Source organism: Oleiagrimonas sp. C23AA (assembly GCF_011759385.1).
Classification (GTDB): Bacteria; Pseudomonadota; Gammaproteobacteria; order Xanthomonadales; family Rhodanobacteraceae; genus Oleiagrimonas.
The window spans coordinates 1-111,428 of sequence record NZ_JAARLY010000003.1 but is presented as its reverse complement, the minus strand read 5'-3'; the positions used below and the strand labels follow the sequence as shown (position 1 = coordinate 111,428).

At 63.8% G+C, this 111,428-nt stretch carries 123 protein-coding genes and 1 pseudogene (1 of these 124 running past the window's edge); 22 read left to right on the top strand and 102 right to left on the bottom strand.

The window, feature by feature from the left end; all coding sequences use genetic code 11:
* Together HBF24_RS05945 and HBF24_RS05940 are read right to left on the bottom strand one after the other, a co-directional pair.
* On the bottom strand, nt 1-1,001 hold the 5' portion of the coding sequence (locus tag HBF24_RS05945; RefSeq protein WP_167170450.1) for an N-acetylornithine carbamoyltransferase. It extends 13 nt beyond the left edge of the window; 1,001 of the gene's 1,014 nt are visible here — the first part of the coding sequence; the start codon lies at nt 999-1,001; its stop codon lies off the left edge, out of view.
* 327 nt (nt 1,002-1,328) lie between these two features.
* On the bottom strand, nt 1,329-1,868 hold the full coding sequence (locus HBF24_RS05940; RefSeq protein WP_167170447.1) for a glycine zipper 2TM domain-containing protein: 540 nt from the start codon (nt 1,866-1,868) through the stop codon (nt 1,329-1,331).
* Between the two features lie 333 nt (nt 1,869-2,201).
* Between HBF24_RS05940 and cysS the strand changes: the two genes are divergently transcribed.
* A complete protein-coding gene (gene cysS, locus HBF24_RS05935; RefSeq protein WP_167170444.1) occupies nt 2,202-3,581 on the top strand; it encodes a cysteine--tRNA ligase in 1,380 nt (459 codons plus the stop codon).
* A gap of 45 nt (nt 3,582-3,626) precedes the next feature.
* Complete coding sequence (locus HBF24_RS05930; protein WP_167170441.1) at nt 3,627-4,064, top strand: SufE family protein; 438 nt, start codon at nt 3,627-3,629, stop codon at nt 4,062-4,064.
* A gap of 180 nt (nt 4,065-4,244) precedes the next feature.
* Here the strand turns inward: HBF24_RS05930 and dksA are convergent, their stop codons facing one another.
* On the bottom strand, nt 4,245-4,736 hold the full coding sequence (gene dksA / locus HBF24_RS05925; RefSeq protein WP_167170438.1) for an RNA polymerase-binding protein DksA: 492 nt from the start codon (nt 4,734-4,736) through the stop codon (nt 4,245-4,247).
* A gap of 106 nt (nt 4,737-4,842) precedes the next feature.
* On the opposite strand from dksA, the gene HBF24_RS05920 reads away from it, so the two are divergent.
* Both HBF24_RS05920 and yidD read left to right on the top strand, forming a co-directional pair.
* On the top strand, nt 4,843-5,268 hold the full coding sequence (locus tag HBF24_RS05920) for a hypothetical protein (protein ID WP_167170435.1): 426 nt from the start codon (nt 4,843-4,845) through the stop codon (nt 5,266-5,268).
* A 92-nt stretch (nt 5,269-5,360) separates the two neighbouring features.
* On the top strand, nt 5,361-5,639 hold the full coding sequence (yidD, locus tag HBF24_RS05915) for a membrane protein insertion efficiency factor YidD (protein ID WP_167170432.1): 279 nt from the start codon (nt 5,361-5,363) through the stop codon (nt 5,637-5,639).
* A gap of 124 nt (nt 5,640-5,763) precedes the next feature.
* On the opposite strand, the gene folE2 is transcribed toward yidD, so the two are convergent.
* From folE2 to efp, 7 genes are all read right to left on the bottom strand, one after another.
* Nucleotides 5,764-6,714: a GTP cyclohydrolase FolE2 gene (gene folE2, locus HBF24_RS05910; protein ID WP_167171375.1), complete on the bottom strand. Its 951-nt coding sequence runs from the start codon at nt 6,712-6,714 to the stop codon at nt 5,764-5,766.
* A gap of 139 nt (nt 6,715-6,853) precedes the next feature.
* Nucleotides 6,854-7,696, bottom strand: coding sequence for a squalene/phytoene synthase family protein (locus HBF24_RS05905; RefSeq protein WP_167170429.1), 843 nt, complete (start codon nt 7,694-7,696; stop codon nt 6,854-6,856).
* Nucleotides 7,693-8,370: a phosphoglycolate phosphatase gene (gene gph, locus HBF24_RS05900; protein WP_167170426.1), complete on the bottom strand. Its 678-nt coding sequence runs from the start codon at nt 8,368-8,370 to the stop codon at nt 7,693-7,695. The genes HBF24_RS05905 and gph overlap by 4 nt, the downstream gene beginning before the upstream one ends.
* On the bottom strand, nt 8,367-9,071 hold the full coding sequence (gene ubiG, locus HBF24_RS05895; RefSeq protein WP_167170422.1) for a bifunctional 2-polyprenyl-6-hydroxyphenol methylase/3-demethylubiquinol 3-O-methyltransferase UbiG: 705 nt from the start codon (nt 9,069-9,071) through the stop codon (nt 8,367-8,369). Before ubiG ends, gph begins: the two co-directional genes overlap by 4 nt.
* Nucleotides 9,072-9,143: 72 nt before the next feature.
* A complete protein-coding gene (locus tag HBF24_RS05890; RefSeq protein WP_167170418.1) occupies nt 9,144-9,398 on the bottom strand; it encodes a YciI family protein in 255 nt (84 codons plus the stop codon).
* A 9-nt stretch (nt 9,399-9,407) separates the two neighbouring features.
* On the bottom strand, nt 9,408-10,742 hold the full coding sequence (locus HBF24_RS05885; protein WP_167170414.1) for a TRZ/ATZ family hydrolase: 1,335 nt from the start codon (nt 10,740-10,742) through the stop codon (nt 9,408-9,410).
* A 158-nt stretch (nt 10,743-10,900) separates the two neighbouring features.
* Complete coding sequence (efp, locus tag HBF24_RS05880) at nt 10,901-11,467, bottom strand: elongation factor P (RefSeq protein WP_167170412.1); 567 nt, start codon at nt 11,465-11,467, stop codon at nt 10,901-10,903.
* 85 nt (nt 11,468-11,552) lie between these two features.
* Here efp and epmB point away from each other — a divergent pair, with 85 nt between their 5' ends.
* Together epmB and HBF24_RS05870 are read left to right on the top strand one after the other, a co-directional pair.
* Nucleotides 11,553-12,569 (top strand): EF-P beta-lysylation protein EpmB, encoded by a 1,017-nt coding sequence (gene epmB / locus HBF24_RS05875; RefSeq protein WP_167170409.1) that lies wholly within the window; start codon nt 11,553-11,555, stop codon nt 12,567-12,569.
* A gap of 108 nt (nt 12,570-12,677) precedes the next feature.
* Nucleotides 12,678-14,738 carry an EAL domain-containing protein gene (locus HBF24_RS05870; protein WP_167170406.1) on the top strand — a complete coding sequence of 687 codons (2,061 nt, stop codon included), beginning with the start codon at nt 12,678-12,680 and terminating at the stop codon, nt 14,736-14,738.
* A 310-nt stretch (nt 14,739-15,048) separates the two neighbouring features.
* On the opposite strand, the gene rplS is transcribed toward HBF24_RS05870, so the two are convergent.
* The 8 genes from rplS to HBF24_RS05830 all read right to left on the bottom strand — a co-directional run bounded on the left by rplS (nt 15,049) and on the right by HBF24_RS05830 (nt 21,028).
* Nucleotides 15,049-15,438, bottom strand: a complete 390-nt coding sequence (gene rplS / locus HBF24_RS05865) for a 50S ribosomal protein L19 (protein ID WP_167170403.1) — start codon at nt 15,436-15,438, stop codon at nt 15,049-15,051.
* 18 nt (nt 15,439-15,456) lie between these two features.
* Nucleotides 15,457-16,233 (bottom strand): tRNA (guanosine(37)-N1)-methyltransferase TrmD, encoded by a 777-nt coding sequence (gene trmD / locus HBF24_RS05860; RefSeq protein WP_167170400.1) that lies wholly within the window; start codon nt 16,231-16,233, stop codon nt 15,457-15,459.
* Between the two features lie 48 nt (nt 16,234-16,281).
* Nucleotides 16,282-16,800, bottom strand: coding sequence for a ribosome maturation factor RimM (gene rimM, locus HBF24_RS05855; protein WP_167170397.1), 519 nt, complete (start codon nt 16,798-16,800; stop codon nt 16,282-16,284).
* Nucleotides 16,800-17,060: a 30S ribosomal protein S16 gene (gene rpsP / locus HBF24_RS05850; protein ID WP_167170394.1), complete on the bottom strand. Its 261-nt coding sequence runs from the start codon at nt 17,058-17,060 to the stop codon at nt 16,800-16,802. Before rpsP ends, rimM begins: the two co-directional genes overlap by 1 nt.
* Before the next feature lie 204 nt (nt 17,061-17,264).
* Nucleotides 17,265-18,647, bottom strand: coding sequence for a signal recognition particle protein (ffh, locus tag HBF24_RS05845; RefSeq protein WP_167170391.1), 1,383 nt, complete (start codon nt 18,645-18,647; stop codon nt 17,265-17,267).
* 41 nt (nt 18,648-18,688) lie between these two features.
* Nucleotides 18,689-20,050, bottom strand: coding sequence for an alpha/beta fold hydrolase (locus tag HBF24_RS05840; protein WP_167170388.1), 1,362 nt, complete (start codon nt 20,048-20,050; stop codon nt 18,689-18,691).
* Nucleotides 20,051-20,093: 43 nt separating this feature from the next.
* Nucleotides 20,094-20,741, bottom strand: a complete 648-nt coding sequence (locus HBF24_RS05835; RefSeq protein ID WP_206064212.1) for an SdpI family protein — start codon at nt 20,739-20,741, stop codon at nt 20,094-20,096.
* Nucleotides 20,741-21,028, bottom strand: a complete 288-nt coding sequence (locus tag HBF24_RS05830) for an autorepressor SdpR family transcription factor (protein ID WP_167170383.1) — start codon at nt 21,026-21,028, stop codon at nt 20,741-20,743. The genes HBF24_RS05835 and HBF24_RS05830 overlap by 1 nt, the downstream gene beginning before the upstream one ends.
* Before the next feature lie 122 nt (nt 21,029-21,150).
* Here HBF24_RS05830 and ccsA point away from each other — a divergent pair, with 122 nt between their 5' ends.
* A complete protein-coding gene (gene ccsA, locus HBF24_RS05825) occupies nt 21,151-21,948 on the top strand; it encodes a cytochrome c biogenesis protein CcsA (RefSeq protein WP_167170382.1) in 798 nt (265 codons plus the stop codon).
* A 119-nt stretch (nt 21,949-22,067) separates the two neighbouring features.
* On the opposite strand, the gene radA is transcribed toward ccsA, so the two are convergent.
* The 8 genes from radA to HBF24_RS05785 form a co-directional block, all read right to left on the bottom strand.
* Complete coding sequence (gene radA, locus HBF24_RS05820) at nt 22,068-23,465, bottom strand: DNA repair protein RadA (protein ID WP_167170379.1); 1,398 nt, start codon at nt 23,463-23,465, stop codon at nt 22,068-22,070.
* 87 nt (nt 23,466-23,552) lie between these two features.
* Nucleotides 23,553-24,632, bottom strand: coding sequence for an alanine racemase (alr, locus tag HBF24_RS05815; RefSeq protein ID WP_167170377.1), 1,080 nt, complete (start codon nt 24,630-24,632; stop codon nt 23,553-23,555).
* 122 nt (nt 24,633-24,754) lie between these two features.
* Nucleotides 24,755-26,155: a replicative DNA helicase gene (locus HBF24_RS05810; RefSeq protein ID WP_167170374.1), complete on the bottom strand. Its 1,401-nt coding sequence runs from the start codon at nt 26,153-26,155 to the stop codon at nt 24,755-24,757.
* Between the two features lie 158 nt (nt 26,156-26,313).
* Entirely contained in the window at nt 26,314-26,760 is a 447-nt protein-coding gene (gene rplI / locus HBF24_RS05805; RefSeq protein ID WP_167170372.1) for a 50S ribosomal protein L9, read from the bottom strand.
* 166 nt (nt 26,761-26,926) lie between these two features.
* Nucleotides 26,927-27,157: a 30S ribosomal protein S18 gene (gene rpsR, locus HBF24_RS05800; protein WP_167170369.1), complete on the bottom strand. Its 231-nt coding sequence runs from the start codon at nt 27,155-27,157 to the stop codon at nt 26,927-26,929.
* 14 nt (nt 27,158-27,171) lie between these two features.
* Nucleotides 27,172-27,618: a 30S ribosomal protein S6 gene (rpsF, locus tag HBF24_RS05795; RefSeq protein WP_167170366.1), complete on the bottom strand. Its 447-nt coding sequence runs from the start codon at nt 27,616-27,618 to the stop codon at nt 27,172-27,174.
* 241 nt (nt 27,619-27,859) lie between these two features.
* Nucleotides 27,860-28,009, bottom strand: a complete 150-nt coding sequence (locus HBF24_RS05790) for a 30S ribosomal protein THX (RefSeq protein WP_167170363.1) — start codon at nt 28,007-28,009, stop codon at nt 27,860-27,862.
* Nucleotides 28,010-28,109: 100 nt separating this feature from the next.
* Nucleotides 28,110-29,054 carry a cation diffusion facilitator family transporter gene (locus tag HBF24_RS05785; protein WP_167170359.1) on the bottom strand — a complete coding sequence of 315 codons (945 nt, stop codon included), beginning with the start codon at nt 29,052-29,054 and terminating at the stop codon, nt 28,110-28,112.
* Nucleotides 29,055-29,239: 185 nt separating this feature from the next.
* Between HBF24_RS05785 and HBF24_RS05780 the strand changes: the two genes are divergently transcribed.
* On the top strand, nt 29,240-31,366 hold the full coding sequence (locus tag HBF24_RS05780; protein WP_167170356.1) for a TonB-dependent receptor: 2,127 nt from the start codon (nt 29,240-29,242) through the stop codon (nt 31,364-31,366).
* 222 nt (nt 31,367-31,588) lie between these two features.
* Here HBF24_RS05780 and HBF24_RS05775 read toward each other — a convergent pair whose 3' ends face one another.
* Both HBF24_RS05775 and HBF24_RS05770 read right to left on the bottom strand, forming a co-directional pair.
* Entirely contained in the window at nt 31,589-31,984 is a 396-nt protein-coding gene (locus HBF24_RS05775) for a DUF3224 domain-containing protein (protein ID WP_206064211.1), read from the bottom strand.
* A gap of 76 nt (nt 31,985-32,060) precedes the next feature.
* Complete coding sequence (locus HBF24_RS05770) at nt 32,061-33,230, bottom strand: M23 family metallopeptidase (RefSeq protein ID WP_167170350.1); 1,170 nt, start codon at nt 33,228-33,230, stop codon at nt 32,061-32,063.
* A gap of 116 nt (nt 33,231-33,346) precedes the next feature.
* On the opposite strand from HBF24_RS05770, the gene HBF24_RS05765 reads away from it, so the two are divergent.
* Nucleotides 33,347-34,081 carry a ZIP family metal transporter gene (locus HBF24_RS05765; protein WP_167170347.1) on the top strand — a complete coding sequence of 245 codons (735 nt, stop codon included), beginning with the start codon at nt 33,347-33,349 and terminating at the stop codon, nt 34,079-34,081.
* Nucleotides 34,082-34,164: 83 nt separating this feature from the next.
* On the opposite strand, the gene HBF24_RS05760 is transcribed toward HBF24_RS05765, so the two are convergent.
* The 4 genes from HBF24_RS05760 to HBF24_RS05745 form a co-directional block, all read right to left on the bottom strand.
* Nucleotides 34,165-34,638 carry a transcriptional repressor gene (locus tag HBF24_RS05760; protein ID WP_167170344.1) on the bottom strand — a complete coding sequence of 158 codons (474 nt, stop codon included), beginning with the start codon at nt 34,636-34,638 and terminating at the stop codon, nt 34,165-34,167.
* Between the two features lie 7 nt (nt 34,639-34,645).
* Nucleotides 34,646-34,936, bottom strand: a complete 291-nt coding sequence (locus tag HBF24_RS05755) for a hypothetical protein (protein WP_167170342.1) — start codon at nt 34,934-34,936, stop codon at nt 34,646-34,648.
* A 12-nt stretch (nt 34,937-34,948) separates the two neighbouring features.
* A complete protein-coding gene (gltX, locus tag HBF24_RS05750) occupies nt 34,949-36,352 on the bottom strand; it encodes a glutamate--tRNA ligase (RefSeq protein ID WP_167170339.1) in 1,404 nt (467 codons plus the stop codon).
* A gap of 97 nt (nt 36,353-36,449) precedes the next feature.
* Nucleotides 36,450-36,884 (bottom strand): DUF4399 domain-containing protein, encoded by a 435-nt coding sequence (locus HBF24_RS05745; RefSeq protein WP_167170336.1) that lies wholly within the window; start codon nt 36,882-36,884, stop codon nt 36,450-36,452.
* Between the two features lie 176 nt (nt 36,885-37,060).
* Between HBF24_RS05745 and HBF24_RS05740 the strand changes: the two genes are divergently transcribed.
* Nucleotides 37,061-38,233, top strand: a complete 1,173-nt coding sequence (locus HBF24_RS05740; protein ID WP_167171372.1) for a glycosyltransferase family 1 protein — start codon at nt 37,061-37,063, stop codon at nt 38,231-38,233.
* Nucleotides 38,230-38,775: a phosphatase PAP2 family protein gene (locus tag HBF24_RS05735; protein WP_167170334.1), complete on the top strand. Its 546-nt coding sequence runs from the start codon at nt 38,230-38,232 to the stop codon at nt 38,773-38,775. Before HBF24_RS05740 ends, HBF24_RS05735 begins: the two co-directional genes overlap by 4 nt.
* A gap of 72 nt (nt 38,776-38,847) precedes the next feature.
* Here HBF24_RS05735 and accD read toward each other — a convergent pair whose 3' ends face one another.
* From accD to trpB, 3 genes are all read right to left on the bottom strand, one after another.
* Nucleotides 38,848-39,720, bottom strand: a complete 873-nt coding sequence (gene accD / locus HBF24_RS05730) for an acetyl-CoA carboxylase, carboxyltransferase subunit beta (protein WP_167170331.1) — start codon at nt 39,718-39,720, stop codon at nt 38,848-38,850.
* Nucleotides 39,721-39,764: 44 nt separating this feature from the next.
* Complete coding sequence (gene trpA, locus HBF24_RS05725; RefSeq protein WP_167170328.1) at nt 39,765-40,565, bottom strand: tryptophan synthase subunit alpha; 801 nt, start codon at nt 40,563-40,565, stop codon at nt 39,765-39,767.
* A 278-nt stretch (nt 40,566-40,843) separates the two neighbouring features.
* The gene (trpB, locus tag HBF24_RS05720) at nt 40,844-42,061 is read right to left on the bottom strand and encodes a tryptophan synthase subunit beta (RefSeq protein ID WP_167170325.1); all 1,218 of its coding nucleotides are present in this window, start codon (nt 42,059-42,061) and stop codon (nt 40,844-40,846) included.
* Between the two features lie 97 nt (nt 42,062-42,158).
* On the opposite strand from trpB, the gene HBF24_RS05715 reads away from it, so the two are divergent.
* The gene (locus HBF24_RS05715) at nt 42,159-43,055 is read left to right on the top strand and encodes a LysR family transcriptional regulator (protein ID WP_167170322.1); all 897 of its coding nucleotides are present in this window, start codon (nt 42,159-42,161) and stop codon (nt 43,053-43,055) included.
* Nucleotide 43,056: 1 nt separating this feature from the next.
* On the opposite strand, the gene HBF24_RS05710 is transcribed toward HBF24_RS05715, so the two are convergent.
* The 53 genes from HBF24_RS05710 to HBF24_RS05445 all read right to left on the bottom strand — a co-directional run bounded on the left by HBF24_RS05710 (nt 43,057) and on the right by HBF24_RS05445 (nt 86,074).
* Entirely contained in the window at nt 43,057-43,245 is a 189-nt protein-coding gene (locus tag HBF24_RS05710) for a hypothetical protein (protein WP_167170319.1), read from the bottom strand.
* A gap of 71 nt (nt 43,246-43,316) precedes the next feature.
* Entirely contained in the window at nt 43,317-43,901 is a 585-nt protein-coding gene (locus HBF24_RS05705; protein ID WP_167170316.1) for a DUF1003 domain-containing protein, read from the bottom strand.
* Between the two features lie 97 nt (nt 43,902-43,998).
* Complete coding sequence (locus tag HBF24_RS05700; RefSeq protein WP_240922260.1) at nt 43,999-45,006, bottom strand: cupin-like domain-containing protein; 1,008 nt, start codon at nt 45,004-45,006, stop codon at nt 43,999-44,001.
* Nucleotides 45,007-45,196: 190 nt separating this feature from the next.
* Nucleotides 45,197-46,042, bottom strand: coding sequence for a sulfotransferase (locus tag HBF24_RS05695; protein ID WP_167170310.1), 846 nt, complete (start codon nt 46,040-46,042; stop codon nt 45,197-45,199).
* Between the two features lie 65 nt (nt 46,043-46,107).
* Entirely contained in the window at nt 46,108-47,115 is a 1,008-nt protein-coding gene (locus tag HBF24_RS05690) for a LacI family DNA-binding transcriptional regulator (protein WP_167170307.1), read from the bottom strand.
* Between the two features lie 16 nt (nt 47,116-47,131).
* Entirely contained in the window at nt 47,132-49,864 is a 2,733-nt protein-coding gene (locus HBF24_RS05685; RefSeq protein ID WP_240922258.1) for a sugar-binding domain-containing protein, read from the bottom strand.
* A gap of 1 nt (nt 49,865) precedes the next feature.
* Nucleotides 49,866-51,254, bottom strand: a complete 1,389-nt coding sequence (locus HBF24_RS05680) for an APC family permease (protein WP_167170305.1) — start codon at nt 51,252-51,254, stop codon at nt 49,866-49,868.
* A gap of 63 nt (nt 51,255-51,317) precedes the next feature.
* Nucleotides 51,318-54,530: a TonB-dependent receptor gene (locus tag HBF24_RS05675; RefSeq protein ID WP_167170302.1), complete on the bottom strand. Its 3,213-nt coding sequence runs from the start codon at nt 54,528-54,530 to the stop codon at nt 51,318-51,320.
* A 317-nt stretch (nt 54,531-54,847) separates the two neighbouring features.
* Complete coding sequence (locus HBF24_RS05670; protein ID WP_167170299.1) at nt 54,848-55,915, bottom strand: glucokinase; 1,068 nt, start codon at nt 55,913-55,915, stop codon at nt 54,848-54,850.
* A 501-nt stretch (nt 55,916-56,416) separates the two neighbouring features.
* Nucleotides 56,417-57,784, bottom strand: coding sequence for a diguanylate cyclase (locus tag HBF24_RS05665; protein ID WP_167170296.1), 1,368 nt, complete (start codon nt 57,782-57,784; stop codon nt 56,417-56,419).
* A gap of 107 nt (nt 57,785-57,891) precedes the next feature.
* Nucleotides 57,892-58,440: a hypothetical protein gene (locus tag HBF24_RS05660; protein ID WP_167170292.1), complete on the bottom strand. Its 549-nt coding sequence runs from the start codon at nt 58,438-58,440 to the stop codon at nt 57,892-57,894.
* A gap of 29 nt (nt 58,441-58,469) precedes the next feature.
* Nucleotides 58,470-58,793, bottom strand: coding sequence for a TfoX/Sxy family protein (locus HBF24_RS05655; RefSeq protein WP_167170289.1), 324 nt, complete (start codon nt 58,791-58,793; stop codon nt 58,470-58,472).
* A complete protein-coding gene (locus tag HBF24_RS05650; protein ID WP_167170286.1) occupies nt 58,768-59,013 on the bottom strand; it encodes a hypothetical protein in 246 nt (81 codons plus the stop codon). The genes HBF24_RS05655 and HBF24_RS05650 overlap by 26 nt, the downstream gene beginning before the upstream one ends.
* 80 nt (nt 59,014-59,093) lie before the next feature.
* Entirely contained in the window at nt 59,094-59,498 is a 405-nt protein-coding gene (locus tag HBF24_RS05645; RefSeq protein WP_167170284.1) for a VOC family protein, read from the bottom strand.
* Nucleotides 59,499-59,561: 63 nt separating this feature from the next.
* Nucleotides 59,562-59,774, bottom strand: coding sequence for a hypothetical protein (locus tag HBF24_RS05640; RefSeq protein WP_167170281.1), 213 nt, complete (start codon nt 59,772-59,774; stop codon nt 59,562-59,564).
* Nucleotides 59,775-60,283: 509 nt separating this feature from the next.
* A complete protein-coding gene (locus HBF24_RS05635) occupies nt 60,284-60,700 on the bottom strand; it encodes a hypothetical protein (protein WP_167170278.1) in 417 nt (138 codons plus the stop codon).
* 336 nt (nt 60,701-61,036) lie between these two features.
* Nucleotides 61,037-61,162 carry a hypothetical protein gene (locus tag HBF24_RS17395; protein WP_277344506.1) on the bottom strand — a complete coding sequence of 42 codons (126 nt, stop codon included), beginning with the start codon at nt 61,160-61,162 and terminating at the stop codon, nt 61,037-61,039.
* A 39-nt stretch (nt 61,163-61,201) separates the two neighbouring features.
* A complete protein-coding gene (locus HBF24_RS05630; RefSeq protein ID WP_167170275.1) occupies nt 61,202-61,561 on the bottom strand; it encodes a transcriptional regulator in 360 nt (119 codons plus the stop codon).
* A gap of 71 nt (nt 61,562-61,632) precedes the next feature.
* Nucleotides 61,633-61,809, bottom strand: coding sequence for a type II toxin-antitoxin system HigB family toxin (locus HBF24_RS05625; protein ID WP_240922255.1), 177 nt, complete (start codon nt 61,807-61,809; stop codon nt 61,633-61,635).
* A gap of 3 nt (nt 61,810-61,812) precedes the next feature.
* Nucleotides 61,813-62,139, bottom strand: a complete 327-nt coding sequence (locus HBF24_RS05620) for a GFA family protein (RefSeq protein WP_343162720.1) — start codon at nt 62,137-62,139, stop codon at nt 61,813-61,815.
* A 136-nt stretch (nt 62,140-62,275) separates the two neighbouring features.
* Nucleotides 62,276-62,935 carry a dihydrofolate reductase family protein gene (locus tag HBF24_RS05615; RefSeq protein WP_167170272.1) on the bottom strand — a complete coding sequence of 220 codons (660 nt, stop codon included), beginning with the start codon at nt 62,933-62,935 and terminating at the stop codon, nt 62,276-62,278.
* A 292-nt stretch (nt 62,936-63,227) separates the two neighbouring features.
* The gene (locus HBF24_RS05610) at nt 63,228-63,893 is read right to left on the bottom strand and encodes a hypothetical protein (RefSeq protein ID WP_167170269.1); all 666 of its coding nucleotides are present in this window, start codon (nt 63,891-63,893) and stop codon (nt 63,228-63,230) included.
* A 525-nt stretch (nt 63,894-64,418) separates the two neighbouring features.
* On the bottom strand, nt 64,419-65,234 hold the full coding sequence (locus HBF24_RS05605; protein WP_167170266.1) for a hypothetical protein: 816 nt from the start codon (nt 65,232-65,234) through the stop codon (nt 64,419-64,421).
* 401 nt (nt 65,235-65,635) lie between these two features.
* On the bottom strand, nt 65,636-65,995 hold the full coding sequence (locus HBF24_RS05600; protein ID WP_167170263.1) for a VOC family protein: 360 nt from the start codon (nt 65,993-65,995) through the stop codon (nt 65,636-65,638).
* Between the two features lie 26 nt (nt 65,996-66,021).
* Entirely contained in the window at nt 66,022-66,414 is a 393-nt protein-coding gene (locus HBF24_RS05595) for a hypothetical protein (protein ID WP_167170260.1), read from the bottom strand.
* 108 nt (nt 66,415-66,522) lie between these two features.
* A complete protein-coding gene (locus HBF24_RS05590) occupies nt 66,523-66,876 on the bottom strand; it encodes an OsmC family protein (protein ID WP_343162719.1) in 354 nt (117 codons plus the stop codon).
* Between the two features lie 130 nt (nt 66,877-67,006).
* Complete coding sequence (locus tag HBF24_RS17170) at nt 67,007-67,537, bottom strand: DUF805 domain-containing protein (RefSeq protein WP_206064210.1); 531 nt, start codon at nt 67,535-67,537, stop codon at nt 67,007-67,009.
* Between the two features lie 169 nt (nt 67,538-67,706).
* On the bottom strand, nt 67,707-68,309 hold the full coding sequence (locus HBF24_RS05575) for a cytochrome c oxidase assembly factor Coa1 family protein (RefSeq protein WP_167170256.1): 603 nt from the start codon (nt 68,307-68,309) through the stop codon (nt 67,707-67,709).
* Between the two features lie 348 nt (nt 68,310-68,657).
* The gene (locus HBF24_RS05570) at nt 68,658-69,020 is read right to left on the bottom strand and encodes a VOC family protein (RefSeq protein ID WP_167170253.1); all 363 of its coding nucleotides are present in this window, start codon (nt 69,018-69,020) and stop codon (nt 68,658-68,660) included.
* Between the two features lie 588 nt (nt 69,021-69,608).
* Nucleotides 69,609-70,127, bottom strand: coding sequence for a hypothetical protein (locus tag HBF24_RS05565; protein ID WP_167170250.1), 519 nt, complete (start codon nt 70,125-70,127; stop codon nt 69,609-69,611).
* 83 nt (nt 70,128-70,210) lie between these two features.
* Nucleotides 70,211-70,825: a class I SAM-dependent methyltransferase gene (locus tag HBF24_RS05560; protein ID WP_167170247.1), complete on the bottom strand. Its 615-nt coding sequence runs from the start codon at nt 70,823-70,825 to the stop codon at nt 70,211-70,213.
* Nucleotides 70,826-71,323: 498 nt separating this feature from the next.
* A complete protein-coding gene (locus tag HBF24_RS05555; RefSeq protein ID WP_167170244.1) occupies nt 71,324-71,791 on the bottom strand; it encodes a DUF4265 domain-containing protein in 468 nt (155 codons plus the stop codon).
* 654 nt (nt 71,792-72,445) lie between these two features.
* Nucleotides 72,446-72,775 (bottom strand): hypothetical protein, encoded by a 330-nt coding sequence (locus tag HBF24_RS05550; protein ID WP_167170242.1) that lies wholly within the window; start codon nt 72,773-72,775, stop codon nt 72,446-72,448.
* A 56-nt stretch (nt 72,776-72,831) separates the two neighbouring features.
* Nucleotides 72,832-73,263, bottom strand: coding sequence for a hypothetical protein (locus HBF24_RS05545; protein ID WP_167170239.1), 432 nt, complete (start codon nt 73,261-73,263; stop codon nt 72,832-72,834).
* Nucleotides 73,264-73,336: 73 nt separating this feature from the next.
* The gene (locus HBF24_RS05540; protein ID WP_167170235.1) at nt 73,337-73,789 is read right to left on the bottom strand and encodes a hypothetical protein; all 453 of its coding nucleotides are present in this window, start codon (nt 73,787-73,789) and stop codon (nt 73,337-73,339) included.
* Nucleotides 73,790-74,343: 554 nt separating this feature from the next.
* On the bottom strand, nt 74,344-74,805 hold the full coding sequence (locus HBF24_RS05530) for a hypothetical protein (protein WP_167170229.1): 462 nt from the start codon (nt 74,803-74,805) through the stop codon (nt 74,344-74,346).
* Nucleotides 74,806-74,879: 74 nt separating this feature from the next.
* Nucleotides 74,880-75,215, bottom strand: a complete 336-nt coding sequence (locus HBF24_RS05525; RefSeq protein WP_167170226.1) for a hypothetical protein — start codon at nt 75,213-75,215, stop codon at nt 74,880-74,882.
* A 61-nt stretch (nt 75,216-75,276) separates the two neighbouring features.
* Entirely contained in the window at nt 75,277-75,825 is a 549-nt protein-coding gene (locus HBF24_RS05520) for a hypothetical protein (protein ID WP_167170223.1), read from the bottom strand.
* 88 nt (nt 75,826-75,913) lie between these two features.
* Nucleotides 75,914-76,168 (bottom strand): hypothetical protein, encoded by a 255-nt coding sequence (locus HBF24_RS05515; RefSeq protein WP_167170220.1) that lies wholly within the window; start codon nt 76,166-76,168, stop codon nt 75,914-75,916.
* An 893-nt stretch (nt 76,169-77,061) separates the two neighbouring features.
* Nucleotides 77,062-77,394, bottom strand: a complete 333-nt coding sequence (locus tag HBF24_RS05510) for a ribonuclease E inhibitor RraB (RefSeq protein ID WP_167170217.1) — start codon at nt 77,392-77,394, stop codon at nt 77,062-77,064.
* A gap of 918 nt (nt 77,395-78,312) precedes the next feature.
* Entirely contained in the window at nt 78,313-78,600 is a 288-nt protein-coding gene (locus tag HBF24_RS05505) for a hypothetical protein (RefSeq protein WP_167170214.1), read from the bottom strand.
* A 221-nt stretch (nt 78,601-78,821) separates the two neighbouring features.
* Nucleotides 78,822-79,334 (bottom strand): DUF3806 domain-containing protein, encoded by a 513-nt coding sequence (locus HBF24_RS05500; protein WP_167170211.1) that lies wholly within the window; start codon nt 79,332-79,334, stop codon nt 78,822-78,824.
* Between the two features lie 69 nt (nt 79,335-79,403).
* Nucleotides 79,404-79,877: a hypothetical protein gene (locus HBF24_RS05495; RefSeq protein WP_167170208.1), complete on the bottom strand. Its 474-nt coding sequence runs from the start codon at nt 79,875-79,877 to the stop codon at nt 79,404-79,406.
* 68 nt (nt 79,878-79,945) lie between these two features.
* On the bottom strand, nt 79,946-80,350 hold the full coding sequence (locus HBF24_RS05490) for a DUF2251 domain-containing protein (protein WP_167170205.1): 405 nt from the start codon (nt 80,348-80,350) through the stop codon (nt 79,946-79,948).
* Between the two features lie 58 nt (nt 80,351-80,408).
* On the bottom strand, nt 80,409-80,690 hold the full coding sequence (locus HBF24_RS05485; protein ID WP_167170202.1) for a hypothetical protein: 282 nt from the start codon (nt 80,688-80,690) through the stop codon (nt 80,409-80,411).
* Between the two features lie 75 nt (nt 80,691-80,765).
* The gene (locus HBF24_RS05480) at nt 80,766-81,113 is read right to left on the bottom strand and encodes a hypothetical protein (RefSeq protein WP_167170200.1); all 348 of its coding nucleotides are present in this window, start codon (nt 81,111-81,113) and stop codon (nt 80,766-80,768) included.
* A 61-nt stretch (nt 81,114-81,174) separates the two neighbouring features.
* Complete coding sequence (locus HBF24_RS05475; RefSeq protein ID WP_167170198.1) at nt 81,175-81,723, bottom strand: hypothetical protein; 549 nt, start codon at nt 81,721-81,723, stop codon at nt 81,175-81,177.
* Between the two features lie 567 nt (nt 81,724-82,290).
* Entirely contained in the window at nt 82,291-82,842 is a 552-nt protein-coding gene (locus HBF24_RS05470) for a hypothetical protein (protein WP_167170195.1), read from the bottom strand.
* Between the two features lie 37 nt (nt 82,843-82,879).
* Nucleotides 82,880-83,323, bottom strand: a complete 444-nt coding sequence (locus HBF24_RS05465) for a DUF6438 domain-containing protein (protein WP_167170193.1) — start codon at nt 83,321-83,323, stop codon at nt 82,880-82,882.
* Between the two features lie 229 nt (nt 83,324-83,552).
* On the bottom strand, nt 83,553-84,362 hold the full coding sequence (locus HBF24_RS05460) for a hypothetical protein (protein ID WP_167170191.1): 810 nt from the start codon (nt 84,360-84,362) through the stop codon (nt 83,553-83,555).
* Between the two features lie 97 nt (nt 84,363-84,459).
* Nucleotides 84,460-85,161, bottom strand: a complete 702-nt coding sequence (locus tag HBF24_RS05455; protein ID WP_167170188.1) for a hypothetical protein — start codon at nt 85,159-85,161, stop codon at nt 84,460-84,462.
* Nucleotides 85,162-85,261: 100 nt separating this feature from the next.
* Entirely contained in the window at nt 85,262-85,693 is a 432-nt protein-coding gene (locus tag HBF24_RS05450) for a hypothetical protein (RefSeq protein WP_167170185.1), read from the bottom strand.
* 57 nt (nt 85,694-85,750) lie between these two features.
* Nucleotides 85,751-86,074 carry a hypothetical protein gene (locus HBF24_RS05445; RefSeq protein WP_167170183.1) on the bottom strand — a complete coding sequence of 108 codons (324 nt, stop codon included), beginning with the start codon at nt 86,072-86,074 and terminating at the stop codon, nt 85,751-85,753.
* Nucleotides 86,075-86,539: 465 nt separating this feature from the next.
* On the opposite strand from HBF24_RS05445, the pseudogene HBF24_RS05440 reads away from it, so the two are divergent.
* Nucleotides 86,540-86,836, top strand: a pseudogene (locus tag HBF24_RS05440) (phage integrase N-terminal SAM-like domain-containing protein); the annotation flags it as partial.
* A gap of 323 nt (nt 86,837-87,159) precedes the next feature.
* Here HBF24_RS05440 and HBF24_RS05435 read toward each other — a convergent pair.
* The 7 genes from HBF24_RS05435 to prmB all read right to left on the bottom strand — a co-directional run bounded on the left by HBF24_RS05435 (nt 87,160) and on the right by prmB (nt 95,665).
* Complete coding sequence (locus tag HBF24_RS05435) at nt 87,160-87,789, bottom strand: phosphoribosylanthranilate isomerase (protein ID WP_167170180.1); 630 nt, start codon at nt 87,787-87,789, stop codon at nt 87,160-87,162.
* Nucleotides 87,786-88,553 carry a tRNA pseudouridine(38-40) synthase TruA gene (truA, locus tag HBF24_RS05430; RefSeq protein WP_167170177.1) on the bottom strand — a complete coding sequence of 256 codons (768 nt, stop codon included), beginning with the start codon at nt 88,551-88,553 and terminating at the stop codon, nt 87,786-87,788. The genes HBF24_RS05435 and truA overlap by 4 nt, the downstream gene beginning before the upstream one ends.
* 134 nt (nt 88,554-88,687) lie before the next feature.
* Entirely contained in the window at nt 88,688-91,234 is a 2,547-nt protein-coding gene (locus tag HBF24_RS05425; protein WP_167170174.1) for a FimV/HubP family polar landmark protein, read from the bottom strand.
* 184 nt (nt 91,235-91,418) lie between these two features.
* Nucleotides 91,419-92,447, bottom strand: a complete 1,029-nt coding sequence (locus tag HBF24_RS05420) for an aspartate-semialdehyde dehydrogenase (RefSeq protein ID WP_167170171.1) — start codon at nt 92,445-92,447, stop codon at nt 91,419-91,421.
* 91 nt (nt 92,448-92,538) lie between these two features.
* On the bottom strand, nt 92,539-93,537 hold the full coding sequence (locus tag HBF24_RS05415; RefSeq protein ID WP_167170168.1) for a D-glycerate dehydrogenase: 999 nt from the start codon (nt 93,535-93,537) through the stop codon (nt 92,539-92,541).
* A gap of 7 nt (nt 93,538-93,544) precedes the next feature.
* On the bottom strand, nt 93,545-94,639 hold the full coding sequence (gene aroC, locus HBF24_RS05410) for a chorismate synthase (protein WP_167170166.1): 1,095 nt from the start codon (nt 94,637-94,639) through the stop codon (nt 93,545-93,547).
* A gap of 102 nt (nt 94,640-94,741) precedes the next feature.
* The gene (gene prmB / locus HBF24_RS05405; RefSeq protein WP_167170163.1) at nt 94,742-95,665 is read right to left on the bottom strand and encodes a 50S ribosomal protein L3 N(5)-glutamine methyltransferase; all 924 of its coding nucleotides are present in this window, start codon (nt 95,663-95,665) and stop codon (nt 94,742-94,744) included.
* 226 nt (nt 95,666-95,891) lie between these two features.
* On the opposite strand from prmB, the gene asd reads away from it, so the two are divergent.
* Together asd and HBF24_RS05395 are read left to right on the top strand one after the other, a co-directional pair.
* A complete protein-coding gene (gene asd, locus HBF24_RS05400) occupies nt 95,892-96,746 on the top strand; it encodes an archaetidylserine decarboxylase (protein WP_167170160.1) in 855 nt (284 codons plus the stop codon).
* A 113-nt stretch (nt 96,747-96,859) separates the two neighbouring features.
* Entirely contained in the window at nt 96,860-97,303 is a 444-nt protein-coding gene (locus HBF24_RS05395) for a hypothetical protein (RefSeq protein ID WP_167170157.1), read from the top strand.
* A gap of 21 nt (nt 97,304-97,324) precedes the next feature.
* Here the strand turns inward: HBF24_RS05395 and HBF24_RS05390 are convergent, their stop codons facing one another.
* Nucleotides 97,325-98,821, bottom strand: a complete 1,497-nt coding sequence (locus tag HBF24_RS05390) for a lytic transglycosylase domain-containing protein (protein ID WP_167170155.1) — start codon at nt 98,819-98,821, stop codon at nt 97,325-97,327.
* 129 nt (nt 98,822-98,950) lie between these two features.
* Here HBF24_RS05390 and HBF24_RS05385 point away from each other — a divergent pair, with 129 nt between their 5' ends.
* On the top strand, nt 98,951-100,213 hold the full coding sequence (locus tag HBF24_RS05385) for a hypothetical protein (protein ID WP_167170152.1): 1,263 nt from the start codon (nt 98,951-98,953) through the stop codon (nt 100,211-100,213).
* Between the two features lie 15 nt (nt 100,214-100,228).
* Nucleotides 100,229-100,735 (top strand): transcription elongation factor GreB, encoded by a 507-nt coding sequence (gene greB, locus HBF24_RS05380; protein ID WP_167170149.1) that lies wholly within the window; start codon nt 100,229-100,231, stop codon nt 100,733-100,735.
* A gap of 15 nt (nt 100,736-100,750) precedes the next feature.
* On the opposite strand, the gene HBF24_RS05375 is transcribed toward greB, so the two are convergent.
* Nucleotides 100,751-101,266 carry a hypothetical protein gene (locus HBF24_RS05375; protein WP_167170146.1) on the bottom strand — a complete coding sequence of 172 codons (516 nt, stop codon included), beginning with the start codon at nt 101,264-101,266 and terminating at the stop codon, nt 100,751-100,753.
* Between the two features lie 95 nt (nt 101,267-101,361).
* Complete coding sequence (gene rimO, locus HBF24_RS05370) at nt 101,362-102,684, bottom strand: 30S ribosomal protein S12 methylthiotransferase RimO (RefSeq protein ID WP_167170143.1); 1,323 nt, start codon at nt 102,682-102,684, stop codon at nt 101,362-101,364.
* A 109-nt stretch (nt 102,685-102,793) separates the two neighbouring features.
* Between rimO and HBF24_RS05365 the strand changes: the two genes are divergently transcribed.
* Nucleotides 102,794-103,450: a dienelactone hydrolase family protein gene (locus tag HBF24_RS05365; RefSeq protein WP_167170140.1), complete on the top strand. Its 657-nt coding sequence runs from the start codon at nt 102,794-102,796 to the stop codon at nt 103,448-103,450.
* 5 nt (nt 103,451-103,455) lie between these two features.
* Nucleotides 103,456-103,863, top strand: a complete 408-nt coding sequence (locus HBF24_RS05360; protein ID WP_167170137.1) for an HIT domain-containing protein — start codon at nt 103,456-103,458, stop codon at nt 103,861-103,863.
* Between the two features lie 87 nt (nt 103,864-103,950).
* Here HBF24_RS05360 and HBF24_RS05355 read toward each other — a convergent pair whose 3' ends face one another.
* The 3 genes from HBF24_RS05355 to apbC all read right to left on the bottom strand — a co-directional run bounded on the left by HBF24_RS05355 (nt 103,951) and on the right by apbC (nt 106,257).
* Nucleotides 103,951-104,478 (bottom strand): hypothetical protein, encoded by a 528-nt coding sequence (locus HBF24_RS05355; protein WP_167170134.1) that lies wholly within the window; start codon nt 104,476-104,478, stop codon nt 103,951-103,953.
* 118 nt (nt 104,479-104,596) lie between these two features.
* Nucleotides 104,597-105,163, bottom strand: a complete 567-nt coding sequence (gene dcd / locus HBF24_RS05350; RefSeq protein ID WP_167170131.1) for a dCTP deaminase — start codon at nt 105,161-105,163, stop codon at nt 104,597-104,599.
* 11 nt (nt 105,164-105,174) lie between these two features.
* Nucleotides 105,175-106,257, bottom strand: coding sequence for an iron-sulfur cluster carrier protein ApbC (gene apbC, locus HBF24_RS05345; protein ID WP_167170129.1), 1,083 nt, complete (start codon nt 106,255-106,257; stop codon nt 105,175-105,177).
* Between the two features lie 139 nt (nt 106,258-106,396).
* Here apbC and HBF24_RS05340 point away from each other — a divergent pair, with 139 nt between their 5' ends.
* Entirely contained in the window at nt 106,397-106,864 is a 468-nt protein-coding gene (locus HBF24_RS05340; RefSeq protein WP_167170126.1) for a DUF2147 domain-containing protein, read from the top strand.
* A 102-nt stretch (nt 106,865-106,966) separates the two neighbouring features.
* Nucleotides 106,967-109,066 (top strand): methionine--tRNA ligase, encoded by a 2,100-nt coding sequence (metG, locus tag HBF24_RS05335; RefSeq protein WP_167170123.1) that lies wholly within the window; start codon nt 106,967-106,969, stop codon nt 109,064-109,066.
* Nucleotides 109,067-109,155: 89 nt separating this feature from the next.
* On the opposite strand, the gene HBF24_RS05330 is transcribed toward metG, so the two are convergent.
* The gene (locus HBF24_RS05330) at nt 109,156-109,767 is read right to left on the bottom strand and encodes an ATP-dependent Clp protease proteolytic subunit (RefSeq protein ID WP_167170120.1); all 612 of its coding nucleotides are present in this window, start codon (nt 109,765-109,767) and stop codon (nt 109,156-109,158) included.
* A 205-nt stretch (nt 109,768-109,972) separates the two neighbouring features.
* On the opposite strand from HBF24_RS05330, the gene HBF24_RS05325 reads away from it, so the two are divergent.
* Nucleotides 109,973-110,611: an RnfABCDGE type electron transport complex subunit B gene (locus HBF24_RS05325; RefSeq protein ID WP_167170117.1), complete on the top strand. Its 639-nt coding sequence runs from the start codon at nt 109,973-109,975 to the stop codon at nt 110,609-110,611.
* Nucleotides 110,612-111,428: the final 817 nt, after the last annotated feature.

The window sequence follows — 111,428 nt, the reverse complement described above, 5'->3', positions numbered from 1 at the left end:
GCCAGCATGGCCATGATGGCCTTCTGCACGTGCAGGCGATTCTCGGCCTCGTCGATGGCGATGCAGGCCGGCGAATCCATCACCGCGTCGGTAGCCTTCACGTTGCGGCGCAACGGCAGGCAATGGCTGAACAGCGCGTGGTCGGTACGCGACATCTTGGCCTCATCGACCATGAAGTGCTTGTGCGCCTCGCGAATCGGCTTTTCCTTTTCCCACTGGCCAAAGTAGGGAATGGCGCCCCAGCTCTTGGCGTAGACCACGTGGGCGCCCTCGTAGGCTTCGTCGACATCGTGGCTCATGCGGAAACTGCCGCCGGTGGCCTCGGCATTGGCGTGGCCGATATCCATGTAGCGCTCATCCAGCGCGTACTCGGGCGTGGGGCACAGCAGCGTCACGTCCATGCCAAAGCGCGTGGCGATGGTCAGCGCCGAGTTGGCCACCGCCGTGTTCAGCGGCTTGGGGTGGTAGGTCCAGGTCAGCACGTACTTCTTGCCGCGCAGGTCGGTGGTGCCGAAATGCTCCTGCAGCGCCATGATGTGCGCCATTTCCTGGCACGGATGGGTGATGGTTTCCATGTTGATCACCGGCACCGTGGCGAACCTGGCGAATGCCTTGAGCACGGTGTCCTGGCGATCGACCTGCCAGTCCTGGAACTTGGGAAAAGCACGCACACCGATCAGGTCGACATAGCGGCTGAGCACGCGCGCCACTTCGGCGATGTGCTCTTCGGCATCGCCATCCATCACCGACCCGATCTCGAATTCGATCGGCCAGGCGTCCTTGCCCGGCGACAGAACAATCGCCTTGCCACCCAGCTGATGCGCGCCCAGCTCGAAACTGGTGCGCGTGCGCATCGATGGATTGAAGAACAACAAGGCGATCGACTTGCCGGCCAGCTGCTGGCCCTGCTTCGAACGCTTGAAGACAGCGGCCTGATCGAGCAGGGCGTCCAGATCGGCGCGACTGAAATCCTGGGTGTTGAGGAAGTGGCGAAGGCTCATGGCAAATTCCGAAAGGCGAAAACAAAAAAACCCGGCACAAGGCCGGGTTTTTCGTCGATGGGCGTTGAACGCGTGCGACAGCCTACCCGGCCGGATGCTCGGTCTCCGGTCGGCGCGCACGCGAGGTCATGCCAGCGGCCATGTAGGCGCTGGTGACAATCTCGGCGGCGGCGGGTACGGCGACGTTCATCGGTCGGTAAAGGCTTGAGAATTTGGATCGAGCGAACAATGACACGCTTGCTGGCGCGCTGCAACAAGCTTTTGGCATAACGGTGATTGACGCCAAGCCAGGCCGCCGGGCCTGGCTCTGTCTTCCTGAGGCCCGGCTCAGTCGGCCGGCGTCACGCTGACGCGAACACGCAAGCGCTCGCCCGGATCGTAGTTCAGGCGCGACATGAACACCTGGCCGCGGTAACGGTATTCCACGTCGTAGCCATCGACGCGACGCTCATGGCGCACGGCGGTGACATCGTCGCAACGTGTACGCGTCGTCTCGTAGCTGCGGTCGCCGCTGGAGGCGCGATTGCCGATGGCACCACCGGCCACCGCGCCGGCCACCGTCGCCGCGCGACGGCCGTCACCCTTGCCGATGGTATTGCCCAGCACACCACCGACCACCGCACCGAGGATGGTGCCGGCCGTGCTGTTGCCACGATCCTGATGCACCACTCGCTGGTCGTAGCAATCCTGCACCGGGCGCTCCACGCGCACGGTGCGGTACACCGGATCGACGCGCAGCACGTCGGCCCAGCCGTAATGCACATTGTCGCCAACGGCACCTGGCGGAGGCGGGGGCGGACCCTGCTGGGCGGCCGCCGTGACCGAGATGAACATCAAACCGAGAAGGGAAAGGACAGTCTTGCGCATGATTTCCTCTGCACCGAGCACGAAGAAGGTACTCATTTACGGTCGCGATTACATCAAATTCACACTGAATACACGCTTTAGCCTTCACGCGCGGCCAGCATGGAGCGATGGCACCTGCTCGCCATCACCCGTGCTTCTTGAAACGCATACCGGCCAAAAAGCGTTGACCGTGACAGCCCCGATGTTGACGCATCCGGCGCGCGATCCAAGCCACCGCGCGGCCCCGGGCTTTAGGCGCGATTCACGCATCGGCCCTCCACACCGCGATGCCACGCGCAATCTTGCTACCATTTGGCGCTTGCCCCGCAGCCGACGACGACACCCAAGCGCGCCATGCCGATTCGCCTCTACAACAGCCTCAGCCGCCGTACGGAAACCTTCACGCCACAGGACCCCGATCGGGTCACCATGTATGTGTGCGGGCCGACGGTCTACAACTATGTGCATATCGGCAATGCGCGTCCGCCGGTAGTGTTCGACGTGCTGGCGCGGCTGCTGCGTCGCCACTTTCCGAAGCTGGTCTACGCGCGCAACATCACCGACGTCGATGACAAGATCAACGCCGCCGCGCAGCAGCAGGGCGTGGCCATCGGCCAGATCACCGGCCGCTTCGCCCAGGCCTATCGCGACGACATGGATCGCCTGGGCGTGCAACGCCCGGACGTGGAGCCCACCGCGACCACGCATATCGATGCCATCATCGCGATGATCGAGCGTCTGATCGCTTCTGGTCATGCCTACGCCGCCGAAGGCCACGTGCTGTTCGACGTCGGCTCCTACGCCGATTACGGCAAGCTCTCCGGACGCTCGGTGGACGAGATGATCGCCGGCGCACGCGTCGAGGTGGCGCCCTACAAGCGCAACCCGGCCGATTTCGTGCTGTGGAAACCCTCCTCGCAGGAACTGCCCGGTTGGGACAGCCCGTGGGGCCGCGGCCGCCCTGGCTGGCACATCGAATGCTCGGCGATGAGCGCCGCTCACCTGGGTGACACCATCGACATCCATGCCGGCGGCATCGACCTGCAGTTTCCGCATCACGAGAATGAAATCGCGCAGAGCACCTGCGCCCATGGCGGTGCGACCTTTGCCCGCTACTGGCTGCACAACGGCATGCTCACCTTCGACGGCAAGAAGATGTCCAAGTCGCTGGGCAACGTGCTGGTGCTGCACGAGCTGCTCGACCAGCACCCGCCGGAGGTACTGCGCTTTTTGCTGCTGAAAGCGCATTATCGCCAGCCGCTGGACTGGTCCGATGCCGCGCTGACGCAGGCCAGGCGCACTCTGGATGGTTGGTACGGCGTGCTGCGCGAACTGGACGATGTCCCGATCGACATGCACGCGCTGCACGTGCCCGAGGCGGTGGAGTCAGCGCTGTGCGACGACCTCAACACGCCGCAGGCCTTCGCCGAACTGGCGCGCCTGGCCGATGCCGCGCGCCAGGCAAAGGGCGAGGATCGCGTGCGGGCCAAGGCAAACCTGCTGGGCGCGGGCATGGCCCTTGGTCTGCTGCAGGATGCACCATCGGTCTGGTTCGATCAGGGCAAGGATGAGGTCGATGCCGCTCGCGTCGAGGCCTTGCTTGCCGAGCGCACAAAGGCGCGTGCGGCCCGTGATTTTGCCCGCGCCGATGCTATCCGCGACGAACTGGCGGCGATGCAGGTGGTGATCGAAGACAGCGCCGAGGGCACGCGCTGGAGCGTGGCACGTGGCTGAACGGCAGCGCTGAAAGTGGGGTCCGGTCTGGGCGATAATGCCCCGATGAACGATACCTCCCCGCAAGGCGCCGCCGCGGCGCAGACCGAAATCGCCGAGGAATTTGCCTTCTTCGGCGACTGGACCGAACGCTATCAGTACCTGATCGACCTGGGACGCCAGCTGCCGGAATTCCCTGATGCGCTCAAGCGCGAGGAATTCAAGGTGCACGGCTGCCAGTCACAGGTGTGGCTGGTGCCCGAGGGCGATGCGCAATGCCTGACCTTCAAGGCGATCAGCGACTCGTCCATCGTCTCCGGACTGATCGCGCTGATGCTGCGGGTGTACTCGGGCCGCTCGGCGCAGACCATTCTGGATACCGAGCCGACCTTCGTCAGCGACATCGGCCTGGCCAAGCACCTGTCACCGACCCGCTCCAACGGCCTGCTGGCCATGCTGAAAACGGTCAAGACCTACGCCGCCCAGGCGCTGGCCAAGGGCTGAGCGAGCAAAACGCCAGACACGCCAACGGCGCCGAGCACCCGTCTGAGGTGGTCGGCGCCGTTGGCGTGTCGATCAGATCGCGTCGATCAGATCGTCAAGGCTTGCCGCATCGGCGCGACAACAGGCGCCCATGTTGCAGGCCACCGTACGCACAGTGCGTACGGTGGAGACCTTCCCTGATCAGTCGCCCATCTGTTTTTGCAGGTGCTCGCGACGCTCCTGGGCATCCAGCGACAGCGTGGCGATGGGACGGGCGTCCAGCCGTTCCAGACCGATTTCCTCGTCGGTCTCATCGCAGAAGCCGTAGCTGCCTTCCTCGATGCGACGCAAGGCTTTGTCGATCTTGCTGATCAGCTTGCGGTAGCGGTCACGGGTGCGCAGTTCCAGCGAGTTTTCAGTCTCGCGGGTGGCGCGTTCGGCTTCATCGCCGACATCGCGCACTTCATCGCGCAGGTTGTCCATGGTCTGGCGCGATTCTTCCACCAGTTGCTCACGCCAATGGCGAAGCTTGGCGCGGAAGTAGGCCAGGTGCCGCGGGTTCATGTACTCCTCGTTGTCCTTGCTCGAGGGGCGGTAACCGGCCGGCAGTTCGATCTCCACCGTGGAAGGCAGCGCGTAGCGGCCGTCTTCCTTGGTGATACCAGGTTCGTTGTTGGATGCGACGATAGCCATTCGAGGACGTGCGTGTTTCTCGTGCGTTGTGGGATGACCGCCGGAGCTGGCCGCCTTGGCGGCGCCGACTCCGTTGGCCGTGCTTGCGCCGGTGGCCGCTGGAGCCTTGGCCGGACGCGATGATGTCTTGCTGGCCGCGCTCTTGGCGGGCGTCTTGCCGGCCGCCTTCTTGGCCGGAGGGGCCTTGCTGGCGGCTTTTTTCGAATCGGCCTTGCTGGCGGCGGCTGCCTTCTTTATCGGCGCCTTGGCTGCCTTCTTCACTGCCGCGTTCTTGGCGGACGCCGATTTGGCCGGAGCCTTGCTGGCGGCTTTGCTTGCCGCTGCGGTCTTGCTGGCGACCGGCTTGGCCGATGCGGCCTTGACGCTCACCTTGTTTGTACCGCCGGAACGCGTGCTGTTTCCCGCTTTTTCCGGCATGGCTTGCTTACCCTTGGCAGCGGTGTTGCCCTTCTGCCCTGTGGCTCGAGCGGTACTGCGCGTGGACTTCGCCATTTCCGTTTCACCATTGTGGCTTGGCGGCCGGGTGTTATAGCCTAGTTCGGCTACACCAGCAACCACCTTGTCTCTCCCAACCGACGCCCCTCGCACCGGTTTCCTTGCGGCCTCAAGCGCCCATCCTGGCACGTGACCCGATTCCTGCTTCTACTGCTGTCCGTCTACAAGCGGCTGATCAGCCCGCTGCTCGGGCAGCGTTGCCGATTTCACCCTACCTGCTCGGCGTATGCACGCGTCGCGGTAGTGCGCTTCGGCCCCTTGCGTGGCGCCATTCTCGCCGCCTGGCGCCTGATGCGATGCCAGCCGCTGTGCGATGGCGGCATCGATCCGGTGCCCGACACTTTCACCTTTGTGAGCTGTCGCTGCAAGCATGACCAAGCGCACGGCCCGGGCATGAACGAAGACTGAGCCCCACGCCGCCGGCGCGCATTGCGATGCATCAAGCATTCAGCGCGCGGAAACAGACAAGGCGCCACGTGGGCGCCTTGCTGGATGGACCTGGATGTAACGTCGGCGATCATCGTGCCGGTCTTCAAAACGCGTCCGCGCCCAGGCCGCCATCGACACCCTTGCTGGCATAGGCCACCGCATCGTGCGGATGCAGGCTTTCCTGGTGCTCGACGCGCACGGCAAAGTCGACAATGCGCTCGTCCTGCCCCAGCGTCTGCTGAATGCGCCGAGCCGCGTCCTCGCAGAACATCAGGTTGCCACCGTTGGCCAGCGCGAAGGCCTGTTCGTCCTCGCGCTTGACCGCCGTCTGCACCGGCGTGCCCAGGCTCTGCTCGACCTGGTCGAGCAGTTCCTCGATATGAAACTCGAACCCTGGGCCCAACTGCAGGCGCAGGCTGGCGATGCTGCGCTGGGCGTGCGGCGTGGCGACGATGCCCTGCTCGCTACCCAGCCAGGCCAGAATCGCCTCGCGATCCAGGGCCTGACCTTCCGCAAAATCGCTGGCGAACTGCTGCTGGATCATCTGCCGCGACAGCGCCGCCGAGGCCGGACAGGTCGACGAATAGGTCACTTCGGTGGACAGCTCCAGGGTGAACTCCTGGCCCTGCATATGCGCGGTCAGCGTCACCGGATAGGTGCGCCAGCCGCTGTTGTCGCTCTTCAGCGCCGCACGACGCACCAGGTGATCGTAGCGGATGCGCAAGCGCGCACGATCGGAGAGGTCGGCATGCGAGTCGAGAAAGCCGCGCAACAGCTGGCGCAGCATGCGCGGCGTCAGCGTCTGGGCCGACAGGGCCTGATCGACCATCAGATACAGGCGCGACATGTGGATGCCACGGGCATCGGCGCGGTGCAGGTTGACCTGCGCATCCACGCGCGCGGCCATGCGCTGGATCTGGCCGTCGGCGTCGGCAACCAGGACCGGCGCCTCGATACCGGCCATGCCGACCCAGTCCAGTGCGCCGGCCACCTGGGCCCGCGCCTGCGAGGCGACATCCGGCATGCTGCGCGCGGTGTTGTCATTGCTCGACATCATCGAACTCCCATACTGCGGCGGGCAAGGCAGGCGCCCACCGTCAAAACTTGCGAACCCTACGCGATGTGGGGCCGAACTGGCGCCGCTCAATGGCGCGCGCCGAGAAACGCTGCGTTCGTGCGCAGCGCATGACGCCTCAGCGCTGCGCGGCGCGCGCCTGGCGCGTGGCTGACCAGGCCGCAAATGCCGTGGCCGGACCACCTGGCTGGGCGAGCCGTTCGGACAGCGCGGCCAGCGGATCGGCCTGCCCTCGCGCCTTGCCGGCCACACGCGTGTCGACCCGCGCCTGCAGGCCACGGAACACCGACAGCGGCCCCGGCTGCGCCCAGGCCTTGCGATAGGCGCCACGCAAATCGGTCAGCTGCGCGCGCACCGCCTCGCGTCGCGCCGGATTGTCCGACTTCAGCCCTTCCCTGTTGAGGTCATGCCGGGCCAGCCGCGCCATGGGCAAAGCCAGGCGTTCGCCATCGACAGAGCGTTCCAGCTGCGCGGTCATCGCCAGCACATGGCCAAGCGTGGCCATGCGCGCGGCCCGCGAAGCATCGGCCCCGGCACCAAACCACCACGCGGTTTCCAACTCGGCCAGCGCGCCGTGGAAGGGCTCGGCCTGGGCCAGCTGCGCGTCGAAATCACTTGGCGTGGCCTGATCGAAATGCCCTTGCGCGGCCAGCACCGGCGCCAGCCATTGCTGCGCCTGCACCCGGTTCGCACGCTCGCTGGCAAACAGCGCCCGCACCAGCGGATGACGGCCGCCACTGGCTGCGGCACCAGCCAACTCTTCGGCCCACCAGTTGAGCTTGGTCTGCGCGACATGGGTTTCGCTGATGCCATAGGCCGCCTCGATCAGCTCCTGCTCGAACGCGGCCAGCGCCACATGCGCATCGCGTTCGGCCGGGTCGACAAAGGCCAGCGCCACGCGCATGGCCGGACGTGCCGTCAGCCATTTGTTGACGAAGCTTTGCAGCGCGACATCGTTCATGCGGCTACCTCGGTCTGCAGCAGGGCCAGCAGCGCCTGCGGCGTATCGACAACCGCCTCGGCGTTCCAGCTGTGCGGATCACCGCCATCCAGATAGCCCCAGGACACAGCCACCGCCGGCATGCCGGCGCCATGGCCGGCGATCACGTCGCGCGCATCGTCGCCGACATACACGCACTGCGCGGGTGTCAGGCCAATCAGCTCGCAGGCATGCAGCACCGGCGCCGGGTCCGGCTTCTTCACCGCCAGCGTATCGCCGCCAACGATGCACGCCGCGCGCGAGGCCAGCCCCAGATGCTCAAGCAGCGGGCGGGCCAGCCATTCGGGCTTGTTGGTGACCACGCCCCAGGCGATGCCGCGTGCTTCCAGCGCCGCCAGTACGGTATCAACGCCGTCGAATATACGCGTGTGCGTGGCCAGGGCTTCGGCGTAAAGGGCAAGAAAACGCGGCACGCGCGCTTCGATGGCGGCTGGCTCATCGTGCACAAAGGCCACGCGCAGCATGGCGCGCGCGCCCCGCGACACCACTTCCCGCACGGCGGCAAAGGCCGGCGCCGGCACACCTTCCTCGGCGCATTGCGCGGCCAGCGCGGCGTAAAGATCCGGCGCGCTGTCCAGCAGCGTGCCGTCCAGATCGAACAACACGCCGCGCAACGGTTGGGGCCAATCCATCATGCGCTCTTGCGTGCCGCGATCACGTAATTGACGGCCGTCGAATCGGTCAACCAGGCCTTGCGACTGACCGGGTTGTAGCCCAGGCCGCGCACTTCTTCCAGCTCCATGCCCAACTGACGCAGCGGTCGCGCCAGCTCCGAGGGCTTGAGGAACTGCGCGTAATGGTGCGTGCCACGCGGCAGCAGTTTCATCAGGTACTCGGCACCCACGATAGCCGCACCAAACGCGGCCGGGGTGCGGTTGAGCGTGGACACGAACAGCTGCCCGCCGGGCTTGAGCATGGCTACCAGGTCGGCCAGCAAGGCCTGCGGATCGGGCACATGCTCGATCAGCTCCATGCAGCACACCGCATCGAAACTTTCCGGCTCGGCGGCGGCCAGCTCGGCCGATGACTGCACGCGGTAATCGACCTTCAGGCCCGACTCGTGCAGATGCAGGGAGGCCACGTCGATCAGCGCCTGCCCCATGTCGATACCGACCACATCGGCACCGGCGCGCGCCAGCGCCTCGGAGAGCAGACCACCACCGCAACCGACATCGGTCACGCGCGCGCCTTTCAGCGTGCAGCGATCGGCGACAAACTGCGCGCGCACCGGATTGAGATCGTGCAGCGGGCGCGACTCGCCGTCCGGATCCCACCAGCGCGCGGCCAGTTTCTCGAAACGGGCAATTTCCTCGGGGCTGACGTTGGCAGTTTGCATGAGCGTTGGAATACCTGGATGAAAACGTAAGATCGGCGCCGGGCGCGACGGCTGGCGCGGCAAGCACCTATTCTACTCGGCCTGCCAGGCGTGCACCGAGACATCCGAGCAGGCGTGCACGTGCAGCGGATCGCCATGCGCGATGTGCCGGGCCAGCTCCAGGCTTTCGGCACGCAGCAGATAGGCACCACCGGTACCGTCGCCGAAGGGCCCAGCCAGCTCCAGCTGTCCTTGCTGGCGCAGCTCGGCCAGAAAGCGTCGATGCGCCGGCACCAGGGCCTGGTCGAACGTGGGCCGGCGCATTAGCAGCACCAGAAAGCGCGCCATGGATTTGCCTCAGATGGCGCCGATGCGCTGGCCCCAGGCCCGCGTGCGGTCGGCCAGCTCACCCTCGTCGATATCCACCAGCGCGCGATCGGTCAGCTTGCGCTGACCGGCAATCCATACATCGCTGACCTGGTGACGGCCGGTGGCGTAGACCAGCTGCGAGCGCACGTCGTACAACGGCAGCGATTCGAGCTGATCCATGCGCACCGCGGTCAGGTCGGCCTGCTTGCCGGCGACGATGGAACCCACTTCATCGCCCAGCCCGATGGCGCGGGCGCCATTGAGCGTGGCCGCGCGCAAGGCGAAGGCCGCGCTGAAGGCGGCCGCGTCGCCTGCCACCGCCTTGGCCAGCTGCGCGGCGGTACGCATCTCACCGAACATGTCCAGATCGTTGTTGGACGAGCAGCCGTCGGTGCCGATGGCCAGGTTCACGCCGGCCTTGCGGAACGCCTCGGCCGGGCAGAAACCCGACGCCAGCTTGAGGTTGGATTCCGGGCAATGCACCACCGACACGCCAGCCTCGGCACAGGCGTCGATCTCGGCCTGGTTGACGGCCACCATGTGCACGGCGATCAGGCGGTCGTTGACCAGGCCCAGCTTCTGCAGACGCTGGAACGGGCGCAGACCGCTCTCGGCCACGCCGTCGTCGACTTCCTTCTGCGTCTCGTGCGTGTGCAGATGCACCGGGATATCCAGCTGATCGGACAGCACGCGGATACGCTCGAAGCTGTCGTCGGACACCGTGTACGGTGCATGCGGCACGAAGGCGGTGGTTTGCAGCGGCGCATCGCGCAGACCGTCGTGCGTTTCCAGCGCGCGCTCGAAATATTCGTCCCGGGTATTGGCCCACGGCGTCGGGAACTCGATCACCGGCAGGCCGACCACGGCGCGGAAACCCAGTCGGCGATAGGTCGCGCCAATGGTATCGGGGAAGAAATAGTTCTCGTTGGCACAGGTGGTGCCGCCGCGCAGCATTTCGGCCACGGCCAGCTCGACGCCATCGCGGATGAACTCCGGTCCCATCACCTTGCCCTCGATCGGCCAGATGTGATCCTTGAGCCAGGTCATCAGTGGCAGATCATCGGCGACACCACGCAGCAGCGTCATCGGGTTGTGCGTGTGCGCATTGACCAGGCCCGGCATCAACACGTGCTCGGGCAGGCTCACCGTCTCGCGCGGCTGAAACCGCTGGCGCGCCTCGGCCACGGGCAGCACGGCGACGATGCGCTGGCCATCGACGACCACGGCGTGGCCTTCCAGCACGGTGTCATCGGGCTCGATGGGCAGCACCCAGCGTGGCTCGATCAGCAGGTCAACTAAGGTGCGTTCGCTGGATTCGGACATGCTTGCAGCTCCTTGGGATGCATGAGTGCCGATGGCAGATGGCACAAGCGCCCACGAAGGGCGCTCATGGCGGGCCGATGGCGCCGCACCAGCGGCCCGCCGACCGTCTGGCACGCGGGGCGGCACCGGGCCACCCCATCGTCGTACTGAAAGCGCGCTTACTTCACGCGCGAGACGTATTCACCCGAACGCGTATCGACACGGATGATCTCTTCCTGGTTCACGAACAGCGGCACACGCACCACCGCGCCGGTTTCCAAGGTGGCCGGCTTGCCGCCACCACCGGAGGTATCGCCGCGCACGCCCGGATCGGTCTCGGTGATCTTCAGCTCGACGAAGTTGGGCGGCGTCACCGACAGCGGCGTGCCGTTCCACAGCGTGACCACGCAATCTTCCTCGCCCTTCAGCCACTGTGCGGCATTGCCGACGGCGGCCTTGTCGGCCTGGTGCTGCTCGAAGCTGGTCGGTTCCATGAAGTGCCAGAACTCGCCGTCCGAATACAGGAACTGCATGTCCGTATCCATCACGTCGGCGCCTTCCAGCGACTCGCTGGCCTTCAGGGTCTTTTCGACCACGCGCTCGTTCTTCAGGTTGCGCATTTTCACGCGGGTGAAGGCCTGGCCCTTGCCGGGCTTGATGAAGTCACAATCGACAATGGCGTACGGGTCGCCATCCATCATGACCTTCAGGCCGTTCTTTACATCATTCAGTCCGTAGCTGGCCATGCGTTGGCTCCCATACGAAAAAGCCGCGCGCGGCGGCTACAATGGACGATTCACCGACACCCGAAGCGCCGGTCCTAAGCCCCTTATGATAACCGCAAGCGAAGACAACGCGCAGCCTGTTGCAGGCGCCACCGGTGACTGGCGCCAGTTGTGGCGCGAATCGGTCACCGATGCCCGCCAGTTGCTGGCTCTGGTCGGGCTGTCGCATCTGGCCGAGCGCCTGCCCGAGAACGATGCCGGCTTTGCGCTGCGCGTACCGCGTGGCTTCGTCGCGCGCATGCGCCATGGCGATGCCAACGATCCGCTGCTGGCACAGGTGTTGCCGCAGTTGGCCGAAACCGAGATCGCCCCCGGCTTCAGCGTCGACGCGGTCGGCGACATGGATGCGCGCTCGGCGCACGGGGTGCTGCACAAATACCACGGCCGCGCGCTGTTGATTGCTTCGGGCAGCTGCGCCATCAACTGCCGCTACTGCTTCCGCCGGCACTTTCCCTATGGCGAGGAAATCGCCGCCGCCGCGCGTTGGCGCGAGGCGCTCGATTACGCGCGCCAGCACCCCGAGGTCAGCGAGCTGATCCTCTCCGGTGGCGATCCCTTGTCGCTGGCCACGCACAAGCTGCGCGAACTGACCGACGGCCTGGCCGAGGTGCCCCACATCACCCGCTTGCGCATTCACACGCGCCTTCCGGTGGTGCTGCCCGAGCGCATCGAAGCCGATCTGCTGAACTGGCTGCAAGCCTTGCCGCAACAAGTGGTGGTGGTACTGCACGCCAATCACGCCAACGAATTCGACGCCCGTGTGCGCCAGGCCTGCGCGCAACTGCGCGAGGTCGGCTGCCACCTGCTCAACCAGTCGGTGTTGCTGCGTGGCGTAAATGACAGCGTACAAGCACTGGAAGCGCTGTCCGAGGCCCTGTTTGCCGCCGGCGTGCTGCCCTATTACGTGCACCAGCTGGACCGCGTGCAGGGCGCTGCGCACTTTGAAGTGGACGATGCACGCGCCCTGACACTGATCGACGGCCTGCGCCAGCGCCTGCCCGGTTATCTGGTGCCACGACTGGTGCGCGAAGTGGCCGGCGACGCCTCCAAGCGCCCGCTGTAGCTGGAAAAGGCACGTCGAAAGGAGTACAAACAAGGCTTTGCTGCGCCCACCTTCGGGCGTGGCCGCCTGCGCCCTGCGGCGCTGCCCCGACGACGCCTGCCGTGCCGAATGAAGCAAGATAACGTCATACGCATCCTGTTCGTGGAAGACTCGATCGAGGATGCCGAGCAAGTCATCAGCCTTCTGCGCAATCACGGCATTGCCGTGCGCCCGTCCCAGGCCACCAACGAAGCGCAGCTGGAAGCCATTCTCGACGAGCAGGCGCCGGACCTGGCGCTGCTCAACCCCGATACGCGTGACCTGGACGCGGCCGCCGTGGTGCGCCACCTGGACGCCACCGGCAAGGACTTCGCCCTGGTGGCGCTGGTCGATGTGATCAATGATGACGTGCTGGCCAGCATGTTTGCGCTGGGCATCCGCGCCGTGGCTACACGAGGCCGTGAACAGCAAGTGCTGCTGACCGTGCAGCGCGAGTTCGAGTGGCTGAGCACGCGCCGCCAGGTGCGCAAACTGGAAGCCTCGCTGCGCGAATGCGAACGCCGTTGCGATGCGCTGCTGGACTCTTCGCGCGACCCGATCGCCTACGTGCACGAAGGCATGCACGTACGCGCCAACCGCGCCTATCTGGAGATGTTCGGCTACGAGTCGTTCGACGACGTGGAAGGCCTGACCCTGCTGGACATGGTCGCCTCCAAGGACGCCGATACCTTCAAGGCCCTGCTCAAGCGGCTGGCGCGCGGCGAGAAGCCGCCGCAGCGCGTGGAAGTGACCGCACAGCGCGCCGACGGCAGCCAGTTCGACGCGGTGCTTGAGTTTTCCCAGGCCAGCTTCGAGGGCGAGGCCTGCCTGCAGATAGTGTTCCGCCGCCAGTTGGTCGACCCGGCCGTGGCCGAGCAGCTGCAGCGCGATCTGGTGACCGGCCTGTACAACCGCGGCCACATGCTCGAACTGATCGACCAGGCCGTGGCCAAGGCGACCGAAGGCGTCACCAGCCAGGCCTTGCTGCTGATCGAGCCGGACCACTGGCCGCAAACAGTGGATGCGATCGGCCTGGCCAACGCCGATGCCTTGCTCAACAGCCTCGCCCAGCGTATCGGCGACGGGCTGGGAGAGGATGACTTCGCCGGCCGCCTGGGCGACCACACACTGGGTGTGATGCTGGTCGGGCATAGCGACGAACAGGTTCGCACCCTGGTCGAGCATATGCAGCTGCATGTCACCGAGCACCTGTTCGACGCCGGCGAACACTCCATCAGCCTGACGCTTTGCATTGGCGGCAGCCTGTTGGGCGAGAAGAACGCAAACACCCAGCAACTGCTCGAGCAGGCCTCCGCCGCACTGCGCAGCGCGCAGACCCAGGGCGCCAACCATCACCAGTTGCATGACCCAGCGGCACGGGAAAAGGAAGATGCCGCGCGCGAACGCGGCTGGCTGGCGCAAGTCACGCAGGCGCTGGCCGACGGCAGTTTCGTGCTGTACTACCAGCAGGTGGTCAGCCTGCAGGATGCCGAAGGCGAATTCCACGAGATTCTGCTACGCATGAACGGGCCCAATGGCGAAGTGCCTCCCAGCTATTTCCTGCCCGTTGCGGAAAATCACGGACTGATGCCACAGATCGACCGCTGGGTGATTTCCCGCGCCATCGACATGCTGCGTCAGCGCGAGAGCGAGGGCCAGACCTGCACATTGTTCGTGAAGGTGACCGCCGAAACCATGCAAGACCCCAGCCTGCTGCCCTGGCTGACCCAGCGCATGGGCGAAGCAGCCATCCGCCCGCACGCGCTGGTACTGGAATGTCCGGAAGCAAAGGTGCTGACGGGGCTGAAGAGCGCGCAGAGTTTCGTCGCCACTCTGAAGCGCCTGGGCATCGACTTTGCCCTGGAACAATTCGGCTCGGGCCTGAACTCGTTCCAGGTGCTCAAGCACATCGACGCCGACTATCTGAAGATTGACCGCAACTTCATGGCCGCCCTGCCCCAGCATGCGGACAATCAGGCGCGCATCCGTTCGATCTGCCAGCAGGCCCGCGAGTCGGGCAAGCTGACCGTGGCCGAGTGGGTGGAGGATGCCGCCAGCACCTCGCTGCTGTTCGCCTGCGGCGTCGACTTCGTGCAGGGCAACTTCCTGCAGGAGCCGGAAAAGGTGATGGCCCTGGACGTGATCATCTGATCAGGCCCCTGCCCAAGCGTGTCGGCCACCGCGATCAGTGGCAATACGCGCGCGCCCTCCCGTGGTCACGCCCCTGCTCTGCCGGTGAGCCCCCACGACGCACAGGCCCCCGGCGCGCGGGACGGTGCCAGCGCACAAGGCATAGCACTTTATATCCGACTCGCCAGACCCGGCCATCGATTCAACAGTACAAGATACCCGTTGGACAGACACGCCAAAGCGCACGGCACCTTAGGCGCCATGCGCTTGACCTGGATACTGCTTGAAACCCGGAGCCTCGCGCTGGGCGAAGCCCCGTACCGCGTCGCGCTTACTTGCGCGCGGCGGCAGCAGCTTCCTTCGCAGCCTGGGCGGCGGCGATGTCTTCCTTGATGCGGGCAGCCTTGCCTTCCAGACCACGCAGGTAGTACAGCTTGGCGCCGCGCACCTTACCCTTGCGCTTGACCGACACCGAGTCGATCAGCGCGCTGTGGGCCTGGAACACACGCTCCACGCCGGTGCCGTGCGACATCTTGCGCACGGTGAAGGACGAATGCAGGCCGCGGTTGCTCTTGGCAATGACGACGCCCTCGAACGCCTGCAGGCGCTCACGGTTGCCTTCGGTCACCTTGACGTTGACCACCACCGTGTCACCCGGGCCAAAGTCCGGCAGCTGGCGGGTCATCTGCTCGGATTCGAACTGTTCAATGATCTTGTTCATGGCACACCACCGATGTTTTCAGTCCTGGGGCCCGGTCTTGGCCTCAAGTCGTTGGGCCGCGAGATATTCGCGGCGAAATTCCTCAAGCAGCGCGCGGGACTCTTTGTCCAGTGCGCGCCGCGCCAGCAGGTCCGGTCGGCGCAACCAGGTCCGCCCCAGCGACTGTTTCAGGCGCCAGCGGCGAATGGCCGCGTGATCACCCGAAAGCAGTACCGGCGGCACCGCCCCCAACGCATGCTCAACCGGCCGCGTGTAGTGGGGGCAGTCCAGCAGGCCATCGGAGAACGAGTCCTGCTGCGCCGACTGCGCGTCGTTCAACGCGCCGTCCTGCAACCGGCCGACGGCGTCGATCAACACCGCTGCGGCCAGCTCGCCACCGGACAACACGTAGTCGCCGATGGATAGTTCCTCGTCGACTTCATGCGCCACAAAGCGCTCGTCGACTCCCTCGTATCGCCCGCAGAGCAGGGTAATGCGCGGCCTGGCGGCCAGCGACTCGACCTTTTTCTGCGTCAGCCGCGGTCCCTGCGGGCTGAGGTAAATCACATGCGCCGGTGCGTCGGACGCTTCACGGATCGCCCCCAGTGCTTCGCGCAGGGGATCGATCAACATCACCATGCCGGGGCCGCCACCACAGGTGCGCTCGTCCACGGTACGGTAATTGTCGTGGGCAAAATCACGCGGGTTCCAGGTTTGCACCTGAAGCAATCCGCGCTTTCGCGCCCTTCCAACCACGCCGACGTCGGCCGACTGGTTGATGAAATCCGGAAACAGCGTAATGACGTCGACGCGCATGGTTCAAAGCTCGTCGGCGGTCAGGCCGCCTCTCCTCCGGCGCTTGCCTTAGAAGTCCGGATCCCAGTCCACTTCCATGCGACCTTGTTGCAGGTCGATGGACAGGACATACACGTCGCGCACGAACGGCACCAGGATCTCCCGGTCGCCATCACGCACCACGATCACATCGTTGGCGCCGGTGGCAAACAGGTGATCCACCTTGCCCAGCACGTGGCCTTCGCGATTGACGACCTCGAGACCTTCGAGATCGAACCAGTAGAAGGCACCGTCCTCGGGCGCAGGCAATTGATCACGCTCGATCAGGATATCGCTGCCCATCAGGGCGGCGGCCTGCTCGCGGTTCTCGACGCCTGGCAGCTGGGCCACAAGCCCCTTGCCCTGCGCCCTGCCCTTGATGCCGCGCACCTGACTCGACGCTTTGCCCGGCGCTGCGCTTAGCAGCCAGGGCTGGTAGTCGAAGATGCGCTCGCGTGGCTCGGTCCAGGATTCAAGCTTGACCTCGCCACGCACGCCGTACACCCCGACGATGCGCCCCATGCGGACGCGCCGTACGGGATCGGACATTACGCAGCCGCCTTGGCCTGCTTGTCCGCTTCCTTGAACAGGGCACGGACCTTGTCGGTCATCTGGGCACCCTTGCCGACCCAGGTCTGCACCTTGTCGACGTCCAGCTCCAGACGCTTGTCGTTGCCAGAGGCAACCGGGTTGTAGAAACCCACACGCTCGATATTGCGGCCATCGCGCTTGTTGCGCTGGTCGGTCACGACGATGTGGTAGAACGGACGGCCCTTGGCGCCGCCGCGCGCAAGACGAATCTTCACCATGATCTTAAAACTCCGATTTGCCGGGGCACCGGCAGTCGCACGCGACGGTGCGTGGTAAACGCGGCATTTTAACGGAAACTGCGGAAAAAGAAAGGCCTTTGGCGCAATAAAACGCTCGCGCAGGGTCCGCCGCGCCCCATCCCCTGCGTGAAGGCCCCGGCACCCGGCCCGGAAGCGGGCGCCGTGCACGAGAGTATGCACCCTTTAGCGCATCGGCGGGAAACCGCCGCCCATGCCACCCATGCCCTTCATGGCGCCACGCATCTGGCGCATCAGGCCCTTGCCGCCGCCCTTGCCCAGTTTGGACATCATCTTGGACATCTGCATGTGCTGCTTGAGCAGACGGTTGACGTCGGCCGGCTGCGTGCCCGAGCCACGGGCCACGCGCGCCTTGCGCGAACCCTTGAGCAGATCCGGGTGGCGACGCTCCTGCTTGGTCATCGAATTGATGATGGCGATCATGCGCCTGACCTCGCCATCGTTGACCTTCGACTTGACCGCATCAGGCAGGCCCGAGACACCCGGCAGCTTGTCCATCAGGCCGGCCAGACCGCCCATGTTGACCATCTGCTCAAGCTGCTCGCGCATGTCGTTGAGGTCAAAGCGCTTGCCCTTGACCACCTTCTTGGCCAGCTTCTGCGCCTTGTCGCGATCGACCTTGCGCTCCACCTCCTCGACCAGCGACAACACGTCGCCCATGCCGAGGATGCGCTGCGCGACGCGATCGGGATGGAACGGTTCCAGCGCATCGGTCTTCTCGCCGGCGCCCAGGAACTTGATCGGCTTGCCGGTGATGTGCCGCACCGACAGCGCGGCACCACCACGGGCGTCGCCATCGGTCTTGGTCAGCACCACGCCGGTCAGCGGCAGCGCCTCGGCAAACGCCTTGGCGGTGGTGGCCGCGTCCTGACCGGTCATGGCATCGACCGTGAACAGCGTTTCGATGGGCGAGATGGCCTGATGCAGGGCCTTGATCTCTTCCATCATCTTTTCGTCGACATGCAGACGACCGGCGGTATCGACGATCAGCACATCGCACAGCTCTCGACGCGCGGCCTCGACCGCAGCGCGCGCGATCGCCACCGGGTCCTGCCCGGCCTGCGAGGGGAAAAAGTTGACGCCGACCTGGCCGGCCAGGGTCTGCAGCTGGTCGATGGCGTTGGGACGGTACACGTCGCAGCTGACCACCATCACCTTCTTCTTCTGGCGTTCCTTCAGAAGGCGTGCCAGCTTGGCCACGGTGGTGGTCTTGCCGGCGCCCTGCAGGCCCGCCATCAACACGATGGCCGGCGGCTGCGTGGCCAGGTTGAGCTGCTCATTGGCCTCGCCCATGACCGCGGTCAGCTCATCGCTGACCACCTTCACCAAGGCCTGGCCCGGGCTCAGGCTGGTCAGCACCTCCTGACCGACGGCACGCTCCTTGACGCGGGCGATCAGCGCCTGCACCACCGGCAGGGCCACGTCGGCCTCGAGCAGGGCGATGCGCACTTCGCGCAGGGATTCCTGGATATTTTCCTCGGTCAGCCGTCCGCGGCCACGCAGGCGCTGGACGGTACCGGAAAGGCGTTGGCTGAGCGATTCAAACATGGATCGGCAGGTATCAAGACGTTAATCGGTGGATCATTCTATCAGAGCGCACGCCCGGCACGCTTTGGCGCCGGCGGCTGGGTTTTGATCCAGTCAGCGATGGCGTCGATCACCCCAGGCGCCACATGGGCCGGCCGCATGTAATCGGCCGCATTGCCGGTCTTTCCCGCCGGCATGAATAGATGGCTCAAGCCGTCAAAGCGGCGAAAGCGGACGTGTGCGCGTCCGGCCATCGCCGTTTTCCAGCGCGCAAAGTCCTGCGTGGGCGAAACCTGGACGTCGGCCCCGCCCTGCACGATCAACAGCGGCATGTGCAGCGAGCGCGCCACCGCCACCTGATGATAACCATCAAGGCTCAACCAGTAGCTTTGCGGAGCGCCCATGAACGGCTTTTTCGGCGGATGCGCCGGATCGGCCTTTTCAAGCAGACGACGCTCATGATCGATGCCCGCCTCGGCCGACTTCAGCTGCGCCGATGAAAGCCCCTGCTTCGGCCCCAGGGTACGCGTCTGCTCGGCGAGCACGTCCAGCAGCGAACGCGCCGGGGCGGCCAGCAGCACCAATCCGGCCAGGCCAGGCATGCGCTGACCGATACGCGGCGCCATCATCGCGCCCAGGCTGTGCCCGACCACAAAGATACGCCGCCGATCCACCTGCTCGTTGGCAGCCAGTTGTCGCAATGCGGTGACCGCGTCATCGGTCACTTCGTCGTCGATGGTCAGGCGCGTGTCCTGCTCGGACTTCACCGGGTAGACATAGGTGCGTTTGTCATAGCGCAACGAGGCAATGCCATGCGCCGCCAGCCCCCTTGCGATATCCATGAACGGACGATTGGGACCGATGCGCTCATCGCGGTCGTGCGGTCCGGACCCGCCGACCAGCACCACGGCGGGAAACGGGCCCTTGCCACGCGGCAGGGTCAACAGCGCCGGCAACGGCCCCCACGGCGAGGCTACCTGCGTCGGCTGACTGCTGCCCCAGGGCCCCGAAGCCGGCTTGGGCGCATGCTCGACGTCATCGGGCGCAGGCGATTTGCCGGGCAGGAATCTGAAGCCGGAGATCGCGCCGGCGTCATCACAGGCCACCCGCATATGCAGCCAGCCGTGCTTAAAGTGCAGCGGCGTGACCACCACGCCATCGGGCCCTTGTTTGGCCACCTGCCCGACAGCTGCCGGGTCATAGGCACCAAACTGGTTGGGCAACGCGGTTTCCCACACCTGGCGCAGGCGCTTGACGGTAACCACCGCATGCACGCGAGCATCGAAATGACTCACCGCCCCTGCGTAATCGTGCTTTTTCAGCGCCTGCAAAAGCGCGCTGGAGCGCTGCATGCATGGTGGCGGCGCCGCCAGTACCGGCGCCGAGACCAGCAAACCCAAAGCCAGGTACGCCAAACGCTTCATCTGCTCTCTCCCGTCAAAAAAGGCCGGCGACGCCGGATGTACCTCACCGCTTGGCCTTGCCTTCCAGGCGCCAGTAGACAAAAAAGGAGTACAGCGCCGGCAGCAAAGCCGCCGCGATAATCAACGCAATTGCCACACCAAGCGGCAAGCCCATCAGGGTGCCCACCAGTACCAACAGCCCTGCCGCCATGAATACCCACCCGCCGGCACGGTGGGTGCGCTCCCAGGTCGCCTCGCTGGCAAGCGTCCACGGCGTGCGAATGCCGACGAAGAAGTTCTTGCGCAACTTGCCCATGTAATTGCCCAGCACCATCAGCAGCACACCCACGGCCAGTATCGCCACTCGCGGCACCGACACGGCATGCCCCGCGGCGGAGATCAGGGTGGCCAGCCCCACCACCAGGACCAGCGCCTGCGTGGCCAGCATGATCAGCACGAACACCCGGCCGAACGGACGAATCTCGAAGCGACGCGGTGAAATCTTCGGCAGCAGCACGGTCAACGCCGCCAGCAACGCCACCATCGCCGCCGGAAACAGCGCCGCCCATGGCCGCGTCCACAGGCCATTGATCTGCCCGTGCGCATTCCAGTGCACCGGCACCCGCGCCGGCAGTTGCGGATACAACCACAGCGCCGCGACGGCGGCGATCACCACAAACAACCCCGACACCCACATGCCTTGACGTTGCATCACTGGCCTCCGGCCTCGCGGCCACCTGCGTTGAACACATCCAGCACCATGCGCGTGACCTCCTCGACCACGGTGCTGTTGAGCGAATAGACGATGTACTGGCCGCGGCGCTCGGTGCGCACCAGGTCGGCACGCTTGAGCACGGCAAAGTGATGCGACAGCGAGGCCGGCGTGATGTCGAATGCCTCGCCAATCTCACCCGCGCTCAAGGCGCCACCACGCAGGCGCTTGAGAATGGCGCGTCGCGTCGGGTCGGCCATGGCCTTGAATACGTCCTGCTGTCGCATGTGTGCCGCCGCATCTGCCACTGCATCGTCGATGCGTAGATATTTAGGCAAATATCTAAATATTGCAAGTAGGCCGCGTTGCCGCATTCCCGCATGCCAGGTGCTGTGCCACACTTAGCACCATGTCACTCGCCCTTCCAGCCGCCCTCGCCATCGTTCTTTATCTGGCCGCTGCCGGCGCGCTGGCCCGGCCCCTGTTGAGCGGCCGCAAGCCATTGAGCGGCACCGCGCTGAGCATGGCCACCGTCGCCGTGCTACTGCACATTGGCGTGCTGCTGGGCATGCATCGTGGCGCGCTGGACCTGCACTTTTTCGCGGCCCTTTCGCTGGTGGCCTGCGTGGTCGCGGCAATGACGCTGCTGATGAACATGTCGCGCCCGGTGGCCGGACTGGGTGTCATCGTGTTTCCGCTGACCGCCCTGCTGCTGGCGGTGGATTCGTTCCTGGCACCGCCCACGCACCCGATGCCGATGGACTGGCAGATCAAGCTGCACGTCACCGTGGCGCTGCTGGCCTTTGGCGTGCTGTCGATCGCCGCGGTGCTGGCCATTTTGCTGGCGGTGCAGGAGCGCGCATTGCGGCGCAGCAACTTTGGCCCCTGGCTGCGCGCGCTGCCGCCGCTGACCATGACCGAAGGCCTCTTGTTCCGGCTGATCCATGCCGGCTTCACCCTGCTCACGCTGACCCTGGTCACCGGCATTGTCTTCGTGCACAACCTGTTCGGTCAGAACCTGCTGCAGAAAACCGTACTGTCAGTGATCGCCTGGCTGGTGTTTGGCGCCCTGCTCTGGGGCCGCTGGAAACACGGCTGGCGCGGTCGCCGCGCGGTCAACCTCACGCTTACCGGCATGGCCGTGCTGGTGCTGGCCTTCTTCGGCTCGAAATTCGTGCTGGAGATGATCATGCACCGGCCGATGTGAAAGGGCGAGAAGTGAGAAAAGAGAAGTGAGGAGTGAGAGCGGCACCTTGCCGCCCGCAGCCTAACCCACGCCAGCGCGCTTTCTCTCACTTCTCACTCCTCTCAACTCACTCCTCGCCCTCAAATGCAGGCATCGATGGCCTCGGCCAGGCGTTCCACGGCTATCACCTGCATCTCGCCCACCTTGGTTTTCTTCGGCGCATTGGCCTTGGGCACGATGGCGCGCTTGAAGCCGTGCGTAGCCGCTTCCTTGAGGCGCTCTTCGCCGTTGGGCACGGGCCGGATTTCGCCGGAAAGCCCGACCTCGCCAAAAGCGATGGTCTGCTCCGGCAAGGGCCGGTCGCGCAGGGATGAAAGTACCGCCAGCAGCACCGGCAGATCGGCGGCTGTTTCCTGCACGCGAATGCCGCCGACCACGTTGACGAACACATCCTGATCATAGGCGGCCACGCCGCCATGGCGATGCAATACCGCCAGCAGCATGGCCAGGCGGTTCTGCTCCAAGCCCAGCGCGACACGGCGCGGATTGCCCAGCGAGGACTGGTCGACCAACGCCTGCACTTCCACCAGCAAGGGGCGCGTGCCCTCACGGGTCACCATGACCGCGCTGCCGGGGGTGGGCCCGGAATGAGTGGACAGAAAGATGGCCGAAGGATTGGGCACTTCGCGCAGGCCCTTGTCGGACATGGCGAACACGCCCAGCTCGTTGACCGCGCCGAAACGGTTCTTGAAGGCGCGCAGCACGCGGAAACGGCTGCCCGATTCGCCCTCGAAATACAACACGGCATCGACCATGTGTTCGAGCACACGCGGGCCGGCGATGCCGCCCTCCTTGGTCACATGACCCACCAGCAGCACGCTGGTGCCGGTTTCCTTGGCGAAGCGCGTCAGCTTGGCCGCCGATTCGCGCACCTGACTGACCGAACCGGGCGCCGCGGTCAGCTGCTCGGTCCAGATGGTCTGGATGGAGTCGACAATCAGCACGCGCGGGCGCTCGGCCACGGCCTGTTCCAGAATGCGCTCGATGCAGGTTTCGGCCAGCGCCTTCAGCGGACCCAGTGGCAGGCCCAGGCGCTGCGCGCGTGCGGCCACCTGCGCCAGCGATTCCTCACCGGTCACGTACAGTCCGGCCAGCGCCTCGCCCAGACTGCCCAGCATCTGCAGCAGCAAGGTGGACTTGCCGATGCCCGGATCACCACCAATCAGCACCACCGAACCGTCGACCAGACCGCCGCCGAGCACGCGATCCAGTTCGCCGATGCCGGTCAGCGCACGCGATTCGGCCGTGGCCGCCACCTCGGTCAGCGCGGTCACCCGTGGCGCGCCCGTGGCCTCGCCAGCGTAACCGCTGCGACGCGCACCGACGCTTGCCACCGCCGATGGCGCGGGCTGCACCACGAACTCGCTCAACGTGTTCCAGGCGTGGCATTCGGCGCACTGGCCCTGCCACTTGTTGTGCTCGGCGCCACAGTCGCCGCAGACGTAGACGGTTTTGCTTTTGGGCTTGGCCTTGGCCATGGAGGTCCTTGGAAGCGTGGAAGGGCTCGGCGAATGCATCAAGCCTAGCCGATGCCCGTCGCAACAGGCGATACGCGCCCCTGGAGTTTAGCCGTCGTCCTCGACGAACAGCACGCGTCGGGTCATGCCGCAGGTCAGCTCGTAGCTGATGGTGCCGGCCTGATCGGCAATGTGCTCGACGGGAAGCTGCGGCCCCCACAGCGTGACCGCATCACCCACCGCCGCCTGCGGGACCTCGCGCAGGTCGATGGTGACCAGATCCATCGAGACACGCCCGATGATCTCGGCGCGATGGCCATGGACCAGCACCGGCGTGCCCGATACCGCGCTGCGCGGATAGCCGTCGCCGTAGCCGATGGCCGCCACGCCCACCGGCATGTCCTCGGGTGCCTGCCAGGTGGCGGCGTAACCCAGCCGCTGCCCGGCTTTCAGGCGATTGATGGCGATCAGCCGCGTGGCCAGACTCATCGCCGGGCGAAACCCGAAATCCGCCCCGGTCTGGCCTGCGACCACGGAAAGCCCGTACATCAGACCGCCGACGCGCAGCCAGTCGCCGCGCGCGGCCGGCCAGCCGAGCACCGCCGCGGAATTGCTCAGCGCACGCGGGCCGGGCAAGCCGTCGGTGGCCTGCCTGAAGGCGGCGATCTGTTGCGCGGTCAGCGCGTTGTCGAATTCGTCGGAGGCGGCAAAGTGGGTCATGAACACCACTTCGTCATGCACCGCCGGCATCGCCGCCAGTTGCGCGCGCACCTCGGCCACGCGTTCGACCGGAAAGCCCAGCCGGTGCATGCCCGAATCGACCTTCAGCCAGACCCGCAGCGGCTCGCCGGCGTCGGCCTTGAGCCAGTCGAGCTGACTGTCGTGATGGATCACCGCCTCAAGCTTCAGCCGGCGCATCTCGGCAAGATCGGCGGCGCTGTCCGGGCCCGACAGCACCACGATGCGCTGATCGTGACCGGCCGCGCGCAGGCGCAAGCCATCGGCGATCGCCGCCACGCCGAAGGCATCGGCGCCGGCCAGCGCCCGCGCCACGCGCTCCAGCCCGTGACCGTAGCCATCGGCCTTGACCACCGCCATCACCTTCGCCTCACCGGCCATGTCGCGGATGCGCGCCAGATTGTGGCGCAGGGCGTCAAGGTGAATAGTGGCGGTGGCGAGGCGGCTCATGCGGGGTTGGTCGGGAAGCGGAATTGGGGAATGGAGAATGGAAAAGGCGGTCGGGCTTCGTTGACGGTCAAGGCGTTGCCTGACGCCGACGCCCTATTCCGGACGCCCATTCCCCACCTGGCTCACTCAAAGGCGCCGGAGAACGATTCGGGCGCGTAGTTCTCGAACTTGGTGAAGTGGCCCAGGAAGGTCAGCTTCACCGTGCCGGTGGGGCCGTTACGCTGCTTGCCGATGATGATTTCGGCCAGGCCCTTGTCCGGCGATTCGGGGTTGTAGTACTCGTCGCGATAGATGAACAGGATCACGTCGGCATCCTGCTCGATGGCGCCCGATTCGCGAAGGTCGGACATCATCGGACGCTTGTCGGCGCGCTGCTCCAACGAGCGGTTGAGCTGCGACAAGGCGATCACGGGTACATTGAGCTCCTTGGCCAGCGCCTTTAGTCCACGCGAAATTTCTGAAATTTCGGTGGCGCGATTCTCCTTGTTTCCGGGCACCTGCATCAGCTGCAGGTAATCGATCACGATCAGGCCCAGTTCGCCGTGCTCGCGCTGGATGCGGCGTGCGCGCGAACGCAGGTCCACCGGCGACAGCGCCGGCGTGTCATCGATGAAGATCTTGGTTTCCGACAGCATGGTGATGGCCGAGGTCACGCGCGGCCAGTCTTCCTCGGCCAGGTCACCGGTACGCAGGTGCTGCTGGTGAATGCGGCCCATCGAGGAGATCAGACGGAAGGCCAGCTGCGAGGACGACATCTCCATCGAGAAGATGATCACGCCCTTCTTGCTGCGCATGGCCGCGCTCTCGGCGATGTTCACCGAAAAGGCGGTTTTACCCATCGACGGACGCGCCGCGACAATGATCAGGTCCGAAGGCTGCAGACCGGCGGTCATTTCGTCCAGATCATCAAAGCCGGACGGGATACCGGTGAGCTTGCCACGGTTCTCGTAGCGGTGATGCAGGATGCGGAACGCCTCCTTCACCGCATCGCGCATCGACACCGATTCCTTGCGCCCGCGCGAGCCGGCCTCGGCGATCTTGAACACGCGCTGCTCGGCCGTTTCCAGCACCTCCTGCGTGCTGCGACCTTCGGGGCGATAGCCATCATCGGCAATCGAGGTACCGGCGTCGATCAGCTGGCGCAACACCGATTTCTCGCGCACGATATCGGCGTAGGCGCTGATATTGGCGGCGCTGGGCGTGGCGTTGGCCAGCTCGATCAGATAGGCCGAGCCGCCAATGGCCTCGGCCAGGCTGTTGCCTTCGAACCACTCGCCCAGGGTCACCGCATCACACGGCATGCCCTTGCTGGAAAGCTCGTTGATGGCGCGATAGATCAGGCGATGGTCGCGGCGATAGAAGTCTTCCTCGACCAGCTTGTCGGCGACCCGGTCGAACGCCTCCGGCGACAGCATCAGGCCACCCAGCACGGCCTGCTCGGCCTCGATGGAATTGGGCGGCACGCGCAGCGTGTCGGTCTGGGACGGACGTGATTCCTGATTGCGGTCGGCAAACGCGGCCATGTGATACCCCGGCAGATTCAAAAGCCATGATACGCATCGGCCGGCACTCGCCATAGAGGCAAGCCCCGCGCCGGGCGGTGTCGCCGGCAACGACACCACAAACGAAACGGGCGCCACAGCGGGCGCCCGTTCGCAAACACTTGTACGTGCAAGGTGCCTTATTCGGCGACCACGATCACCTTGATCGCAGCCTGCACGTCGGCGTGCAGCACCACGAAGGCCTCGTACTCGCCGGTGGTGCGGATGGCACCTTCGGGCTGGATGATCTCGCCCTTGTCCGCTTCCAGGCCCTTGGCGGTCAGCGCCTCGGCCACTTCGCGCGGGCTCACCGAACCGTACAGCTTGCCCTCGGGGCTGGCGTTGGCGGCGATGGTGACCTCGGCGCCGTCGATCTTGGCCTTGCGGGCCTCGGCGGCGTCCAGCAGGCCCTTGGCCTTGGCCTCGTACTCGGCGCGACGCTGCTCGAAGGCGGCCAGGTTTTCGGCGGTGGCCGGCACAGCCTTGCCCTGCGGCAGCAGGTAGTTGCGACCGAAGCCCGGCTTCACGGTGACCTTGTCACCCAAGTTGCCGAGGTTCTTCACTTTTTCCAGCAGGATCAGATCCATGGGACTCTCTCTTGTTCGTTAGCGCCGACCGGATAAGCCGACGCAGCCGTGGACGGGTGTCCGAATGATGGGAATGGACAAATGGGAATGGAGAATCGAAGCAAGCACCGCTCCATGACGGCCCAGGCTCGATGCCCCACTCCCTGTATGCCTATTCCCCCGACGATCAGACGTCGTGGTTGTCGGTGTACGGCAGCAGCGCCAGGAAGCGGGCGCGCTTGACGGCCGTGGCCAGCTGGCGCTGGTAGCGGGCCTTGGTGCCGGTGATGCGGCTGGGCACGATCTTGCCGGTTTCGGTGATGTACTGACGCAGGGTGTTGAGATCCTTGTAATCGATCTCCTTCACACCTTCGGCAGTGAAGCGGCAGAACTTGCGGCGGCGGAAAAACTTGGACATGTCAGGCTCCGGTATCAGTCGTCGCTATCGTTGTTGTCGTCGCTGTCGTCGCTATCGTCCTTGCTGGACCGACGCTCCTCGCGGTTGTTGCCGCTGTCGTCATCATCGCGACGACGCGGAGAAGACTTGGCGTCTTCCTTTTCCTTGCTCTTGAGGATGGGCGACTGCTCGGTGTCGGCCTCGTCACGCTTGACGATCAGGTGACGCAGCACGGCATCGTTGAAGCGGAAGCCGGATTCCAGCTCGTCCAAGGTGGCCTGGTCGCACTCGATGTTCATGAGCACGTAGTGAGCCTTGGCCAGGTTCAGGATGGGATAGGCCAGCTGACGACGACCCCAGTCCTCCAGACGGTGGATGGAACCCTCGGCACCTTCGATCAGCGCCTTGTAGCGCTCGATCATGGCCGGAACCTGTTCGCTCTGGTCCGGGTGGACCAGGAACACGATCTCGTAATGACGCATGTTGTCTCCTTAAGGATGTCACCCCGACCGCATGCGGACGGGCCGGGGGTGGCAGCCTCCCGCGGATGCGGTGAGGCAAGGTACCGTCCGCGCACGCACGGCGTGGACAGAAGCGGAATTGTAGCGGTCGATACAGGCCAAGCGCAATGTGTGCTTGCGCCCAAAGAAAAAGGGCCCCGCCTCGGCAGAGCCCTTTTCAACGCTCACACCGCCATGCCCATGGCGGGCGTGGCGGGCTCGCTCAGGCCGACTTGCGACGCGTCGCCGGCTTCTTGGCCCCCTTCACCACGGCCTTGTCGGCCACGGTGGTACGGGCACTGTGCGGACGCGAGCGGCCATAGCTGCCACGATAGATCTTGCCGCGTGCGGTGCGGCGGTCACCCTTGCCCATGCGAAGCTCCTGTTGACCTTGGATAGGAAGATCGATGGTGTAGCAAGGCACCCATGTTGCGCAATCGGTGACACCCAGCGCCGTGCGGGCGGCGTTCAGGTCAATGACTGCCCCCGCTGGCGCACTGGGCGTGAGTATCCAGACAACGCCCCGGGTCCACCTGGACCGTCACATGACGCACCTGATAACGGTCGGCCAGTACCTTCTTGATGGCCAGCATGGCGGTGCGTTCGTCGGCGCCTTCATTGAGGTGTGCGTGCAGGGTGGCCATACGCGAGCCGGATGCCAGCTGCCAAACATGAAGGTGATGCACGCCCTCGATGCCGGCATCGGCATCGGCCAGGGTGCGGGCCATTTCCGGCGTTTCCAGGCCATCGGGCACGCCTTCCAGCAGAATGTGCCCCGAGCGGCGCAGCAGATGCCAGGCGCTGCGCAGAATCAACAGCGACACCAGCAGAGAAAGCGCCGGGTCGGCCCAGTTCCAGTCCAGCCAGCGCACCGCCAGTGCGGCCAGCACGGCGCCCACCGAGCCCAGCAGGTCCCCCAGTACGTGCAGACTGGCGCCGGCAATGTTGACGTCGTCCTCGTCGTGGTGATGCAACACACGCAATACCAGGGCGTTCACTACCAGTCCGAAGATGGCCACGCTCAGCATGATGCCGGACAGGATTTGCGTGGGCTGGAAGAAACGGATGATCGCTTCCACCGCAATCCATGCCACCAGGATGAACTGCACCAGTGCATTGGAGTAACCGGCCAGCACCTCCATGCGTGCATAACCGAAGGTGCGCCGCTCATCGGCCGGACGCCGCGCGAACTTGGCGCTCATGTAGGCCAGCAGCAGGGCCGCAGCATCCACCAGCATGTGCCCGGCATCGGCCAGCAGGGCCAGCGAGCCGGACCAGAAGCCACCGCCGGCTTCCACGAACAGCATCAGGCTGGTCAGCACAAACGCGAACAGCAACTGCCGTTCGCTGCCGTGCGCATGGCCGTGACCATGATGGTCATGCCCGTGATGATGATGGGAATGCGAATGTGATGCCATGAGCGAATACTAGGTAGCGTGGGCGCCGTTACACAATCACCCACCCCGACAGGCGCGTGAGCGCACCGTGCATGACTTTGGACAGGTTTGGCGGCGGAAAATGTTACTTTATACTGTAACTGTAATGTTATTCGGTAACAGTTTCCGGATACCCCGATCCGCTCCCCCATCCAAAGAGAAACCTCATGCGCAAGCGTCTTCTGTGCGCCGCCGTTGCCGCGGCCCTGCTTCCCCTAACCGTCCAGGCCCAGAACGCCCCGGGCAATGGCAACGGCGGCAAGCCGGTCACGCAGATCAATGCCGTCAGCGTGTCGGCCGCGCTCGACCGTGCCCGCAACAGCCTGTCGCCGGAAACTGGCTCCAGTCAGTACGTGATTGACGCCAAGGCCATCGCCCAACTGCCGCAGGGTGACTCCACGCCGCTCAACCAGGTGCTGCTGCAGGCACCGGGCGTGGTGCAGGACTCGTTCGGCCAGATGCACGTTCGCGGCGACCACGCCAACCTGCAGTACCGCGTCAATGGTGTACTGATTCCCGAGAGCATTGGCGGCTTCGGCCAGACCCTGGACACACGCCTGATCCAGAACGTGAAGCTGCTCGACGGTGCCCTGCCGGCCCAGTACGGCGACCGCACCGCCGCGGTGGTCGACATCACCACCAAGTCCGGCCATGCGCTGGGCAATGGTGGCGACATCGGCGTCACCGGCGGCTCGTTCGGCACCATCAACCCGTTCGTGTCGCTGTTTGGCAGCTCCGGGCGCTGGAGCTACTTCTTCACCGCCAACTATCTGAAGAATGAAGCGGGCATCGAAAACCCGACCGCCAGCCGCAAGCCGATCCACGACGACACCCACCAGGTGAAGGGCTTTGGCGACCTTTCCTACCTGATCAACGCCGATACCCGCCTGAGTTTCATGTTCGGCATCACCAACAACCGCTTCCAGATCCCGAACAACCCGGGCCAGGATCCATCGTTCGCCTACATGGATCGCACCCAGTTCAACTCGGCCGATCTGAACGAGAATCAGCAGGAAAAAACCCGCTTCGGCATCCTCTCCCTGCAGGGCAAGCTGGGTGACAGCGCCTATCAGGTGTCGCTGGGCCAGCGCTATTCGTCGATCGATTTTGCCCCCGATACCGTCGGCGACCTGATGTTCAACGGCATTGCCGCCGATATCGGCCGCAGCAATCGCGCCGACACCCTGCAGCTGGATGTGTCCACGCCGCTGGGTCAGAACCACACCCTGCGCTACGGCATCTACCAGCAGTTCGAGAATGCCGGTTCGTCCAACCACGCCCTGGTGTTCCCGGCCGACGCCGACGGCAACCAGACCAGCACCACGCCGATAGCCATCTATGACGGTTCCAGCCTGGAAGCGCGTACCAGCGCCGCCTATCTGCAGGACGAGTGGGATGTCAGCGAGAACTGGACCATCAACTATGGTCTGCGCGGCGACCAGTACAGCATGGGTTCGCGCACCGAAAGCCAGCTCAGCCCGCGCCTTGGCGTGGTCTGGCAGGCCACCGACAACACCACCGTGCACGCCGGCTACGCGCGCTACTTCACGCCGCCGGCCACCGAGCTGATCGCCCGTTCGGACATTCACAAGTTCGATGGCACCACCAACGCCATTGCCGATGTGGGCAATATCCTGCCCCTGTCCGAACGCGCCGATTACTACGACCTGGGCATCCAGCAGCAGGTCACGCCGAACCTGACGGTGGGGCTGGACAATTACGTGCGCAATGTGCGCCGTCTGCAGGATGAAGGCCAGTTCGGCGCCGCGCTGATCTTCTCCACCTTCAACTTCGACCAGGGCAAGATCCGTGGCAACGAGCTGAGCGTCAATTACGACAATGGCACCTTCAATGCCTACTTCAACGTGGCCTACAACAAGGCCATGGGCAAGCGCGTGATCACCGGCCAGTACAACTTCCAGCCGGATGATCTTAGCTACATCTACTCAAACTGGATTCACCTGGACCACGACCAGAAGATCACCTCCTCGGGCGGTATCGGCTACCACTTCGCCGACGGCACGCGCATCGGTGCCGACTACCTGTTCGGCTCAGGCCTGCGCCGCGATGGCGCGGTTCCCAATGGCGATCACATGCCGGCCTACATGCAGGTGAACTTGAGCGTCTCGCACGACTTCCACTTCGCCGGCACCGGCAAGCTGCACACGCAGCTGGCGCTGATCAACGCCTTCGACCGCACCTATGAAATCCGCGACGGTTCCGGCATCGGCGTCGGCGCCCCGCAGTTCGGGCCGCGTCGTGGCCTGTACCTGACGGTGGCAAAGCACTTCTGATGCGTTCTCCCCGCCGGCGCCTGTCGCCGGCACTCCCGAGGGGCGCGGCCGTGGCGGTCGCGCTCCCGCTTTTTCCCGGCCGGTTCACGCCGCCATGCCAAGGCAGACGGCAAGCTGCCGCCAGCAATCAGCCTTGACCATGTAAAGACAAGCATCCCAACCGGCAAAACAGCGGGAAATGAACGACGCGTCAGACGATCACCGGCACCTTGCCAGCAGCAGTCACGCCGCCTCGCGAAAGGCATACTCAAAGCGATAAGCATGCAAGCCGTGCTCGATGCCGATATGCATGTCGCCGTGCAGCCCCACCAGGGAGCCGGTCCCCGAATCAGGCAACACCGAGACGGCCACCTGGGAGGCACCGCGCACCAGGGTCCCGCTGTGGCGCAGCACGAAACTGCCCTCGCGACCACCCAGCAGACCATCGACCTGCTCCAGGGCAACGAAACCCGATGAGCCCTGCACCGGTGTGCGGAACGTCAGCAGCTCACCGCGGCTGCGCGCCACCAGATCACCGTGGAAGCGCTTGAGCAGCAGCACCCGTGAAAAAGGGGCATGCGCCACCGCGCCCGCGGCCTGAGGGTCGAGACGGAGGTCGAAATGTCCTAGCGCTTGCATCAACAATACCGGCGTCGTGGGCGCCGGGGGTACCGGGCCTGCATGTCCTCGCCACAGCACACCCTGACGCAAAACCTCAGCTGAGTGGTACCTGCTCGGCCAGGGTATGTACGTAAGCTGAAAAGCGGTGGCGATCCTTGCGGCTCAGGCTAGCGCTTATGGCCGGCCGATGCACGAGCGGATTGATGCGCTTGTGGTGTTCCCACAGCTCAAAATACAGATGCGGGCCGGTGGAGAGCCCGGTCGAGCCCACATAACCGATCACCTCGCCGGCATGCACATGCACGCCATTGTGGATGCCGTGCGCCATGCGATGCAGGTGGCCGTAACGAGTCACCACGCCATGCGAGGAGCGAATCTCCACCAGGCGGCCGTAGTTGCCATGCCAGCGCGCCATGTCCACGGTGCCGGTCATGGCGGCGCGGATCGGCGTGCCCAGCGGCGCGGCATAGTCAATACCCTTGTGGAACTCGCGGCGCTTGAGCACCGGATTGATGCGCCAGCCCCAGCCCGAGGAAATGCGCGCGTGCGGCAACGGCTTGATCATGGCCAGCATGCGCACACCGTGGCCGTGGCTGCCGACCAGATACTGCGCACCCTTGCCATCCACATAGTGGTAGATGCGGTGATGATGCTTGTGCAGTGTCACATCCAGACACAGCAGGCGCGAACGCGCATGCGATGGCGCGCCGGAAAAGATGGCCTTGATCCTGGCACCCGCCGGCAGATGCGTCGGCAGGTCGCGGTCATGGGCCAGATATTCATGCACTGCCATGGCCAGTGCCGAGCTGACATGCTGGTGACGCAGCTCGCGGGCAAGCGAATGACGGATGGTGAAGCCCACCGTTACCAGGCCGCGTTCGGCGTGGGGTCGCGGCGCCGACAATGCCTGGCTTGCCTGGTCGTGGATCAGCTTGAGCGAGGTCAGATGGGTACCACCACCAAGCGTTTGCGCGGCGCAGAAACTCAACGCATCGCCCGGACGCATGCGACGCAGCACGTGGGCGTCCGTCGGCTGGGACAGCCAGCGCATCACGCTGCCGGCATCCACGCCCGCATCGCGCAGCAGCGTGTAGGCACTGTCACCGCGTGTCACTGTCACCCTGTGCAGTACGCACTTGGGTTGCGGCAACGCCGGTGCGGCGCCGGTATTCCACTTGATGTTGATATTGCGGGCCGGTGTGGCCCCTGCCGCTCCCGCGACCACGGCGAAAGCCGCGACCAGACATGCTCCAGCGAATTTCATCGTCACCCCGCGAATGTGCTGTGTCCGTGTCCAGACCGTGAAGACAGCGTGAATGTTCCCACGACGCGACGATGTTATAATATAACCTGGACGTTCACCTACCCCCTCACCACTCCATGATGACCCCTATTCCGGCGCTGCTCGGCAGCCTGCTGGTCACGGCCTGCGCCGGCGTCGCCGGCAGCCTGATGCGCGTTCCGGCGCAGTTGCTTTCTCGCCTGCTGCCGTGGCTGCAGGCGGCCGCCATCGGGCTGCTGCTGGGCGACGCCCTGATGCACATGCTGCCGCAAATCAGCGCGTGCGGGATGGGGCTTGCCGCCGCCGCGCCGTGGCTGGCCGCGGGCGTAGCCGGCTTCGTGCTGATCGAGATCGGTGTGCGGCACTGGCCGCGCGGGCACACCGCCAGCTTTGCGCGCATGAACATGATCGGCGATGCCGTGCACCATCTGTGCGATGGCCTGGTGATCGGCGCCAGCTTCGCGCTGGGTCCGGTGGTGGGCGCGTGGGTCACGGCGGCACTGGTGGCCCATGCGCTGCCGCGCGAGCTGAGCAATGCCGGCGTACTGGTCTCCGGCGGACAGACGCCGCGCCAGGCGCTGATCTATTGCTTCGCCACCAGCCTGACCACCCCGATAGGCGCCCTGCTGGCAAGCGAACTGGCCAGTCACGGCAGTGCGCTGGCGGCGACCCTGGCGGTGGCGACGGGTACCACGCTGTACGTGGCCTGCATCGACCTTGCGCCCGCGCTGTGGCGCCAGCTTCGGATAACGCGCCGACTCACGCCGCTGCTTGGTGTACTCGCCGGCCTGGTGGCGATGTGGACACTGACCCTGCTCGATAACGGACACTGACAACCGGCAAGCCTGCAAGCGACATAAAAAAACCGGATGGCGTCGGCCATCCGGTTCGATGTCTCATGATGCTCGCCCAGTCCTCAGTGACTGCGGCAACGGCTGCACAGACCATGCACTTCCAGCGTCTGTGCCTGCGGCTGGAATCCCAGCGCGCGGGCCTTTTCCTCGATCAGCTCGGCAACGCGGGCGTCACAGATCTCAATCGCGTCGGCACAGTTGTCGCAGATCAGAAACGGCACCTGGTGCGATTCGGCCGGGTGATGGCAGGACACAAACGCATTGATCGATTCCAGCTTGTGCACAAAGCCATTGCCAACCAGGAAATCCAGCGCGCGGTACACCGTGGGCGGCGCCGCGCCACCATGGCTTTCGCGCAAGCGATCAAGCAGATCATAGGCCTTGATCGGCTTGGATTCGGCCGCCAGCAGCTCCAGCACCTCGCGACGCAGCGGCGTCAGGCGCAGCCCGCGCTCCTGGCACGCGGTTTCCACCGCGCGCACGAAGCCGGCGGCGTCCTCGCGATGGATATGCGGCTGGTGGAAAGGGGTGCTCATGACGGCGTTACTCCTTGCGTTGCCGGTGCATGGTAGCACCGCCCGAGGCGCCGCCGCGTGAGGGCCGCGCCAGGATCACCGGCCATCCCAGGGGCCCCAGCAGCAGCGCCCACAACACGCCTTCCCAGAGCCGGCCACGGCGCCAGCCCAGCCAGGCGCCGACCAGCACCGAAACCACGGTCAGCCAGATCATCGGCCACCACGGCACCAGCGCCATCAGATTGCGAAAGATCTGCCAGGCCGCACCCGGCGCGGACGGATCCACGCCATGCATGGCCTTTTGCAGCAGTTCACCCATGCGGCGCGCTCATCAGCCGACGCAGCGAGAACGCGCCTCGACGATGCGCGCCAGCGCGTTTTCGCGGCCGCACAGATACACCGTGTGATCGATCGACGGCGAGACCTGGGTTCCGGTCATGGCCACGCGCAAGGGCTGCGCCACCTTGCCCATGCCCAGCTCCAGCTCGGCGGCAATCGCTTCGATCACGCCGTGCACCGCCTCGACGGTCCACTGATCCAGCGCGGCCAGCTTCTGGCCGGCCTTATCCAGCACCGCCGGCGCGGTGGCCGAGCCCAGATGCTTGCTGACGGCCTTTTCGTCCCACTCAGTGATCGGCGTGTACCAGACCCTGGCGCGCTCGGCCATTTCCTTCAGCGTCTGCACACGGTCGGCCAGCGCCGTGACTACCTCGGCCGGCGCCGGACCGGTGGCCGGGTCGATGCCGATGTGCTCCAGGTGCCAGACAAGCTCGACCGCGACGCGCGCCGGGTCCTCGTTCTTGAAGTACTGCTGGTTGAGCCAGCCCAGCTTGGCCATGTCAAAGCGCGAAGCCGAGCTGTTGACGTCGGCGATGTCGAACAGCTCGATCATCTCTGGGCGCGAGAAGATTTCCTGGTCGCCATGCGACCAGCCCAGGCGCACCAGGTAATTGAGCAGCGCCTCGGGCAGATAGCCGTCCTCGCGGTACTGCATCACGCCGACCGCACCATGACGCTTGGACAGCTTCTGGCCGTCCGCGCCCAGGATCATCGGCAGGTGCGCGAACACCGGCACCGGCGCGCCAAGCGCCTCGTACACGTTGATCTGGCGCGGCGTGTTGTTGACGTGGTCGTCACCGCGGATCACCTCGGTGATGCCCATGTCCATGTCGTCGACCACCACCGCGAAGTTGTAGGTCGGAAAGCCGTCCGAACGCATCAGCACGAAATCGTCCAGCTCGCTGTTGGACCACTCGATGCGACCCTTCACCTTGTCTTCGAACACCACCGAGCCCTGCAGCGGGTTCTTGAAGCGCAGCACGCGGTTGGGATCGTCGCGATACGGCTCGTTGCGATCGCGGTAGTAGCCGTTGTAGCGCGGCTTCTCGCCCTTGGCACGGGCGGCCTCGCGCATGGCGTCGATTTCCTCGCGGGTTTCATAGGCCCAGTAGGCTTTGCCCTCGGCCAGCAGCTTATCGGCCACTTCGCGGTAACGCGCCACGCGCTCGGTCTGGTAGATCGGGCCGATGTCGGCATCCAGGCCCAGCCAGTGCATGCCGTCGAGAATGGCCTGCACGGCCTCGTCGGTGGAGCGCTCGCGGTCGGTATCTTCCACGCGCAGCACGAACTCGCCACCGCGATGGCGCGCCTCCAGCCAGCAGTACAGCGCGGTACGCGCGCCGCCAATGTGCAGAAAACCGGTGGGACTGGGGGCAAAACGGGTGCGGAAGGTCATGGCAAATGTCGATGCGGCAACGGCAAACGCCGCATTTTAGCCGATCCCGCCGGTGCGGCGAATGCCGGGCACCGGCGAGCTTTCGGCTGCCCGCGCCTTATTTGACGTGAATGGTGATCTTCTTCGACACCAGCGGCGGATCGAACGGCACGTGCGCGGCGTCGGCCAGCTCCAGCTGCAAGGTGTGCGTGCCCGGCGTCAGGTGCAGCGTGGTCTGCGTCTGGCCACCGCCAAAATGATGGTGATGGGCATCGTTGGGAATCGGCACGCCCGCCTTGGGCAGCGTGTCGACATCCACCAGCAGGTGATGGTGGCCGGTGTTGGCGTGCATCACGCCCGCCGGCGCCACGCCCATGCCGGAAAGGCCAAAGCGTACCGTCACCGTGGGTCCCACATGCGCGCCATCGGCTGGCGAAATGATGTACACGCGCGCATCGGCCGGACGGCTGTGCGCGGCCATGCCATCGGCCGCCTGCGCGCTGCCCAGCGCTGCCGCACCGCCCAGCAGCAGGGCCAGAAAAACGTTTCGCATCGCCATATCAACCTCCCCGGAAAGATGACCGTGACCGACGGCGCCCCACGCGCCGCCGCCTCACTTTACGCCCACGCACGCTGCGGCGTCACATGCGCGTCATGCATGTATCACCGGCATGCAATGCCGGGCCCGGAAGCTGGGCACCCGTGATCAACTCAACACGGGCCACACCGATGCGCATCGGCATCGTTACCGAGACCTATCCACCGGAAGTCAACGGCGTGGCACTGACCGTGCACAGCCTGGCCGAGGGCCTGGCCGCGCGCGGCCACCTGATCGACCTGATCCGGCCACGCCAGAGCGGTGAAGCGGCGCGCGACGACGCCGACGAATTGCGTGTGCCGGGCATGGGCATTCCGCGCTACCCGGGCCTGCGCTTCGGTCTGCCGGCGGCACGCCGGTTGCGCCAGCGCTGGCGCCAGCAACGACCGGACGTGCTCTACATTGCCACCGAAGGCCCGCTGGGCGGCTCGGCCCTGCGCGCCGCGCAACGCCTGAAGTTGCCTGCGGCCAGCGGTTTTCACACCCGCTTCGACCATTACGCCCGCCATTACGGGCTGGGCTGGCTGACACCACTGGTGCAGGCACGGCTGCGTCGCTTCCACCGCCAGGCGCGTGCCACGCTGGTGCCGACCCAGGCACTGGCCGCCGAACTGGAAGCGCTGGGCATCGAACGGGTGAAGCTGTTGCACCGCGCCGTGGATACCGAGCTGTTCCATCCCGGGCGCCGCGACTCTGATCTGCGCCGCACCTGGGGCGTCGACGAGACCACGCCGGTGGTGCTCTATGTGGGCCGCATCGCGCCGGAGAAGCATCTGGACCTGGCCGTAAAAGCCTTTCGCGCCATGCAGAAGGCCCGTCCCGAGGCGCGCTTTGTCTGGGTCGGCGATGGCCCCTCGCGCGCCGAGCTGGAAGCGGCACATGCGGACTTCATCTTCACCGGCATTCAACGCGGCGAAGCTCTGGCCCGCCACTACGCCAGCGCCGACCTGTTCGTGTTTCCCAGCCGCAGCGAGACCTTCGGCAACGTGGTGCTGGAGGCGCTGGCCAGCGCCCTGCCGTGCGTGGCCTTCGACGATGGCGCCGCACGCGAGCACCTGCGCGATGCCATCAACGGACGCCGCGTGCCCGATGGCGATGACGCGGCCTTCATCGCCGCCGCCACCGACCTGGTGCAGACCCTGGACGCACCACTGCGCCAGCGCGCCCGGGACAGCGTGGCCCACCTGCACCCGGAACGGGTGATCGACGATTTCGAGCATCTGCTGATGGACATGGCGGCACCGGCGCCAGTCCAGCGCACCACATCCCTGGCCGCCAAGGCCGACTCTGGAGTCGCCTCATGAAAGCCGTACTCACCCCGCGTGCCGCGCTGGAGCAACGCCTGTGCCTGACCGCCAATCGCTGGGGCACACGCCGCGCCATCGGCCGCTTCTTCGCCATCGTCAGCCGCCTGGGCGACGGTGTGTTCTGGTACGCGCTGATGGGCGTGATCGCAGCGCTGGGCGGCTGGCGCGGCCTGCAGGCGGCCGCGCACATGGCCCTCACCGGTCTGGCCGCCCTGGGCCTTTATCGTCTGCTCAAGCGCTGGACGCGCCGACCGCGCCCGTTCCGCGCCTGCCCCGGCGTGATCGCACACATCCCACCGCTGGATGAATTCAGCTTTCCCTCCGGGCATACCCTGCAAGCGGTCGGCTTCACCCTGGTGGCGCTGGCCTATTACCCGATGCTGGCGCCGCTGCTGGTGCCGTTCACGCTGCTGGTGGCGGCCTCGCGCGTGGTACTGGGGCTGCATTACCCCAGCGATGTGCTGGCCGCCGGTGCCATCGGCACCGCGCTGGCCTCGCTGTCGCTGTTTGCGATCAACGGCGTCACGCTGCTGGGCTAAGCCGATTCCACAGGCATGAAAAAACCGGCGGCCCTAAGGCTGCCGGTTTTTTGTCGAGCCAAACCCGACCGATCAGGCGACGCGTTCGGCGCCGCTCATCAGACCCAACAGATCGGCCAGCTTGTCGCGCATCTCGCGACGGTCGACGATCATGTCGATGGCGCCGTGCTCCAGCAGGAACTCCGAGCGCTGGAAGCCTTCCGGCAGCGTCTCGCGCACGGTCTGCTCGATCACGCGCGGACCGGCAAAGCCGATCAGCGCCTTGGGCTCACCAATGTTGATGTCGCCGAGCATGCCCAGGCTCGCCGAGACGCCGCCGGTGGTCGGGTGCGTGAGCACGGCGATGTACGGCACGCCGGCATCGCGCATACGCGCCAGCGCGGCCGAGGTCTTGGCCATCTGCATCAGCGACTGCAGGCCTTCCTGCATGCGCGCACCGCCGGTGGCGCAAAAGCACACGAACGGAATGCGCTCGGCCAGCGCACGCTCGGCACCGCGGGTGAACTTCTCGCCGACCACCGAGCCCATCGAACCGCCCATGAAGGCAAACTCGAACGCCGCGGCAATCAGCGGACGCGTCTTCAAAAGGCCGCGCTGCACGATCAGCGCGTCTTTCTCGCCGGTCTTCTTCTGCGCCGCGACCATGCGATCGCGGTACTTCTTCGAATCGCGGAACTTCAGCGCATCGACCGGCTCCAGGTCAGCAAACAGATCGGCCGCCGAGCCTTCATCGAACAAGGCTTCCAGACGCACACGCGCGTTGATGGAATGGTGATGGCCGCACTTGGGGCACACCATCAGCTGGCGCTCCAGCTCCGGGCGATACAGCACCGCGCCGCAACCGTTGCACTTTTCCCACACGCCTTCGGGCACCTTGCCCTTGCCGTTGGCCACCGCCGCCTGGGTGCGGATACGCGGCGTCATCAGTTTCTGCAGCCAGTTCATGTCAGGTCTCCCGTCAGCTCGGCTGTGCCGTGGCTTGAAGCAAACTAGCCGGCGTCCAGAGCCTGACGCACCGGGGCAAGAAAATCATGCGCCCGCGTGGCGGCCTCGTCGGCAGATGCCGCGCCGTCGAGCGTGTCGACCAGCGCGCTGCCAATGACCACGGCGTCGGCGAACGCGCCGATGGCCTTGGCACTGGCCGCATCGCGCACGCCGAAACCCACCGCCACCGGGGCTTTCGCCGCGGCCCGGATCTGGCTTACCCGCTCGGCGATATCGTCTACCGACAGACGCGCCGCGCCGGTAATGCCGGCAAACGACACATAATACAGGAAACCTTCGGCCGCCTCGCACAACCGCGCCATACGCCCGGGTGCGGTGGTGGGCGCCGCCAGCAGGATCTGGCGCAATCCGGCCTCGCGCAGCGGCATCAGCGTGTCGCCCTCTTCCACCGGGCAATCGACGATCAGTGTGCCATCCACGCCCGCCGCCACCGCCTCGGCGGCAAAACGCGCGTAGCCGCGAATCTCCACCGGGTTCAGATAACCCATCAGCAGCACCGGCGTGGTCGCATCATTGGCGCGAAACGCGCGCACCATCTCCAGTACGTCGGAAAGCCCCACGCCACGTGCCAATGCGCGCTCGTTGGCGTGCTGGATTACCGGACCATCGGCCATTGGCTCGGAAAACGGCATGCCCAGCTCGATCACATCGGCCCCGGCTCGAACCAGCGCGTGCATCACCGGCACCGTCGCCTCCGGCGCCGGATCACCAGCGGTAATGAAGGGAATCAGACCCGTGCGACCGGCGGCCTTCAGTTCGGCAAAACGTTGATCAATGCGATTCATAAGAGCTTAGGAATGAGAAGAGAGAAGTGAGAAGTGAGCGATGGCGAGAAACGAAGGTTGATGGGCCAAGGGAGTGCGCGAGGAGGACGCTGGCGTCGAGGTTCACAAGAAGCGAGCCGTGCGTTCTCTCACTTCTCACTCCTGTCCACTCACTTCAGAGCTTAGGAGTGAGAAGCGGGAAGTGAGGAGTGAGAGCGGCAGTTGCCAGGGTGATGGTGGGCTGGAGCGTGAAGCGGCTTTTCTCTCACTTCCCGCTCCTGTCCACTCACTTCCCGCTCTCACACCTGGACGCCTTCACGCGCGGCGATGGTGTGCACATCCTTGTCGCCGCGGCCGGAAAGGTTGCACAACACGTAGGCATCGCGTGGCATGTCGCGGGCCAGCTTGATGGCCTGGGCAATGGCGTGGCTCGATTCCAGCGCCGCCAGAATGCCCTCGGTGCGGGCGATGCGATGGAACGCCTGCAGCGCTTCGTCATCGCTCACGCCGACATATTCGGCGCGTCCGGCATCCTTCAGGAACGCGTGTTCGGGGCCGACGCCCGGATAATCCAGACCGGCCGACACCGAATGCGTCTCGGTGATCTGACCATCGTCGTCGCACAACACGTAGGTGCGGTTGCCGTGCAGCACGCCGGGGCGCCCGGCAGCCAACGACGCGGCATGGCGACCGGTGTCCATGCCATCGCCGGCGGCCTCGGCACCGACCAGGCGCACATCGCGGTCATTCAGGAACGCATGGAAAATACCCATGGCGTTGGAACCGCCGCCGACACAGGCGGTGACCGCATCGGGCAACTGGCCGTACTGCTCCAGCATCTGCGCCCGCGCCTCGCGACCGACAATGGCGTTGAAGTCGCGCACCATCTTCGGATACGGGTGCGGCCCGGCCACGGTGCCGATCACGTAGAAGGTGTCGGCGACGTTGGTCACCCAGTCGCGCATGGCTTCGTTGAGGGCGTCCTTCAGCGTCTTCGAGCCGGAGGTCACCGGCACCACCTCGGCGCCGAGCAACTTCATGCGATAGACGTTGATCTTCTGGCGCTCGATATCGGTGGCGCCCATGTAGACCACGCATTTCAGCCCCAGACGCGCGGCCACCGTGGCCGTGGCCACGCCGTGTTGGCCGGCACCGGTTTCGGCAATCACGCGCGGCTTGCCCATGTGCCGGGCCAGCAATGCCTGGCCGACAGTGTTGTTGATCTTGTGCGCACCGGTGTGGTTCAGGTCCTCGCGCTTGAACAGAATCTGCGCGCCGCCAACCTCGCGCGACAGGCGTTCGGCGTGATAGATCGGGCTGGGCCGACCCACGTAGTGCTGCAGGTCGCGGTCCAGTTCGGCGATGAATTCCGGATCGCGACTCAGGCGCTCATAGGCTTCGGTCAGCTCGGCCAGCGGCGCCATCAGCGTCTCGGCCACAAACACGCCACCGTACGGCCCGAAACGGCCGTGCTCGTCCGGATAAGCGTAGAAATCGTCAACGTTCAAAGTAGCCATGGCTTGCATCTGCATACGTCATCAAGGCTTGAAGAATAACGCCATGCGTCTCTGACAAAAAGCGACGCAGGCGCACGGATATGTCAGAATTTCTCACATGAGTGACGCTCGCGACCTGCCCCCGCTTAATGCCCTGCGCGCCTTCGAGGCGGTCGCGCGACTGGGCAGCGTCACACGCGCGGCGCAGGCACTGCATGTGACCCACGGCGCCATCAGCCGCCAATTGCGCCTGCTCGAAGACGACCTGGGCTGCGCCTTGTTCCAGCGCAGCGGACGGCAATTGGTACTTACCGATGCCGGCCGCCAGCTGGGCGAGGTGGCCAGCGCCACGTTTGAACAACTGCGCGAAGTCAGCGCGCGCCTGCGCCAGCATCCGGCTGCCGACACGCTGGTGCTGGGCTGCCCGGGCAGCGTGCTGGCACGCTGGATGATTCCACGCATGGAGCGCCTTGGCCGCGACCTGCCGGGACTGCAACTGCACCTGTCGGCGCGCGAGAACATCGAGCTGGCGCCATGGCCGGCGGGCATCGACGCGGTATTGATGATCGGCCAGGCGCCCGTCGATACCGACTTGGCGACCCACTCGCTGGCGCCCGAACGCATTGGCCCGGTGCTCAGTCCACAGCACCCGCAGGCCGAGCATCTTCGCCACGCGCCACCTTCAGCCCTGTGCGATGCACCGCTGCTGCACACCGCCTCGCGGCCGCAGGCCTGGCCGACCTGGGCGGCGGCGCAACAGCTGCCGCCGGACAGCCTTCAGCCCAAGCGCGGTTTCGATCACCTTTACTATCTGCTGGAAGCGGCCGTGGCGGGCCTGGGCGTGGCCATCGCGCCACAGCCCCTGGTCGCCGACGACCTGGCCGCCGGACGCCTGATCGCGCCCTGGGGTTTCGTCGAGACCGAAGCCGCCTGGCTGCTGTGCGCCGCCGATCAGCGCCACCAGCACCAACTGGCGCCGCTGGCGGCATGGCTGCGCGCGCAGTTGGACGCCTGACTCAGCGCCGCGAATCGTCGTCGCGTTTGCGTCGTGGCATGTCGCGCCTGGCGGCAACAGCCGTCAACGCCGCTCCCAGCGCCACGCCAATCCCCATGCCCAGCGCAAGGTTGTCGAAGGCCACTCCCAGCCCCGCACCCAGGGCGACGCCCACCCCCATCATGGCGCCCGGTGTTGACGACTTGGCCATATGCGCCTGCCTTGCCTGCGTTGCCTCGGAACCACCGACTGTAACGCTCACAAAGTCCACGCGTCGATGCGTCAGCCGCAACCGGCGGCCAGCTGTTCACTCAGGGTCTGGATGGTCGCCTGCTGGTGGCGCACCACTTCCAGCAGTTCGGCCAGCTCGGTCTCGCGCATGGCGTTGATCTTCTCGTGCACCTGCAGGATCTCCAGCTCGGCACGCACGTTCACTTCGTAATCGTTCTTGGCCTGGGCACGGTCGGCCTCGGCCTGTCGGTTCTGGCTCATCATGATGATCGGCGCCTGGAAGGCGGCCACGCAGGACAGCACCAGGTTCAGCAGGATGTACGGATACGGGTCGAAGGCGCGGTGGCCCAGAAAAAACGTGTTCACCCCCATCCAGCCGACCAGGATCAGCACGAACACCATGATGAAGGTCCAGCTGCCGCCGATTTCCGCCACGCGGTCGGCCAGCCGATCACCAAAACTCAAGCTGCGGTCGAACTCGGCCAGCACGTTGCGCGCCATGTGCTTGCGACCGATGAAACGCTCCACGATCTCGCGCTCCTCCGGCGGCAGTTTCTCCAGTTCGGTGGCCATCAGCAGGCGCGCGGTGACACGCCGGTCAACCCAGGGTCGGGAAATACGGGAGCTCAGGGACATGGCGGTCTCCGGGTGACAACAGGCGGGAGCCAAGTCTACTGCCAATCGCTGTTGCCAAAGGTGTTTTTGGCTACCGCGCAAACAGGCGCACAAGCGCCTACAGATAACGCTTGATGGTCTCGCGCACGCGAGCGACCTGCTCGGGCGTCAGATCGCCCAGGATGCCGCGACGCGCCTCGGGTATGTGCGACACCGGATCGGCCGATTCATCAAACACGTAGTGATCGAGCAAGGCCCGCCACGCGCGTCGCTCCGGTGTGCTCAGCGAGCGGAAGGTAAGGATGGCGTGCAGCAACCCGCCCATGGCGGTGTCAGGCACGCCGGCATCCTCGCGCCCGGCATGCCACCAGTAATTGACCAGCCCGTTGAACGCGGTCAGCGAGGCCACGTGATGCCACCACAGTGGCGGAATGTAGATGGCATCGCCCGGCTCCAGCTCCGCCTGCAGCGCACTATCCAGCGCCTGCCGCAGGCGCGGAAAACGCGGGTCGTCCGGGCGGTCCAGCCGCGCCAGGCTGATCGCCGCACCGGTGGGTGCAAAATCCAGCGGCCCGATGTACAGATTGCCCACCTGCTCCGGCGCGAACAGCGTGAAGCGGCGCCGTCCGCACACCACGCAGGCGATGTTGTGCTGCTCGTCAAAATGCGCTGGCGTGGTCACCCGATTGCCCAGCCAAAGACGCGGATGCACGGAACCTGGCAGCAGTGCCATTGCGTGGGTTTGCTCGAAGCCCGGCATGCACCGCTTCATCGCCGCGCTCTGCATGGCCAGCCCGCGGCCATCGCCATCGCGCGCCATCACCAGAAGGCGCTTGAGCACACGCGTGACCGAAACCCGGTGATGGTCGTAATTGAAGTCATCGAAGGCCTCGTTGTAGCCAACGCGGCCTTCGGCCTCTTCGGGCAGCAGCAGCGTGTCGACCGGCGTGCCGGCATCAAACGCGGACATCTGCCGCGCAAAGGCCAGGTTCGATTCGCGCGCCCAGGCCACCGCCGGCCAGTCCGCCACCAGCCCGCGCAGCACCACCGGCTGTTGCCGTGCACACAGCGTCTGCAGGTCGACCGGAGCGGCGCTCGCCGCGCGTTCCTCCATGGCGTGTGGCATCAAATGCATCCCCTGTTTGCAGGCCCGCCCATCATGCCAGCACACCGGCCACTGCGTCGTGGACCGACCCGGTGGCTGTCGCTTCGGTAACCGGGCAAGTCAATGCCAGATCATCGGACGGCCGCAAATGCCAGCCGGGACCGTGGAGACTTCGCACCACTACGCCCTTTCCCCTGCCATCGGCGCGTCTCTAGACGACGGGCACCTGGCCGACATTGTTGTTCGGATCCATCCAGAACGACTCATTCATGAAGCGGGCGAAGATCTCGCGCGGCAGAATGGAGGTGCGCTCCACCGACTGCACCTTGGGCCGCACCGAATGCAGGCCGGGCATGCCGATGCGGGCGTCGAACTCATCCGCCGCGTAGGCGATGTGGTCGAAATCATGCGCGAACTCGGGCTCGCCGATGAACTGGTAGACCGCGCGCATGGCGGCGGCGGGATTGCGCACCAGGCTCTCATAGGTCAGCACCAGCAGATGCCCCGGCGCATGCTGGCCGTAGAACGCGTCCTTGGTGGCCTGGAACGCGAAGCCCACCATGCCACGAGGATCGGTCAGGGCCTCCACGCGCGAATAGACCGTGGTATTGGTATCGAACCGGAACACCTTGCTGACGCTGACCGGGTGCTTGCGCACCAGTCGCTCCATGCTGTCGAGCACCCAGGACAGCTGACGCACGCAGGCGATCACCTTGGCCTTGGGAAACAGCACCTGCAGCAATGGCATGCGGCTACACCACAGCCGGCTGGTATCGAATACCACGCCGGCGTCCGTCTCGCCCTGGTAGAAGTTCTCGACCAGGCCGCGCAGCATCGCCACGCGCTGCCGGTCGGAGACATCGAACGAAAAATCGTTCTTGCTGCTGGCCTCGGCGATGACCATGCCCATGATGTCGGCCAGCGGACTGGTCATGCCGGCCCGAAAGCGCGGATTCTGGTTGAGGATGGCCGCCAGCAAGGTGCTGCCCGAACGCGGCAACCCGGAGATGAAGTGAAACAGGCGCTCCGGCCTGGCAGGATCGGGGGCGACGGACATACGGACATACTCCTTGGAAATGACTTGGGTCCACTCCCGCTCGCGCCCGGCGGCGGGCAAGACGGCTACGGCGCGGGCGCCGTGGAAGCCCTGATGCGCATTTCGTAATCGACCTCGACCATGCCCGGCTCGCCCTTGTCGAGCACGCGCAGCATCAGCTCCTCGGTGGCGCGGCGTCCCATCTCGTGCACCGGCTGGTGAACCGTGGTCAGCAACGGCCACACCTGCGAGGCGATGGGCGTGTCGTCGAATCCGCAGATGGAAATTTCATCGGGCACCGACACCCCCGCTTCGGCCGCGGCCCAGATCGCACCCACGGCCATGTCGTCGTCGGCTGCGAATATCGCACTCGGCCGCCGTGGCAAGGCCAGCAGCTGGCGCATCGCGTCCACCCCCGAGGCGAAGGAAAACCGGCCCTGCACGATGTACTCGGGCTTCACGTCCAAGCCGGCACGCGCCATGCCATCGCGATAACCGGCCAGGCGCCAGATGCCGGCACCGTGTTCGGGGTCACCCACGATATGCGCGATGTGCCGGTGGCCCAGCGATACCAGGTGGTCGACCATGGCCGCGGCCGCTTCGCGCTCGCGCAGCATCACGCCAATGCAATGGTCGGCCTGGCGCGGGGCGATCGAGGCGAACGGCTGGCCCCGCTTGCGCAGGTAGGCCAGCAGTTGCGGATGGTCGGTGATCGGCGGCGTCAGCACCAGGCCGTCGGGCTGGTGCCGGGACAGAAGGTCATCGACCTGTTCGACGAAATCCGGCGAGGTCGAGACCATCGGCTGCACCATCATGCTGTAGTGCTGCGCCTCGCAGGCCTCGAGCACGCCGGCCTGCACCTCCATCACATAGCTGGGCGAACGGTTGTCGTACAGCAACCCGATGGTGAACGAACGATTGGTCGCCAGGCTGCGCGCCGAGGTCAGCGGCCGGTAGTTGAGCTCGGCCACCGCGGCCTCGACACGCTGGCGCATCGAGGCGCTCACATTCGGGTCGTTGTTGAGCACCCGCGAAATGGTCTTTTTCGATGTCCCCACCGCACGGGCGACGTCGCTCATGGTCACGCGCGTCATGGAAGTATGTCCTGGCTCAATGCGTTTTTTCCTGCGCGGCATCCATCGGCCGCACGCCATCGATCGGGAAACGCCGCGACGGCACGTTCCAGCCATCGACTTCGACCACCGGCGCCGCCATCGCTGGTCCACCATAGCGGGCCGTCAGGGTAACCGACTCGCCAGGCCACAAGGTGACGTCGTTATGATTCCACAGTATAGGCAAGGCCAGCGCGCCGTCGGCGGCACGCCGGATCGCCACATGCTGGAACAGCGCCACGGCCTTGGACGAGCGCGGCACCGTCAGCGTGACACGGATCACCTGCTCGCCGTTGGCGCGCCGCAGCGTCGCGTGTACCTGGCTGGTCGCGACCGGCAGCGACTGCAACGCACTCAAGTCCGCATACTGGCGCAGCGGCGTCGTGTACCAGTTCGAATGCGCCCAATCCAGGGTATCGGCTCGGGTCGACAGCCAGTACACGTTGCGGCTGACCGGCCGACCGTTGGCGCCGGTCAGCTCCAGTTCGACGAAATAGGTACGCGAAAGGCCCTTCAGCGCCGGCACGGTGGCCACTTGCCGCACCTGGCTGGCGGCCAGGTCCAGATGCGCCAGCTGCCGCTGGTAGCGCACGCTGCCATCCAGGTTGCGCACCCGGATGCGCGCCCGCAGCCCCTGTTCGGCGGTGCGCGTCTGGTTGACCAGCACGATCGCGCCGGTGTCGTACGCATACTGGATATGCACCGGCTCATTGGCCTTCTGGGCACCGAAGTAGGCGCCGCCCGGGTTCATGAAGTAATCGTACAGATGCCAGTGCAGCGACGGCCAGGCATTGTTGAGCATCCAGTAGATCACGCCCGTCGAGGGCTTGGCTGCGTCACGGTGCGCGTTGTAGGCCTCGAACTGCGCGCGGGTGTTGGCGTAGTTGTCCAGTTGCGCCTTGGCAACGTAGTCGGCCAGGTTTTTTGGCTTGCCATAGCGCTTGGCCAGCGCGGTATCGAACAGCGTCAGGCGGGCGAACGGCGACCAGGCCGCCGAGGCGTGAAACTGCCGTAGCTGCGGGTACTTCCACAGCGCCTCGCGCTCCTGCGGCGAAAGCATGCGCACCAGGTCCTCCTGCCGTGGAATCACGGCACCGGCACTGGTTTCGGAGTTGAAGCCGAACGCACCGCCCTCCTTGTCGGCGTACCAGTACGCCGACGGCACCCAGGCGTAGGGCCCGCTCATCTTCATGCCCGAGGGACCGGTCTGGGCGGTCGTCGCCGCCGAGGCCGCGGCGATGATCGGGGCCGGCCAGTGCTCGGCGTGCAGGGTGTCGACGTACATCCTGGCGATGGCCGGCGGCGGCGCGTTGTCACTACCGATCAGGAAACCGATCACCGAGGGATGATTGCGCAGCAGGCGCGCCTCGCTGGCCATCGAGGCCTGCGCGACCCGGGTGTCGGCGGCGCTCCATGGCGAACCGCCGGTCTTGGCGAACGACTCCCATTTGTCGCAGCATTCCCAGCCAGCCAGGATCATGATGCCGTTGCGATCGGCCAGGTCGTAGAAACGCTGGTCTTCCAGCTTGCCCTCGCTGCGGATGGTGTTCAGCCCCAGGTTGCGCACGTAGCTGAACTCGGCGGCCATGCGTTTCGGGTCGTCGCGCAGGAACATGTCCGGCGCCCAGCCGGCGCCACGGATCAGCAGCGGCCGGCCATTGATCAGGAACTGGCGATAACCTTGCTTGGTCAGCCGCGAATCGACGCGGCGTATGCCGAAGGTGGTGGCGACATGGTCGGAGCCGGTGCCATCCACCTGCGCCGCCATGCGCAGCCGGTACAGCGGATGCCCGCCCATGCCGGCTGGCCACCAGACCTTCGGGTGCTTCAGCTCCAGCCCGGGATCGGTCGCCGGCGTGAATGACACCGTGCGCGCCTGGCCCGGCGCCAGCTGGATGGTCCGCTGCAGCGGCACCCCGGCCACCGTGCCGGTGACGACCGCCTGGTGCGCCACCGTGTCCAGATTGCGCGCCTGCACCCTGACCGTCAGCGCGGCACGCGCCAGCTCGGGCACGGACAGGTCCGTGGTCACCTGAGCGAAGCGCAGCTGGACCGGTCCGGTCCGCACGATGTCCACGCCACGCCAGGGCCCCATGTTGTTGTCCGGCGGCGTCGGATTCCAGTCGACCCAGCCGATCGACAGGTGCCGCCTGGGATCGCCCGGATGCACGCGCAACGCCATCACGTTGTCGCCGGCGTGCACCCAGCGCGTGACGTCGAACTCGTGCACCGGATAGGCACCGGCCACGTCGGCGTGGTCGGCCACCCGGTGCCCGTTCACCCACAGGTCGGCGCTGGCGATCACCCCCTTGGTGCGCAGCAGGATGTGCGCGCCCGGCGACATCGCGGCAAGCGTGAACTGGGTGCGGTACCACCAGGGATTGACGAACAGATTGCCGCTGGCATCGGGCACCTGCACGGCACTCAGGTTGTCGCTGTAGAACACGTGCTTGTACGTGCCGTTCTCCAGCAAGCCGGCCATCACCGTGGCGCGGCCGCTGACCGGATACCAGCCCCGGGTGGAAAAGCCCGCCGAGGAAATCTGCGCGCCATCCTGCTGCGCCTTGGCGCTGGACTGGATCAGCCAGTGCGCCACGGCGGTGGTGCTACCCACGGCCGTGTCCACGTGGGTGGGCGCATAGGTGCTTGCGGCGCGCACCGGCGCCGCGGCGGTCGATGCGGCCAGCGCCAGCACCGTCAACAAAAATGGATGAGCCAGCATGGGCTTCATGTCAGTCGCTCCCCAGATAGGCTTCGCGGATCTCCGCCGGCGCGAACGGCCAGGACCGGTTGACCCTGGCCCAGATCACGAACACTGCCACACCGGCGAGGATCCAGGCGCCGGACAGGATCAGCGACATCGCCGAAGCCGAGGCGTACACGTAGATCCAACCGGCCAAAGCGATCACGCAGGGCACCGGATACAACCACTGCCGGTAGGGTCTGGGCAGGTTCGGCTGGCGCTTGCGCAGCACCACCAGCGCGGCGATCTGCGCGATCGACTGCACGATGATGGTCGCGGCCAGCAGCATGTTGATCACTTCGGTCAGGTCGAAGAACGTGCCGATCGCCGTGACCACGCCCATCGTCAGCAAGGCCACGTGCGGAAAGCCGTGCCGGGCATGCAGCTTGCCGAACACCGACAGAAACACCTTGTCGTGCGCAGCCTGGAACGGCACACGCGAGCCCCCCAGCAAGCCGGTGAATACTGAAGCAAACGCGGTGACGATGATCAGTACCGTCATCACCGCCGCCGCCGCATGCCCCCAGCTGTGCTCGACCACCAACGAGGCCACCGAGCGCGACTGCGCGATCTGCTGCCAGGGCGCCACGCCCAGCACGCTGATGTTCAGCACCAGGTACACCAGCATCATCGCCACCACCGAGATGATGATCGATCCGGGCATGGTACGGCCCGGATCGCGCAGCTCGTCGCCCATGTAGGCCGTGGTGAAATAGCCCAGGTAGTCGTAGATGCCGATGATCAGGCCGGCGCCAAGGCCAACGAAGAAATGCCCGCCAAAGGCGCCCGCCGGATAGCTGAAGGCAAAGCCGGGGTGAAAGTCACTGATGCCGGCCGCCGACACGCCAATGATCGACACCAGCATGATCACCCACATGGCGATGGTGATCGCGCGAATCGATTCGATGCGCCGGTACAGCAGCACCGTCACCAGTCCGGTGGCCGCGACACTGATCAGGTGCACCGACCACCAGCCCAGGTGCGGCAGGAAATACTGCAGATATTCGACCATGCCGATGATGCCGGTGGACATCAGCAACGGGATCGTCAACAGCACCGTCCATATGAACAGGAACGGCATCAGCTTGCCGGTGCGGTACTGGAACGCCTCGCGCAGGTAGACGTAGGTACCGCCGGAACCGGGCATGGCCGCGCCCAGTTCCGCCCACACCATGCCATCGGCCATGGCCAGGATGGCGCCGACAATCCAGCCGACCACGGCCTGTGGCCCGCCCATGGTGGCGACCATGATCGGTATGGTGATGAACGGCCCGATGCCGCACATCTGGGTCATGTTGATCGCGGTGCCCGAGAACAACCCGATGGAACGATGAAAATGGCCTTGGTGGCTGGAATGTGACGTGTCTGGATGGTGCATGTGGGCCCCTTTGTCGTCAGCCGCAATCGGCATGGGTGGCGGATCGGCGATCAGGCTTGGCGCTCACCATTGGCCGCGGATACCGACCGTGAACATGCGCTCGGAAAAATTCGAGTGACCCGGCTGGTCGGGCCACACCAGGTAGTAGCGCTGGTATTCGTTGGTCAGATTGGTGCCGTCGGCGTAAACCTGCAGGTACTTGCTGATCTTGTACGACACCGATGCGTCGACATACCTCTGCGGCGCCTCGTACATTTCCAGCCCACTGATGCCTCCCACATCCTCGGACACCGCGCGCCGGGAGCGGTAGTTGTACGCCACGCGCGCCTGGAAGTGGTCGTCCTGGAACCAGAGGATGAAATTGCCGGACTTGGTCGAATTGTCCTGGAACGGAATCTTGTGCCCGGCCAGATCGGTCTTGCCCGAGTCGCTGGGCGCGTAGGTGGCATTGATTTCCACACCGGTCTTGGACAGCAGCCCCGGCAGGAACGTGAAGCCCTGGCGGTAATCGAATTCCGCGCCATGGATGCTGTTGCCGCTGCCCTGGATCGGCTCGCTGATGGTGATGCAGTGGTTGCGCACCACGCCGTCCTCGTCCGGCAGCGTGCAGTCGGTCACGCTGCCGCTCTTGATGAAGCTCCTGACATCGATGCGGAACAACGCCAGGCTCAGCATGCTGGTCGAATTGATGTAGTACTCCAGCGAGGCGCCATAGTTGGTGGAGCGCCAGGGGTCGAGCTTCGGATTGCCGTTCGAGTTGCCCGCAGCCACTCGGTACAACGGGCCTTGCGGGGTTTCCACCAGTGAGTAATTGAGCTCCAGGCCTCCACCCCAGGTACTCAGGTCCAGCGGCATCATGTTCTTGGAATAGGCCAGGCGCAGCTTCAGGTCGTCGGTCATGCTCAACGCGAAGTTGGCCGCCGGCAGGTAATCGCGGTAGCTGCGCCGGGTCAGCTGGACACCGGCATCGGCCGGCTCCGTGCCATAGGCGCCGGGGTCGCCGGACAGGTGCTGGGTCACATCCAGATGCGTGTCGATCACGCGCATGCCGACATTGCCGCTATAGGGCATATTGCCGATGCTGCCGTCGAAGTTGGCCTGCAGATAGGCCGAGGTCGCCTTCATCGATACCGCCCAGGTGCGCCCCGGCGTCTCCTGGCGAAGCGTGTCCGGATACAGCGATTTCCAATAGGCCTCGGGGTTGTCCATGGCATGTGGATCGACGGCCCAGAAGGTGATCCCCGAGCCCAGCAGGTCACTGTATTTCTCCCAGTGGCTGGACAACGGCGCGGGTGTGTTGGGCAACTGCAAGGCGGAAATGGGCCCGCCGCGGAAGTACCCCAGGTCGTTGCCCGCGGTGCACGAACCACTGTTGAGCACCACATCGGCGCCGACGTAGCGCACCAGGCATCCATTCGGATCGCTGGCGCCCATGCCGGCATACACCGGCGTGACCAGGGTGAAGCCGTTGTTGTCGGCATGGCGAATGGCATTGCGGACGCCGAAATCCAGCTTGATGCCGTCGTTGAAGTCGTAGTGCCCGTCGAAACGCAACGCGTTGAGGCTGACCTTGCGGTCATAGTCGCCGGAAGACTCCAGCGTCTTCATGGTCCAGCCATTGGGATCGGCGAACTGACTCGACAGCGACGCAGGCATGTCGATGGAGATGCGACGCCCGCGGAAGTCGGCGATCACCGGCACCGTGTTCTGGGCCATGCCGTTGGCATTGAAGACGCGATTGCCGCCCAGCTGATCGGGGAAGACGAAGGTCCCGGGCGGCACCTGGGCATCGGTCACCCCCGGTTGCAGCACGTTGGGCCACAGCCCACCGTCGGAATTGGAGATATTGAGGTCGGTTTCGATATTGGACTGACTGGCCGAATCGTGGATGCCGCGCACACTGCCGGTGAAGGAACCGCCATTGTCGTAGTCCACCTGCAGGTTGAAGTTCTTCGCGGTCGAATCCTTGCGCGTGATCTGCGAGAACGACTCCACGTCCCCAGGCCACTTCTCGTAGACCTGGGTGGTATACAGCTGCGAGCCGTCCCAGCCCGGCTCGGGCGTGCCGTAGGAGCCGGCCACCGGCGCGCCGGTGTTGCGCGACTTCAGCGGCACATAGGTGGCGCCCTGCCAATTGGTGGAGTTGAACTGCAGGCCGACGCCGCGATCAAGCTGCGTCTGGTGCGCATAGAAGTAGTCGCTGGTCAGGGTAAAGCCACTGCCCAGGTCCATCTGGAACGAGGCATTGCCGGACTTGCGCTTGCGCTGCGTGGTGATGTCGTAGAGGCCAATATTCTGGCTGCCCATGAACACGCCGTTGGATTTGCCGTCACCGTTCACGTCGACGCTGCCGTCGGCATTCTGATGAATCGCCGAGGGGATCGGCGCGCCGTTCCACGGCGTCAGGAAACCGTTGTAGCCGCCCGCGCTGGTCGCGTTCTCGCCATTGAAGACCACGCCATACTGGTCCAGGCCCTCATTGGAATTGGATCGCGTGGTGTCGGAATAGTCGCCGGAAATCAGCAGACCCCAGCGGCCATCGTCGTTGTAGGAAATCAGGCCATTGGCCTCCGGCCCCCACTTGCTGCTGGTCTTGCCCCGCTCGCCGTCGGCCGAATAGCTGTAGGTGAATCCGCTGGGCAAATCCCAGGGCCGGTACGTGTGCAGATCGAGCGAGCCACTGATGCCGGCATCGGTCAGGCTGGCCGTGGGCGACTTGATCACGTCCACGCCGTGGAACAGCGTCGCCGGCAGCATGGTGAAGTCCGGCTGCTGTGAATCGATCTGGTCGGCGGTGATGAAGGCCTCGCCGTTGAGCATGGTGCCCACTTCGGGAAGCCCGCGCACATCCACCGAGGTGCCCACGCCGGCATCGCGGTTAATCTGCACGCCGGTGACCCGCTGCAAGGCGTCGGTGATGGTCACGTCGGGCAGCTGGCCGATGCCTTCGGCGGTGATGCTGTCCTGGATGTTCGGCGCCATGCGCTTGAGTTCGATGGCGTGCATCTGCGAGGCACGCACACCCACCACGCTGACCCCGGACAAGGTGACCGGCTTGTTCTTCGACGGCTCCTTGCCCTGGGTATCCTTGCCGGCCCCGGTCTGGGCGTTGGGGTCGCCATGCGGCGACGATGCCGATGTATCCTGCGACGGGCCGTTTGCTGCCCGTGCCGTGTCGGCCGGAGTGCCAGTGGCCATGGCCGATGTCGCCACGGCGGCGAACAAGGACATGGATATGGCCACTGCCAAGGGATGCTTGCGTTGTACGGTGCGCATGAGCCTTACCTCTTTAAATTGACGTCTGCCGAATCACGGGTGCCCGGTGATGTGTCGACGTGCACGTGCGCACGATCAGCATGACCTCGTGCCCCGTCTTCGCGTCGCTTCATCCAGCATCGGCGCGGTCCACCGCGCCGTTCCCATCGGCATCCCCTCCCAAAAGCGTGGCCGGCGCGACCCGAGCGGGCGGCAAAGCCACCTGCGCGGTCCCGATCCACACTTCAACTCTTGCACGCCTCCGGCGTGCCTCCCCGCCAACCTTTACCGGGCTTTGATAGGCCCCCAAGGCGGCGCTGCCTTGATGCAATTGATCGTCATGTCCCGTCGCTCGCGATCAGCGGCGAGCCCGTGCCCGCCGGCGCCATGCGTGTCAGATACCAGCGCGCCGCGCCAAGCACGCCTCCACTGCCGTGCTCCAGGACCCGGACCGGTATTTGCGAAAGGAACGCGCGGATGCTGCGCCCGTGCAGGAATCGCTCCTCGAAGGCGCTGTGCCGCAGCTGCTCGAACATGGCGCTGAGAAAACCGCCGGCCAGGTACACGCCGCCGACGCTCATGAAGGCCATGGCGAGGCTGCCGGCGAGACTTCCCAGCGCGGCGCAGAACACCTGCACCGCTTCCACCGCATGGCTGTCGCCGCCGTCCAGGGCCGCCGCCGAAACCGCCTCGGGCCGGTCCATCCCGGGCGTCTGGCCGCGCAGCGCGCACAAGGCCCGGTACAGATTGAGCAGACCGGGGCCGGAGACAATGCACTCGTACGGCAGGTAGCCGCCTTGTGGCATCAACTGCGCGACAATCTCGCGCTCACGGATCGAGTACGAGGCGAAATCCATCTGGCCGACCTCGGTCGCCATGACGTGACCACCGGCGCTGGCGGGCAGCTTCAGCGCCGCGCCCAGACCGGTACCCGGCCCGAGCACCAGCACCGGCCCATCGCCCTGGACATCCGGGCCGCACACCAGCCGCGCCTGTCGTGTCGCGCAGGTATCCATGGCATACCCCAGGGCCTCGAAATCATTGAGCATGGCCAGGTCGGCCAGCCCCAGCGCCTGGCGCACCTCGGTCAGCTGCATCGGCCAGGGCACGTTGTCGTTCAACACCTCGTCCCCGGAAAGCTGCCCCGCGCAGGCCAGCACGCCGTGCCGCACCGGAATATGTGCCTGGTTATCGAGGAAGGTCCGCAGCAGGGACGCCAGGCTGGGAAAATCGGCGCACCGGTAGGTGCGGTAGGCCAGCATCTGAAGATCGCGTCCCGGCTCCGCAGCAAGGGGATGGCGCACCAGGGCGACCCGGGCGTGAGTGCCGCCGATGTCCGCCGCCAGGAACGGCATCGCCGCACCCGATTCCCGGCGATACGAAGGGTCGATCAGCGTGCTAACCATGTCTCCCCGTGCCTCCCCGCACCGGACATGGGCCTAGCTTGCGATTCATTGTCACCGGTGTCAACTGGCTGCAACATCAGCTCACCACAAGCAGAAAAATGTCGTAGTCCATTGTTTTATATAAGAATTAATATGCTATTCGAATCATAAAACGCACATATTCCATATAGAAATATGCAACGCGACCATCGCGGCGCGTGCGGCCAATCAGCCGCCGTGGATTGCTTCGCAGATCACCACCGCCCTCACCCTGGCAACCGTCCGCGGGCCTCCGTCCGACGGCCGGAGCAACCGTCAGGCATAGGGCGTTATCAGGCGCGCTGATCTCGACGGTATGCGGCAGCAAACGTGGCATGGACAGCGGGCAAAGATGGCGGCTCGGCCACGCATTGCGCCCACTGGTCATGGACGCCCAAGTCCGCCCCTTCGCCGGTCGCGACAACCGGTTCGCCGCCGACAATGGGGCATCAGGCCGACACCGGGTCGCCTGGAATATCGGCGCTAGCCTTCTGCCTGGCGCGAGGTCGATTCCATCAGGCGCCGGATGCTCTCGCGCTTGATGCGATACATCGCCTCGTCGGCCTCGCTCAACAAGCGCTCGGCATCGACGTGGTCCCCGTGCTGAGTGGCCACACCGATGCTGGCGGTAATCTTCAGCGCGTGGCCATCAATCACGAAAGGCTTGTCCATCGCCGCGTGCAACACCTCGGCCACGGCATGGGCATCCACGCCGACTCCCGACAGCAACACCACAAACTCGTCGCCGCCGACACGCGCCACCGTGTCCGATGCGCGCACGCTTTCGCGCAGGCGTGCCGCCACCGCCTTCAGCAACGCGTCGCCGGCGGCGTGGCCAAAGTCGTCGTTGACGCGCTTGAAGTGGTCCATATCCACGAACAGCAGGCCCACCTCGCGGTGTTCACGCCGGGCCAGCGTCACTGCCACCTGCAAACGTTCGTGCAACAGGGCGCGATTGGGCAGGCCGGTCAGCGGATCATGCTCGGCCGCGTAACGCAGGCGCTCGAACAGGCGGCGCCGCTCGATCGCGGTGGCCACCTGGGTGGAGACGAACTGCAGCAACTCCAGATCCGCCTCGCCGTAACGCGCATCGCCCAGGTAGCTGCGCAAGGCCAGCACCCCGATCACCTGGCCATCATTGATCAACGGCACGCCCAGCCAGTCCAGCATGTTCTCCGGCAAGACCGTGGCCGCCGCATCCAGGGGCAGCTCGTCGCGGTCGCGCATCAACCACACCGGCCGCCCCTTCCTCACCACTTCGGCAGCCAGCGGGTCGGCGTCCAGCGGTTGCGGTGGCGGCGCGCTGGCATGCGTATCCACGTGATAGGGGAAACTCAGCCGGTCGCACTCGGGCTCATACCGCGCAATGAAGCAATTGCGCGCCGGCAGCAGGGCGTCAATGATGCGATGGATACGCTCGAACAGCGACAGCAGGTCGGGTACCGAATGCGCGGCTTCGGAAATGGCGAACAGCGAATCGCGCATCGACTCGATACGCCGGCGCTCGGTCACATCTCGCGCCACCGCCACACGTACCTGGTGCTCGGGTGACCAGCGTGCCGACCACATGATGTCGACAACGCGGCCATCCTTGCGCACGTAGCGGTTCTCGAAATGCACAACGGGTTCGCCACCCATGATGCGCCGGGCGATGTTCAAGGTGCGCTCGCGATCGTCCGGGTGCACCAGCTCGATCATGCGCCGGCCCAGTACCTCTTCCCGGCGGTAGCCGAAGATGCGCTCGAACGCGGCACTGGCGAAAATATAGCGGCCTTCGGCGTCCACAATGCAGATGGCGTCGAGCAGAAGGTCGACGGCGCTGAAAAGCAGGTCGTGGGTTCGCGTGGGCATAGTAGGGAACAGAATAACCGCAGCCGCCGGCTAACGGGACCGGCAAGCGTAAACACTTACGCCGACACGCCCCCATGGTCCGCGCGCATCGCCGGTACGCGGCGCCATCACGCCGTATCCGCCGCCCGATGAAACAGCCCGGCTGACAGCACAAACAACGCGGCAAACAGGCCATGGATCAGCAGTACGGTGCGCACCGGCTCACGCAGTTCGGCAGACAACAGCGATACTGCCGCCAGCGCCGCCATCGCCAGTGCCGCCCCCGCCATCAATGACACCATGGCGCGAGCATGGCCGCGTGCCGCCAGCGCGCCGATCGCCATCAGCAGCACCAGTGCATCGTAGACAAGGTTCCATGGCCGCTCGGGTGCTCCCACCACGCCCACGGCAAGGTTGCCCCATACCAGCGCCAGCGTGCTCAGCAGCGCGACCGCAACGGCCACACGGTAACGCGCGTATGGCCGGCCCCGTGTCAGGCCGATAAAGACCGCACCCACGCCAAACAGCAATGCACCCGCCACCACGAAATCCAGCAGTTCCCAGCGCACCTGATCGGTTAGCGTCATGGCCAGCCGCACCGCCAGCAACGCGGCCGCGGTCAAGCAGGCCAGGCGCAGCAGTGGCACAAGCAACGACGGTTTGGCGCTAATGGTCATGGCGTGTTCCGGCGTCGTTGGCGCAGGCCTCAGCGGCGGCGCGGGCGAGGGGGCGGAAGGTGTTGCGCCGTGGTTTGCACCATCGTGACGAGCCATTCGGCATCCTCCCACCGGTCGGCGGTAACCCGTGCGTGTGCCCTGGCCCCCGGGTAAGGTGGTGCCAGCGGCGCCTCCGGCCATACCTGGCGCAACCCGTCGGTCGGCTTGAGATAAAGCTGGTCGTCGCAGACCAGCCCCACCAGCACGTCATCGACGTAAAGGCCGTATTCGCCGAACATGGCCTTGGCGCGTACACCACTCAGGCCGGAAAGCTGATCCAGCAGAAACTCAAGGCTTGCGCGTGAGGTGGCCATCGGATCGTCCCTTGCCTTGCTCTCGGGCCCGCTGCCGCTGCTGGCGCAGCAACAGCACGCTGGACAACGCGGACAGCCCCCACACCAACGGTTGCAGGGCGCCGTGCCTGGCCCCGGAAAGCAGCAAAGGCACCAGCCACATGGCCAGTCCATAGCAAATGGCCACGGCCAAAAGCGTGGCCACGCACGCCAGCATCGCGGCCATCAATGCCTTGACCATGCGCGCGATCCCCTCCCTTCAAACATCGACCCAGATACCGCCGAGGTGGCCACCCGGCCCGATGGCAGAACCCGCTCGCATCAGGAAGCGCCCTCGCCTTCGCTCTCGGCCTTGGGCTGCCACAACTCCAGCTTGTTGCCGTCCGGGTCCAGAATCCAGGCAAATTGTCCGTTCTCGTGCTCTTCGGGCCCACCGACAATGGTGACGCCGTCGGCACGCAGCTGTTCGATCAGCGCCGCCAGATCATCCACCCGGTAGTTGATCATGAAGGGCGCATCGCTGGGGCTGAACCACTGGCTGTCGCGCGCAGCCACGCTCCACACGGTCAGTCCGCCATCGGTGCGGGCATCATCCGGCCAGCGCAGCACGGCGCCGCCCCAGGCCTCCAGCGGCAAGCCCAAATGCTGCTTGTACCAGGCCGCCAGCTCGGTGCTGTCCCCTCGGCTCTTGAAGAAGATGCCGCCTATTCCGGTTACTCGCGCCATATCGCCACCCGTGTCATGCAAGAACACCTGTCGCCGACGGCCAGGCACCTACCAACCCATAGGTCAGCTGCGCGGATTGCGCCGACTGGCCAGCACCAGCCCGACCACGATTCCCACCAGCAACCCCATACCGGAAAGCACCGGCAGCACCAGCGCCAACGCGCCGATCAGCACGCCAGCCACCGCCCCCGCCGCCGTGCCGGCCAGCAGGCCAAAGCAGATACCCAGCGCCAGCACCCTCGACGCGCCGTTATCGTTGCGGATTTGTTCTGACATTGGTCACCCCTCCCGTTTCCTGGTCCAACGTTCAATTGTCACAGGCTACACCGCAAGCAAGCGGCCTGAAGGTCTGCGCGGCGCCTCACCGGACGGAGGGGGGGGGCCGGTTCTTCGGAGGAAGCGGCGATCAACGCCGTCGCCTGGACGCCTCCGCATCACGCCGGGCAACCGGCCAACTGGCCAGTACCGCCCCGATGACAATACCGAACGCACTACCCGTCGCGGCCCACCGCAGCGGCCCCTGGTGCGTGACGTAAGCGCCCAGCACCCCGATGGTCAGTCCCCCCAGCGCACCCCAGCGTATGAAACGCATCCTTCGCATGGCTATCTCCATCGCACTCACTGTGTTCCTGCAATGGGTTGACCTATTGATTCGTCAAACCCTTCCGGCAGCAGTCATGCATGCTGTTTGGTCAGCGTCAATTTACACCTTGGTCCGAACATACTGCCATCAGCCTGCACGCATCGGCACGCGAAGACCCGCCGGCGGCCGACACGTCGGACCCTTAGCGCGTGATACCGCGCCATCCCTGTTCACGAAGCTCCCTCTGCAAGATCGCCACATCGCGAACTCGCACCAGAAGCTTGCCATCGGCGGCGCTGCCGTTGAGGCCCATGTAAGTGTGATGGCCGTTGTCCTTCAACTCGACCACCTGCGTGCCACGGTGGACCATCGGAACAAGCTCGATGCTTCGCTGGCTGCCATCGGAAAGGGTCACCGTCGTGCGGTAGCTGCCCTTGAACGGATGGTTGACCACGAAGCGTTGCCGAAGCTCGTCGACTGACACCACAAACACCTGATGCGCCAAATCCGCAGCCTTGGGCTGGGTTGCCGCCGATGCGGCAGGAACATGGCACGCCAATATGCCAGCGCCAAAGCCGGCGCCGAGCAGTAAAAGACTGACGAAGATATTGCGCTTCATTGCCCCCTCCCTAGTGCATGCACCATACGGCGGAACACCGGCAACGATGGCGCCAGCATCCCGATGCCGACCAAAGCCCCCCGGCGTGGGTTATTACTATCTGGATCCGGAGGTTTTTGAACGGTTCAACCGCGCGATGCCGGTAAACAAACCCCAGAAGAACACCCCCATGCCGGCCACAAAAATGCCGACACCCACCGGCGAACCCCAGCTAAACCATGCCACGTACATAGCTTCATCTCCTGACCATGGGCATGTCCCGCCCCCAGGCGCCACGCCCTTGAACCCCAGTAGGGCACCCCTGGCCGCAAGAAAGCGGCCGGCGGCGTGCCCTGACTACGGCTGCGTCTCGAACGCCACCGCCCCGTCCGGGATCGTATACCAGTCCTGCTTTTCGCTCACCCATACATGGATGGTCGGCTGGATCAGCGTGGTGTCCTCCAGCGAAGACGGCTTCAGCATCGGGTGCGCCGGCTGATCCGGACCCGAGCGCTCACATGGCTACACGCCAATCAGGCTTTCGGCAGGAATGCCAAGATGCTGATGCAGGTTCCGGATCATGCCAATCGTCAAACCACGCTTCCGATTGAGCACCTCGTACACGCGATTGGGCCGACCGATGTAGGGCACGAGATCTTTCACGGTCAGGCCCGCCTGCTCCATCCGGAACCGGATCGCCTCAATGGGATCTGGTGCCTCGATCGGGAAGTGCTTCGCTTCGTAAGCCTCAACCAACGTGGCAAGGATGTCGAAACGATCACCGTCATCCGTACCAGGCTCAGGTTCGTTGCTGAAGTAGGCCGACAGCTCACGCAGGGCAAGCTGGTAGTCATTCTCGGTGTGGATGGGGCGGATGTTCATAGATCCTCCACGGTCGCTGCGTCGATCCGGTCGTACTCTGCGTGGGTGCCAACGAACTTGATGTAGACAGCCTAGAAACGATAAGCCACCGCGACGATGAGCCGATAGTCGTTGCCCTTGATGTTGAACACCACTCGGTTGTAACCGACAAAGCTGGCACTGGCGTAGTGATTCTTGATGTCCTGCGGTGTCGTCCAGTTGGCGTGCCTGGCTTGCGCCGCGTGCCTGATGCACTGCGCTGGTGCCATGGCCTATGCAACATGCGTGATGTCGGGTGGCATGGTCACCCAAGCGTGTTTGCGCTGCTCGTACACCGAGATGGTGGGGCCGGGAAACTGCGGATCGGCAAAGGCGCCCACCGGCACCATCACCGCGCCGTCCACGGCATCGGACACGTAATACACGGTGGCGCCGCACACGGGACAGAAGTGAAACGTGGCCCGGGACCCTTCATCACCCGCCCGAACGTACTCGCGGCTTTCTCCACGAGTACTGACCAACGCTGCCGGAAACCGCGCCACCACGCCGAATACGCTGCCCGTGCGTTGCTGGCAGGCCAGGCAATGGCAAACACTCACGCGGAGGCTCGGCCGCCACATGGGCCTGAAGCTGGCCGCAGCTGCAAGAGGCAACATGCGCGGGGGTCTTCATCAGATTCGCTCCGTCGAGTTGGCGTCAGTAAAACGCACGCGCGTCTCGCCAGGTAAGACCCGGTCAGCGCCCCTCGCCCTGACCGGCGCGCAGTACCACGTGCGTGGCGTTTTCCGTGGCCACGTGCTGCACGCAGGCGTAACCCAGCGCGCGCATGTCCACGCCCTGGAACAGGCGCTCGCCCTGGCCCAGCAGCACCGGTGAAATCGCCAGGTGCAATTCATCGACAAGGCCGGCTCGAAGATACTGCTGGATGGTGTGGACACCGCCACCAATGCGCACGTCCTTGCCGGCTGCCGCCTCGCGCGCCCGGTCCAGCGCTTCGTGGATGCCACCGGTCACAAAGTGGAACGTGGTGCCGCCCTCCATCACCAGCGGCGGGCGCGGGTGATGGGTCAGCACGAATACCGGCACGTGATAAGGCGGGTTGTCGCCCCACCAGCCCTTCCACTCCAGGACGGGCCAGGCACCTCGAATCGGCCCGAACATGTTGCGCCCAAGAATCCAGGCGCCGATGTTGCGGAAACCGCGCGCGGCGAAATCATCGTCCACGCCGGTGGTGCCCTCGCCCGCGCCGTGCTGGCGCTGGAAGGTGCGCGTGGGAATGAACCAGCGATGCAGCTCGGTGCCGCCGATACCCAGCGGGTGCTCCATGTCCTGCCCCGGCCCCGCACCGTAACCATCCAGCGAAAGAGTGAAGCTTTCGACGCGAACCCGTGTCATGGCGTGACCTCGTGGCTAACCGGCGCAGCGGCGCTGCCCTCACGCACCGGCAGTGGAAACCCCGTGCTCTGCACCATGGCGCCAACCGTGAAGACGGCAACGCCACGCGGCCGCGCAACATGGGGCGTGGTCACCGGACTATACCCGCGCCGAACGCGGGCACGCACCATGTGTGTTGCCGGTACCAGCAGCCACCCGCAGCCGGCGCAAAAAGGCGGGCGCCACGGCAGAACGTGTCGCCGGGCACCCACCATCATCGGGCCAACACGGCCCCATCCGGCATCGCCAGCACTCAGGCCGCGTAAGCGAGCGCGCCAGCCTCGCGCACCACCATCGGCGGCAGACCATCGACACGCGGATACGCCGGCCCGGCACCGTAAGTGGCCGGCGCTTCGTCCACGCGGTGGTTGCTGCCACGCTCGGCATCCAGCATCTGCGAGGCGATGTCGAAGACGATGTCGCGCACCTGCCTGGCCTCGCGGAAGATCATGTCGCCCACCAGCGACAGCGTATGGTCGGCGAACTCGGCTTCGTGACTGGCGATCACCACATCGCCATGCGCCGCAATCCGCCCAAGCAGCAGATTGAGCTCGTCGATCTGGTCCAGCGTGACGCCAAAGGGGTATCGCGGTTGCGCGGACGGCGCGTGGCCAGAAGGCTTCGCGGGCGCCGCAGACTCATCCGCCTCCCCAAGCGTCGCCTCGCGTCCGGACAGATACACCGGGGAGATCACCTCACCCAGCACGGCTTCCAGCTGTTCGGCCAGCAGCTCCAGGCAGATGGCCACTTCGCCGACGCGAATGTCCGGCACGGCTTCTTCCTGCTCATTCCACTGGCGCGGCTGCGCCACGTGCGACAGGAACGTCACGTACTCATGCAGTTTCTTCAGGCGGAACTGGCTGTCCTCCGGCAGGAAGTAGCCCAACGCGTCCGCATCGTCCCGATGATCGTTCGACATGATCGCCTCCTCATTCCATGAAGTACCCGTACACGCATCACGGCGGACGGGAAGTCGGGAGGCTAGAAACCGCGTACAGACGGCGGGCGTATTTCCGCAAGGGTGTTGTATTAGCCGCCCTCCCGACGCAGGCATCACGTCGGCTTGTGCCTGTGAACAGGCACAAAAAACCCACCGAGTTGTCGGAGGTGGGTACCGCTGTACGAGGAGTTTCTAGGCTCCTTGAAATTGAGTCTGCTACTGGGATGGCGGGGTGTCAAGACGCCGCTAGAAGCGGCTTGGCTGGGCTCGACTCATAACCTGGGTGCTACTCAAAACTGAGGGACGTCGCATTGACCGCGAATAGGCATGCCCAGAAGCAAAAGCTAGCAAAGCACCGCACGATAAAGCCAGCCGCAGAAAGCAAAAAAAGTTGAATGACTGAGAACATGCATGTGCGCTCTAACGCTGAGTGAAGCGGCGCAAACCCGCGTAGCGGGTGAGCGTCCGGCTGACCGAATTATAAGGTTGCGCTCTACAAAATCATTACGCAACACGCGGACCGTCTGGCTTTGAATACATTGGCATCTCAAAAAAGTGTCCGTAAACCGCGATTGGATTCGTTTGGCCATGATAAAACGGCATGACTTTCCAGCGAAACTGGGTCTTGTATACTGTTTGGTCGACGGCGTAGCAACTAACCGTGGCTGTAAGTACCATGTCTTCCTTTGGCATAGTAGCCCCGACCTGCAGGCCGCGTACAAAAAACGTGTTGAGCAAATGCACCGGAAACTCGACGGTGCGTTTTTGATTAGGTGAGCAGCTTGGAATATCAGTTGTCCACTTGCGATACAGCGGCAGGCCTGCACCACCTCCGTTCGGTTTGGAACACATCAAGCTCTTAACAGAACCACCTTGCTGATGATTTGAACCGTTGTCCATTATCATAAGACCAAGCGGTTCGAACTGCTCTGGTAGCCGAAACTCGCCGTTAGGATCGCTCAGATCCCACACAATCGTGACCTCTAGCGCCGGGCTTTGGCCGAAATTTTGGAGTGAAAACGTTGGCGGATCCGGCGCGCTGTCCTTCCAGTGCTTCCTGGCTAAGAAAACGGGCTCTCCGTTCAGGCTATCAGGGTGCGGCCAATAGAACTGAAAATCTAAGAACTCTTTTTCGAGGATAAGTTTTGGCTCAAGCTCTGAACGCCGCGCCAGACGGGCCTCCTTGACTGCTTCGCGCGCAGCTTCGACGCTAACCCATGAAGTCCATGCGCTTACAGCGGCAAACAAAACCGCGACCGCCGTGCTTATCGCAGACAAAGCCTGTAACCAACTGCTGTCCTGAGCATCAATCACAATCAAGGCTGTCCCCTGGCGACCTAACGTGTGATTCGCACTGGAGCCCATGCCACCGCCGCTGTCAGACCACACCCAATGGCCACCGCGATATGGGCAACGGGATTAGGGGATAGGCTGCGTGCCCCGTAGAAGCCGAGGCCAGCACCGGCGAGGGTGACCGCGCCTGTGTAGAGCTGTTGCAGCCCATGGGCCAGCGTTAGCACGACGTGCGCGCGACGATGCCTTTTGGATCGGCTATCGCGCAGTATCTGGTCGGCAAGTGCGTCTGCCTGTTTCGCGTCCATGCTCCATTCCTTCGGGGCGTAAGATAAGCGGCACACCAAAGCGTACCCCACCGCCCGCGCGGTTAACAGGCTGAGTCAGTGCTGGGACGCAGTCAGAGGCAGCGTCCCGGGCCGATTAGTCTAGGCGCCAGCCTCGGACCACACCGCCCACTCGCTGCCGCCTGGCTCGGTGAAGTGGAATCTGCGGCCACCGGGGAAAGAGAAGATAGGCTTGATCACCTGGCCACCGGCGGCCTCGACCTTGCCGAGCGTGCCTTCCAGGTCATCACTGTAGAGCACGATCAGCGCGCTTCCGGTTTCGGTACGCGCGGCCAGATCGGAGGTGAAGAAACCGCCGTCCACGCCCTGATTGGAGAACGCGGCGTAATCGGGCCCGTAGTCTTCGAATGTCCAGCCAAAGGCCTTGCCGAAGAAGCGTTTCGTCGCCGCAAGATCGCGGGACGGGCACTCGACGTAATGGATTTTCTCGTGTCGCGACATGGCTTCTTCCTCTAAGGCTCTGCACATCAGCCACGCACGTAACGCGTGGGCGACTGGGCGCGATGCGGTGGACCACCATGCAAGATCGTATAGCTTGCCGTTCCGCACAGCACCCGGAACCGTTGCACGGTCACCAGCGCCCCGTCGCGAACCATGCCGTAGCCGTCATGGTAGGTGGCCGCCTGTACCACCTTGCCGTTGTCCAGGCGCACCCTGGCCTCGACGTGGCCAATGGCGCAGCCCCCACCCATGCCGCCAACCATCGGCGTCATGTAGTGGGACACCACCACGGCCGGCTGTGGCTGGGAGGGCGGCCACCGGGGCTGCATGGCGGTATGGATCATCAGGGCCACGGCCAGCGACACCACCACCGCCCATGCCAGCAAGGGCTTCCATCGCCATGAACCCGGTAATCGCATGCTTGGCACCTGATGATCGACGTGGGCCGCAATCTCGCGGCACCACCGAGAGTGAAACGCCTGCGCCACGAAAGCAGCGACGACGCGACGAGGCCCTACAGCAGACGCCTACTCTTCCAGCAAAAGCGTGACTGGCACGCCACACCGCAAGGTGTTGTGCACTTCCGCCACGGCGTCCGTTTCCCGCAGCAGGCGCGCCATGTCCTGCGCCGGTGCGCTGGATCGAACGCTGGCGCGATAGCGGATGTTTGAGGCCGCCAGGCCGACACCCGCAAACTCAGCCGTGGCCTCTACCCGCGCACCCTCCAGGGCGATGCCAAGCCTCTGGGCTTCACGGTACAGATCGTTGCAGTAGCAGGTCGCCAGGGCCAGCATCAAGAATTCACCGCCGTTGATGCCAGAGCCCTGGCCAGAAGGTTTCGCCGGCACCGCCAGCGCCTGCGTTGAACCGGCCGTGCGCACGGAAACCTCGTGGCCACACGGGGAACTGCTGACAGTTGCCGAGATCTCCACCGCGCCACCTCACCGGGTTGAGTGATCCAACACTAGGCCGGGCCGCGCACGTTCCTGCCCCGCCTGCTTGACCGAAGCGTCAGGCGGGTTTGAACCCCGGGCCTGCGCGCCTTCCCTGTTCTGCGAGCAGCCAGAATACGACCACAAACCCGAACGGCACCAGGAACAGCAATTGCCACCAACCGCTGTGGGACGCATCGCGGAGCCGCCGGGTGCCCACCGCGAGCAGCGGCAACACCACCGCCAGGAACACCACCCCGCCCAGCACGTGATGGATGACGGCGCCCATGGTCGTCACCAGGCACGCGAAGAGGAAGAACCACCAGTACTCGGACCGGCCAGCCGTGCCGGCAAAATCCGCGTAACGCAGCAAGCACGTCTTGACCACCTCGAGCTGAGCATTTTTTTGCTGCACCGTGGGCACCAGCAGTTCGTTCGCGCTGATGCCAAACACTGCCGCCAGCGCCTTGACCGACTCCAGCGAGCCGGTCCCTTGGTTCTCGATGCGTTGAATGGTCCTTAGGTTGACGCCGCACGCCGTGGCCAGTTCCTCCTGCGACCAGTGCTTGTGCGCACGCAGCTGTTTGACCCGTGCCGAATTGACCTTCATGTCCCTAGCTCCTGAGCAGTTGGCAGACCCGCTGAACCTACATTCCCGGAACGATCACGACCACGGCAAGCGCACGACAGGCGAGCGACAGCAGCAGTGCGCCGGCGCTTGTTGACGACATGACACGGGAGATACGAGGCGCGCCGTGCGGCCCGGATTCGCCATCAGATCACTCAAGAAGATCTATGCGTTGGCCGCTCTCGGCATCCTCCAGCACGGCCTTGTCGAGCTTCCATTGGCCCAGTGATTTGGTGGCTTTGACATAGACCGTGCCGCTGCCTACAGGACCTTCTGCACTGAAAGCGAGGCTCGCTTCCCCGTCGGGGCCTGATACGCGGATGCTACCGCTGGGTGTGCCGGTGGAAACCGGCCGGCCGATAACCTGGATGGCCTGAGGACTGGAGTTCACAGCACGGACCGCCATTTGATAGGCCGGCGAGCCTTTAAGAGACGCAAAAATGGCAATGAACATGCCCGCAAACAAAAGCGCGAACAGGCCCGTGGCGGCAAAGCCCCAACGCGCCCATTTGCGTTGGGCCGCCTTGAATGCAGCAATGCTTTCCCAGCGTCGATTGCGCCATGCCCAGGCGCTGCCCTTGGCACCAAGAACGAACAGCATCGCGATGTTCACCAGCGGCACAAACATCAGCAGGGCAATGAACGTGTTGTTGCCCACGCCCCATATCCAGTTGAGAAGGAACGCTCCCCAGTTCCAGCGGTCGATCTCGGCTGGCACCGTGGCGGTACTGCCGCCCCCTGATGTGTTCTCCATGTGGGTCTCCGACAGCGCTGGTTGATCTAGTGCTGAAGTATGGCAGCACGCGTCGGCGCATCCGCCTTGGGCGAACAGCCAGCCCAGGCTCTACTTTGCCGGGGCGAGACAAGTCATGCACGCCTTGCCATAGCCACATAGACAGCACCGACAGTGATGAGCGCCGCCCCTACCCCTGCAAACGCGACTTGCTTGCCGAAATAGGCGGCAAGGCAAAACATACAGCCGGCACCTATAAAGAGATAGCCGCTGGTCTTGCTGATTCTTGAACGTGACACTTCATGCTCCTGTTGACGGCCTGGCGATGGAAATCATGCGCGAGCGCACCGCGTCCGCTACAACGAAATGTCACAGCGCACGCTCGCGAAACTGCACGACATTACCCTCAGGGTCCTGCCCATCACAGACGCGTGAGCCCTGGAACTCCCACACTCGGGACGGCGAGTTGAGCTGCCCGCCGTGAGCCTGCGCCGCCTCACGTGCCGCCGCAATGCTGGCGACGGGGAAAACGAGCTTGATAGCCGTGCCCTCGCGGCGTTGCGGCGGCTGCGTGATGTGAATGGTAGCGCCGAGTTTGCGCGGTACCGCAACAACAACCAGCTGGAAAGCATCCGACTCCAGCACGATGTGGTCTTGTTCTTCATGCGTCACAGGAAGGCCGGCGACCCTGGCGTAGAAGTTGGCGACCTTGGATATGTCCTTGGCGTACAAGACGGCGGCGGCTCGTGGCGTCCCAGGCATGGTGACTTTCCTTTGTTGTGTGATCTGACGCCTGGATTATGCCGCCGAGGAACCGGGTCTCGGTTTGGCAGACGGCTTGGATAGCAGGTTTTTCTTACAACGCAGGACATTTTTTGTGCCCGTGTCGTGAGGCCAATCACTCCGATTCCAGAAAAACGTATTGGGATCGGCGACAACAAGGTACCAAGTAACAGGCGCGCCGTTTGAATCGTGACGCCACTCGCCCACGAGAGACAAGTGCAGTACGTTCGTACCTTCACCAATTATGTGATAAGTGTATTCCTCCCGAGGCTTGCGCGTGCCATCCTTTCTCCGCGCAGCCGACGAAATATATAGCTTTTTGTGATCAATACCAACGCGAATTCTTACGGGGAATGATTTGCAGTCATTGGTTCCCTGCCAACCCCAGGTGCCAGGCAAAACGGTGTACGGATCAACCCCCGTTGCGACAGTGCTGTCGGTCCATGCTGACAGGGTCAACGCGATTGTCAGGAGAACAGTTAATGCCTTCGTCATGAATATCATAGTGAACCTAACGCAGATGCCAAGCGGCACGCGTCAGCATGTCCGCATGGACGACTTGTTAGCCATTTCGAATGAATAATTATCGCCGTCGATCCAAAATTTTGGGGGAATTCCATTTTTAAATACAACAGCGCTTCCCAATTTCGCCTTATTTGGGTACTCCAGAGTCAACGGCGGGTCGAGGGCGGGTTGCTCTTCTTGATCGCTATATCTGCCTAGATATTTACCGTCACCGATAAATACCAACAGCCTGTTTGTTGCCCGCCCACTCTCTCCCAAAATGGTGGATATGTAGCCAATTTTGTAGCTGTTACCAGCTTCATCATGCAAAATACCGAGATAGATAAAATCTTCTTCAGTGAACCCGCTTGGCCACGGCCCGGCATTGGCCAGGCACGCCGCTCTATATAGCTTATGAGCTTCCGGCTCGGGGCCAGTCACAAAGCGTTTGTCCTTGTGCTTGACACATACATCCACCCCGTGTGCAGCAACTGTATGCCAGAGCAGCAAGGCGGATAAGCTGGTTAAAGCTAACTTCGCATGAACTTTCATGATTTCTGGCTAACGCTTGAATTAAGCGGCGCCGGCCCGCGTAGCAGGTTGGCGTCCGCTGCATTGAGTTGTTATGCGTCGCCTCACTCGCTCTCCAAGCTCACGCGCTGACAGATGATGTACACATGCCCCTCTGGGTACTGATCGTACTCCAAGTGGCGACAGACTGACCCTGCCTGGGCAATTACCTCCAACGTTCGAGGAATGCCAAGCGTGCTGTGGTACATGGGAGGCACCATGTAAGAGTTGGTATGTTCGTCTGGACCGTCCGTGCCACCAAGGCTGAATATGGCAATTCCGCCCAGGCTAAGACCTGACAAGATTTTGAACAGCACCTTCTCCTGGAGCCGTAACGGCACATGCCAAATGCTATCCCAGGCCGAAATAAAATCGTAGAAATGGGGAAACTTCCACGAGCATATATCCGCTTGGTGGAAGCGTACGTTTGGATGGCGCGAGCGAGCAAGTTCCAGCATCTTGGTAGAGATGTCCAGACCCTCAGGCGAAAAACCGCAGTTGAGAAGCATGTCAATTAGGCGTCCACTGCCACCACAACCTACGTCGAGGGCTGCGCCCCGTAGCTCTGTAAAAGCTATGGCTTTCTCGTGCTGGGAAATGCCATTGTCTTGCGAAAAGCGATCGCTCCGCCAGCGATCAGCAATAAGGTCGTAACTCTTTCCGACGTCTTTTGGTTCCATGATTCTTCACGGCCACATTACACTTGAATTAAGCCACCGACCGTTGGCGTAGCCAATAGGTCGGCTTGAATGAGTAAAAATAGACTCACCCTCTCTCTTCGGCCTCGAGGGCCATGATGGTGTTGCGACACAACCGTCAGCAGTCGCGGATCGTCGCTGTGCAGATTAATTGCTAGAACTGTGCGCCAACTACGACTCTAAGCAGAATGCACAATGCTTGAAGGTGCCCCGCGGAAATTTGCACTGCGCCAATGCCTGCCCTCGGCAGTAGACGACACTGGGAACCAACCACCATCACGGCCGAGCTCACCGACGGGTTTGAACGGTGTGCCTAACCGTTAGGGAACCTGCGAACACGCTTCGCTATGTAACGTGGCCGTGCGAAGCGGAATGTCGATGTTGAGCAACATGCCGCAATCTCCTACTGCGCAGATCTAACGCTGGAGTTAAGACGCCGACCGCTGGCGTAGCCGGTGGGCGGTCGGCTTGGACGCGTTGTTATACGTCATTGCCATGGACTTCATCATAGCTCGGATCAGCGTGTTCCCAGTTGACGCCCCGTTGTACGAGCAAGTCGCAAACATCGCTCATGTCTACACTTGGCGGAATATTGATGACGATGTAGCTCTTGTTTGCCCCTTCGTATCCGCAACCAAGCGCCACAAGCTGATCCAAAATCTCTTGTGATGCGTTACCAGCCTCGACGGGAAGATCGAATGCGATGCGAACCGTGCGGTTACCGGATTTGGATATGACTCGCTTGAAGGTCGGGAGGCCTTCGGCCGTGTCGTGAGGCGCGTATACAACATCTTGCAGCGACACGGAGTAGGCGTAGAAGGGCAAATTGTCGAGCCTGTACTGATCCGAGCCCAAGTCATAGGCCCAGAGAGTCTCAACGTCGGCCTCCCCGTCTTCCCCAGGTATACGGAATAGTACTTTCGCTGTCGGCTCTGCCGCTGAGTTCATGACGTATAACGCTTGAATTAAGCGGCCCGCGTCAGCGGACCCGCTTGGATGAATAGTTAGACACCTAGTCGCGTGGGTACCAACCCTTGCTATTCCGCTCTGGAAGCGCAATGCCCTTGCTCTTAAGGTGCTCTACGAATCGATCCTCCACCATCGGGTCCCAGCCATCGCGGTTGCCTTGCCAGCAGCCCCGGCAAACGGTCAATTTGTAGCGAGAAATCACTTTGCCATCGTATATATGCGGCCCGAACTGAAATGAACTACCGCATAGATCGCAGTTGTACATGAACTTAGGTTCAGGCATGAGCTATCTACCTTGGGGTCGTCTAACGCCGGAGTTAAGCGGCGGCGGAGCCGTGCGCCTTGAGCGAAATGTTAGGCCTCTGGCCCACCAACGGGCTCGACATGACCTTTCCTTATCAGGCTGCGGAGAAGCATAGTCGCTACTTGCTGCTCTGACAGCCCGCCAAGCTGCGTTGACTCTTGGCCGCTGTCGCCGTGAACCGTGACGACGTTGTCGTCCAGAGAATAGTCAGCCTGATAACGCCTTCCTTTGTGCTCAACCTCGATATTTCCCATGATCTTTCCGCAATCTCTATTGGGGCCTAACGCCCGAGTTAAGCGGCGGCGAAGCCGTCCGCCTTGAATGAACTGTTAGGCGGCACCCATGTTGGCAACCGCCATGACCGCTAGCCTAGCCTGTGGGTCGGGCTCCGCCAAAGTCTCCGCGTCCTCGAACGCTAAGTAGTACTGCCAAAAAAGCTTGGGTGCGTCTTCCCAGCCCGCCAGGGGCATGAGCTGGTTCATGAGGCCATTGGCGAAGGCATAGGAGAGGGCCCTGGACAGGTACAGCGCGCCAATACTTCCCGCGAGAGCGACGAGCGTGTCTTGATCCGGGCGGTTGCTCTGCCACCAATCGGAGACGACGGCCGAATCGCCTTCTGAGGCTCGGTAGGCGTCGATCAGGTTGCCGATCTGCTGCATATGCAGCCTAACGCTGGAGTTAAGCGGCGGCGAAGCCGTCCGCCTTGAACGAACTGTTAGGCCACAGAGCCGAACAGCGTTGATTTTAGCGACTGCAGCTCGCTGAGCAAGGCCGCAAGGCAAACATCAATCTCATCCTCCAAATAGAAAAACTCTTCATCCGCTTTTTTGAGCGCGTCGGTGTCGTAATTTTCGCCAGAGCTAACAAGGAGCGATTTGTGCGCTACATGATTACGCCCGGTACGTAGACCATTTAGCTGGGCCAACAGATCGGAGTTGTTGTTGAGCTTGGAAAAGATGTTCAGCAAACGCTCTAGCGGATAGTTGTCGACATCGTCGATGGAGTACCCGAAATGTATCGCCCCATTGACGTTCTTGCGTATCAAATCGTAAGCGAACCCTATGTAGTGCTTGAGCGCAAACTCAAGCAACTGAAATTTGCCGAGAATCCGCAGAGTACTGTTTTTGTATTGATCTCGCAGATCCATGCTATGCGGCCTAACGCTTGAATTAAGCCGCCGGCCGCTGGCGTAGCCATTGGCGGTCGGCTTGGATGAATTGTTAGGCCGCATGCGACTTGACCACAGTGGTCTCGATAGCAGGTGCAGGCCACAGTTGCAGACGATACCGCTCTTCAGAGCCGGGAACGCCGGATACACCAAGGTAGCTTACCCTGACCCTGTACGTGCCGGGCTTAGCCGGTATGCGGGTGGCGGCTGGAAAGTAGTCCGTGCAGCCCGCAATGACCAAAGGGCCGTGTGCCACTATTAACGTGCATTCGTTGACTTGATCGAAGGCCGCGGAATCATCTTGCGGAGCAGCTTCATGTATTTCGACGGTGACTGGCACGTCTATGTTGCTGGCAGTGCCTACCCCGACCACACCCGGTGCAATCGCCAACAACCGGCTGACAGCTTCCTCAGGCCACGCAGACGAAAGATCGCCAGAAGCGGGCTCGTCTTGAACATAGAACTGATTGTAATCAGCGAATAGTTCGAGGTCGTTGCGCTGCATCTATCTGGCCTAACGCTGGAGAGTTAAGCGGCGCCGGTACGGCGTTCGCTTGGACGAACTGTTAGAGGTTAGCCCACAACTCCGGGTCACCGGCCCAGGATTGAAGGAGCTCCGCGCGAGATGCTAGCTGTGGACCCAGTGACGGCCAGCTATCGGGGGAACCGATGGAGAAATCTGTGGGATAGCTACCACGCGCCATGTGCTCGGCCGCAGTGTGCCAACGCCTCGCAATGGCTTGCATGGCCTCCCGTGGGTGCTTGATGCCACTGGCTGAAACATAGTCGTGAGGCAGGTCGCCTGCGACGGCCCACCAGCCTACCCAGCCAGGGTTGTCCTTGCTCTCGATTGCCCAGATTGAGATGTAAGGCGCTAGATGCCAAGCCGGCCATTCGCCAACCTGTCCGTGCACGAGGTTTTGCCGACGTAGATAGGCAATGACATCGTTACGACACTGGTTACACCAGAGCTCTTCGACTTCCGAGTTGTCGTAGTCCACCAGTGACCTCTAACGCTGGAATTGAGCGGCGGCGCAACCGTCCGCCTCGAATGAGTAGTTAGACGGCATCGTGGCTCCACGCATTGACTTCCGGAGCAGCCGGTTTCGAGATGGTGGAACCCATTATGTATCCACGAAGCAACTTTTTTTCGAAAGGAAGGTAGAGCGCAACAGTAAGCCCACGCTTGTGCTCGAAAAGCACCTTAATGGCCTTGGTGGGACGCTGCCCCTCGAAGGTGACCGTGACATTTTCGGCAACTCCGATCGCCTGCAGAGGAAGCTCGCGTGCCTGTTGGCGAACACCATCGTGAAGTATGGGAAGGATCTCAACGGAAGTAGTGAGGTCGCTCTCGCCGACAGCACCGACCAATCTGATGTCGCCGTCGTCCGTAAGAACCGCAGCGTGAGGCAAGAAGTTTCCTTGGTCGCGGAGAAGCGCTTCGGACAGATCGAAGAGCTGATTCGCGACGGAAGCAATGTCTGGCTTTAGCTCTGCATACAGTGCATCGGTGGAGTTCATTATTTTGCCGTCTAACGCTGGAGTTAAGCGGCGCGCGGTACGCGCGTCCGCTTGGATGAGTAGTTAGGTTGCAGCTACGACAGGGTTGCAACCAACGTTGTTGCAGATTGCTTTGTTAGAGGTTGGGTGAGCAACGGGTTGGCAAGCTCATGTAGCGCCAAACCGACTGCTGATGAGGGATCGTAATCGATGTCCTCACGGCACTCTATGCGGTTGGCCCACTCCTCAACCTGGGCGGCCGAGAACTCTCCAGCTATGTACCGATTAAGCACTGAGGAGACGTGTGTTGCATCCAGTGCCGCCAACGGGCGGGGAGCATCCCAGCCGTAAGCGGAGAGATCGCGCGCGATGTCTGGAACGGGCCGCGCGAACGAGAGAAGAGCTTGTACCAGGGACTCGCGACTATCCATGACTGCGACCTAACGCTTGAATTAAGCCGCGCCGCGAAGCGGCGTCGGCGTGGACGAACTTTTAGACCGCAGCCAGTGCTTTGAGCATGGGCTCGCGGTAGCTCTCATCCTTCTCATTCCAGTAAACGAACCCATCAGGAAGATCTACGTTGAAGAAGGCCTCATAGTAATCATCCTCAGCGAATTCGGAGCCGTCTTTACCGAAGATCTTCAGTCTGACCTGCTCAGCCTCAAGGTCCGTGCCGTCCTGCTGCAACGCGATCACAGTGAAGGTTTTTGCCTGCACCATGGCCTCCGGAATCGATTCGACGCCGTAGAGGGACGCAAGTACAGCCACAAAGCGGTCACTCTCCGGGCCGAGCGAGGAGATCTCTAAGCCCTTCCAGTACACGTGCTCTTTGATGAGGTTCATCTCAGTGTCTATTCCTGGGCCGATCTCGGCCCTTAGTCGAGCCCTCACACCCACCGCCTCGTTGCGATAGGAGGAACGGAGATCGAACACAAAGTGCTCGCCATCGCGCACGAGATTCCCAATGCGGAACACGCAATCGACGAAGCCTTCTTCGGAGAACTGATCTAGAACAGGCAATCCATTTTTGTCGGTCAGCACATTCTTACCTGCGGTCTAACGCTTGAGCTCAGCCGACGCCCGACTGCATAGCAGTCGGGCGTCGGCTGGAGCGATTTGTTAGGGGATTTCAAGCCAGCTCCCATAGCCGCTCCTTGACTGTGTCGTTCTCTGCCGTGGCACAAAGGCGCTGCTCTAAATTCGTAGCGTACTCAGGAGAGGCCAAGTTGGCTTTCGCCAAGTGAAGCTCTTGAAGTAAAACATCAATTCCAGTCCATTGCTCGCCTGAAATAACAGAGCGATCTTCGGCTGTTCCGATACGAGCGAAGCCATCAACATCCCCGTCGAATCGACAGAACACATCCAACATCGCTTCAGTAATCAATTCTTCACACCTAACGCTGGAGCTAAGCGGCGCGCGTCAGCGCGTCCGCTTGAACGAGTAGTTAGCTCGCGCCCTGCCTGTGCGAGCAACGCCAAGAAAGCTTAGCTCTATGAACCTTTGCACGTCTTCGTCCGTGAGGACAACGTTGGTACGCGGCGCTAGCTTCGCGGCCATGAAACGAGCGGCGTCGTTACGCGGCACGGGAATGGCGCTATGTCTGCTCGGGGTTAGCCAAAGAGTGTCGGGTGAGAAGGTGCGTTCGATGAGCCCCTGGAGCAGGGGCTCGTCTATCGCCACGCCATCTCCCACGAGCACGTACTCATGCTCACCGTGACTATCCCAAGCGACCGTGGCGTATGCCTTCGAATAGGCGAGGTGTAAGAGGCGGCTGTCCATGCTGTGTGGCTAACGCTGGAGTTAAGCGGCGCGCGTCAGCGCGTCCGCTTGGATGAATTGTTAGATGTGCTCACGCGGACCAACAATAGAGCGGACTGCCGAACACACCGTGCGCACCAAGATTGCTCTGGTTGCTGCCCCAGAAGCAACAGAACCGATCTTGCTCTGGTTGGTACACCAGCCAATACCCAGCACTGTGTGCAACGCACTGACCCGAGACCACGCTACCCACTGCAGCGTGCGGGAAGCCTGGAGGCATGACCCTGGCGCTAAGCGGGAAGGGAGAACAGATGTGTGTCCGGATATCCGAGGCCAAGCCAGCAAAGTAGCTAGCTGCATCGACACCCGAGTTGACGTAAACGCCCGTGGTGTTCGTGAGCGCCTGCTCGAGCTTTGCTAGTAGCGGATCGCTCACTTGTATACCTAACGCTTGAGTTAAGGCGCCGACCGCTGGCGTAGCCAGTGGGCGGTCGGCTTGAATGAGATGTTAGACCGCATTAGTGCATGACTCCCCAAGACTCACACACGCCGCCGAATGGCTGCATTGCACTACTAGTGCGGCGTTGAATCGATGTTACGCCTTCATAGCTAACCGGGCTAACGACTTGGAACAGCACATATCCAAGGCATCCACGCTCGGGTGGATGAGCGGCCAGATTGCCAAACATTGAACGCAGAAGCTCCAATGCCGCCTCGGGCGGGGGCCAATTTGTGAAGTCAACGTTGAAGTCGAGAACCCAGGATTTGTCAAAATCAAAACCAGCCTCTGCAAGACGGCGAAACACGTCGCCGTCGGCGTCATCGGGCCAATCTGCGGTGAGCTTTGTCATGCGGACTAACGCTTGAAGTAAGCGGCGGCGGAACGCCGTCCGCTTGACTGAATAGTTAGAGTGCGAGCCGACATAATCTAGTCGTCGCACTCGCACGAAATTAGCTGGCCACCACAGACGGGACAACGCTCAACATCGCAGCCAAAGACATGAATCTGACCTTTGATGACCCGGCAATCGTGGCACGGGTTGCCAGTACCAGCACCCCAATCGTCTGCCTCGGCGCCGTAGCGAACTCGCTGGTGTTCGCCACCGGCGACCATGACTGTAGGCTGCAGCTGCGCAGCCTCAATTTTCTCGGGCCACCCCTTGACCATTCGTGCGCCCTTGTAAACGACAAACTCTTGAGTCATTTCTCTCGCACTCTAACGCCTGAGCTCAGTTGCCGCCGGAGCAGCCGCAGGCTGCGGAGGGAACCCAAAACGCGCCAGCGTTTTGGGCGGTCAACTGCAGCGATTCGTTAGATTTAACTATCACCACTTATTCCAGATTCCGTGAATCCGCATTCTGCGCATTTATAAACACGACGCATACCTCCCAGGTCTCCGAATATCCGGTCCGGCTCGCTACTCTCGACATAGTACGTTCGCTTCCTGCAACGAGGACAAGGATCACCGTCGACAGACTCTGCCCTACGGAGCCTTTCTTCGAGATCTGAAATCGTCGTTCTTAGCTGGATGTTTTCTTCTTGGAGGTCGAGAGCTAATTGCCGGAGCTGCATTATTTTTTCTTGTGCTTCGACTGTTGAACCGACTTTAACGAGCTCGATGATTTCTTTGTAGTTCGGTAGCGGCATCCTGACCCCCTATATCTAACGCTTTGCTTTGGGGCCGTAGTGCAGGCGCGAAGCGCCGGAACAGAGGTCCCAGCCGCGCAGCGGCGACAACAGCAACTTGTTATAAGGTACTTGCACCATAGCTAATTTTTTCTATTCATGCTCTTTGCTCGATCATAGCAAGCACCACACAACAAAGTTAAGCCAGCGAATTTCTCGGATTCATCATTCCATTCGCCGCCCGTGCTGTTAACTTTATCCTCGCAAGCACTACACCATGAATCTGGCCGTTCATTGCCCGACTCCGGCTCAGCAGACCAAAACCCCCTGGTCTGACCATCTCGAAGGCTTTGCAAAATATGCTGACATACATATGTAGCTTGTTGCTTTCCATGAGTGCAGCATTCAACAAATTGTTCTTGTTCGCTCATATCTCGAATGCCTTATAACGCTTGAAGTAAGCGGCGCGCGTCAGCGCGTCCGCTTGGATGAGTTGTTAGGGGGGGCTGTGTACCCAACATGCGCTGATTTCTTCGGGGACTAAATCGTCACCGAAGAGGCGGAGTGTCGCTAACGAATGATCGAGTGCTCCCATTGGGCCCTAACGCTTGAGTTAAGCGGCGCGCGTCAGCGTGTCCGCTTGGATGAATTGTTAGACTAGATGCCGAGGAACAATGCGAACAACAATATCAAGTATGTTCAAGTAGCTTCCGGAGGGGGTTTCAGAAAACTTTTGCGCTGCGATCATGTTGAACGAGAGTATGGAAGTACAGTCAACGTTTGGATCTTGAAGGCACTCGTTCACGAAGTATGTTGGAAGCATCATCAGAGCACGATCTTTGCTAACGACTGCATAGAGCTCGCTATCTCCATCAATGACACAAACCCACTCCCACCCAAATTGCTTGATGAGTTGCTGACCCCAAAGGCAGCCGAGCTGTAGCGATAAGTAGGTGCGACTTTGCTCGTTGAGCGTAAGCGAACCAGCATGTATCGCCCGCTGCAGTGAATTGACATGAGTGTCGACGGCAGAAACGATCTTGGCAGAGTCGTTGGTGAAGTAGCCGACTTTGGCAGTCTTGCGGCCGTCTTTTGCGAAGACGCTGACTTCACGAGCCTCGTCAGCTTCAAGTTGTCGTTCCTTGTACTGCGGTTGTGTGTCCATAAGGCCTAACGCTTGAGTTAAGACGCCGACGAACCGCGTAGCGGTTTGGCCGTCGGCTTGAATGAACTGTTAGCGCCCAACGCCATGCGGAAGCTGGCCACTAACTGTTTGTACGTGCTCCAACCCCGACTGCAAACTCTTGCTGCGAAGTAGCATGGCATTGTGAAACCAAGTTTGGTCAAAGGTTGAAAGGTGCCTTTGCAGCTGAATGGCATGTGGGTGAAATGTACCAGAAAGCGTGAAGCCAACTTTTGTATGGCCAACGGACTTCACGCCGAACGAAAGTTTGTAAATGTTGATTTTTGTGAGTATGACTTTGTACTTGAAGGTGAACCTTGGATCGTGATTGCTAATTACGAGAGAACCTTTGCCGGAATAATCTAGCTCCAAGCGTAGAACTGCGCCGGAATCGTCAGGCCCAACCCACACACCCGCCAGCTCAGCCTTGGTTGGTGGCGGAGGCATCTTGATGGCATAGGCCGCGGAACTCGCCGCGAGTACCGAGAAGGCAACGAGCACTATAGGCAGACGCTTGAAGTTCACGAACATCTCCCCCTTGGGTGCTAACGCTGGAGTTAAGCGGCGGCGAAGCTGTCCGCTTGGATGACTGGTTAGGACTCTACCGCGAAGAGCTTGAATGCAGAATCGTCCCAGTCGTGGCCGTGCCAGTTCTCGGATGGAGGCGGAAAGCCCGTGCGACAGTAACCGCGCTTTGTAGAGAAGTCGAAGACGGCGTGAGCATAGTCATTGATGAGCAAGACGGCTTTGCAGTTTTCGGGAGACCAGCCGAGCTCAACCACTGAAGGAAGATGCTTGTCGGTAACGTTGGCCACGTTGTAGATGTGCATGGCATCTTGGATGGACTGGCCAGATTGAGATTGATCTAGCGCGTAGAAGTAGCCAGTGTCTCCATCGTCTTCGAAGACCACAGCAAAAGGGCCATCCGGAGCAGCTGCCTCAAGGAATTCCTCTGTGCCAACGGTAATCTGCTGCTTGGCTACGACGTTAACCGGCATGAGAGTCCTAACGCTGGAGTTTTAAGCGGCGGTGAAGCCGTCCGCCTCGAATGAGATGTTAGACGGCGGCCTGCACATATGCCAGCTTGACTGCCTGCCACGCGTCCGATGCGCTTTGAAAGACTGGATCTTGAAGCCATGAATAGCCCCAGAGCCGCTCATGTTGAAAGATACGTGGTGCGATGTTGGATTGCGCGTCGAGCGCCGATGCCGTTGCGAGGATGGGGCCAGCGTCCGCAAGTAGCGACTTGTAAATCGAACGATCCTCAGCGCATGCAGTCGCCTCGGCCGATTGCTCCAGGGCAAGAACGTATTTGACGAGTGATTGGATGGCATCCATGACTGAGCCGCCTAACGCTTGAATTTAGCCGCCGGCCGCTGGCGCAGCCAGTGGAAGGTCGACTGGAATGAACTGTTAGAGGGCGGTTGCGGGAACAACAGGAACCTCGGGATTCCAGTGATACAACTGCGCATATTGATCCCAACCAGCCTCACCGGAACACATAGCCATCGAAGCAGCTGCCATGTGCGATTGATGTTCTTGAGCTAAAAAAATTAGTTCTTGCATGGCAAACCAAAGTTCAGCGGGACGCTCCGTGCCGAAAGTAAAATTGAAATAAGCACCGTTGTCTTGCCCGTTGTCAAAGCTGTGCCGTAAAACCAGATCATCGCGATCAGCAAGTTCTTGGAACAGCTCAGATATCCGTTCTACGTCTATGCCGGGTGATCTTTCTGGTTGAATTTGAACAGATAGATATCTCACGGTTGCTCTCTAACGCTTGAGTTAAGCCGCGCCGCGAAGCGGCGTCGGCGTGGACGAACTTTTAGACCGCAGCCAGTGCTTTGAGCATGGGCTCACGGTAGCTCTCATCCTTCTCATTCCAGTAAACGAACCCATCAGGAAGATCTACGTTGAAGAAGGCCTCATAGTAATCATCCTCAGCGAATTCGGAGCCGTCTTTACCGAAGATCTTCAGTCTGACCTGCTCAGCCTCAAGGTCCGTGCCGTCCTGCTGCAACGCGATCACAGTGAAGGTTTCTGCCTGCACCATGGCCTCCGGAATCGATTCGACGCCGTAGAGGGACGCAAGTACAGCCACAAAGCGGTCACTCTCCGGGCCGAGCGAGGAGATCTCTAAGCCCTTCCAGTACACGTGCTCTTTGATGAGGTTCATCTCAGTGTCTATTCCTGGACCGATCTCGGCCCTTAGTCGAGCCCTCACACCCACCGTCTCGTTGCGATAGGAGGAGCGGAGCTCGAACACAAAGTGCTCGCCATCGCGCACGAGATTCACAATGCGGAATACGCAATCGACGAAGCCTTCTTCTGAGAACTGATCTAGAACAGGCAATCCATTTTTGTCGGTCAGCACATTCTTACCTGCGGTCTAACGCCTTGAGTTAAGCCGTGCCGCGAAGCGGCATCGGCTTGGACGAACTGTTAGGCCGCAGCCCCGGGAGGGTCTGGCCCGTATATGTCGAAGCCTAGCGAAATCCCCAGAGCTCCGCACCGACCAAGAAGCTCGGCGCTCAGGTCTAGCCCGATGTTCTCTTGCTCAAGAAAGAGCCCAATGAAGAGCCTGGCTTTGCCACCGTCTGCCAAGATGTGCGGCAGGTTTGGAGCTAGTGACTCTACTGTGATTGCAAGGAAGCGCTCCAGCTCACCGTCAGCGGGCGTGGGCAGCGAGACGCGCCAAAAGCTCTCCTTGTACTGTCCGCCCAGCGGCCGACCCGTTGGGGTGCGTCGTGGCTCGCCGACGGTACCCTCATGGCTTGCCTGAAGAGGCAACGTACGACCAAGATCCGCAGCCGGACGCCTCGGATGCGTCAGGGTGAGTGAGATCTTGTACCGAGGGGTGTGAGTTTTCCAAGCGGCCTAACGCGTGAACTCAGCCGCCGGCAGACCGCGTAGCGGTATGACGGTCGGCTGCAGCGAAATGTTATGCCCCATACCGCAGCCTCACATGCAGCCCATGAATGAGGCGCTCAATGTCTTGAGGTATGTGAGCAATGTGCAGGGCACCAAGAATCGACTCCTCGCGCACGATTGCGAACCGAAGCCCGTCGGATCGAGTGAGTACCAAGCCAGCGTCGTAGGTTACAGACTCCGCGACGCCGACCTCTCGGCTCTCTAGCAGTTCAATCTTGGTAACTGGTGCGCTTGCGCCAAGTGCCAAATGCACGTGATCAGACTGGTAGTTCGCACCACCCTTCGGAGGCTTGGGGTTGTACTTAATGTCTCTCGGTGACCCTGCGGTACGGACCGACAAACAGTGATAGTCCAAATACTCTTGAGCCGTGTCTTCCCAGTCACTCTCGATGACGACAAAACGTTTCTTACCCAACTGTATCGACACCGAGACAACCTGAAGGACAGACTGACCAACCTCGATAGCTGCGCTCTTGCTCAGAAGCTCCTGTACCTCGCAGCCAACAAGGGACTCCAGAGCTTTTTCGGAGTCATGGTCAATTCGCTGAATCGTCTCATTCATGGGGCTTATCTCTTGAGGTAAGCGAAGCAAACCCGCGCTAGCGGGTTTGCGTCCGCTTGACCGAACTTTTAGGGGGCGGCGGCGGTATGCCCCCGTTACCGATCCAAGCGCTCGTGCCCGTAACCTTGTCGATGGCTTTCGAGAGCGCGTCAATTTGCGTTGCTACAGACGGCCCCTTACAGCCGTAGTAGTAGGACACATGCTTTTTCTTTGAGCCTCGTGTGACGATGATGTCCACAGTTGGGTTGTCGCTCCACCACGTGGTGCAACCATCCTGTTCGTAACGATAGCGGTCCTGCAGCTTGAAAAAGTTCATTTGCTTTACGAACGCAACAAGCTTTTGAAACTGATTTGGAGTGACTTTGCTGTGGTGCTTACCTGTCTTCTCGACGAAGCGATGCCCGTTGAAAGTGACAACACCCTGCTCAGTAACCTCTACTTCGTAGATGGGGCAAAAGCCATAGCAGCCGGAACGATGCATGAGTATTGATGTGATTGCACCATTTACGTCTCGACCCTGCGCGGAACTCGAAGATATTTGGGCTACTGGCGGAGTGGCCATCGCCAAGCTCATGCACGATGCAGTAAGCAGACCAAATAGAAGTGACGTGATGCGACGATGCTTCACCTAGCCCCCTAACGCTGGAGTTAAGCGGCGCCGGTACGGCTTTTCGCGCAGGTCGCCTCGAACACAGGGTTAGGTTTCTTATTCATCGAAGAGTGATGAAGACCAAGTCTTCGACTTGAACATACTTCTTCCCCCCTTGAGAGGTGCGAAGCGTTCCGAGTACTAGAGCATAGGTGCCAGCCAACTCTTCTTCGTCTGTTATGCGGAAGCGCTCGTAAAGCTCATTAACGAACTGCTCTGGTACACAAACGCTCATATCGTCACGGCCGCCGGAGTTAAGCCACAGTGCCCCCGTTTGACCAAAGCGAGCAGAAACAACCATTCCCCAATAGCCGCGATACTGGTGATCATGCGCCGCGGCCACCGCACCGAACGGGACGAAGAAATCTGCGACGGTGAACTCGCCAACACGAGCGATTTCGATTATTTGCCGAGATGTCCGAAACTGTCCCGACATCATAAGATTGCGAAGGATCGTACTCAGCCGGCGATGCATTGCGGCGTCCGGGCGAACACCGCCGCCAACGAAGCGGCCACCGCGCCCCCCAAGGTTCACTGGAGCATCAGGGTCGTTGTGTCTCTCGTCAGGCGCGCCGAAGTTGAAATTGAGGATGATGCGCTGGCCTGGATTTTCGAGGATGTCTTGATCGTCACCGGGGCCAATGTTGTTCTGCTCGTACTCGGATGCAGCTAGCGTGCAGCCATCCTCATGAGGGCGGGCACCAAAACATGCTGCCTGACCACTGCGCGAAGCCTTTCGAAAGAACGCGGGGCCGCGACATTCCGGGCACACCAAGAATCTCCGCTTTCTCGCTAGTTCATTTGGTGGAAGAGCTGCGAATCTCACCGCTTGGTAAATCGCATCATCTAGCGTACAGCGTGCTGCGTCCATGATGGTGGCTCCTAAGAAACCTAACGTTGGAGTTCACCCGCGGGCGGAGGCTGGCGCAGCCAGCCGTAGCACGTCGGGTGCAACGACGGGTTAGGCGTCATGCTATGGCGGCCAGCTGAGTAGCAGCTTCCAAGACATTGCGCACAGCTCTCGCTGTGATTTCGCACCAAGCTGCCTGCAGCTCTTCTGGTGGTGTTTTGGTCTGCGGAAGTTGATCAGCGGGCACCCCAGCGATGTCCGGGAACACCTGCCAGAAAGTCTGTGCCGACTCGAGGTGATGTTGTAGATCGAGGAGAGTTGCGATCGTGTTCGGTTGAAGTCGGTGGCCGAAGCGATCAAGCATGATCCCGCACTCTATTGAGCTTTGATGCAAGTGCGAGACGAATGACTTCCATTGCGCCTGGTTCAAGGACGTGACATGTGCCTCGGCACCGGGGGACAACACGTGAATAGCGACGCGCATGACTTCAGCATGCATGACCTCGGAGTCGCCTGATGCCATTGCGCGGCGATCGAATATGTCCGTCTTGTAGCCAAACGCGACGCGAATCCCAGTGACGGTCGAATTGGCAAGTATCTTGAGGCGGCTCGAGATCCGCGAGTCGGCATCGCTCCAGCGATCCTCCTCGTGCCGACGCAGGATCCAATCGATGTACCCCACCGTGACCAAGCTGCCGACGAATCCGGCAGCAAGGTTCAAGAAGAAGCCGTCGGCCGCCCACCAAAGATGCACAAGTATGGCCAACGCTGTCGCGGCCAATAAGGGCAGCAAGAGTTGAGTAACGAAGCGACTCTTCATGTGCACGCGATTTCGTATGACGCCTAACGCTTGAAGTAACCGGCGGCGAAACCGCCTAGCGGTTTTGGCGTCCGGTTGACTGAACTGTTGGGCGACACTGTCATTGGACGCGACGCAATGTAAAGTGACCAAGAGGTGACGTGCCACCAAGACCAAGGCTGAAGTATTCCCCTTGCGCCGAGGAGCCATGAAGAGGGCCTTGGAGCCAAAGATAGCCGTCACACACAACATTGCGGCCAATGGTGATTTTCCCATCCTTGACCTGATACGACAGCGGGTCAGAGACAGGGAAGAAGTCTTGGACTTTCGTTGTTGCTGATAGAACGCGAACAGTATTCCAGTTACCGGCCATGCAAGAATTTTCGGCGCGCTTGTTCGTGAACTGCACCTTGATAGTTGTGACTATTTGGTGTTTGGGATTCTGCACCTGCACAAGCCAAACGCCAGAAAGACTTCCGCACAAAGCCACGGCGGGCATGCAGAACAGCACCACGACGAACAATGTGATTCGGAATTTACGCATACTCTTCATGTCGCCCAACGCCTGAATTAAGCCGCGCCGCGAAGCGGCGTCGGCTTGAATGAATTGTTAGGCGGCGCCAAGCGTACCACCATGATAGATAGTCCCGTGCCACTCAAATTGTGAGATGTGCTTTTCGGCGCACCTAAGGATTGCCTCATCAACCTCAGGGAGAAGCTCTTCATCTCCGAACTCGAACGAGCAACAATCGCTCTTTGAGTCATAAAAGACGCTCGTGACGAAGTGATGCAGATCAAGGTTGGCGAGGTCTGTAGTGAACATAAGCATTTCAGCCATCTGCCATGCCTTTCCGTAGCGAGTATGTATCTCAACGCCGAACGAAGTCATAGCGTCAACGGAAATCTCGGCGCTTTTCTCATCAAAGTAGTCCACAAGTTTTCCTTAGCCACCTAACGCTGGAGTTAAGCGGCGCGCGTCAGCGCGTCCGCCTTGAACGAGATGTTAGGCCGCGCGAGAGTAATAGCGGCGATCAACGTATTTCGTGACTGCCCGGAGCAACAACGCGCCGATGCCGCCGCCGATACCTGCGGAGATACTTGAGTGTCCAAAATACTCGCCGCCGAAGTAGCTCCCGAGCCCTGCGCACAGGCCGCAAACTAGCAAGCCTATCCACGTTTCCCAGTGTTGGTAGTGACGCATCTTTGCTTCCCTTTTAGAAACGTGCATAAGTGGCCTAACGCTTAGTAGACCCCGGATCGGGGCATATGCGTACATCCTCGCTTGAGGGTCGTCCGACGTCAATCAGTGAAACCCTACAAGCAAACAAGGTGTTACTGGTCTTGTCTTCCGCGATGCCGGGTGCATGCTGGTTTGCATATCTCACGGAATGAGGTGTGTATGGTTTATCACCCCGAAAACGCGAATATGCACTCCGCCCGCGACAAGGCGCCTCGGCTTATGGATGAGGTGCGCCGGGTGCTGCGGATGAAGCACTACAGCCTGCGTACGGAAAAAGCATATGTGGGCTGGATTCGTCGCTTTATCCTGGCCAGTGGCAAGCGCCATCCGCGCGATATGGGTGCGGATGAAATGGAGGCGTTCCTGTCCCGGCTTGCGGTGCATGGCAAGGTGGCCGCCAGCACACAGAATCAGGCGCTTTCAGCACTGCTGTTTTTGTATCGGGAGGTGCTGGGCCACAAGGATGTGAGAACCACCCAGATCTACACACATGCGCTCTATTGCGGCGCGCATGGTGTGCGCGGTCCGCTGGATGGGTGATGGCTGGCAACTGATATGGGCTTGCTGAGCGGTTGGCACGCGCCAAGGCGCTGGATGCCAGCGTTCGCTGGCATGACGGGAGCTGGGCGGGCTTAGTCGGCTTGGCTATCGGAGACGCGGATAGTGTGCGCGGTCCGCTGGATGGGTGATGGCTGGCGACTGTCACGGGCTTGCTGAGCGGTTGGCACGTGCCAGGCGCTGGATGCCAGCGTTCGCTGGCATAACGAGAGCTGGCGGGTTTAGTCGGCTTGACTATCGGCGGCGCGCACGGCCTGCACGAAGGCGCGCATCGCCTGCTCGGCCTTGATGCCGGACGCGGACTCGATGCCGCTGGAGACATCCACGCCCCAGGGACGTGCGGTCTGGATGGCCTGGCCGACGTTGGTGGCATCCAGGCCACCGGCAAGCACCAAGGGCAGGTCCAGGTCGGTGGGCATGCGCTGCCAGTCGAAGGTTTCGCCGCTGCCGCCGGGTTCGCCCAGGCCATGCCCGTCCAGCAACAGGCCCTGCGCGGACGGGTAGGCACGCAGCATCGCCAGGCCGGCGTCGCCCTGCCCCATGCCGATGGCTTTCATGTACGGGCGCGCGAAGGCGGTGCAATCGGCCTCGCGCTCACTGCCGTGAAATTGCAGCACGTCCGGCTTCACGGTGTCGCACACCTGCGCAATCCACTCCGGCGCGTCGTCCATCAGCAGGACGACGTTGGTGATGTACGGCGGCACGGCGGCGCGCAGGGCGCGGGCCTGCTCGATGTCCACGAAGCGCTTGCTGCGACGGGTCAGCACCAGGCCGATGGCATCCACACCCAGGGATGCAGCCAGGCGTACATCCTCGAGGCGGGTCAGCCCGCAGAACTTGATACGCGTCATAGCACCACCTCGGCGGGCAAGCCCCAGCCATCCTCGTACAGTGGCCCCAGGAAGGTCAGCCCGGATGCCGGCGCGGTGGGGCCGGCCACTTCGCGGTTGCGCCCGGCCAACAGCTCGCCAATCCACGCGCCGGGCATCTCGCCACGGCCCACCGGCAGCAGCGAGCCGACGATGTTGCGCACCATGTGATGCAAAAACGCATTGGCGCGGATATCCACCATCACCTTGTCGCCCTCACGGTGCACGCCAATGGCCTGCACCTCGCGGCGGGCGTGTTTGGCCTGGCAGGCAATGGCGCGGAAGGCGGAAAAGTCGTGCTCGCCGATCAGCGCCTGCGCGGCCTGGTGCATGGCGTCGGCGTCCAGCCGGTTGCGCTCCCAGGTGACATAGCGCGCATCCAGTGCCGGGCGCACGCCGCGATTGAGCAGCGTGTAGCGATATTGGCGCGCGCGGGCGCTGAAACGGGCGTGGAAGGCATCATCCACCGGCTGCGCCCACAGCACGGCCACGCTGGGCGGCAGGTTGGAGCACGCACCCAGCACCCAGGAACGCAGGCTGCGCTCGGCGTCGGTGTCGAAATGCACCACCTGGCAGCGCCCGTGCACGCCCGAGTCGGTGCGCCCGGCGCAGGTGACGTCCACGGCGTGATTGGCCACTTTGGACAGCGCCTTTTCCAGCGCCGCCTGCACACTGGGGCCGTGGCTCAGGCGCTGCCAGCCCAGGAAGTCGGTGCCGTCGTATTCAATGCCCAGCGCCAGACGCATGCATGCCATCCGTGTTCGGTGAAGCGGGAGAGGAAAGCGTGCAAGCATACAACGACGCCGCCCGGGAAGCCCGGACGGCGTCGTGGATGGCGACCTGAAGCGGGCCTTGCGGCCCGCCGTGGATGCCTAAGGGATCAGGGCAGATCGTCCAGCAGCTTCTGCGCCATGTCCTTCTGCATCTGGCTGCCCTCCTCCAGCACTTCCTCCAGCATGGCGCGGGCGCCTTCCGGATCGCCCATGTCCATGTAGGCTCGGGCCAGGTCCAGCTTGGTGTCGACCGGATCGTCCGGCGTGCCGTCGAAGGCCATCGGCTCTTGCTGGGATTCGTCGGAGGCAGCATCAGCGGCCGGGGTTTCCGGCAGGTCCGTGCCCAGATCGAAGTCCGGCTCCAGCGGCGGCAGGTCGGCCGGGCCGGCGTCCTCGGCGGATGCTTGCGGCGCGTTGTCGTCCTCTGCCGGTGGCAGCCAGGAGAAATCGGTGACGTCTTCCTCGGCCTCTGCCTCGCTGACCTCGGCCGGCGGCACCTGGGCGTCGACCTCGTCGGCCGGTGCCGGCGCCTGGTCATCGGCCAGCGGCGGCATGATCAGGTCATCGCCGCCCTCGCCGTGCAGGTCCGGCTCGGCATTGAAGCTGGAGGTCTTTTCGCCTGTGCCGTCCTCGTCTTGCGGCGGCAGCGCGAAATCGAAGTCGTAGCCGTCGTCGTCGGCACGGGGCTGCGGGTGGTCGCCCGGCGTGGACATGACCAGCTCTGACTCGTCGTGCTCGATGTCCAGCGCCTGGTCGGCGGCGAACGGCGAGGCCACGGCACCGGCCTCATAGGCCTGGGCACTGAAGCCGCTGTCATCGACCGGCGGCTCGGCCGCATCATCGACAGGGGCGGCGTCTGGATCGGCGAACAAGGGATGACCGGGGCTCAACTCGCGTCCCATGGCCACCACGTCCAGCCATTCGGGCTGCTCGGTGTCGGCAATGTGCGCGTACATGGCCTCGGCGGCGCCCTCGAAGTGCTCCACGTCACCGCGGGCGTAATACAGGCTGACCAATTCCAGATGCAAGCCGACGTCATCGGGGTGCTCGGCCAGCTGATCGAGCAGTTCGCGCTGCTCGTCATCCATGCTCGGCGGCGCCTCCTCATCGGCAAACTGATCGGCCAGCGAGGTGGTGGGTGCGATCGGCGCCGAGGATTGGCGCTTGCGCATGCCCAGCAGCACGGCCAGCAAACCACCGATGATGACCAGGGCGGCCAGCGCCTTCACCCACAGCGCGGTGTACCACGGCTGCGCCGACGCCGGATGATGCGGCGCAGTGGCGTGATGCGTGGGCGCGGGCTTGGCGGCGTGCGCTGGTGTGTGGGCTGCGGGCTTGGCCGGCGGCGTCATGGCACTGGCGGCCGGCGCCGAATGCGCACTGGCTGGCGTCATTGCGGTGCTGCCGGTGGCCGGCTGGCTGGCCTTGGCCGAAGCGCTGGCGACGCTGCCTGCGGCTGCCGGCGTGGTGTCCGGCTGCACGGCCGGGCTGGGCGCGGCTTGCGGAGCCGGCGGCAGGCCGGCCTGCTTGCGCGCCTGCGCCAGCTTTTGCTGCAGCTCGGCGATCTGCGCGTTCTTCAGATCGATGAGCTTCTGGTTCTTGTCGTTGATATTCTGCAGGCTGTTGACCTGGCTTTGCAGATCCTGGCTTTGCTGTTGCGCCGTGCTGAGGCTTTCCTTGGTACGCGCCAGCTGGTCGCGCAGGCCGTTGACGGCCTGGTCGCCGGTACCGCCCTTGACGCCGGCGCGGGTGTTGGCGCCGCCGCCCTGCTTGGGCGGAACCAGTTGCAGGTGATCGCCATCGCCACTATCGGCCTGGGCACCCGAGGTGGCCCGCTGGTCGCGGCCACCGGCACCGCCAACCGTGGTCGGCTTGGGCACCGAGCCGCCGCGCCAGGCGGCGTTCTGTTGCCGCACCTCGGCGATCGCCGCCGCTTCGCTCAGCGCTTCGGCCTGGGCCTTGCTGGGCACGCGCAGCACGGCGCCGCGCTTGAGCGCGTTGATGTTGTCCTTGTAGAAGGCGTCCGGGTTTTCCTTGTACAGCGCCAGCATCATCTGGCTGAGGCTGACATCGGCCGGAAGCGTCTGGCGCGCCACCGAGGTCAGCGTCTGCCCGTCATGCACCGGCCCATAGCGGCCATCATGCACGTGGCCACTGGCACCCTGGCTAGGCGGCGCACGATGGCGTACCGGCACCGGCGCGGGCGCACGCCTGGATGGCGCGGGCGCGGGTGCACTGCGATGCGGTGCGGCCGGCGCCATGGTCGGCGGGTCCAGCAGCACGGTGAACTCGCGCACCAGGCGGCCCTTGGGCCAGTCCACCTCGACCAGGAAATCCAGGAACGGCTCGTTGATGGGCGCGTCGGAAGTGATGCGGATCAGCTTGCCGCCATGGCCGTCGCCGACCACGGCAAATTTCAGCTCGCCGGAGACCTCGTTGAAGTCCAGGTTGGCGCGCTTGAAGGCATCCTGCGAGGCCAGCTGGGCCTGCACATCGTTGGCTTCGCCGGGGTAGTCGGCCACCAGCGGAATTTCCGCCAGCAGCGGCTTGCCCAGCTTGGACTTGACGTGGATCTGTCCCAGTCCCAGCGCCATGGCCTGACTGCAACCGAGCGCCAGTGCGGTAAGCACTGACAGCTTCAAGGTACGGTTCATCGAAAACATCCCCCTCGAGCCATGGACAACCGCCGTCCGTGCGGCGGCCGCATAAGGAAGCTGTAACTTTAGTTCACATCCTTAATTTGCACCAATAGCGCGATTCGCCCCCTGGCCGCATCGCGCTGGCGTTTTTTGCGCCCGGTCACATTTACGACGACCTGATTGACCGGGCGCCCCCGGCTTACAGGTAATCGGCCACCAGCAGCTCGGCCACCTGCACGGCATTGAGCGCGGCGCCCTTGCGGATATTGTCGGCCACCACCCACAGGTCCAGGCCGTTGGGATGGGAGATGTCCTCGCGGATGCGGCCGACGTAGACCGGGTCGGTGCCGGCGGCATCACCCACCGGGGTCGGATAGCCGGCGTCCTTGCGCTCGTCCATCACCACCACGCCCGGCGCGCGACCCAGCAGCTCGCGGGCCTGCTCGGCGCTGATGCGATCACGGGTTTCGATGTGCACGGCCTCGGCGTGGCCGTAGAACACCGGCACGCGCACGGCGGTCGGGTTCACGGCGATGGAGGGGTCTTCTAGGATCTTCTGCGTCTCCCAGACCATCTTCATCTCTTCCTTGGTGTAGCCGTTGTCCAGGAACACGTCGATGTGCGGGATCACGTTGAAGGCGATCTGCTTGGGGAACTTGGCCGGCTTGTGCTCCTGGAAGCTGAGCATGGCGGCGGTCTGGCGGCCCAGCTCTTCCATGCCCGAGCGCCCGGCACCGGACACCGACTGGTAGGTGGCCACGTTGATGCGCTGGATGCCGACGGCGTGATGGATCGGCGCCAGCGCCACCAGCATCTGCATGGTCGAGCAGTTGGGGTTGGCGATGATGCGGCGCGTGGTGTACTGCGCAATGGCATGCGGGTTGACCTCGGCCACCACCAGCGGCACGTCGGCATCGCGACGGAACTCGGAAGTGTTGTCGATGACCACGGCACCGGCCTCGGCCGCGCGCGGGGCGTGCTCGCGGCTGACCGAACCGCCGGCGGAGAAGAACGCGATGTCGATGCCGGCAAAGTCGAACGTGGCCAGATCCTTCACCGTCAGGTGGCGCCCGCCCACATCGATGTGCTCACCGGCCGAGCGCTCGCTGGCCAGCAGTTCCAGCTTGTCGATGGGAAAGTCGCGCTCGGCCAGAATCGACAGAAGCGTCTCGCCGACGGCGCCGGTGGCGCCAACGATGGCGACGTTGTAGGTGCTCTTGCTGCTCATGGGAAAACCCCGGAGTGGATGCGTTTGAAGAAGGAAGAGAGAGAACGAAAACACGCCGCGCAGGCGCGCGTCATGGCGCCAGGCGCCGCGCTCAGCGTTTTCGTTTCAGCTCGCGATTGATCAGCGAGGGCGGATCGCCGGCCTGCTGGCCCAGATCCAGCGCGGCCAGCAAATTGTCCACGGCCAGGTTGGCCATGGCGCGGCGCGTGGCCTCGGTGGCGCTGCCGATGTGCGGCGTGAGCACCGCGTTTTCGCAGGCCAGAAGCTCGGCGCAGACGTTTGGCTCGCCCTCGAACACGTCAAGCCCTGCTGCCGCCAGCGGGCCGTCGCGCAGCGCGGCTGCCAGCGCGACATCGTCGACCAGGCCACCGCGGCCGATATTGACCAGCACCGCGCCGGGCTTCATCGCCGCCAGCGCCGTTGCGTCGATGATGTGATGGGCCTCGGGCGTGTACGGCAGCAGCAGCACCAGGTGGTCGGACTGTGCCAGCAACGCCTCGCGGCTGACGTAGTGTGCGGCGCATTCGCGCTCGACGCTGGCGTCCAGCTGTGAGCGATTGTGGTAGATCACGCGCATGCCGAAGCCGGCGGCGCGGCGGGCCACGGCGCGGCCGATACGGCCCATGCCGAGAATGCCCAGCGTGCGGCCGTGGATGTCATGGCCCAGGAACTGGTCGAAACGCAGCCCCTGCCAGTGCCCGGCGCGCACGTAACGCTCGGCCTCGCCGACGCGGCGCGCGGCCGCCATCAGCAGTGCCCAGGCGTGATCGGCGGTGGTTTCGGTCAGCACGTCGGGCGTGTTGGTGGCCATCACCCCGGCGGCGGTGAGCGCGTCGATGTCCAGATTGTTGTAGCCGACGCCGACATTGGCCACGGCCTTCAGGCGCGTGTTGCCGGCCAGGGTGTCGGCATCGACCCGATCGGACAGACCCAGCAAGGCGCCATCGACCTCGGCAAGCCCCTGCTTCAATGCCTGCGCATCCGGCGCCTTGTCTTGCGCGCTGACACGCACCTGGGCGTGCTCGCGCAGCCGATCGATGACGTCATCGAACAGCGGTCGCGTAACCCAGATCTTGAGCGTCCCAGCCATGTCGCCGTCAGCCCCCGGTCACCTGCGGCGATACCGGATCGACGTCGCCGCACTGCGCACGATGGCGCAGCGCCTGATCCATCAGCACCAGCGCCATCATCGCCTCGGCAATCGGCGTGGCACGGATGCCAACGCAGGGATCGTGGCGGCCCTTGGTGACCACCTCGGTGGGCTGGCCGTCGATGTCCACGCTGTGCCCGGGAATCAGGATGCTGGAGGTCGGTTTCAGCGCGATGGAGGCAGTCACCGGCTGGCCGCTGGCGATACCGCCCAGAATGCCGCCGGCGTGATTGGAGGCAAAGCCTTCGGCCGAAAGCTCATCGCGGTGCTCGCTGCCACGCTGGCTGACGGCGGCAAAGCCATCGCCAATCTCCACGCCCTTGACCGCATTGATGCTCATCAGTGCGGCCGCCAGTTCGCTGTCGAGCTTGCCGTAGATCGGCGCGCCCCAGCCGGCCGGTACGCCTTCGGCTACCACGTTGACGCGCGCGCCGACCGAATCGCCGGACTTGCGCAGCGCGTCCATGTATTTCTCCAGTGCCGGCACCATCTCGGCATCGGGCCAGAAAAACGGATTGGCTTCCACCGCGTCCCAGGCAAAGGTGGACGGCACCTGGTCACCCAGTTGTGCCAGATAACCGCGCACGCTGACGCCATGGCGCTGCGCCAGCCAGCGCTTGGCGATGACGCCGGCGGCCACGCGCATGGTGGTTTCGCGCGCCGAGGAACGTCCGCCGCCGCGCGGATCGCGGATGCCGTACTTGTGCCAGTAGGTGTAGTCGGCATGGCCCGGCCGGAAGGTGCGGGCAATTTCCGAGTAATCCTTCGAGCGCGCATCGGTGTTGCGGATCAGCAGCGCGATCGGTGTACCGGTGCTGCGCCCTTCGTAGACGCCGGAAAGAATCTCGATGGCATCGGCCTCGCGCCGCTGCGAGGTATGCCGCGAGCGGCCGGTGGCGCGGCGGCGCAGGTCGGCCTCGAAGTCCTCGGGCGCAATGGCCAGGCCGGGCGGACAGCCGTCGACCACGCAGCCGATGGCCGGGCCGTGGCTTTCGCCGAAAGTGGTAACGCGCAGCAGCTTGCCGAAGGTGTTGTCGGACACGTAAGGGCCGGACTCGTCAGTAGCGGGGGAAGGCGTCGCGCCACGAGCATGGCACAACGTCCGGGGATTTTCCGTGGCCGTCAGCTGCCACGGAAATGACCATCACGCATGTCGTTGCGCGGCCAGCGCGGCAATCTCGTCGGCGTGTTCGACCAGATCGCGGCACTCGATGGCGAACACGCCCATCGGTCCGACCTTGAACTCCAGCCACACGAACGGCACGCGCGGCAGCGCCTCGGTAAGGAACGGCTCGGCCTCGCCGACCTCGACGATCAGCACGCCATCCGCGGACAGATGCTCGGGCGCATCGCGCAACATGCGCAGCACGATATCCAGGCCATCGGCGCCGGCCACCAGGCCCAGCGACGGCTCGTGGTCGTACTCGCCCGGCAGGCCATCGAAGGTGCCCTGGGTGACATACGGCGGATTGGAGACGATCAGGTCGTAACGCTCGCCTTCCAGCCCCGAGAACAGGTCCGACTTGACCACGCGCACGCGCTGCTCCATGTGCTGGAAGGCCACGTTTTCGCGCGCCAGGCTGAGCGCATCGTCGGAGATATCGGCAATGTCGACCTGCCAGTCCGGGTTGTACTCGGCCATGGCGATGCCAATGCAGCCCGAGCCGGTGCAAAGGTCCAGCGCGCGGCCCACCGGCACGCGGTCCAGCAGCGGCGAGAAGCCGTTCTCGATCAGCTCGGCAATCGGCGAGCGCGGCACCAGCGCGCGCGCATCGGACTTGAACTTCAAGCCGGCAAACCAGGTTTCGCCGACCAGGTAGGCCACTGGCACGCGCTCGGCGATACGCCGCTCGATCAGCTCCAGGATGCGCTCGCGCTCCTCGGCCACCAGCCGTGCCGAACCGTAGGCGGCGGGCATGTCCGGTGGCAGTTGCAACGTGGCCAGCACCAGGTGATTGGCCTCGTCGATGGCGTTGTCGTGGCTGTGCCCGAAGGTCAGCCCGGCAGCCATGAAGCGGCTGGCGCCATAGCGGATGAAGTCGATGATGGTGGCAAGTTCGTCGGTCACGGCGTCGGCCTGGCGAAAAATCAATGCGCCAGTATAAGGGATGCACGGCTCAACCCCAGCACGGATGGCCGCACGCCGGTCACCGCGCCGGTGGCGACCGTGGCGGCCGATCCAGGCGGTGCGCCGTGCGTATCAGGCGGCCGATACGGCAGCCGGTTGGCGCATCCTAAATGCTTGGCCGGCGGCGACCTACGATTGCAGCCCCTGCCCCGCCTATAATCGCGCCATGAAAGCCAAAGTCGCGCTCCAATACATCCTGCCGCACCGCGCCTGCTCGCGCGTGGTCTACTGGGCCACCCGCTGGCGCTTCGGTCCGTGGAAGCACTGGCTGATCAGCCAGATCGTCCGCCGCTACGACGTGGACATGAGCCAGGCCGCCGAGCCGGACATCCGCAGCTACCCCACGTTCAACGCGTTCTTCACCCGCGCCCTGAAAGCCGGCGCGCGCGCGCCAGCCGGCGATGCCGACACGCTGCTGTGCCCGGCCGACGGCAAGATCAGCCAGACCGGTCGCATCGAAAACGGGCGCATCTTCCAGGCCAAGGGCCAGAGCTACAGCGCCGCCGAGCTGCTGGGCAGCGAAGAGGCGGCCGCGCCGTATCGCAACGGCCACTTCGCCACCATCTACCTGTCGCCGCGCGACTACCATCGCGTACACATGCCTGCCGATGGCGCGCTGACCGCGACCACGCACATTCCCGGACGCATTTTCAGCGTGGCGCCGTTCGCGGTGGAAGCCATCCCGCGCCTGTTCGCACGCAACGAGCGCCTGGTGTGCCATTTCGAGAACCAGCACGGCCCGTTCGCGCTGGTGCTGGTGGGCGCGATTCTGGTCTCGTCCATTTCCACGGTGTGGGACGGCCTGGTGGTGCCGCCGTACGCCAGCAACATCACCGCCCGCGAGCAGCGCGCACGCAACATCCGTCTGGCGCGGTTCGAGGAGATGGGCCGTTTCAACATGGGCTCGACGGTGATCGTGCTGCTGCCCGAGGGTGCCAGCGTCGATGCCACACTGACGCCGCTGGCGCCGGTGAAGATGGGCCAGCGCCTGGGCCAGTGGAACGCCACCCATCCAAGCTGACGCCGTGCGTCACCTTGTGACGCAATGCAGCTTCAACCTGCCCAAGGATCGCGCTATAGTCGGCGCCGAAGGGGATCCTGAATAGCGCCGGTCCACCGGCAGGGCAGGTATCGATGCATCTATTCCGACGCATGGCCGAACTGGCACGCTGCCGCCGCCTGGCGCAGCAGCTGTACGAGATCGAGGACACGATCGAGGCTCTACCAGCAGGACTGCAGGTATCGTTGTCGGAACTGGTGCATCGTGAAATGCGCCGTGCCGAACGCAGCCCGCATCCGCACCTTTACGGCACCCCACCCGAACAGCTTCACCACACCTGGGGTACCGGCACCGACATCGGCTTTTCGCGCATCTATTCGGACAGCGCACAGGTGCGCATGCGCGGCGTCGCGCTGTGGCTCACCGCCGCCTACTATGAGCTGCGCAACAGCCACGAGCGCAACGCCGAAGCCCTGCAGCGCCGTCTGTGCACGGCACTGCGGCGTGTGGCCGAGCGCGGCCTGCCCGAGCGCGGGGGCCACATCGAGTGGGACCCTGGACGCTCGGCCCTCGCCTGACCGGCCCAATATTCAACGGCCTCAGCGGTGGCAACGTGGCAGGCGCAGGTGCTGGCCGACGCGGATGCGGTAATGCGGCCCGCGCAGGTGATTGAGCCGCGCCACCCGATGCACGCTTGAGCAACCCAGTCGGCTGACGATGCCGCCGAGCGTATCGCCATGGCGCACCCGGTACCGTGCCGGCAGACCCGACGGCGGCGGGGGCGGCGGCGTGGGCACGGTGCCCGAATGCAGGTCGGCGGCCAGAATCGGCCACGGGCCGTCCTGGCAATCGTCCTTGTAGGGCTTGACCAGGATCTTGGGCACCTGCAGGCGCGTGCCGGCGTCAAGCTCCTTCTGCGGGTCCAGACGCGGATTGAGGTTGCGCAGCGTGCGGAACCAGCCATCGCGCATGTGATGGGCCTGGCCCAGACAGATCGACAGTTCCGACAGCGAGGCCTGGCGGGTCAGCGTGATGTGGCCGGGCTTGCCGTCGATTCTGGGGAATGTGAGGTGGTAGCTGTCCGGGTGCATGAACAGCCAGGCCGCCGCCAGCACCATGGGCACATACTCGCGCGTCTCGCGCGGCAGCGAGAAGTAGATTTTCGGGTCGTAGAAGCTCACCGCGGTGTGGCCGCCGACCAGCCGGCGCATGCGGCCTTCGCCACCGTTGTAGGCGCCCAGCACCAGTTCCAGGTTGTCGTTGAACACCTTCAGCTGCTCGTTGAGGTATTCGGCATTGGCCTTGGCCGCCAGCGCCGGATCAAAGCGCTCGTCAAAGCCATCCTTGGTGACCAGGCCAAAACGGCGCCCGGTGGCGTACATGAACTGCAACGGCCCGGCCGCGCCCGAACGCGATACCGCGTGCACCTTGCCGCCCGACTCCTTGGCCAGAATGCCGAACAGCAACGCCTCGGGGAGATCGGCCTTCTTGTAGGCCGGCCACATGCGATAGCGCAGATATTCGTAGTTGATGTAGGCCTTCATCAAGTTGGGACGCAACCAGGTCAGCCACTCCTCCAGCGCCGATTTGACCGCGCCGTTCATGGCAATGAGGTCCGACAACTTGTGGCCACGCAGCAGGGTGACGCTGCGCTGGGCCTGCGGCACGTCCTTGAGGATGGGTGAGGTTTCACCGGTGGTCTGGTCGGCTTCGGGCGTGTCGGCGTCGTCCTCGGCCGCGCTGGCATCATCGGCGGCGAAGCTACCGTCCTTCAGGCGCAACAGGTGATCGAACACCGAGAAAAAGCGCTGCGGATCACAGCCGGCGGTGTCGGCGCACTGCGCCGAGGCCTTTTTCAGCGTGTCCAGCGCGTTGTCCAGGGTTTGCTGCGAGGCCGCCTGGTCGCCGCTGCGTTGCTGATCGATGGCCGTCTGATAGGCCTGACTGGCCTGATCAAGCTGGCCGTACAGCGCGTTGACCGCCTGTTCGTTGACCGGGCCTGACGGCCCGCCCCCCATCGAGGCGCAAGCGCCCAGCAACAACATCGGAACCGGCAACAGCAGGCGGGACAGGCGGCAGGACAGCGACAACGACATGGAGCTTCCGGGACAAGGCGTAAAGCCGGACACCGTACCCCGGCGGGCGCCAGCGGCTCAAGCCAGACCCTACGCAGCGGACGCCAACGGCGCTATGGTGAGCGCTTCGACATCACAAAGATCGCTCCCGTGCCCCGACCCACGCGCCCGCACCAGGAAGTGATGAACCCGACCGCACCGCTGCTGCCGCAACTGGGCAAGGCGGTGCTTTACCCGCTGCACATGGCGGCACTGACCACGCTGGCCGCGCTGCTGCTGGCGCGTGTGGTCGCCGCACTGTTGCCCGGCGTGATCGGCTGGATCGCGGCACTCCTGATCTGGGCCAGCGCCTACCTTTACGCGCTGGAATGCCTGCGGCACAGCGCCAACGGCTTTGCCCGGCCGCCGGAAATGGCGCTATGGCAGGATTACCACGGTGCCGCGGCGCTGTTCCTGATCCAGGGTGCACAAATGGCCCTGCTGATACTGGCCGTCTACATCGCCCCGATCTGCTGGCTGGGCCTGATTGGCCTGACGCTGTTGCTGCCGGCCATCACCATGTCGCTGGCCTTCGATGACGCGCTGCTTTCCTGGCGCAGTCCGGTGAGCTGGGTACGCGCCATCGCCGCGATCGGGCTGGCCTATGCCATCCCGGTGCTGCTGGGCGTGCTGCAGATGCTCGCGTTCATGGCCACGCTGGGGCCGCTGGGATTGAACGAGGGGCTGCTGTGGACCGCAGTGGCCCTGTACCTGGCCATCGTCACCTATCACATCAACGGCACCCTGCTGTTCCGGAGCCACCAGCGCCTGGGACTGACCCCGGAATCGGACCTGCTGGCCGAAGCCACCGGCCGCCACGCCGATGATGACCTTTTGACCCAGGCCCGGTTGCTTGAACACCGTGGCGATGCAGCGGCGGCGCGCGAGGTGCTGGCCGAGCAGATCTACGACCGCCAGGTGACGCACGAGGTACACCTGGCCTACCGGCGCCTGCTGCGCGCGGCGAATGATCGCGAGGAGCTGCTGCGCCACGGGCAGTGGCACATCGCCGCGCTGATGGGCGATGAACAGTTTCGCCGCGCTTTGGGCGTGTTGCACGAATGTCAGGCCATGGACCCGGCGTTTTTGCCCGAGATGCCCGAGCACACCGCACTGCTGGCGCAGGCCGCGGCCGATGGCGGCATGTGGCAGACCGCACTGAAGCTGGCCCGCGCCTACCCCAACACCTGGCCGCAAGCGCCGGATGCGGCGCGCTGCGGCCTGCTGGCGGCGCGCATTCTGGCCGAACAGGAAGGGCGCACCGCCGAAGCGCTGGTGCTGGCCGGCAAGCTGGCGGCAGCCTATCCGCACGATCCGGCGCGTGCCGATATCGACACCTTTCTGCAACACTACGCGGCTCCGACGTCACCCTGAGAGACCGACCGCACCATGAGTCGCTGGCGACCACCCGCCCCCAAATCCACCGCCATCATCACCCGTACCGGCTTCGAGGCGCTGAAAGCCGAGCTGGACGAGCTGTGGCACAAACGCCGACCGGAAGTGGTCAAGGCGCTGGCGGCCGCCGCGGCCGAGGGCGACCGCTCGGAAAACGCCGAGTACACCTATCGCAAGAAGCAGCTGGGCGAAATCGATCGCCGCGTGCGCTACCTGTCCAAGCGCATCCCCAAGTTGCAGGTGGCCGAAGCCCAACCGACCGACCCCGGCGCGGTGTTCTTTGGCGCCACGGTGACACTGGAACATGTCGACAGCGGCGAGGAGCGTCGCCACCGCATCGTGGGACCGGATGAAACCGACGCCCGGCGCGGCTGGATCAGCATCGACTCGCCACTGGCGCGCGCGCTGCTGAAGCGGCGCATCGACGACGAATTCGAAGTCGACCTGCCCGGCGGTCCGGCCGAGTTCGCCATTATCGATATCCGCTACGGCGAGGCCTGAGCGGCCAGGCGCGCGCTACTGGCCGGATGCCGCCGCCTGCTGACGGGCCGCCTGCATGTTCAGATGCAGCAGGTGATCGACCTCCGCCTTGTGCGCCTTGTAGAAGGCGACATTGCGCGCATTGATGTGGGCGCGGGCCTCGGCCGGCATGCGATCGCCCAGTTGCGCCTGCATCGCGGCGGCCATGGCCGCATTGGCCAGCGCGAAGCTGCCGGCCAGATAGCGCTTGGCCGACAGATGGTGGTGCGCCAGGATGGCATGCGTACCGGCATCGGCATCCAGTTCGGCAGCCAGGGCGTCGAGCGTATGCGCCTTGCGTGCATCGATGTGCGGCGGATGCTTGAGCGCGCGGGCGGCGCGGGTCACCGCCTCGGCTCTATGCAGAAACGTGGTGTCCAGCTGGAATCGCTGGACCGCCGCCATGCCGGCCGGATCGGGCGAGCGATGACGCATCTGCGCATGCACCGGAGTGGTTACCGAAGCGACCGCCAGGGCCGCGCCCATCATCAGGCTGTGCATCTTGCCCATCATCGGGTTCTCCACGTTCTGCGATATCCACGCGCCGCGCTGGCAGGCGCCACACCGCCCACGCCCGGCCTGAAAGCCGGCGTGGGCCTGACGCCACCTCAGGCGTCGATCACATGGGCGTCCAGGTCGTGCTGGTCGGCGCCGTCAACCTGCACCTCGGCGAACTGACCCACGCGCAGGTGCTGGCCGTTGGCGATATGCACCAAGCCATCGATTTCCGGCGCATCGGCCGCCGAGCGTGCAATGGCGCCCTCGGCGCCCACTTCGTCGACCAGCACCTTGAGGCGCTGACCCACCTTGCGCTGCAGCTTGGCTGCGCTGATCTCGGCCTGCACCGCCATGAACTGCTCCAGACGATCTTCCTTCAGTTCCTCGGATACCGGGTTGGGCAGCTCGTTGGCGGCCGCACCGTCGACCGGTGAATAGGCGAACGCGCCGACGCGATCCAGCTCGGCCTCGCGCAGGAAGTCCAGCAGCTCCTGGAACTCGGCGTCGGTTTCACCCGGGAAGCCGACGATGAAGGTGCTGCGCACGGTCAGATCGGGCACCTGACGGCGCCAGTTCTGCACGCGCTCCAGGGTTTTTTCGATATTGCCAGGGCGCTTCATCAACTTGAGGATGCGCGGGCTGGCGTGCTGGAAGGGAATATCCAGGTACGGCAGGATCTTGCCCTCGGCCATCAGCGGCATCAGCTCGTCCACGTGCGGGTACGGGTACACGTAGTGCAGACGCACCCAGGCGCCCAGCTCGGACAGACCCTGGCACAGCTCGGTCATGCGCGTGCGGTAGGCCTTGTCGCGCCACTGCCGCTCGGCATAGCGCACGTCCACGCCGTAGGCGCTGGTGTCCTGGCTGATCACCAGCAGCTCCTTCACCCCACCGCGCACCAGCCGCTCGGCCTCGGCCAGCACCTGATCGACCGGACGGCTGACCAGATTGCCGCGCATCGAGGGAATGATGCAGAAGCTGCAGCGATGATTGCAGCCCTCGGAAATCTTCAGGTACGCGTAGTGCTTGGGCGTGAGCTTGACGCCGGTATCGGGCGTCAGATCGACGAACGGATCGTGACGCTGCGGCAACGCCTGGTGCACCGCGTTCATCACGCTGGTGTAGTCCTGCGGGCCGGAGATGGACAGCACCTCGGGATAGGCCTCGCGGATCAGCTCCGAGCGCTTGCCCAGACAGCCTGTGACGATCACCTTGCCGTTTTCGTGCAGGGCTTCGCCGATGGCATCGAGCGATTCCTGCACGGCGGCATCGATGAAGCCGCAGGTGTTGACCACCACGGCGTCAGCCGCTTCGTAGCTGGGTACCAGCTCGTAGCCTTCCACTTTCAGCTGGGTAAGGATGCGTTCGGAATCGACCAGTGCCTTGGGGCAACCAAGACTGACGAAACCGACTTTGGGCGCGGCCTGAGCCATGACATTCACCGTGGGGAGTGCGCGTAAACCGCCCATTATACCTTGACATCCACGCAACGATAGCGGCGTTACCATGCCCGCTTCCCCACCCCATTCAAGGAGCCAGCCCATGGGTCAGACCGTGAAGCTCGATACCGGCGTCAGCGCCTACCTTGCCAAACCCGATGGCACGCCGCGCGGCGGCATCGTGGTGATCCAGGAAATCTTTGGCGTCAATGGCCACATCCGCGACATTGCCGATCGCTTTGCCAAGGATGGTTACGTGGCCATCGCGCCGGCGTTTTTCGATCACGTCGAGGAAGGCGTGGAACTGGGCTACGACGAGCCCGGCATGAAGGCGGGCCTGGACTATGTCGGCAAGGTCGGCATGGACAAGCCGGTGGCCGACGTCGAGGCCTCGGCCAAATACATCGCCGATGCCGGCAAGGTGGGCACCATCGGATTCTGCTGGGGCGGCACCGTCGCGCTGCTGTCGGCCACGCGTCTGGGCCTGCCCTCGGTCAGCTACTACGGCGGGCGCAACGACCAGTTCCTTGGCGAAACCCCGAAGGCGCCGGTGATGTTCCACTTCGGCGGCCAGGACAGCCACATCACGCCGGACATCGTGCAGCGCCACCGCGAGGCCTACCCGGACATGGAGGTGTTCGTGTATCCGCAGGCCGATCACGGCTTCAACTGCGACCGCCGCGCCAGCTACAACGAAACGGCCGCCAAGCAGGCCTGGACGCGCACCACCGCGTTCTTCGCCGCGCAGCTGGAAGAGTAAGCGCCATGTTTGTGCTGGACGAGCGCCTGGCCGGCGACACGCACCTGGTCGGTGATCTGCCGCTGTGCCGCGTGCTGCTGATGAACGAATCGCGCTATCCGTGGCTGATCGCCGTGCCGCGCCAGGCCGGGCTGACCGAAGTCACCCAGCTGGACGCCGATGCCCGCGCCCAGCTGTGGCAGGACATCGAGCGCATCGCCGAAGGCCTGCCGGCGCTGGCGCGATTCGACAAGCTCAACATCGGCGCGCTGGGCAATGTGGTGGCGCAGCTGCACGTGCACGTGGTCGGCCGGCGCCGCGACGATCCTGCCTGGCCGGGCCCGGTGTGGGGCCACAGCCCCGCCGTGCCCTACACGCAACCGCAGGTGCGCACGGCCCTGGAGACCTTGCGCCCGGCATTGAGCGTGGAATAGACGCCGCCGTCCGCACACATGGCAACGAAAAAGGCGGCCCCGAAGGCCGCCTTTTTCTATGCATCTGACAACAGCACCTTCAAGCGATCAGTAACCGCCACCAGCGCCGCCGCCATTCTCCGGCAGCTCCGGCGAATAGCCGTTGTGCGACGCATCCTTGCCGCGCATCGGGTCGTTGTCGCCCTTCTTGGTCGGGTGCCAGTCCTTCAGCGCGCGCGCGTTCTTCTCGATCGGATCGATGCGACGCAGCTCGCCCTTTTGGTCGTAATACACCGAGAAGCCGTAGTCGATGGCCATGCGCGCCATGAACTGCAGATGCTCCTTGCGGATCTTCGACTCGTCGCTCTTCTCCAGCAGGATGCGCTTGGGCAGCTGGCCCTGATCCTTCAGGTAGGCAAAGTGGCTACCCAGATCCAGCGGCGACAGCACCGCGCCATCGAGCTCGAACTGGCCGCTCTTGTAGGCCTTGACCACGGTATGAAAATCGCCCTTCAAGGAGGCGGTGGACACCTGATCGCTCTTGATCGAGCCGGTGCCGCAACCGGCCAGCACCAGCGCGGCGCCGATCAGCGCGACCACGCCAAGGCGGGTAAACAACCTGGAAACACGGATCATGTACGGATTCTCCTGCTCGCGAACCCAAGGGGCCGCCGGTTCAGTAAATATCAGGGCGCCAGTGTAGCGCCATCGAAGCGGCCCCCACCACGCCGGGTGGCGGCCGCTGCGGGTCGGTTCAGGCGCTGGGCAGCGTCACGCCGCGCTGGCCCTGGTACTTGCCCTTGCGGTCGGCGTAGCTGACATCGCATTCCTCGTCGGACTCGAAGAACAGCATCTGCGCCACGCCCTCGTTGGCGTAGATACGCGCCGGCAGCGGCGTGGTATTGGAAAACTCCAGCGTGACGTGGCCTTCCCACTCCGGCTCCAGCGGCGTCACGTTGACGATGATGCCGCAGCGCGCGTAGGTGCTCTTGCCCAGACACACGGTCAGCACATTGCGCGGAATGCGGAAGTACTCCACGGTGCGCGCCAGCGCGAACGAGTTGGGCGGAATGATGCACACATCCTGCTTGACGTCGATGAAGCTGCGCTCGTCGAACTGCTTGGGATCGACGATGGTGGAGTTGATGTTGGTGAACACCTTGAACTCGTCGGCGCAGCGCACGTCGTAGCCATAGCTGGAGGTGCCGTAGGAAACGATGCGGCCGCCCTCGTTCTGCTTGACCTGACCGGCCTCGAACGGCTCGATCATGCCGTGCTCGGCGGCCATGCGGCGAATCCACTTGTCGGACTTGATGCTCATGCGAACTCCGGTCAGCCGTTCTGGACGACGATATTGGATAGATTGATGGCCTTGTTGCGCGGTCGCAGCGACAGGCGCCCGGCGGCGTGGCGCGCCACCTCGCGATAACGCTGTGCAAGGTCCGAATCGGGCAGCGCAGCCACGGTCGGCGTGCCGCTGTCGGCCTGCTCGCGAATGCGGATGTCCAGCGGCAACTGGCCCAGCAAGGGAACGCCGTACTGCGCCGACATGCGCTCGGCACCACCGGCGCCGAAGATGGCTTCCTCGTGTCCGCAGTTCGAACACACGTGCGTGGCCATGTTCTCGACGATGCCCAGCACCGGCACCTCGACCTTCTCGAACATCTTCAGCGCCTTCTGCGCATCAAGCAGGGCAATGTCCTGCGGCGTGGTCACGATCACCGCGCCGGCCACCGGCACCTTCTGTGCCAGGGTGAGCTGGATGTCGCCGGTACCCGGCGGCAGGTCGACGATAAGGTAATCCAGGCCGTCCCAGCGGGTATCGGTCAGCAACTGGGTGAGCGCCGAGGTGGCCATCGGGCCACGCCAGATCATCGGCGTGTCCTCGCCCACCAGCAGGCCGATGGACATCATCTGCACCCCATGCGCCTGCTTGGGCACGATGGATTTGCCATCGGGCGAATCCGGCCGGCCTTCCACACCCAGCATGCGCGGCTGGCTGGGACCGTAGATGTCGGCATCGAGCACGCCCACGCGCGCACCCTCGGCGGCCAGCGCCAGCGCCAGATTGGCGGCCACGGTGGACTTGCCGACCCCGCCCTTGCCCGAGGCCACGGCGATAATGTTCTTGACGCCTTTCTGCGGCGCCAGCTCGCCCTGCACCTTGTGTACATGGGTGCGCGAGCTGATCGAGACACTGGCCGACTCGATGGCTGCATCGGCCTCGAGCATGGCCTTCACTTCGGCCTCCAGCTGCGCGCGGTAACCGGCCGCCGGATAACCCAACTGAAGGTCCACCGACACGCGCTCGCCGTCGGCGCCAAAGGCGCGCAGCGAGGCGCCAAGGCCGGCGCCGGTGTGCGGATCGGTCAGGGTGTCGAGCATGGCCCGGACCTGGGCTTCAGTCACCTGCATGTCGTTATCAACCGTACGCGTCAACAAACCGCCATTATGCCAGAGCCGGCCAGGGTCCCGCTGTGCCGCGGCGCAGCTTGACGGCGCGTCGGGGCTGCCGCAGTCTCGGCCCATACCGTCACGTATGGGGATGCCCGCCATGAAGCCGTTCCGTCGCCTGCTTGTCAGTCTTGCCCTGCTGCTGGCCATCGCGCCGCTGGCCGCCGTTGCCCAGAGCGACGCCGCGCCCGGCGATTCGCCGGTGGGCACCTGGAAAACCATCGACGATGACACCGGCAAGGCCAAGGCGCTGGTGCAGATCACCGAAAACAACGGCGTGCTCTCGGGCAAGGTGATCAAGGTGCTGCAGTCCGAACAGGGGCCCAACCCGCGCTGCACCAAGTGCGATGGCGAACGTCACAACCAGCCGGTCGAGGGCATGACCATCCTCTGGGGCCTGACCCGTGACGGCGACGAATGGACCGGCGGCAAGATTCTGGACCCCAAGAAAGGCAGCACCTACAAGTGCAAGATGCGGCTGATGGACGGCGGTCAGAAGCTGCGTGTGCGCGGCTTCATCGGTTTCTCGCTGCTGGGCCGCACACAGATCTGGGTGCGCGAGAAGTAAGCCACGTCTGCCACAACGACGGCGAGGCGGCGGCCGCCCCTCGCCGCGCGGGCGTTTGGCCTGCCATAATGCACGGCTTCACTCTTACCCACCGGAACGAGCATGAGCCGACGTATCCTGGTCACCTGTGCCCTGCCCTACGCCAACGGCCCGATCCACATCGGCCACATGGTCGAGCACGTCCAGGGCGATATCTGGGTACGCGCCATGCGCATGGCCGGCCACGAGGTGCACTTTGTCTGCGCCGACGACGCCCACGGCACGCCGATCATGCTGCGCGCCGAGCGCGAAGGCATCACGCCTGAATCGCTGATCGAGCAGTCCAATGCGCTGCACCGTGCCGACTTCAACGATTTCGGCATCGCCTACGATCACTACTCGACCACCAACAGCGATGCCAACAAGGCGCTGACCTACCGCATCTACAACGCGCTGCGTGACGCCGGCCACGTCGAGTCCAAGGCGGTGACGCAGTTCTACGATCCCGATCGGGGCATGTTCCTGCCTGATCGCTTCGTCAAGGGCGAGTGCCCGCACTGCCACGCCAAGGACCAGTACGGCGACTCGTGCGAGGTGTGCGGCAAGACCTACACGCCGACCGACCTGATCGAGCCGTATTCGGTGGTCACCGGCGCACGTCCGGTACAGAAGGCATCGCAGCACTACTTCGTGCGCCTGGCCGATTTCGAATCGATGCTGCGCGCCTGGCTGTCCGAGCGCCGCGAAGCCGGTGGCCTGCAGGGCGAGGTGGTCAACAAGCTCGAGGAATGGTTCGCCGACGGCCTGCGCAGCTGGGACGTGTCGCGCGATGCGCCGTATTTCGGTTTCGAGATTCCCGACGCGCCGGGCAAGTTCTTCTACGTGTGGCTGGACGCCCCGGTGGGCTATTTCGCCAGCTTCCGCGAGTTCTGCGAAGAAAAGGGCCTGGACTTTGACGCCTTCATCGAGCGCGATGCAGCACAAAAGGCCGGCACCGAGCTGGTGCATTTCATCGGCAAGGACATCATCTATTTCCACACGCTGTTCTGGCCGGCCATGCTGCACGGCGCCGGCCTGCGCACGCCGACGGCGGTGAACGTGCACGGCTTCCTGACCGTGGACGGCGCCAAGATGTCCAAGTCGCGCGGCACCTTCATCAACGCGCGCACCTACCTGGAACAGCTCGACCCGGACTATCTGCGCTACTACCTGGCAGCCATGCTCGGCCCCACGCTGACCGACGTCGACCTGGACCTGAAGGCCTTCGAGGAGCGCTGCAATTCGCACCTGGTCGGCAAGTGGGTGAACATCGCCAGCCGCTGCTCGGGCTTCCTGGCCAAGTTCTTCGACGGCAAGCTGACCGACACCCTGCGCGACGACCTGGCCGCGCGCTACCGCATGGCCGCCGAACGCCTGGCGCCGGTGGCCGGGCAGTACGAGCGCCGCGACTACGCCGCAGCCATGCGCACCATCATGGCCGTGGCCGACGACACCAACGCCTGGATCGCCGAATGTGCGCCCTGGAAGATGGCCAAGGACGAGTCGCTGCGCGAGGACCTGCACCAGGTCTGCTCGCTGGCGATCAACCTGTTCCGTCTGCTGTCGGCCTACTTGAAGCCGGTGGTGCCGGCCACGGTGGCCCGCGCCGAAACCTTCCTGGCGCTGGAAGCGGCGCATTTCGACGATGTCACCGAACCACTCTGCGGCCACCAGCTGGCCCCGTTCCAGCCGCTGCTCACGCGCGTGGACGCCGGCAAGATCGCGGCCATGCTCGAGGCCTCGCGCGAATCCCTGAAACCGGCCGCCGCCCCGGCGGCCCCGCAAGCAAAGAAGACCCCCATGACCGAGAACGCCTCCCCGGCCAAGGACGACGCGGCTGACGAGCAGCTGCCGACCATCACCATCGACGACTTCGCCAAGCTGGACCTGCGCATCGGCAAGGTCACCGTGTGCGAAGCCGTGGAAGGCTCCAACAAGCTGCTGCGCTTCGAGCTGGATGCCGGCGAGCTGGGCACGCGCCAGATCTTCTCCGGCATCAAGGCCGCCTACGGCGAGCCGGAAAAGCTGGTCGGGCGCAACGTGGTGTTCGTGGCCAACCTGGCGCCGCGCAAGATGCGCTTTGGCCTGTCCGAGGGCATGATCCTGTCGGCCGGTTCCGGTGGTGACGACCTGTTCCTGCTGGACGCCGATGCCGGCGTCACGCCGGGCGCACCGGTACGCTAGGCCTTCGCGCTAGCAGGCGACGCAAAAAAAAGGGCGGCTCCTTGCGGGACCGCCCTTTTTCGTTGTGCCGTCAGGCAAAGCCGGGCCGATCAGCCCAGATCGCTGGCGCTCTTGATGATGCGCCCGACCAGACCGTAGTCCTTGGCCGCCTCGGCCGACATCCAGTAATCGCGCTCGGTATCGGCGGCGATACGCTCCACCGACTGCCCGGTTTCGCGTGCGAAGATCTCGTTCAGGCGCTCGCGCATGCGGATGATCTCGCGGGCGTGAATCTCGATCTCGCTGGCCGAGCCGCCGGCACCACCGGACGGTTGATGCAGCAGGAAGCGCGTGTTCGGCAGGCTGAGGCGATTCTCGACCTTGGCCGCGGCATAGATCAACGCACCGGCGCTGGCCACCCAGCCGGTGCCGATGACGCGCACTTCCGGCTTCACGAACTTGATCATGTCGTAGATCGTGTCGCCCGACTCGACGTGGCCGCCCTGACTGTTGATGAAGATGGTGATCGGCTCGTCACTCTCGGCCTGCAGCGCCAGCATCTGCGCGCTCACGCGCTCGGCCAGCTTCTGGTTGATGCCGCCGTAGATGAGGATGGTGCGGGCCTTGAACAGGCGCTCGCCCAGCTGCGGCGAACGCGACTGCTTTTCAGCCTCGTCGCTTTCCTCGGCAAGCTGGCCCGGCAAAATGGCGTCTTCGCGCATGTAGGGGTCCTTGGAATTGATCAATGTGCGATACGAAGTAGGGGCATTGTCGCCGTCTTGCGCGGCATGGCGCAAATGCCGGCAACGCCCTTCGACTCTCGAACATGGGGACGCCCGGCATGCTTTGCCAGAGCCCGCGCGCACGCTTTCGCCGCATGGCGCGCTGGGCGACAATAGCCGGCATGATCGATTGCCTTCCCACGCCATGAGCCCCACCGACACCGCCCTTGCCGAGCGCCTGGATGCGCTGCTGCCGCAGACCCAGTGCGAGCAGTGCGGCTATCACGGCTGCCGTCCGTATGCCGAGGCCATGGCGCGTGGCGAGGCCGACGTCAACCAGTGTCCGCCTGGCGGCGCCGAGGGTATCGCGGCATTGGCCGCGGTGCTTGAGTGCGAGCCCAAGCCGCTCAACCCCGAGCACGGTGTGGAAAAGCCGCGCACGCTGGCGCGCGTGATCGAGGCCGACTGCATCGGCTGCACCAAATGCATCCAGGTGTGTCCGGTCGACGCCATCATCGGCGCCGCCAAGCGCATGCATACCGTCATCGCCGATCGCTGCACCGGCTGCGAACTGTGCGTGCCGGCCTGCCCGGTCGACTGCATCGCGCTGGACCCGATGCCAGCCGCGCAGATCGACCAGGCGCACGCTGACGCTGCGCGCCGCCACTTCCAGGCCCGCGAGGCACGCCTGGCCCGCGAACGCGCCGAGCGCGAAGCCCAGCTTGCCGCCCGCAAGGCCGCCATGCATGCGGCCAAGCCGAAGGAAGGCAGTTCAAGCATCAGCCGCAGCGCGGTGATGGAGGCCATTGCGCGGGCCAAGGCCAAGCGCGAGGGAAAGGGATAGCTTTTGGCACCGGGCACGCCCCGGCCGATTTGGCCGCGTCACGTTAGCTTCGACTGGCTGGCGCCTTATGGCGCCAGGGGTTCCGAAAGCCTGCCGGCTTCCGGGTTCATTTTCTTGCGTGCACAAGAAAACCGAACCAAAAGAATGCACCCCCCGTGTCACCTTGCGCGCCATGCGCGCAAGGTCCGTGGTCGCTGGCTGGGCTTGGCCGACAGGGCGTCCTGCCCTGACAACCCAGTGGCTCGCATCCTTGCGAGCCACCCTGCGGGCCTTTTCAGCCAGCGCCCACTGCCACGAAAAGGGGGACGGTGGCTCTAGCCAGATGGCGGTGGCTCATCGGTCACGCATCAATGTGCGCTTACCACCATTCGCAGGTGGCGCCCGCTTCGGCTGGCTGGCGCCTACAGACGCCAGGGGGTTCCGACGGCCTGCCGGCCGCCGGGTTCATTTTCTTGGCTGGGCAAGAAAACCGAACCAAAAGAACCCACCCCTCGTGTCACCTTGCGCGCGATGCGCGCAAGGTCCGTGGTCGCTGGCTGGGCTTGGCCGACAGGGCGTCCTGCCCTGTCGGCCCAGTGGCTCGCGTCCTTGCGAGCCACCCTGCGGGCCTTTTCAGCCAGCGCCCACTGTCACGAAAAGGGGGACGGTGGCTCTAGCCAGCTGGCGGTGGCTCATCGGTCACGCTGCGGTGTGCGCCCACTCCCGTTCGCAGGCGGCGAGCGTATGGAGGATCAGGCCCACAGGGTGGCCGGCAGGGACGCCGGCCAGTGCGTCGTCAGCGCAGGACGCGCTGTCGGCGCACCCCCGGAATGCGCTC

Bases quoted from the DNA above. Each gene is read 5' to 3' on its own strand.
- HBF24_RS05355 (WP_167170134.1), bottom strand. From the start codon at position 104,478: ATGATCCGTGTTTCCAGGTTGTTTACCCGCCTTGGCGTGGTCGCGCTG.
- efp (WP_167170412.1), bottom strand. From the start codon at position 11,467: ATGGCCAGCTACGGACTGAATGATGTAAAGAACGGCCTGAAGGTCATG.
- epmB (WP_167170409.1), top strand. From the start codon at position 11,553: ATGATAACCGCAAGCGAAGACAACGCGCAGCCTGTTGCAGGCGCCACC.
- HBF24_RS05460 (WP_167170191.1), bottom strand. From the start codon at position 84,362: ATGGACGCAGCACGCTGTACGCTAGATGATGCGATTTACCAAGCGGTG.
- HBF24_RS05595 (WP_167170260.1), bottom strand. From the start codon at position 66,414: ATGCGATTACCGGGTTCATGGCGATGGAAGCCCTTGCTGGCATGGGCG.
- HBF24_RS05450 (WP_167170185.1), bottom strand. From the start codon at position 85,693: ATGAAGAGTATGCGTAAATTCCGAATCACATTGTTCGTCGTGGTGCTG.
- HBF24_RS05715 (WP_167170322.1), top strand. From the start codon at position 42,159: ATGAGTGACGCTCGCGACCTGCCCCCGCTTAATGCCCTGCGCGCCTTC.
- rimO (WP_167170143.1), bottom strand. From the start codon at position 102,684: ATGGCTCAGGCCGCGCCCAAAGTCGGTTTCGTCAGTCTTGGTTGCCCC.
- HBF24_RS05745 (WP_167170336.1), bottom strand. From the start codon at position 36,884: ATGCGAAACGTTTTTCTGGCCCTGCTGCTGGGCGGTGCGGCAGCGCTG.
- HBF24_RS05360 (WP_167170137.1), top strand. From the start codon at position 103,456: ATGTTTGTGCTGGACGAGCGCCTGGCCGGCGACACGCACCTGGTCGGT.
- HBF24_RS05770 (WP_167170350.1), bottom strand. From the start codon at position 33,230: ATGAAATTCGCTGGAGCATGTCTGGTCGCGGCTTTCGCCGTGGTCGCG.
- HBF24_RS05435 (WP_167170180.1), bottom strand. From the start codon at position 87,789: ATGACGCGTATCAAGTTCTGCGGGCTGACCCGCCTCGAGGATGTACGC.
- HBF24_RS05510 (WP_167170217.1), bottom strand. From the start codon at position 77,394: ATGACAAAGCTCACCGCAGATTGGCCCGATGACGCCGACGGCGACGTG.
- HBF24_RS05485 (WP_167170202.1), bottom strand. From the start codon at position 80,690: ATGGATGCCATCCAATCACTCGTCAAATACGTTCTTGCCCTGGAGCAA.
- HBF24_RS05905 (WP_167170429.1), bottom strand. From the start codon at position 7,696: ATGAACGATGTCGCGCTGCAAAGCTTCGTCAACAAATGGCTGACGGCA.
- rpsF (WP_167170366.1), bottom strand. From the start codon at position 27,618: ATGCGTCATTACGAGATCGTGTTCCTGGTCCACCCGGACCAGAGCGAA.
- HBF24_RS05500 (WP_167170211.1), bottom strand. From the start codon at position 79,334: ATGGACACACAACCGCAGTACAAGGAACGACAACTTGAAGCTGACGAG.
- HBF24_RS05775 (WP_206064211.1), bottom strand. From the start codon at position 31,984: ATGCAAGCGCTAGGACATTTCGACCTCCGTCTCGACCCTCAGGCCGCG.
- radA (WP_167170379.1), bottom strand. From the start codon at position 23,465: ATGGCCAAGGCCAAGCCCAAAAGCAAAACCGTCTACGTCTGCGGCGAC.
- HBF24_RS05650 (WP_167170286.1), bottom strand. From the start codon at position 59,013: ATGGTCAAGGCATTGATGGCCGCGATGCTGGCGTGCGTGGCCACGCTT.
- HBF24_RS05625 (WP_240922255.1), bottom strand. From the start codon at position 61,809: ATGGCACCAGCGCAGTGCATCAGGCACGCGGCGCAAGCCAGGCACGCC.
- trpB (WP_167170325.1), bottom strand. From the start codon at position 42,061: ATGGCTACTTTGAACGTTGACGATTTCTACGCTTATCCGGACGAGCAC.
- HBF24_RS17170 (WP_206064210.1), bottom strand. From the start codon at position 67,537: ATGAAGGTCAATTCGGCACGGGTCAAACAGCTGCGTGCGCACAAGCAC.
- HBF24_RS05505 (WP_167170214.1), bottom strand. From the start codon at position 78,600: ATGAGCGAACAAGAACAATTTGTTGAATGCTGCACTCATGGAAAGCAA.
- gltX (WP_167170339.1), bottom strand. From the start codon at position 36,352: ATGACCTTCCGCACCCGTTTTGCCCCCAGTCCCACCGGTTTTCTGCAC.
- HBF24_RS05330 (WP_167170120.1), bottom strand. From the start codon at position 109,767: ATGCGCGAAGACGCCATTTTGCCGGGCCAGCTTGCCGAGGAAAGCGAC.
- HBF24_RS05470 (WP_167170195.1), bottom strand. From the start codon at position 82,842: ATGAATGAGACGATTCAGCGAATTGACCATGACTCCGAAAAAGCTCTG.
- HBF24_RS05555 (WP_167170244.1), bottom strand. From the start codon at position 71,791: ATGAACTCAGCGGCAGAGCCGACAGCGAAAGTACTATTCCGTATACCT.
- HBF24_RS05375 (WP_167170146.1), bottom strand. From the start codon at position 101,266: ATGATGGGCAAGATGCACAGCCTGATGATGGGCGCGGCCCTGGCGGTC.
- HBF24_RS05695 (WP_167170310.1), bottom strand. From the start codon at position 46,042: ATGTCCGTCGCCCCCGATCCTGCCAGGCCGGAGCGCCTGTTTCACTTC.
- HBF24_RS05420 (WP_167170171.1), bottom strand. From the start codon at position 92,447: ATGAGCAGCAAGAGCACCTACAACGTCGCCATCGTTGGCGCCACCGGC.
- ccsA (WP_167170382.1), top strand. From the start codon at position 21,151: ATGTCACTCGCCCTTCCAGCCGCCCTCGCCATCGTTCTTTATCTGGCC.
- HBF24_RS05665 (WP_167170296.1), bottom strand. From the start codon at position 57,784: ATGCCCACGCGAACCCACGACCTGCTTTTCAGCGCCGTCGACCTTCTG.
- truA (WP_167170177.1), bottom strand. From the start codon at position 88,553: ATGCGTCTGGCGCTGGGCATTGAATACGACGGCACCGACTTCCTGGGC.
- trpA (WP_167170328.1), bottom strand. From the start codon at position 40,565: ATGAATCGCATTGATCAACGTTTTGCCGAACTGAAGGCCGCCGGTCGC.
- HBF24_RS05885 (WP_167170414.1), bottom strand. From the start codon at position 10,742: ATGTCCGAATCCAGCGAACGCACCTTAGTTGACCTGCTGATCGAGCCA.
- rpsP (WP_167170394.1), bottom strand. From the start codon at position 17,060: ATGGTGAAGATTCGTCTTGCGCGCGGCGGCGCCAAGGGCCGTCCGTTC.
- HBF24_RS05930 (WP_167170441.1), top strand. From the start codon at position 3,627: ATGAACGATACCTCCCCGCAAGGCGCCGCCGCGGCGCAGACCGAAATC.
- HBF24_RS05635 (WP_167170278.1), bottom strand. From the start codon at position 60,700: ATGAAGCGCAATATCTTCGTCAGTCTTTTACTGCTCGGCGCCGGCTTT.
- HBF24_RS05565 (WP_167170250.1), bottom strand. From the start codon at position 70,127: ATGAAAGTTCATGCGAAGTTAGCTTTAACCAGCTTATCCGCCTTGCTG.
- HBF24_RS05670 (WP_167170299.1), bottom strand. From the start codon at position 55,915: ATGGTTAGCACGCTGATCGACCCTTCGTATCGCCGGGAATCGGGTGCG.
- HBF24_RS05560 (WP_167170247.1), bottom strand. From the start codon at position 70,825: ATGGAACCAAAAGACGTCGGAAAGAGTTACGACCTTATTGCTGATCGC.
- HBF24_RS05810 (WP_167170374.1), bottom strand. From the start codon at position 26,155: ATGGCCGCGTTTGCCGACCGCAATCAGGAATCACGTCCGTCCCAGACC.
- HBF24_RS05525 (WP_167170226.1), bottom strand. From the start codon at position 75,215: ATGGATAGTCGCGAGTCCCTGGTACAAGCTCTTCTCTCGTTCGCGCGG.
- ffh (WP_167170391.1), bottom strand. From the start codon at position 18,647: ATGTTTGAATCGCTCAGCCAACGCCTTTCCGGTACCGTCCAGCGCCTG.
- HBF24_RS05325 (WP_167170117.1), top strand. From the start codon at position 109,973: ATGAGCCCCACCGACACCGCCCTTGCCGAGCGCCTGGATGCGCTGCTG.
- dksA (WP_167170438.1), bottom strand. From the start codon at position 4,736: ATGGCTATCGTCGCATCCAACAACGAACCTGGTATCACCAAGGAAGAC.
- HBF24_RS05700 (WP_240922260.1), bottom strand. From the start codon at position 45,006: ATGCCACACGCCATGGAGGAACGCGCGGCGAGCGCCGCTCCGGTCGAC.
- trmD (WP_167170400.1), bottom strand. From the start codon at position 16,233: ATGCGCGTCGACGTCATTACGCTGTTTCCGGATTTCATCAACCAGTCG.
- HBF24_RS05575 (WP_167170256.1), bottom strand. From the start codon at position 68,309: ATGGAGAACACATCAGGGGGCGGCAGTACCGCCACGGTGCCAGCCGAG.
- HBF24_RS05645 (WP_167170284.1), bottom strand. From the start codon at position 59,498: ATGGCGCGAGTAACCGGAATAGGCGGCATCTTCTTCAAGAGCCGAGGG.
- HBF24_RS05835 (WP_206064212.1), bottom strand. From the start codon at position 20,741: ATGCAACGTCAAGGCATGTGGGTGTCGGGGTTGTTTGTGGTGATCGCC.
- HBF24_RS05785 (WP_167170359.1), bottom strand. From the start codon at position 29,054: ATGGCATCACATTCGCATTCCCATCATCATCACGGGCATGACCATCAT.
- HBF24_RS05455 (WP_167170188.1), bottom strand. From the start codon at position 85,161: ATGAAGAGTCGCTTCGTTACTCAACTCTTGCTGCCCTTATTGGCCGCG.
- HBF24_RS05490 (WP_167170205.1), bottom strand. From the start codon at position 80,350: ATGCCGGTTAACGTCGTAGCCAAGCAGCAGATTACCGTTGGCACAGAG.
- HBF24_RS05545 (WP_167170239.1), bottom strand. From the start codon at position 73,263: ATGGATCTGCGAGATCAATACAAAAACAGTACTCTGCGGATTCTCGGC.
- HBF24_RS05540 (WP_167170235.1), bottom strand. From the start codon at position 73,789: ATGCAGCGCAACGACCTCGAACTATTCGCTGATTACAATCAGTTCTAT.
- rplI (WP_167170372.1), bottom strand. From the start codon at position 26,760: ATGGATCTGATCCTGCTGGAAAAAGTGAAGAACCTCGGCAACTTGGGT.
- HBF24_RS05640 (WP_167170281.1), bottom strand. From the start codon at position 59,774: ATGTCAGAACAAATCCGCAACGATAACGGCGCGTCGAGGGTGCTGGCG.
- gph (WP_167170426.1), bottom strand. From the start codon at position 8,370: ATGATGGATTGGCCCCAACCGTTGCGCGGCGTGTTGTTCGATCTGGAC.
- cysS (WP_167170444.1), top strand. From the start codon at position 2,202: ATGCCGATTCGCCTCTACAACAGCCTCAGCCGCCGTACGGAAACCTTC.
- folE2 (WP_167171375.1), bottom strand. From the start codon at position 6,714: ATGTCGAGCAATGACAACACCGCGCGCAGCATGCCGGATGTCGCCTCG.
- metG (WP_167170123.1), top strand. From the start codon at position 106,967: ATGAGCCGACGTATCCTGGTCACCTGTGCCCTGCCCTACGCCAACGGC.
- HBF24_RS05630 (WP_167170275.1), bottom strand. From the start codon at position 61,561: ATGAACATCCGCCCCATCCACACCGAGAATGACTACCAGCTTGCCCTG.
- HBF24_RS05765 (WP_167170347.1), top strand. From the start codon at position 33,347: ATGATGACCCCTATTCCGGCGCTGCTCGGCAGCCTGCTGGTCACGGCC.
- rimM (WP_167170397.1), bottom strand. From the start codon at position 16,800: ATGTCCGATCCCGTACGGCGCGTCCGCATGGGGCGCATCGTCGGGGTG.
- apbC (WP_167170129.1), bottom strand. From the start codon at position 106,257: ATGCAGGTGACTGAAGCCCAGGTCCGGGCCATGCTCGACACCCTGACC.
- HBF24_RS05655 (WP_167170289.1), bottom strand. From the start codon at position 58,793: ATGGCCACCTCACGCGCAAGCCTTGAGTTTCTGCTGGATCAGCTTTCC.
- HBF24_RS05760 (WP_167170344.1), bottom strand. From the start codon at position 34,638: ATGAGCACCCCTTTCCACCAGCCGCATATCCATCGCGAGGACGCCGCC.
- HBF24_RS05465 (WP_167170193.1), bottom strand. From the start codon at position 83,323: ATGCATCGTTCCGGCTGCTATGGCTTTTGCCCCATCTACGAAGTAGAG.
- HBF24_RS05530 (WP_167170229.1), bottom strand. From the start codon at position 74,805: ATGAACTCCACCGATGCACTGTATGCAGAGCTAAAGCCAGACATTGCT.
- HBF24_RS05740 (WP_167171372.1), top strand. From the start codon at position 37,061: ATGCGCATCGGCATCGTTACCGAGACCTATCCACCGGAAGTCAACGGC.
- HBF24_RS05685 (WP_240922258.1), bottom strand. From the start codon at position 49,864: ATGAAGCCCATGCTGGCTCATCCATTTTTGTTGACGGTGCTGGCGCTG.
- HBF24_RS05870 (WP_167170406.1), top strand. From the start codon at position 12,678: ATGAAGCAAGATAACGTCATACGCATCCTGTTCGTGGAAGACTCGATC.
- HBF24_RS05830 (WP_167170383.1), bottom strand. From the start codon at position 21,028: ATGCGACAGCAGGACGTATTCAAGGCCATGGCCGACCCGACGCGACGC.
- HBF24_RS05660 (WP_167170292.1), bottom strand. From the start codon at position 58,440: ATGACCATTAGCGCCAAACCGTCGTTGCTTGTGCCACTGCTGCGCCTG.
- HBF24_RS05735 (WP_167170334.1), top strand. From the start codon at position 38,230: ATGAAAGCCGTACTCACCCCGCGTGCCGCGCTGGAGCAACGCCTGTGC.
- HBF24_RS05425 (WP_167170174.1), bottom strand. From the start codon at position 91,234: ATGAACCGTACCTTGAAGCTGTCAGTGCTTACCGCACTGGCGCTCGGT.
- HBF24_RS17395 (WP_277344506.1), bottom strand. From the start codon at position 61,162: ATGCTGAAGCCGTCTTCGCTGGAGGACACCACGCTGATCCAGCCGACC.
- HBF24_RS05365 (WP_167170140.1), top strand. From the start codon at position 102,794: ATGGGTCAGACCGTGAAGCTCGATACCGGCGTCAGCGCCTACCTTGCC.
- HBF24_RS05710 (WP_167170319.1), bottom strand. From the start codon at position 43,245: ATGGCCAAGTCGTCAACACCGGGCGCCATGATGGGGGTGGGCGTCGCC.
- HBF24_RS05340 (WP_167170126.1), top strand. From the start codon at position 106,397: ATGAAGCCGTTCCGTCGCCTGCTTGTCAGTCTTGCCCTGCTGCTGGCC.
- HBF24_RS05780 (WP_167170356.1), top strand. From the start codon at position 29,240: ATGCGCAAGCGTCTTCTGTGCGCCGCCGTTGCCGCGGCCCTGCTTCCC.
- rplS (WP_167170403.1), bottom strand. From the start codon at position 15,438: ATGAACAAGATCATTGAACAGTTCGAATCCGAGCAGATGACCCGCCAG.
- HBF24_RS05615 (WP_167170272.1), bottom strand. From the start codon at position 62,935: ATGACACGGGTTCGCGTCGAAAGCTTCACTCTTTCGCTGGATGGTTAC.
- HBF24_RS05675 (WP_167170302.1), bottom strand. From the start codon at position 54,530: ATGCGCACCGTACAACGCAAGCATCCCTTGGCAGTGGCCATATCCATG.
- HBF24_RS05705 (WP_167170316.1), bottom strand. From the start codon at position 43,901: ATGTCCCTGAGCTCCCGTATTTCCCGACCCTGGGTTGACCGGCGTGTC.
- asd (WP_167170160.1), top strand. From the start codon at position 95,892: ATGAAAGCCAAAGTCGCGCTCCAATACATCCTGCCGCACCGCGCCTGC.
- greB (WP_167170149.1), top strand. From the start codon at position 100,229: ATGAGTCGCTGGCGACCACCCGCCCCCAAATCCACCGCCATCATCACC.
- HBF24_RS05550 (WP_167170242.1), bottom strand. From the start codon at position 72,775: ATGCAGCAGATCGGCAACCTGATCGACGCCTACCGAGCCTCAGAAGGC.
- rpsR (WP_167170369.1), bottom strand. From the start codon at position 27,157: ATGTCCAAGTTTTTCCGCCGCCGCAAGTTCTGCCGCTTCACTGCCGAA.
- dcd (WP_167170131.1), bottom strand. From the start codon at position 105,163: ATGAGCATCAAGTCCGACAAGTGGATTCGCCGCATGGCCGCCGAGCAC.
- HBF24_RS05890 (WP_167170418.1), bottom strand. From the start codon at position 9,398: ATGGCGCGCTTTCTGGTGCTGCTAATGCGCCGGCCCACGTTCGACCAG.
- HBF24_RS05790 (WP_167170363.1), bottom strand. From the start codon at position 28,009: ATGGGCAAGGGTGACCGCCGCACCGCACGCGGCAAGATCTATCGTGGC.
- HBF24_RS05395 (WP_167170157.1), top strand. From the start codon at position 96,860: ATGCATCTATTCCGACGCATGGCCGAACTGGCACGCTGCCGCCGCCTG.
- HBF24_RS05390 (WP_167170155.1), bottom strand. From the start codon at position 98,821: ATGTCGTTGTCGCTGTCCTGCCGCCTGTCCCGCCTGCTGTTGCCGGTT.
- HBF24_RS05755 (WP_167170342.1), bottom strand. From the start codon at position 34,936: ATGGGTGAACTGCTGCAAAAGGCCATGCATGGCGTGGATCCGTCCGCG.
- HBF24_RS05840 (WP_167170388.1), bottom strand. From the start codon at position 20,050: ATGAAGCGTTTGGCGTACCTGGCTTTGGGTTTGCTGGTCTCGGCGCCG.
- alr (WP_167170377.1), bottom strand. From the start codon at position 24,632: ATGAGCCGCCTCGCCACCGCCACTATTCACCTTGACGCCCTGCGCCAC.
- accD (WP_167170331.1), bottom strand. From the start codon at position 39,720: ATGAACTGGCTGCAGAAACTGATGACGCCGCGTATCCGCACCCAGGCG.
- HBF24_RS05415 (WP_167170168.1), bottom strand. From the start codon at position 93,537: ATGGCTGGGACGCTCAAGATCTGGGTTACGCGACCGCTGTTCGATGAC.
- HBF24_RS05600 (WP_167170263.1), bottom strand. From the start codon at position 65,995: ATGTCGCGACACGAGAAAATCCATTACGTCGAGTGCCCGTCCCGCGAT.
- HBF24_RS05690 (WP_167170307.1), bottom strand. From the start codon at position 47,115: ATGACGCGCGTGACCATGAGCGACGTCGCCCGTGCGGTGGGGACATCG.
- HBF24_RS05940 (WP_167170447.1), bottom strand. From the start codon at position 1,868: ATGCGCAAGACTGTCCTTTCCCTTCTCGGTTTGATGTTCATCTCGGTC.
- HBF24_RS05610 (WP_167170269.1), bottom strand. From the start codon at position 63,893: ATGTCGAACGATCATCGGGACGATGCGGACGCGTTGGGCTACTTCCTG.
- ubiG (WP_167170422.1), bottom strand. From the start codon at position 9,071: ATGCAAACTGCCAACGTCAGCCCCGAGGAAATTGCCCGTTTCGAGAAA.
- HBF24_RS05680 (WP_167170305.1), bottom strand. From the start codon at position 51,254: ATGCACCATCCAGACACGTCACATTCCAGCCACCAAGGCCATTTTCAT.